Origin of the sequence: Vibrio sp. J383, from assembly GCF_023503985.1 — a bacterium.
Lineage (GTDB): Bacteria > Pseudomonadota > Gammaproteobacteria > Enterobacterales > Vibrionaceae > Vibrio > Vibrio splendidus.
The window spans coordinates 115,343-227,283 of the sequence record NZ_CP097294.1 but is presented as its reverse complement, the minus strand read 5'-3'; the positions used below and the strand labels follow the sequence as shown (position 1 = coordinate 227,283).

The following is a 111,941-nucleotide window of genomic DNA, read 5'->3' as shown; positions in this document are numbered from 1 at the left end:
AGATGGTGGTATCAGCCGTTTGCGTCTATTTGGTACGAAGGCGAAATAGGTAAGGAAATCAGATATGAGTAATGGAATACGTCGTTTATCCATCGAACCGTTAACCAAGCAGGCTTTTGCAGAGTTTGGCGATGTTATCGAGTCCGATAATAGTGATTTCTTCATGATCAACAGTGGATCAACACGTCGCTACCACAAGCTAGCGACAACGGATGTGCAAGACCAAGACGGAGAAGCCATCATCAGCATCTTCCAAGCCACACCGTTGAGCTACCCACTAACCATCAAAATGTTAGAGCGTCATCCACTTGGCTCTCAGGCATTCATTCCATTACTTGGTCAACCCTATTTAATTGTTGTTGCGCCAAAAGGCGACGATCCAACATTAGCCAATAGCCGAGCTTTCTTGAGCAACGGCCGTCAAGGAGTGAACTATCACAAAGGGGTGTGGCATCACCCAGTTCTCGCCCTCACCGATCAAGACCAGTTCTTGATCGTCGATAGAGGCGGCGAAGGGCATAACTGTGACGAAGTTTATTTCGACAGCGACCGAGTGGCATTGCATTTGGACGACTTGACAACGGACGACAATAAGGAAGAGCAACGTTTAGCTAAAGCGTTGTGATACAGGAGTTTATTATGGATCCGCATATTACAGAATGGTTGAATTTAGCAATACGCTGGGCTCACATGATTGTTGGTGTTGCGTGGATAGGCGCATCATTTTACTTTGTTTGGTTAGAGAACAACCTTAACCGAGTAAACCCAAAAACGGGCCTTTCAGGCGACTTATGGGCAATTCACGGCGGTGGTATTTATCACCTAGAAAAATACAAACTTGCGCCACCAGAGATGCCAGAGCACCTGCACTGGTTTAAATGGGAAGCTTACTTCACGTGGATCACCGGTGTGTGTCTACTGGGTGTGGTTTACTACCTCAACGCGGAGATTTACCTGATTGCACCGGGCTCTGGCCTTGATTCAACAACGGCAATCGCGATTGGTATTGGTTCATTCGTTGCCGGCTGGTTTATCTACGACTTACTGTGTGACTCACCATTAGGTAAAACCCCCGTGTTGCTTGGCGTTGTGCTGTTTGTGCTGCTCGTCGCTGCGACATATGGCCTAACTCAAGTGTTCAGTGGCCGTGGTGCTTACATTCATGTGGGTGCAATCATTGGTACCATCATGGTGGGTAACGTATTCCGCGTTATCATGCCTGCACAACGTAACTTGGTGAAAGCGATTGAAGAGAAGCGCGAACCGGATCCGGCACTGCCAGCGAAAGGCTTACTGCGTTCTCGTCACAACAACTACATGACACTGCCAGTGCTGTTCATCATGATCAGTAACCACTTCCCAAGCACTTATGGCTCGGAATACAACTGGCTGATCCTTGCTGGGCTAGCGATCTTCAGCATCTTGGTGCGTCACTACTTCAACACCCGTCATGGTAGCCAGAAGTTTGCCTGGACAGTACCTGTAGCGGCATTGGGTATGATCACGCTCGCGTTTGTGACCTCACCTTACGCGAAAAAACAGATGACTCCGGTTGTACAAGCACCAGTGGTTCAAGAAGTGCAAGTAAGCGCGACGAAATCGGCGACAGAAGAGGCTGTTTCGAACGGCACAGTTTCAACTACGGTTAGTTCTCAAGCTGTACCAGCAGACCACGCAATGCAAACGGCTAGCGCAGGCGTAAGCTTTGAAACCATCAACAAAGTCATTCAAGAGCGCTGTTCTGTGTGTCACTCATCAACCCCGAGCCACGCTGCTTTTGCTGCTGCGCCAGCCGGTGTGATGTTTGATACCCCAGAAGAGATTAAAGCCAACGTACCAAGGATTGTTGCTCAAACCGTAACAACCAAGGTGATGCCGCTCGGCAACATGACTCAAATGACCGACGAAGAACGCGCACTCATCGGCACTTGGGTAGAGCAAGGCGCTACGCTTCAATAGTCATACTTTGCGATAACAGTACTCAGAATCCTTTACCTAAGAGCATGAGTCTTAGGTGAGGCTTGGGGAGAGTTTGGTTTCGGGCACGCACCAAACTCATCCCACCCTGTTTCCCCGGTTCCTATAACCGGGGCTTTTTGTTTTTGGACAAAGGGAATAACTTCTTGGAATAAATTGCTAACTTCACGTAACTAAAGTTGAAGTGAGCTGATTGAAACATAAGTTAATGAAATTGCAGATATTAAGTAATGGGCATTCAAGCCTTGTATTTCTTGTGTTATTTGAGGCTTTACGCTGGCGACTAATAGTACCAAGGCCATTGGTAGCATCGCTGCTGATTGAGCATGCACAATAAGAGTATCTAGTTCTAATCCTTTAAATGAGAAGTCATTAAGCCAAAGTAGGCGAGTACAAGCTGTGCAAGCACAACTAATCGAACTTATGTGAACAATGCTACTCAATTCCATGTTTACCTTTACTAAGAATATACAAGTCAATGTTGATAGGTTTTACCTATTGATATTAATCAATAATACCATTTAACTTTAAGATATGTCTATTGAAGCTTGAACTTTGATAGTTAAAACCTATCAAGATGAGCTGGAATGTTTATAGGAAGTGTTCTTAACGAGTGTTATTCCTCACTGAAAAATGACCTTCAATTATCTCACCTTAAAGGTTCGGGAGATGTTTTAAGCAGACTGTCCTGTATAAGGTGCTTGATATGAATATCTACACGTGGCATTTTTAGTCCAAATTGACTTTAGTTAGGACAAAAAATGGAAGACTTGATAGTTGCGTATTTTAGGGCATTGAGCTCATTCTTTAGGTATCTGTTTCAGTCGATATTGATTGAGTTCATTGGTTACGGAGCTGGCTGGATAGTTTGTAAAGTATTCACATTAGGGCGCTTCCCCCCATTGATTCCAACTGAAAAAGAGCGAACCAGAATCTCTTATATCGGAGCTATTAGCATCGTGTTATTTCTGTTAGCAATTGGTGTCTTCAATAGTTTGTGATTCGGAGTGAGGATATATGAAATTTTACCCCGCGGAACAATACCAAGCGGCTTGCAACGAGCTGTTTATCCGATACGAACGTGACATCAAAAAGCTAATCCCTAACGCGAGAGTTGAGCACGTAGGCGCATCTTCTATTCCTTTTGCCGTGTCTAAGGGCGATCTAGATATTTTCGTAGGTGTTGAACTTGGTGAACTTGAGGATGTTATAGAGAGACTCACAATACTCGGCTTCAATGAGAAACTCGATACCTTAAGAACGCCGGAACTGTGTATGTTGGAATCTACATCTTCTGATGATGTGGCCTTGCAAGTGGTCGCCAATGGTTCTGAGTTCGAATGCTTTCTAAGGTTTCGTGACAAGCTACGTGCGAATCCGGAATTAGTTCAGCAATACAACACCCTCAAAATGTCTTGCGAAGGTTGGCCGCAAGAAGAGTACCGTGAAAAGAAGTCTGACTTTATCGAGCATGTGCTGGATCTGAAATAGCAACAGTGCCCCTCACCTCTAATTGTCCAATTAACAAAAGTTTTATTAATACAGTGTGTTAAGTCAAAAAACATTACCTCTGAAGATTGACCCTCTTAAATTTCCTTCAAACTATCTTACCACGGTTTAATAGCTTAAATTTACGCAACTAAGCTCACACATATTGCATAGGGTATTAGTGGAGGTATTGGTTTGTGTTATGTTTCGCATGATTTTATAAAGCGTGACTTATCCATTGAAAGCAAAGTGTTTTATTTCGGATTAATTTCAAGATTTGTCTATCAGTACATCAACTTGGCGCTATCAAAAATCGATTGCTCTACGCCAATAATCAATACCACCTTAGGAAAGGACATGTCTGAAGTAATAGAAAACACCCCTGCAATTGTACTCGCGTCTCGATGGTCTCGGTTTTGGGCGTTTGTTATCGACGGCCTCATTTATGCAGCTGCTATGATTCCAGTGGTCCTATATACCGATTTGTTCGATCGAGCCGTTTCTAATGGAGTCATAGAGTTACATGAACAAATCATGATGTTTGTTTATGGCTGGGTGATATTCCTCTTGTGTAATGGCTACTTACTGCAAAAGAAGGGACAAACGATCGGTAAAAATGTAATGGAAATTGCGATTGTTGATATGGATGGCAAGCAACTAGGGCTATTCAACATAATGATCAAACGAATTTTACCTATGAACATCTTTGTTTATATTCCTGTTATTGGTCAATATATATCGATTCTTAATTACCTGTTTGTTTTCCGTAAAAACAGACGCTGTTTGCATGACTTAATTGCAGGAACTCAGGTTATTAATGTTTCAGTGCCGAGAAACTTAGATTTCAGTACTATCGAATAGAAATTCGTAATCAAGCACTTACATACTTTAGGAACTTCATGATTCATAAGCTTTTCTCAGCCATTTCTATTTATAGGTATTTACCGAATAATATCTATTATTTAGCACTGGCTAGAATGATTCTGGGAATGGGTAACTTTATCGTTCCATTTTTAGTCTTACTGTTAACCGATAAGTTGGGTTATTCCGCAACAGTCGCAGGTTCCCTTGCCATGGGTGTGACGGGCTCTTACCTTTTAGGGAGCTTTTTAGGTGGGAGATTAGCGGATAGGTTGGGACATAAACGGGTCATGGTGTTTGGCGAGTTTATGTGTGCTGTATTATTGATTATTTGTGGTTTCTTTGCCGATGCTCCGGTAGTCGTACCTGTGTTCTTGTTTTGTGCCTATTTCTTTGGCGGTTTAGCTTTACCCGCGAGTAATGCTTTAGTTGCCGATCTTTCTACCCCTCAGAATCGTGATGCAGTCATGTCATTAAGTTATCTAGCCTATAACTTTGGTTCAGCTCTTGGTCCTGTTATGGCTGGCTACTTGTTCTGGAATCACACCGACTGGATATTTTTCGGCAACGGTTTTGCTGCTCTTTTTTGTGTTTTTATTGTGGCTGTATTTGTGAAGTTGCAACCTGGAACGGAATCGACCAGCGAGAGTGAACTGGAACAGCCCGTTTCTGGTTCGGTTTGGTCAGTTTTAAAATCTAGGCCACGGCTTTTGTTGTTCACTTTTCTATGTGGATTACTGTGGTATTCGCTAAATCAAATGACTATGGCGAGTCCATTGTATTTGAGCCATGTGTTTGGAGAGCAAGGCCCAATTATTTTCGGGCAACTCATGACTTACGCTTGTGTTGTGGTGGTGCTGATTACGCCAATCTTAATGAAGTTCACGTCAGGTAAGGCTGAAACCGTAAGCCTTGCCTATGCAGGCTTTATGTTTGCCTTTGGTTATATGCTCGTCATGTTGTTTCCTAACATTCCTGTTCATTTTTTTGCTTGGCTATTTCTATCTGCGGGCGAGGTTCTTCTTTTGACAAAAGAGGGCATATATCTAGCAAACAACTCCCCTTCGAGTCATCGTGGACGCATTCAAGGCGTGCTCATTACCTTGCGAACGGTTTTCGTTATGCCTAGTTTTATCGTGATTGGCTACTTTATCGATGATTATGGGTACACTTTCACTTGGTTTAGTGTGATATTAATTTCAGTTGTTGGTGCCGTTGGTTTTTATCTTGTGTCAGCTAAGGGGAAGCAATCTCCAGCGTTAGTCACCGAGTAGTTATTCGATTTACTAGCAGTAGTATCTTTTAGTCACCAGAGGTAGGCTTATGATTACCATTAGAAAAGCGGCTGAGTCTGATGCTCAGGATATTTTCGATATTCGAAGCCGTGCCATTGTCGAGAAGTGCTCGGCTTATTACTCAGAAGAACAGCTGTCAATATGGACGCAGGGTGGAATGTCTGATGGATTCATAAGCGATGTAGCCCAAACTTTTCACGTTTCAGAAGTCGATGAGCGAGTGATTGGCAGCGGTAAAATCAACATCGAAACCGGTATGATTGATGCTATTTTTGTGGACCCAGATTTTTCCGGAAAAGGCGCAGCGAAGCAGATGTTGCAGTTCTTAGAGGAACTAGCGATTCAACACAACTTGCCGTTAATGAAGCTAGAATCGACCCTGAATGCTGCGGAATTTTATCGTTCGTGTGGTTTTATCGGTGATGAACTTTCCACTTATCACTCTCCTAGAGGTATTAGCCTCGACTGCATCCCGATGGAAAAGCCGCTACTTGCTTAAATAAACAACACTAACGCCAATTCTTAGTGCTGTTTTTACTTTCCCCTTACACTCTTTTCTAATATCGAACCTAGTATCAAATTTCTCTTTGTTATACAGGCAAGTCTCTCATTATGAAGAACTTCTTTGATAGCGAACTCATGCTCTCTAGCTCCTTGAATTTCGTTTTGCTATCACTAGGGCTAACGCTCATCTTACATATTCCAATTTGGTGTGGGTTCAACTTGAGCCGACGCAAATGGAAACTGATGGATTATTTATGGCCGTTGTTGGCGGGTATCGGGATGCTGGGTGCGGTGTCTGAGATTCGTGCGTCGGTCGCAGGTGATTGGGTCGAGACTGAACAAACCAGAGCGGTGGCGATTTTAGAATCTGTTCAGCAGTTTTCTTTGGATAAATTAAGAAGTGATATCTGCACTGGTCAGCCGTCTTTAGATAATCACGCTCAGCACCATGAAGCGTGTTTGTGGTATCTGAATACGGCGATCACGTTCAAAGATGTCGATTTCACCTTGTTACCCAACGCATCGGATTTTACGGTTCCTGCGCCGAGCGTGTCGCTGGTGGAAAGTGATGCAGTATGGGTGGATGGTATGCTGAGTCAGTATGAGATGCAGAAAAACCAATACATAAAAACCAGAGAAGCGCAGGTGAAGCAGCCACTAGAAAGTATCTTTTGGTATGTGAGTCCTTACTTAGTGTGTTTCGCGATTGCGTTGCGTTTGACGAAAGTCACCGCAGAGCTCAAATTAGATAAGTGCGCATAGTTTGAGTACTTATACCCAGATAGAAAAGGTGAAGTAATGAATGTGAGTGAGTTTTCTCGGTTGGTGGGTTTGTCGGCTCACACGCTTCGCTACTATGAAAAAATCGGCTTGTTGAAAAATGTTCATCGGAACAGTAGCGGTCATCGAGTCTATACATCGAAGGACGTTACCTGGATTGAGTTCGTGAAGCGCTTAAAAGACACCGCAATGCCACTGGACGAAATTCTGGAATACGCAAAGCTAAGGGAGTTAGGGCCAGAATCGACTTCGCAGCGCCAAGTGTTGCTCGAACAACATCAACAGAATTTGCGTTCCCATATCGAAGAACAACAAAAGCATCTGACTGCGCTAGAGCAAAAAATTAGTTTGTATCGAGATGGAAAAGTCCGTTGACTTAGAGTCGACTCTAACTTGTAAGGTGTTCCTGTAAATCATAAAAAGGAACAAACCTATGAATCAATCACGTTTCGACATCGGCTTAGAAAGACTTAATCATATCGACGGAGAAGCAGGGCAACAGGTTATTGAAAGCCTGCAAGACATCTGCCCTGTTCTTGCAAAATATACTATCGAGTATCCCTTTGGTGATATCTATTCACGGCCCGGTTTGGATTTGAAATCACGAGAGATCGCGACCGTCGCTGCCCTTACCGCACTCGGTAATTGTGCCCCTCAGCTTAAGGTGCATTTGAATGCGGCACTCAATGTTGGATGTAGCGAGGAAGAGATCAAAGAAGTGATATTGCAGATGTCGGTGTATGCGGGATTCCCAGCTGCGTTAAATGGCATGTTCGCATTTAAAGAGGTGCTTGCGGAGAGAGGCACAGCTTGAGATAAATAGAAAATATAGTCTGAAAAGGGAGCGTCAACTTTGCTAAGTTGCGCTCCCTTTTTATTGATTGGCTAAGTTTTAAAGGTCGTAAACCTGAAGGTTCGCGGTTCTTTAAGATGACATAGACAGCGCGAATGACAACAAGATCGGCAAGGTGACCACGCTCAGGAAGTTGCCGAACAACACCATAGACGCGACCTTGGGTGGCTCGACATTGAAGCGTTCTGCAAACAGGTAGTTCATCACGGCAGGTGGCAGCATGGTGAACAGCACCATCATTTGTAGGTGCAGCGTTGGCAGCGGGATAAAGAAGTAGATGATGGCGAAGGCGATGGCACCAGTAAACAGAGATTGAGCCGTACACAGCAAGCCAACTTTGAGTCCGCTGAGCTTCAAGTTGACCATTTGCGAACCCAACGACAACAGCATGATGGGCACGGCTGCTTGGCCGAGTAGCGATGTGGCTTCGTAGATTGGATTCCATACTGCAATGCCAGACAGGTTGAGCGTCATCGCTAATGCTGCGGCTAAGAATATCGGCATCTTGAGGATCTGCTTGATCGGATTACCTTCACTCAACAGCGCCAAGCCAACACTAATGTGCACGCAAGCCGATACCACAAACAGCAGTACCGCAGGGGCTAACGCGCTTTCGCCAAAGGTATACGTGAATAGAGGAATCGCAAGGTTGCCACTGTTGCGGAACATGTGTGGCGGAGCCCAAGCTTTGAAGTTGAGCTTAAAGATCTTACAGATTGGTATCATCAATAAAGCAGGCACCAACACCGCGACCAAAGAGGCGGTGATGAGTGGCAATTGCTCGGTGTCGAGGGGCATGGTGGTCAGCGAGGCAAACACTAGCGCAGGAATACACACATCCATGTTGATCCGATTGATCGGTTTGAAATCGGGCTTGAGCCAACGACCAACCGCAAAGCCAGCACTGGCTAAAGCAAAAACGGGAAACAGAATGCTGACGACCTGTTCGAACATAGAATTCCTTTCTAGATTGGGTGCTTCCATTTGGCTGAGAAACGAATGTTTTGGAGAGACGCTAAAGTGAAGTATGAAGTAGAAATGTATAAACATTAACCTATCAATATAATGACTTGGCGTCACCGAAGATCGTTGTCTGTGAGCGGTTAATTTATATTTCTTTGAATGAAGCACAAAAAAGACCAGTGGCATCAGCAACTGGTCTTTAAAGGCTAGATAAATCTGGACGGATTATTTAATTAACGACGGATGTTAATGTCTAGCGATTGTTACTCGGTTTTAAGCCTAACTAACGAGCTTCTTGTAATCTTTGAAGTTTACGTCGTAGGCTTTTTCGCTGTAGCGCGCCTTGTGATGTGAGCACTAAGGCCGACCAATTTGAACAGCCTGCAAGTTGCTCAAATTGGTCGGCCTTAGTGGTTTAAACAGCTTTTCTAAACAAAACCACCTTCATTTATAAACTTTATAATCTCGTTTGCATTTAGATAATGTCCTAACGCATTAGGGTGAAGATTGAACCAAAAGTTTGTACGAACGGCATCAGACATATGTAAATAATCTTCCGTCTCATCAAAAACACGGTAAGGGTTTGTTATTGCGCTAGGGTCACCAGTACTTGCTAAATAAACGTCCCATTCAGCTTGTGTAAACGAATCCGGTTTAACCTGAGAGCTGCGAGAAAGTATGTCTTTTCGTCCTGTAGCTATCTCCAAGTTTAATCTCAGACCCGTGTCGCAACATCTAAGGCCTTCATCATAAGCAACATGCCTTGCTGCTTCCGAGTATCTGCCTAACATGGTCTGGAGATAATCACCATCCAAACCATGAAATGTTGCGTCAGATGCCGTTAACCCAGTAACAACTAGTACTGTTTTATTAGCTAACTTTAATCTTTTTATTATTTCCTTCATTAACAGTTGATAATGCCTAGACCCATGCGCACCCCAATCACCTGCTCCGGAATCAATATTTGCAGTATTATCATTAACACCTGTCTGTGAAATGATGACATGGGTTGTTCCAATATTATTTATCAAATTGTCTAGATTTACAGTACTAGAACCAATTCGGTCTACACTTGCGCCGTTGTTAACAACAGAAACCCAAGCTGTTGCAACTGGATCCCACCAATACCATTGGCTACCATCAAGTAACCATTCTCCATCAAAGTTTGCTACAGCAGAGCCTACATTTGCCGTTTGATATGGTAAAAATGATGATAGAACCCTTCCAGATTCTGCTTGATTATTCATCTCGGCACCGTAATAACTAGACACTATAGATGCAAAACTATACTTTTGATTGCTCTGGCCTGAACCTGTTGGTCCTAAATAGTTCGCAATAGTTACCGAGTCACCCAACCAGCCAAGAGTATTGAACGCCGAATGACCACCATTGGCTGGATTACTGATACGGTTTAAATAACTCATAGTTCAACCTCTACTTTAATATTGCTTAATGTTGTGGTTCGCCCCGCCTGTTGTTGGGTCATAATTAGATCAATCTTATTTATTTCGAACCCTTCATAATAGTCACTGACAAATTTGCCATCTATATAATCTCCAGGGTTTAAGGTTTTTAAAAAAACCTTAACAGGAGGAGTATCTGCAAGGTTCTGCCCTCTACTTTTAATGCTAACAGGCCCCCGCACCGCTTCAATAATCCAGCTCAGGCCTGTACCAGATCCAAGCTTTTTAAAGCCATTCATAGTTGAGGTTGAGCATTCAGGCAAAAGAAACTTGTGAGAATATGGCTGTTGGCCATCATCTAGATCAATCACCCACACAGGTACGTTAGTTCGTTGTTTGTTAATAGGATCTTGGAATTGATAAGATATCTTAACAACCCCCATGCCAATTCCTTTTGTTATCTCTATGAATGCCTGCGTTCCTGATTTAAAACCTCCCATAGGAGTCGAGATTTCACCAGTATCTAATACTTCAGCAACGTCAGTATTACGAAGGAGTTTCGTTGAGGTCTGTATTGTTAAAGGCATCAAGTCACCTACAATATCCGCAACAATCCTAAACTTCCTAAATACAATGCCATTATCAAGAGATAACGTAGCTGATGGATTACCATCATTAATCGTTGTATCGGGAAGCTTATAGTCGACCCGTTTTAGAGTCCCAAGACTTTCATCCGATATAAGCGTTAACGGTTTTCCAATATCTGCGTCGTATGATGGAGCCACATTAAACTCAGCCTCTCTTGCCACACTTAGGTTCACAGGACAGAATGACGGGTTACTAGAGGAGATCTCACCGTATGAATGATATAAATCAACCGAAAAATCACCATTATCAACAGTATAAGCCCCAGGAATTAACTCAGATGAACCGACATTAATTTCGGACAATCTTTTCAAGGCTATGGACTGATCTTCTATCGATGGAAAAATGCCGATATGAGAACCTTTTGCAGGTGAGTTCAAAAGCTTCGCTGTATACCCGCTTCCAGCGTCCAAAATATCCATTCCATTTGGAGAACCACCTAACTCTTTAACAAACAGGCCATTATCCCTATCAACCACATTGAAAACAGTCCCCTCTACATGGTCACTATTTTTAATGTCATTTACTGTTAACTGACGGTTTTTCATCAATTTGAATGCCGCGCTTAAGTGATCATCATTACCTGGTTCAAAAGGAACACCAAGCTCACTCAAAGCATTCTGAAACTCAGCTATTACATGGTTAAACCAATCCGCACCAGGGTAACTAGGTACATTGTTATCGCCTGATTCAGTAAACCAACCAGCAGGACCAGTAAGGGGCTTCTTAGGTGGGCGGTTCGTATCTTGACTGCCATTTTGTAAAGGATGCATTGTAAAACTCCAATTTTTAAATTTGTTTAAACGCCGTTTAAATGGCTTTTATTGCTCGTTGGCGTAATAGAATTCGTAATACAAACCACCTAGCTTGTAACGATTTAAAGTACATTCAATAACGCCTGCATCAGAGGTTATAAGCGGCGTCAAAACATCATCAAGACACGTCATGTAAGCACCAGGGATGCCATACACTGTAACGCGCAAAATGTAGCGGTATTTCTGTTCCCATAGTGGGTAAATGCAAGAGCGTAAACAGTGATGAGGAAACGTCTCATCAACCTGAACAGTAAAGCCTAAATCTTCGGCTAACTTTTGAATGTTCCAAGCCTGCAAACCACCCTTGCGGTGATACTTTTCTATGACTGCTAACCGACGATATTCAAAGTTCGAATTAGGCTCTGCTACACACTCAGGAAGCCCTAAATACTCTTCCCATTCAGCGAGTGTTTGATAGAGCGTTTCAGGGCGCATTTCGAGCAGTAAGTTGTTCGCATTATCTTCTGCTTGAACAAGCCTAGGCGCATAACCCTGAGCGTATTTAACTAAGTTCGAATCGGGTGCTCTATCCCACAAAATACCTTTCGGCATTTGCGCCATTATCGAGCCTGTCCATGCCTCTACATCGTGCCCCATGTAATCACCCCTAAAGCATGAAGCTCACTAGATAGAGCAGGAACATCGGCACTAAGATCTAGAACGTAATCACTCACACCAGGTGTTGAACCAATAGCAGTACGAACGGAGCTTAATTGAAGCGTTGAACCAGGGCTTAGCGTCTTAATATAACCCTCGATACTGGTCTTCACGCTTTGCCTTAAATCGGTGTTGTCTGGGGATATTGTGATGCCCAAATCAGTCTCTTTTAGTTGCAGAGGAATATAGACCGCTTCAATACCACCTGGTCGGCCAACATCAGTCCCTGTTGCTGGGTCTGGATGGCGATAAATATAATCCGTCATTGCTACTTGGTCGGTGTAGGTTGGAATAATATCGGCGCGTTCGTCGTAGACAAACGCATAGCCAACAGTGGCAGGCCCTTGGTATAAATCGATACACCAAGCGCGAGTCACACCTGACACTTCACGACACCAAGCCACGTAATCATGTAACGCGCCACCCATTGGAGGGTTACGCTTACGAAATAGCAAACGTTCAAGAACCTGTGCTACTGGCTCTATATCTGCACCGCCTGAAATTTCACCTGTAATACCGTTTGGTTGAATGCCTGGAACAGTAGAAACCAACGTCAGCGTTTGGTCTGAATCTAAGTTACCTGCAACGCCTGCTTCTTCTGCTTCAACCTGAACAACCACGGTGCCACCAGACGGCGCATTTGATAGCGTCACTCGATACAAGCGGCCATCAGAATGCGTCATCACAGTGTCAACGGGAATAGGTACGTCACCAGTAAACGTTACGGGGCCAAAAGCATTGCTCGCAAGCTTTTGAAGCACACCTTCATAACGTGCGGTGTCGATAATGGTTTGGTCTTCAGATTCAGAAGAAGGAATGATTTGGCGAACAATCCACGTTTGATAATCATATAGATCGCGAATGCTGCCACTAACAGAAGCGTTTAAAGCCTGCTCGATACCAAACTTAGGCAGCAGAGTATCTAGTGAAGCCTCAATATCAATTAGGCCACTTTCGATTAACTGGCGTAGCGTAGGAACGTTAAACAGCACGTTGCGCCTCCCATCGTTTAGAAACCGTCAATGAAATCACTTCATCGTCTGGTTTAGTAATATCGATATTCAAGGCTAGGGTTTGAAAGCGAGGAATAGAACCCGTTACGACAACGCTTTTTGCCATCTGGCCATCACCGCTATCAACCAACATCCAAGCCAGTGCATCCTCTGCGTATTTTACCGCACGGTTGCGCACATCGGTAGTCAGTTTTTCACGGTAAAGCAGCCAAAGTTTAGAGCCCCATGGTGCATCGTAAAACGTGTCACCAGGCCAGCCTCTAAAGTCGTTTGAATCGTCGGGTAAGCGGTCTGAAGTATCGGCGCGTGCATCGGTAAACAACGAGATCAAAACGAGGGCTGAAACTGTGTCATCTGCGACACTTCCGCCCTCGATAATGATTCCTGTGTTTTTCATCATGTCGAACACGATGCTCACGCTCATAGTTAACCCACTGGTGCTGAAGTATTCCTGTTCTCTGCATCTTTGTGGAAGTGGCCAAGGTAGCTAAAGCCGCCTGCGGTTAAATCTGAACCGCTAACAACACTGGCAGAAGTAATGCCGCCAGTAGCAAAAATACCAAGGTCTGTAGATATCCCACCTGTCACATGCAAAGGGCCTTGAATCAATGTTTCAGGGGAAATAATAGTGAAGGAATTAGCGGCTTCAAAAATAACGTCGGTTGCTGTAACAACCACCTTGCCATCTTTGGTTAAGCGGATTTTATGACCTTCCAAATGGTAGAGGAAAACGTCACCGCTTTCACCCTTTGGACGATATTTTTTATCTTCGACGGCCACAGCAACCAAGTTGCCTAGATTGCCACCGATAGCCGCGAGAATGGCTTCAGAACCTATAGGTGGGAACGAACTGCAACCGTAGTTTTGAAAGCGCTCGATGTCATCCGCAGATTCATCAGAATGAAGCTGTACCTGAATATTCTGACGCTGTAAGTCTTCCACAACTCCAGAAACTAACGCACGGGTAACCATGCCAGTGATACGGCGTTTGATTGGTGAAAGTAACTTCTCGACATGTCTCATTGTAATCATTCGGCTTGTCCTTGAGCTTTCTTCCAAGAGTATTTTAAAGAGGTATTCTTTGCAGCTTCCGCGGGTATATCAAAAGACTCAGGCTTAACCACACTAATCACAGCAATACGACCTGAAGCATCTTCGCTAAACATGATCGAGGCAATCAGCATCTCTTCATCCAAACCCACAATCTCATCTTGAACTGGCACTACCGTATTGAAGTTCCATAGCTTGCCCGTTTGCGGAATTCGCCACCCTGTCACCGTGTATTCAGCACCATTGGAGGTAGCAATACTGCGTTGGCGTTCCCATTGGCCGCGCTTGGCTGCACCTTCCGCTGTAGTCACTTCTTCATTAACAATAATCATCGGTCGATAACGTGTAATATCTGCATCGCGAACATCCGCCTCAATACCACCTACCGAAATAGCATCATCTGAATCAAAGCCACCAAATGCAGGGCCGACGGCTTTTATTTTGTAATAGCTAAAACGCTGACGCCAGCTGAAGCGACCACGCGCAGCTTTCACATTCTCACCAAGAATTAAAGACACACCCGCACGCTCTGTGCTTCTACGCACGATCACAAGATTGCCAAACGCGTCACTGGTTAGCAGCACACCACGCTGACGCGCTAGACGAGCAAGCAGCTCATGCGGGGTTTCGCCTTGCTCGATTTGAATACGAGGGAACGCCGCGCCCACGTCGGTATTCACGATCACTTTGATACCGAAAGGCTTGCACACCACGTTAGCTATCTGAGTTAACGTTTGGTTGTTGAACTGGCCTGAAGGGTAGTCAATCGAGCAATCCACTAGGTCAGCGGTTTTGTCTCGGCCACTCACCGATATCATCACCTGGTTTGCATCGTAGCTAGGCACCCAATCATCCACATAGCCCGTAATCACGCGCTCACCACCAATTTCAATCACACAAGGCTGACCTTGCTGAATCGGCTCCATGAAGGCTTTGTATTTATCGTCAGAGCCTTGCCACTTCCAAGTCAGTTCTAAATCAAATGAACCAGACATCGCATTGATTGAGCGAGTCACGCTGACCTTAGTCCAGCCACCGTAAACATTACCGCCAGCTTTCAATACAATTTCATCTAACTGCGTCGTCATGAGCTAATCACCTCAATGGAATCTGAAGGCAAGATAAAAGACGGATTAGACAGGCCATTACGACGCACTATGCTCTGGCGCGTTTCAGTGTCGCCGTTCTCTTGCCATGCCACCAAAGAAACAGGCACCGTACTGGTGGGCGTGTAAATACTTAACTGAGGCAAAAGCTCGGCTCTTGCTCTAGTATCCGCCAACACCGCTTGACGCAGCACACGAAACTGACGCCACACAGCAGAGTCACCAAGCTCAACGGCATTTGCAGAAAGCTCCGCTAACTCATTGGCAATGTCATACCCCATTTTCTTGTATTGCTCACCCGTTAATACGGCTTTACGGTCAGCACCTGAAAGGCTATTAATCGACTCATCGGTATCAATCAAATCAACACCAATATCCGCATCACCCATTGCTGAAGCCTTAGACACAGTCGCAGAATTCATAATCAAACGCTTGTACGCATCGGCATTATTTAGCACGGCTTGTTGCTTCACAGGGTTAGCCACGCTAGGCACCGAACTTGCGACGCCATCAGCGCTATCGATGTTACGACTTAAACCACCAGTAACAGCCAGTTCAGCTCGCATACCATCCCAACGGTTTTGTACGTTCTGGTAAACATCGAGGGCGCGAACAGGGTCAGTGACCACGCCTTTCACGTCTTCCAACAGGCCCATGGTTTCACGCGCTAACTCACCAGGGTAGGCCAAGAGGTTGCCAATGGAATCTTTGGTGCGCATAAGGCGATCTGTCCATTCACGCAGCTCACTGGGTAGTGATGGCAAACCACGAGTGAATTCATCCAAGTCATCTAAGAACTGGTCAACCATATCGCCCACACCTTCCGTGGCCGTCTCATCAAATTCTTTTTCAAAGGCATCATTAGCCGCATCTTGTGACTTGGTTGATTCACCTTGCACCTGGCTTGCGGTATCGCGCTTTGAATTCGGGAATAGGTTTTCACCTTGCTCAAACACCTCAAAGCTAAATGTAGCTAAGCCGTCTGTTTTGTTGACTAACTTAAAGCTACCTTTGCCAACCTGAACCTTACGAACGCCAAACCAAGGGTGAATCAGTTCACACGGCCCTGGTGTATTAATCGCTTCAATGATTTGCTGTAGCTTCTCAAAGTAGCCATCACCCACAGTGCGGCCATTAATCATTTCTTGCTGAAGCACTTTACCGTTATCTTCGGTATAGCCTTGTTCACGCTTAGGGTAAGCATGAGGGATGGCACGGCGACCAAAGTCACCACTTGCATCATCTAGGAAAAATTCAACACCACGAATAGAGGCGGTTAAACGATCTTCAAATGCCATTTAAAGCCCCTTTAATTTGCGCCCGTATCTGGGTCGATAGTAATACCAGGAGCCGCATAAGTTGGCGTAACCTTAATACGCTCATCTGACACCTCAATTTTCAAATTAACATTGCCAGCAGGCGCTTGCCCTGCCAACTCAAAAGCTGACTGAGGTCGCTTAAATGCCTCATTGAATCGAGCGGTTGCATCGGTAACGTTTGACGGTGGTGCTTTTTTATTACTTTCTTGACCAAAATCCAATGTTGGAAACATAGGGTTTTTAGGGTCATAATCTTTTGCACTACCTAGCAGCGTCATAACAGCCAACGGGCTTAATGCCATAGCTGCGCTACCTACTTTCTTAATGCTCGATTTGGTTTTTGAACCTTTACCGCCTTTACCACCAGAAGCTTCAATGCCTCCGCCTAAACCACCCATGCCGCCACTTGGCATGTTTATGACATAAACAGGCATTGCACCTAACTTCTCAGCAACTTTCCCTGCTTTTCCTCCAGAGCTTTTACCAATAAGCCCAGCAGCACCCTTCAACAATGGAGCTCCAATTCTGATCGCTTTATTCAAGGCATAAACTGAGGCTAAAATCTTAGCCAAATTCCCATAACCACCAACGGCCTCACTGATTGCTGACGCTCCATTACCGATAGCACGCAATACTGGAAGTAGCTCTTGCCCGACATCTTTTACTGAACCAGCAAAATCAGCAGCAGCTCTAAAAGCGTCAACTAAGTCTGTCCCTACCGTTTGAACAAGCTCGTCATACGCACCTGTTTCTTTCATTTCATCGAGCATCGATAAGAAAGTGCCAAGCTCATCTTTCAACACATCAAACGCTCCGCTTTCCATTACGTCTTTTTGGAAAACAGACCAATGATCGCCCATATTGGAGACCATACCGTTCCACGTCTCCATTTGCTTCTTCGCAGAGCCTTCAGACGCTTTACCCATCTCCTCAATCAAGCGCTTGATAGTGTCACGGCCCAACTCACCCTTAGACGCCATGTCTTGAAGTTGAGCAGCTGTTAGACCTAGGCCATTGTTATGACCAAGTTCTTTAGAAACCTTGTTTAAGTAGTCCCAAACTGGAACGCCACGCTCTAGCAACTGAAGCGCTTCTTCACCTTGCAGTTTTCCTTTAGTCCAGGCTTGGCCAAGAGCTGTAGCAATTCCATCTACAGATTCAGCAGTCCCACCCATCATTGAGGCTTGGTCAGCGATAGCTTGCATCGTTCCATCCATAGGATCGAGACCGAAAGCCTTAAGCTTCACAAAAGATTGAGTGACTTCATTTACTGCATAAGGGGTATTTTGAGTAAAGTCCTCAATCCACTCTAGAGCTTTCGCTCCGCCTTCCTCTGAGCCTTGCAGCTTATTAAGCATCACTTGGTAACGCTCAAACTCCGCAGCCGTTTTAATAAAGGTTCTTTCAAAGGCAAAAGCCACCGCACCCGCGCCAACAATGGTACGGTTACCAAAAGTGTCTATACCTTTGCTTGCAGATTTAGCGGACTGTTCCATCATATTGAATGCACTTTGGCTTTTTTTACCAAGTGTGGATATTGACTGTGAATATTTACTCGCCTTAGAAGCTAGGTTGCCTTGTAAATTAAGAACAATATCGGTTTCAAGTTTTTTAGCCATGCTCTGTTCCTTCAATAAGCGGCGGTAGCATTTCAAAAATATGACGTATAGGAAGGGATTTTAAATCGCTGACTGGATACCTTGCCCCCATGTTAAGGAGCAAGGTTCTAAGTGGTTTAGTCAGCGACTTCAGATCGCCCCCGCGATTCGAGAGCCTCCGTCACTTCTTCTGGAACCATTACAGCATCCAATTCAGAAGCTTTTAATTGAATAAGGTTAAAATCATCTTGTGATAACTTGAGCAACTCTTTTGCAGAGAATGGCCCTTGAACCTTTCCAATAAATTCCACTTGGCGACAAAGTAACTCCATCCCCATTTGAACATTACTGGTATAAGCGTATGGACGCCCCTCAATCAGCCCAAGCTTTTCAGAAGCTAATTGAGCGTCAAAAACGTCTCTAGGGGTAAGCTCTCGAAGGCCCACTTCAAACCCAGTAGTTTCTCCAGACTTAAGTCCATCTTTAAGATCAAAAGTGAGAACGGCCATTAGATTCTCTCCGCTGGGTTGCCTTCGAACGTGCCCGTGATATCACCAGAGTCACTTAACTGGAAAGGGGCTTGTGGTGATGCACCTGTAATCATGTAGTCAACACCGTTGTCGCCTTCCCATGTTAAGGTTGCGTCTGTGATGTTATTGATCTCCACCACATCGACATCCTCATCCGCTGCAATCACTACCGCGACTGTCGCGGCAACGAACTCTTTTGACTTACCCCAAATACGGTTTGGACCAGGGTGAGATACATGATTGTAGCCACCTGGGTTCAGAGTAGAACCCTTCTTTGTTTTGAGTTGTTTGCTGTTAGCACGAACAACAACTTGACCAAGGATTTGTCCCATGGTGCGTACTCCCTATTAAAGTTTGAACTGCATTAGTGCGGCGAAGATACGGAACTGATTCACAATGTCTGGCTTGAACACACAGTTCAAACGGTTCTGATCACTTGTGTCTCGATACACTTCCAACGTCTCTTTGAAACCATCGAAGTCTTCCATCAAACCACTTGGCACCCAGTCAGTATTGGCAAGCTCTAACACGGCATTGCGCATAATCTTTGGTGTCACAACTGGCTGACCAGGGTCAAGGCGATCAAGTACATCGTCACCTGCCAATTTATGGCGAGGGAATCGGTTGGTCACCATGGTTCGAAGTGAGTAACGTAAGTAACCCAATGTCGCTGGAGTAGTAATATCAAGATAGCTTGGGTCTGGGTCGCCATAAGCATTCTGACGATACATTGACACTTCACGTTCAATCGCTACTTCATTGCCGGGTGTCACCATGTATGTGGCAATACCATCATGCAAAAGCAGGTTACGCTCTGTCATATCCCACTGCTTGGTTTTAGCCGGTGGCAGCAAGCTTGTTAGCACCAGTGTTTGAAGAGGGCGAGCAGGGTCAATACCCAGTGAGTAAGACGCTCGGCCTGCGTAAGCCGCAGCAAATTCCCAAGGCGAGTTTGGCGAACTGTTCGTACCCATACACGTAAACAAGAAGTCATTACGCGCAGAGCCAAACGCACCCGTCTCAGCAAAGGTGCCACGGAACGCGGTATAAGCAATGCCTTCTATCATCTTGAGTGGGCCCCAACGATTAACCAGCTCGTCACGTAGGTCATTCATTGATTGGGTATCGTTAAATGGCATCACGTAATGGTTGTACCATTCGTTCGGAATAGCCGCGATAACAGTGCTCATGTCTGGCGTTCCTGCGCCGCCTGTCATGGCAGTAATCGCAATAGTCACACCACTAGGCAAAAACTCACCGTCGTAGTAGTTGTAACGGATATCGATATCGTCGCCCGTAATACCTGTCCATTTACACGTCAGCTCTACAATATTTGTCTCAGCTGTTTTCAAAGCAGCAGTAACAGGCAGATTGGTATCAGCATTCACCTTAGCAATGATGGCCGTCGCAATAGAATCAGCATCGTCCGTATCTTTCACCGTTACCTGCACGCTTTCGCCAGCAATCAATAACGCGATCACACCTGCTTTAACCGTGGTTGCCGTAACGGCAATCTCACCCTTAGCCGCACTTGCTGCTAAGTCAGCCACACCCAGTGCATACACGTCTGTATATTCATTGGTTTTGCGGAACTTCTTAAGCGAACGAGAAAGCATTGAACCTTTACCGTAAAGGTCATCCATTTGGCTTTCACTTGTCGTAATGCGATTCAGTGTAAGCGCTTCAGCACTGCCCGTTGCCAGCTGTTGGCCAAGTACTAATACTTTCTGAGCCAAAGCGGGGGTTCCTGAATTCGCTTCGCTGTTGTCGATCTCGATATAAACGAGTGGTACTCGAATATCGTTAGGAATAGAGCCCAATGACATGCTTATTCTCCTTCAGTTTTAGAGGTTGAAGCCTTGGCTTCTTTCGCCAGCGCTTTCTTTTGTTGCTCGATGGCATCGGCTTTTTCTTTTGCCAGTGCCGCCTTGGCTGCATCCCAATCTTTTTGAGGGACTAGCACCACGTCGCCATCATTAATTCTTCGAACCCAGTAGCCTGTGCGTTCGACTTCTTCACCAGCCGCGTTAACAAAACCACCTTCAGGTTTGCGTACAGGCACTTCGGCTTTCTTGGGTTTAATGGGGATCAGATTCTTTTTTAACGACATGATTAAGTCCTATATTTGTGTCACGGTTTATTGAGGCAGCTTCACTTCACCATCAATGGTGGGTGCGCCATCTGCGATTTCACCTTTCAGACCAAAGGTAATGAAGTCATCTAACGTACTGAGATCAATCTCTTCATCTAAGTACCATTGCTGCGACCAAGTGACAGACCAGATAGCAATACCAAGCTTGTCAATTTCACCGCTGTATAAATTGTCACTGCGTACGTTTTCAACGCGACCATAGGCCGTTGGCAGTGCGCTTCTATCCACCAGTTCACGCACCAACTTTCCTGCGACCACTTCAGCACGTAGGTCTTTTTCGTAACCGAACTGGTCGGTGGTAAACACATAGGCCACAAGGTTAACGTTACCAATTAAGCGATTACCCACGGTTTCATATTGCGGAACACGTAGGGCAGCAATACGAACGCCACCGTCTCGGTTCGACATCCAGCGCTTAATATCATCAGCCTTATCAAAGCGGCCAATGTGGCGCTCAACGGTTTGGATCTTTTCTATTTCACGCACACCACCTTCAAGCTTTGGCTTAAGGTACTGAACGATTTCATTCACAGCCCAAACGGTAGAACCACTGGTGGTAAAGTCGGGTCTAGACATTCATTAACTCCTTCCAGAAGTCACCGATAACCGCATACACTTCAGATTGATTGTCGGTACTTAGCCCTAAGTATTCGCGCTGTGGAATGTTCATCATGCGAGTGAACGCCCCTACAGACTGATAGACCGGAAACGCCAACGCTTTACCAAAGGCTTGTGTGATAAGGCGCGTATGAGTAGACACTTGAACCGGACCAGAAAAGCCATCTTGATGAACGCCAGCGTAGGCTAATGGCGATCCAATTCGAACTTGGTTGCGCTGCACCTGGTACTGGATGGAGTCCAACAAATCGCCTTCGGACTGCAAAAGGGATTGGTTTCCATGTCGAGTCTTCGCATAACTGCTAGACCAATCATCCCAACGCTGACCATCAGGTGACGTTTTCTCATCGGCGATTCTTCTTCTGGTTTGGCTCTCTACAATCCCACCTAACGAATCCAGCAATTCCGCTTTGTGCTTTGGGTCGCTTAGGGTTTCAAGCAGCTGTTGATAGCGCTCAAGCTCTTGTGTTCCCGACACTTGAACACCAATCGACATTACAAGACGCCTCTCAAACTGTTGCGGGTGAACTGGCGCTCGTTCTCTTGAATGAGTTCAACCTTGCCCACACTGCTTTCGGTTGGCGCTTCGATAGTTGGCAACCCTAGTTCACGCTTGCCATTGGCAATTTCACGCAGGGTTTCAAGCTGCATCTTGTAGCGCTCTTCTAGTAAGTTCGTGGCCTGTTGGTCACGGTCGGCTAACCAGTAGAACGCAATAGTGATGGCAACCTTATTCAACATGCCTGGCACAGTCGGTAGTGGCAGAACATAACGACGCCCTAAGAAAGAGTTAATCTCTTCGTCGGCTTGGTCTAATGCCTGGTTAATCCAAACATCGTTGAGTTCGTCTGTAGTGCGGTCTACCGCAAAGTTCCACAGCATCTGCTCATCACGATCAAGTAGGTCTTGCTTGGTTGCGTAAGTTGCCATCGTATTTACTACCTTTTAAAAACGTTATTGCTGCATGTCTTGAAGATCGAGTACGTCTTCAAGCTCAACAACTTCAACCGTTAGGTGCGGCTCGTCGTGTACTCGCTTCGCCTTTTCAGGAGAGAGGAACACCACGCACTCTGGTTCATGATCTTTCGCATGAACTCGCGCAGACGCATCCGGCTCTTGCTCCACCACAAGCACCAGCTTTTCTTGGAGACGATGGAACTGAACGCCTGAGCGCCAAAACCCAGCATCTGATTTAGCGCATACTTTGAAAGCGCCAAGAACACCGATAGCGTCAACGCCATCCCCAGGATGAACCACATCATCTTTCTTTGAATCCACTTGCTCACTTGCCTTTCCTTCTTTGGTTTCAGTGCCCGCCATCGACGCATCTTGCTCCGGCTTGTCGTTCTCCACCTTTTCAGGGTTCATAGAATCAGGCTCTGATTGAGATGAACTTTCAGCGGTTGATGCTTCCGGCTCGTTGGTTTTTAACTCAACCTTGGTTTTAGCTTCTTCTTCGGCCTTTAATTCGGCATCGGCGTTGTCGAGTGCTTCCTGTTCGGCTTCCGCTTTAGCGGTGGAGGAATTTCCTTCCACTTTTCCAACGTTTCCAGTTGTTGATTTTTTAGTTCCACTCACTGCGAACTCCTTTAAACGAATATTTAATGGCGATTAAATTACGGTTTAATGCCCCAGAAACTCATAATTGCAGCCGCTGAGCCTGGTATTCCATTTGATGGTGCATACGCCACTATCGAGATATTCTTGCTTGCATCTGTGGTGTAATGACGCCACCGAAACTTCTGACCAGCTGAGATTTCAATAGACAACGTGTAATCGATAGGGCGAACTTCGTCTTCTAGATCACGACTTAAAGATATTGGTCTTAAGCTGTCTTTAGCTGCTATCCACTGGCCTGAGCCTGAGTCATAGACTTCAACAAAAACCCCCCACAACGGTGAGCCACCACCACCACCTTCTCTTAAAGCGATGACACTTAGAGTTGCCATTCCTGCAAAGTCTTTTACAGCTGTTACCTCACCAGTAACCAAGTCAACGGTAATATCTTGAGACGGTAAGGATTCTTTATTAAAAAGAATGGTTTCAGGAATATCATCAGTAGACAGTGTTTGTTTTAGCGTACTTCCTTGAGACACAAAGCTTGCGCGCATAATCAAGCTATCAACTGGCAATGGCGAAGCGCTTTGACTTATCAATGGCGAGTTTTCAAAAAACATACTTAACCTTCCGTAACGATGACATCGCCTGTTGAACTGGCCGTTCTTCCGTAAATATTTTTCGCTACAGCGCGAGACCAACCAATGCCTTTTTCAAGCTTCAGTTGGTGCCCAAACGTTTCAGCATCGGATGGTGCTGAGTCTTCAACACGGTACTTCACAACGCTGCCTGTTTGGTTGTCCATATAACCCGCCGCAGCAGAAGAAATAAGCGTCCAAGTGGTTGGATTAAGTTCAACTTTTACAGTCATGGCATAAATCCCTAAAGGTTGGCGGCATTGCTACCGCCAATCTGTATTGCTGGTTAAGCGATGAATGGAGAAACGATCACTTCTACGTCTTGGAAATACACGTTGGTATCACCGCCTTCGATGAGCATTCGTTCAATCAGCTTCTTCGCTGCCGCACGGTTCGCATAGCCAACCACAAGCGTAGTAGGGCGAACACCCAGAGGCACACCATCGGCACGTTTCATACCGCCAAGTTGTTTAACCGCCGCTTCATAGTTCGCTTCCGTCAGCGCAGCTTTAGAGCCAATCGCTAATTGAGGGAAAGAGAAGCCAACTTCACAACGCCCATCAGTACCCGCTGCAAACTTGTTGTTGAACCAGGTGTATTCTTCTGTCGGGTTCATGTTCTTGAACACGAACGGACGACGGTTCTGATACACGATAGGCTTCAGCGTTTGCGAGTTATCAAGCAAGAACCAAGGCGAACCTGTATCGGTTGACGGGTCACCAACCACGTTCGAGAACGTTGAAGCAGGTGTCGTGTCTAACGGGTGGTCAGTATCAAAGTAGTTCTGGCCGTCATAACAAAGCGTGGTGAAACCTGCCACAAGCAATGGATAAGCAAGCTTGTCTGGGAACATCGTTACCTGATCACCAAAACGTTCTGCCAATACTGAGTACTGACCGATTTGGTCATCTTCAACATTTTCACGGCTGATAGAGATAGAGCTTTCGAACGTCTTGTTGGTAATGGCGTAACCATGCTTGCCCACGTCAGCCAACTGTCGATCACCCACCCATTCTTTAATCTCTGGTAAGTCTTTCAGCCAACCATAGAAGTTAGAGGCACCAGAAGATGGCACTTCAGTAGCAATCTTGTCCCATTGTGGGTTTGCTCGTGAAACACCTTTCACGAACGAGGCGTTCATTGATACAAACAACGCTTCAATAATTTGAGCTTCAGTCGCCATGATTACGCGTCCTTATTCAGTTCTTGGTTAGACGCGATAGAGTTCTTTGATGCTAGGAACTCTTCTTCGGTCAAATTCATCTTGCGACACATCGCAAGTTCGTCTTTATCTAACTGGCTGCCACCTTCAACTTTCGGCTTCTTAACCTGGGAGTTGGTCGCAATAGATGGAGCACTCTTCACAAACGCTTCGAACTGCTCAACACCGCCTTCAGCACGACACATACCAACAAACATTTCTTTGTTCGCTGGTGCAATCTTGCCTTCATCAATCGCAGCCTGAACCAAGCCATCGATTTTCTGATCGTCAATATCTTTTAACTGAGCTTCAGCCGTGGTGGCGCGATTCAGTGCAACGGCGTGTGTTTCAATTGGGATGAACTTAGTTAAGTCCGGCGTAGCGGCACGGTTTAGCGCAATGTCTTTCTCAGACTTAAGTGAATTAATTGCGGTAACACCTTGCTCTTCGGTCGCGTCTGCGGCTAGGCCAAGCGCGGCTGCAATCAGCTGTGGAAGCTTCATGTCGGTTTCCTCTTGTCGATTAAGGGCAGGTACATAAAAGTTAGGTTTGTTGGTCAGCCCAGCACTGCTCATCGCAGTGATGATGCCTTCAGCGTCGTAGTGAAAAGCAGGGGAATAATAGAGGTAACGCTTCTCTTCAATAAGCCAGCGGCCTTGGTAATTCCATTCCACCTGCGCCCAAATCTCACCATCACGGTTTTCAAGCGCTAGAATCCAACCGTAGGCTTCAGCGTCTTCACCTTTAGGGGCTTTGATTTCGGTGGCATGTTCTAAATCGAAAGGCAGTTTGGCATTGAAAGCGCTAACAATGGCGTCAGGGTTACTGTTTAACCACATGCGACCATCGCGACCTTTGGCTTCACCTTTGGGGATCATTGGTATCCAAACCGTATTGGTGTCTTGCTCCGTACCCAAACCATCAATAACAGTTTGGGAAAGGTTAAAGCACTTGGCCAAATGGGTTTTTTTCATTACTCGCTCCATAAATCAGAACTTACATAACAACCTCCTCATTGGATTAGTTGGTATGAACTCGTTTCGTGGAGTTAAGAATGCAAAAAAAAAGCAACCGACGAGAAATAACGTCGGTTGCTCTATTTTGAGAAAAGGGAATGAATTGAATTGCGATTGCTAAGGGCTTAAAGATTACCCGAAAAAATCAGCTTATCAAGCTGACTTGTACAATCTCACCTAAAATAGTTTACTGAACCATGTTTAAACACTGTTTAAATCGACTCAGATTTGTTAGAACTTTTTTAAACGACCATTTGTAGCCATTTTACAACTAAGAGCCGTTAGAGAGCGTTTCACGCATTCTTGCTTCTTTTTGTAATAGGTCTTCTTGCATCGCTTCTGTGCGTGATTTACCAGGGTTGTAATTCCATCCTGGTTCAATGCCTTCTGGCAACACTTCCACTTCACCCGTTCGCTTATTTAACCACTGCTTAGTGCCACCCTCTGGCGAGTCGGTCGATACCTTATCATCGGCAATCAGCTTCTCAGCTTCAAACTTCGATACTTGGCGTATCCAACATTTGCAGCCCCAACCATTCGGTGGCATGTGGTTATCCCACCATGGGTCACCAACAGGAAGCAGCGTATCTTTCCATTTAACGTGATCAACTCGATGCTCCATGGATGGCCCAAGCTGATAAAGCAAATAAGGCATGGCGCGTTTGGTTCGCTCGATGCGCTCCCATTGCCCCGCTGAACGTGCCGTTCTCATGTTGGTTTTGTAAATGGTTTTTACACGGCCTTCACTGCCTAATTGAACGGGCTTTGAATCTCCGCTCAGTGGGTCAACCATTTCTTGAATGCCCCACCAACCAGACTTAACCAAGAGTGGTTTTAGAATATCTTGAAACTGCTTGAACGTTTGGCCTTGTTCGATGGCCTCTTCAACAATGGCTTTCACATCCACAAGAAGATCGGCATTCAGCATCTTTGCTACAGTGAAGGCGTTGTTGTGCTCTTGCTTCCATACGTCGCGATAGTCAAATCCTGGCTCTATTCCTTTACTCTTGAACCATTCAAGCGATTCAACAGGGACTATGTTTTCAGACGCCAGGGCTTTAGACATCTTTAGCGTCTCCATAGCCGCGCATCTGGAACATGTATTGCGCCATCTGCTCAACAAACACATCAGCGCCTAATGTCTCTTGAAGCTCTGGCAGCTTTTCTAAGAACGTTTCATAACTGTCTGACGCATTGGCCAGTTCGATGATAGGGTTCATGAAGTCTTCCGCAACTTCTTCCCAGTCGCTCATAGCTTCATCGGTTAAGTCGTTCATTTCCGCTTCAGCCGTTTTGCTTATGCGGTTAATCGCTACCTTTGATTTATCTCGGTTGGTCGCAGGAAGGTTTTGAGCAAGTACCGCGCTTGCTGGCATCAGCACATCTTCATCGTCGGTTGGTTCACGTAGCCCAAACTTTTCACGCACTTCACTTGCAGATACGCGCATGCCACTTTCAATCATTGGCTTCAAGCTATCGACCAACATCTTCAAGTCTTCTGGCTCTGGCACTCGAATGCGAACTTTAGGGTAACGCTCTTGCACCCCCCAGTTCAGGATCACATAGGGCTTAACCAGGTACTCATTCACACACGCTTCAAGTTGGCGCGCATCCCACTTAGCAATATCCATACGTACTTCGTTATGAACATTGGCTTGAGATTGCGAACTGCCGTTATCAGCCGTCATGGTTTGGCCAAGTACCGCTTTACTGGTTTGCTCATCACACCAACGGGCCATGTTTTCAAACAGCGTATTACCGCCATTGCCTTTGGCCGTTTCGATAAGCTCTAGCTTCATGGATTCAGGAATCACCGCACCTGCATCACTGGCAATACGACCAATGGCATTCACAAGAGTACTGATATCTTCGGTACTGGCGTTCGGGCCGTATTTACCCACACGAACTGGAATACCAAACACTTCAGCAAACGCCCACCAATCACGAACCGTGAACGATTTAAGCATGTACATCACGGCAACCAAACGCGCTAAACCGTTACGCCAAACAATGCCAGATTTAGATCGAGGCGTATGCACCATAAACTTATACGGCTCTAACGGCTCGCCACTTGGCGCAGCATCACTAATCAATAGAATGTCTTCAAGCGTGTCTTGGTCGGCACGAAGATAGCGAGGGTCTACCCATTTATAATCTTGTGGTTTCCATGGTGTTTGTTTGGTATCCCAAAGCACTTGTACAACGGCTAACCCTTTACCTAGGCCATCAAGCAAATCAAAAAACAGCTCTGGTATTTGGTCTTCGGCCATGATGTCACGAACGCGATCAGCCATATCGAGATCAACTTGCTCATCACTGGCAGGTTCAACGGTAGGCTCAATAGCAGCAACTGCCAACTTACGGGTACGCAGCTGCGCCGCGTAGTGCAAATCGCGCTCTTCCATTTCTTCGGCAAGCGTCATGTAATCTTGTGGGTTGTTTCCATCCACCACACTGCGAAGTAATCCCGCTAATCTAAGCGGGTTTAAAGTAGAGGCGACACTGGCAGGTCGAGGATTTCGCACACTGGTGGTGTACGCTTTGGCAATGTCTTCAGACAGTAGCGTCTTATCGGCTTTTAATGGCTTGCCTGTTGAATCAACTATCATAACCAACCACCTTGTCTGCCCATTTATACAGCTCCGATTCGTAGGCTGCTTTTTCAAAAACATCAAACTCTTTTGGTGTATGCAATGTTTGCTCTTGAAGGGCTTGTCTTGCATGGAGTCTAGCTAGGTGCTTAGCTTTTTCGATTTCATCTCTCATAGTCTAATTCCTTTGCCGCGTAGGTCTTGGTTCGGCATATCATCAAATCGGTTATTTTCTTCGGCAGAGCCATGAAAGCGGCGTTGGTTCTCATCGACACTGGCCTTGATGGTGTGCAAGCCGTAACGCGTTAAATCCGCCTTAGAGGCTAAGTAAGCAAACCAAATAGCAATGGCACTATCGCCGTGTCGTTTGTTTCCGTTCTCGCCTTTGGTTCGTGTTGAATCAATACTAGGAACGCCTGCTTTAATTTGGATTTGTCCCAAATCAGTAATTACGTCTTCATGCTTTGGAAGCAGTATTTCATCATCTTCAAACGCAGCTTTAAATGAAGGCATGTTCTCGCGGTAGTAACCCACAGAGAGCATTACCTCAACCACTTCTTCGCCGTACTTGTATCGAGCCTGCTCGGCTAGGTACTGGCCGTTACCTCGCGCATCAAGATAAATACCATCACGCCTTGGGAGTTGATCGCAGATAAAGTAAAGCGCTTGCTCTTGCTGCTTGAATGGCACATTGCCAAGTTCTAATAAGAAAGGAACCGTGCGCTTCACATCATTTTGAACGGCCATGGGTGCATAAACAGTTAAGTCACCAGAGCGTGCAAAATCCTCACCCAAGCAATGGCGCAGTTTAGGATCGAGTTTATCGAGCTCAGGCTGAACGTGTTCGTCTAACCACTCTTTCATCTCAGCTTCGCGTATGTGCTCTTTCTCTTCGTTAAACGCTTTAGAGCCAGTGAAGCTTAATACAGGGCCATCTAACCGCGCAGCACGTTCACGCAAGCCACGACTAATGTAAGCGCCACCGCCATTCTTCGGTACACATTGGTATTCTTCAAGTGCATCTTCTTCGGTGGCCGTGTCACGAAGCAGGTTTGCTTTCCATTCATCTTCGAGTTCTTGCGTCCACGGTGTCTTCTTAACCTGGCATATCCGTTTGTATAGCCCTTGCTCGCAAGCGTTATCTAAGGTGATGGTGTGGATCGAGTAACGCTTTTTACCTGCACGACTGTCTTGAATTAGGGTGTTGAATAAATTCTCGATGCCGTTATGGGTACTGATTAAGCGAACCTTTGAACCCCACATGGTTAATGCGAGGGCCGCTTTTAGCACTTCGGCTAAGCGTTCATGAAAGGCCGCTTCATCGATGATAACCGTGCCTTGCATACCACGCAGGTTAGAAGGGTTACTTGATAAGGCTTTGACTTTGAAACCAGACGCAAAGTTGATCACGTAAGTCAGAATGTCTTTATCTTCATTCTCGAAAACTTCTTCACTGACATCATCACACGCGCAGCTGTAAGCTTTGGCCCACATCGAGACAGCATCAATGAACTCTCGCGCCATGTCTTTGGTTGAACCAACATAGAAGACATCTTCACCGCCTGCATTAGCAGAGGCGGCAGCACTCAATGCTGAGTCTGCCGCTTCTGCCCATGTCACGCCTGTTCGTCGGCTTTTCTCTGCAATCTTTAGTTGAGAGTCATCAGCTATCCAGCGCTTTTGATAAGGCAGCAATACATCATTCTTATCAAACTCTCCAGACAAGATCGCACTGCGACTTTGTGATGTGGTTTCATTTTCCATCAGCGTTATCCAAGCATTGCACGAACGGCACAATCTTTAGCTTCTAACAGCTTTCTTAATGCGATTTCACGCTCTTCATTATCAGGTAGGTCTGCGACCATCAAGCAAGCAAGGTCGCTGAATGGCTTACTGACGGTTTGGAGCCGTTCAGGTAAATGCGAATATTTAAAGTATTTAAGTATTTTTGGTGGCGCTGTATTTGATAGTCCCATTATGCAATCCCCAATATGCCTTTCTTAATGTCTTGAATGGTTTCAGCGGTTACGCCAGCCTGCTTCACAATGGCTTCAGTTGCATCGGCCACTTCTGCCGCAAATGCAGCGCGTATTTCTTTTTCAACCTTATGGCTCACCATTGAAGCTTGCTCGATACGTTGAATAACCAAAGCGAGTTGAGCGAGTGCTTTGGGTGGAATCACTTCACCGTCTTCAGCTGCGCTTTCCATCATGGTCATAGACGTTTCAAAAGCCATGGTACGCACAAACTCTTGCAGCAGCTTACCCACATCAGAGGTGGGCGCTTCACCCAGTTTGGTTGTCCACACTTCCGCCACTTCGCGTGACTGCTTCAAACGCTGGCCCATTTCTTCCATGCGCTTGGCGTATCGGTTAAATCCAGTACGACTGATTTTCACATCTTCTGGAAGCCCCGCATCATCGATCATTTCATTCACGGCCAAGCGAATGTCTTTCTGTGTCATGTTCCCACTGCGAATAAACGCATTCAGAGTTTGACGAATTTCATCAGGCAGCAAATCTATCTTTGATTTTCGATTACTGGCTGAACGGTTAACAATGGACATACAACACTCCTAAGCGCGTGGACGTTTTACGCCAGGAACAATGGCTTGGCCTGTTGCCACATCTTCACCACGGCCTGTAAGTTTTGCGACTTGGCAATCTAATACAGTACGAATGCTAATTAGCCCTTGCTCTTCAAGCCAAGATAAATGCGTACGAACTGCATCACGGCTGATGTTGTGACCGTAAGTATCAAGGCAAGAATCAAGGATAGATTCGTTCGCTTCATACCCTGTCATGTCATGAAGTGACCGTAAGATCACAAGACGCTGGTCTTCTTTTAATAACTCTTTAAAGCCCATAACAATTCCTATTTATCATCTTTTAAACGTTGTTCTAATAACAGTTGAGCGAGGTGTTCTACAGGTTGTATTTGTGCCCGTAGCTCTTTCATCTCACCGCGTGTGTTTGCCATTTCAAGCAATAGCTGCGTGACTTGTTGCTGAGTGGGTAGATTGTCAATCTGCGTTTGTAGTTCGTCCACTTTACGTCCTACCTTTTCTAGGTCTTCTCGCTTGGCGTACGTTTTAGAAAGCAAGGCAAGGACTAACATCCCCAATGTGCTCAACGCAGCCCATGCGATAGGCCAATAAGTTTTGATCCACAACTCCATTAATGTGGCTCCTTATGTGATTGACAACTGACGCAGCGCACCGCATTTGGCAGCGCTTCTAATCGCTGGGTTGGGATGGTGTCACCACAACTTAAGCAATAGCGATTACCGTGTTCATCTTCGTCGGGCTGTTCTATGCAGCGTGTACGTTGATGAGCAATGGCTTTTTCTCTGAAGGTTTGCTCAAGCTCTTGAGCCTTATCGAACCGGTCGGTCATTTGCGCCCCTTGATCACACTTCCGATAGCACTCGTTATCTTATCGCCACTCGACTTAGAGTAAGGGGCAAAACCATCAAGTGAACGCAATCCATGGTAAGAAAATGCCAAAGCATAAAGTGTTAAGGCGATAGCGATATCAGGCCCTGACTCGGAAAAGCCAAACACCTTAGCAGCCGTCATTAAGAAGATATAAAGCGTACCTGCCCAAAAGCTTTGACGAGCTTGCTTCGGTCGCGTTTGGCGAACGTATTCGTCTTTGGCATTATCACCATTACGAATCGTCACTTGAGTTTCATGATGTTCGGCTTGTTTATCACCAAGCGTGAGTTCTTGGCGGCGAGTCTTTTCCTTTTCTAACTCGACCTTAATATTCTCAAGTTCAACCAAAGATTCAGGTGGCAAGTTTTGCAGGGCGCGAGTAACGGCCAACTCTTTCTGTGCCTTGTTAGCACCAAACATTGAATCGGCTTGCTCTACCGCTTCAGCTACTTTGTCTGCCGTTTCACTACCACCAAACAAACTTGATATGCCGCGAATAGCAGCAGGGCCATATTCCATGGCAAGCGAAGCTACCCCCGCGATGACTGAAAGTGACATTCTCTTAAGCTCCTGATTTTTGAAACTAGGTCATTCCCTTGTGGCGTTTTCGCAATACCAAGGTGGCGATCAATTTCATTTTGAGAGACACGGCTCCACGCTTTCGAAAAGTAACTTTGCATGGTGGCATCGTGGCTAAATAAAGGCGGGTTTAATGGGACTTCAACACCTGTTTGAAAAGCATTCAACTCGGCATCGAGGCGCTGTTCGCGCCCTCGTTGTTTGGCAAAGTCCCAATTGCGTCCCATGGTTACGCTCGACGAATAACAAGCTTGGCTTTTTCACCACCAAGGTGAGCCATAAAATAATCGAAGGCCGTGCCTGAATTGATAACAGCCCATTCATTATTCACCACACCAAAGTCCATGCCTGGTGCAATACAACCTTCAAGCTGTGCTGCTCGGTTTGCTTTGTGGATAAGAATATGAGTTCGTTGAGAAGGGCCGAATCGAGTAACACCAAGGGTAGGTGCTTCTAGTGCGTAGCATTTGCCAAACTTCGGGCTGTCATGTGGTAGTAGGTCGTAGGTGCCTTCTGGAATACATGAAATGCCAGCTTGGTTATTTTTCCAAGGTCGTTCAACGGTCTTGAGAATAGCGTTTCCATTCTCATCGCACAGATAAGAAAAAACACCATGAGCGAAATAATTGCGATGGAGAGTTAGGGTTTTCATAGCACAACCAGTTTAGTAATGGGGTTACGTTTAACTGATTGTGCTTCTTGTATAGGAGGGAGGTTAATTAACCTTTGTTATTGAATACTTACTGTGAACATCTCTTTTTTGTCACTATACCATTCAATCATAAAATCCGAAATGCCACGGTTTTCTCCCACTGACCAAGTCATACGGCAGTGCCTAACTTCAGCACTTTTATCATAGCTTACTTGGGCGTAATCAGATAAGGAATAACCCGCACCATAATTATCGGTTACAACTTCATTTATTAGGTCAATCGCTTCTTGGCTATCGCATGTAGGAATAGCTCCAGCGCTGAAGCTTTTATACGGTATACCGAAAACCACTATAACGGCAATAAGCAACACAACTTTTTGCCCAGTAGTAACAACGTCCGAACTAGGGTTTAACGCCGCTTTTTCTATAAATGTCTTACGTTTAACTAAGTAATATGGAAAGCAAATAATCCAAATAAGAAGACAACCTAATGCCATCTTAAATGGTGAGGGGGTATCTGATTCAGCACTGCCTAACTTATTAGACCTAGCATCATAGAAAACCCAAAATGAGGAGAGAGCAGTAGCAATAGATATAACAAATAATTCCACAATATGTTCCTTAAAATAAATTCGGTTGACGGTTCTTAACTTCTATCTTGCGCATTTTAGCCACTACGCGATAGATATGCTGCATACTTTTATCGTATTTACGTGACAGCTCTTCAACATTCGCACCATTGAACTCACGCCAGATAGACAGGTTCATGATTTCAGACTCAAGCTGCCTGCCGCGTGGAAGGTAAAGCTGAACACCACCAAACTCTTTGCAAATACGGTGCAGTAAAACCACCGCAAGCTTTGGATCGGTTTCGTTCTTAACGAGTTCATCTTTAAATATGCAGTAGATTTGGCGCATGGCTTCTGGCCATCGTTGGTGCTCTTCATCGTCTGCTAGTTTTTCAACTTCTTCCAGGCTTACATTCTTGTAGCCAAACAAGTCTTGGTTTTCTTCACTCATCACTGCCTCCCATCCACATGGCATAACTTCACATAATATGAATATAAAAACACCCCGCTTAGCGAGGTGTTTTTAGTATATGGCAGTGTTTACTGGTGGGGCACGTTAAGCAGGTTACCCCATAAAATCAGCAATTACTGTCGATTCATTACCATCAAGATTATGAATGACGCTAAAGACCAAATATTTCTTTCCATCAACAAGTAGGTTATCGCCTTTATTGATAGGTTGATTGTGAGAAATGTTCATTTTTGAATACTTAGCGTCTGTTTCATTTAGTACTAGTTTATATTCCATAGAAATTTTCCTCATAGTATTCAGCTAATAGCTCGTAACCAGCTGGGCCTGTGCAATCGCTGTTCGATGGAATGCGACCACCACTTTTAGTGATCACCTCGGCCATTAATCGATAGTGCCATTTCTTTAAAGCTTCCAACACTTCAGCCGCTTGAGCTGACTTAAGCCAAACCGCCTTTTCAATGCCACGTCCATTTGATGCAGTCGTCATGCGTTTCACATAAGCATCAATGGCAACGTCGTTCGCATTGCGGATAAAGCCTTGTTTGTGCATGGTACGCCAAATTGCACGAATCTTTGCCACTTCTGGCGCTCTTGCTTGTGGTTTGCGTTTTGGTTTAAAGCCTAGCGCTTTCATTCTGTCTAACACTTTGGTTAGTTGAATGTCGTTCAAGCCTTTTGCACTTCGCTTACCTGTGCATTGCTCAAGAACGTCACGATAAGAATCATCTTCCATTGCAAGATCACGCTTAGCGATTTGGACAAGTTTGAGTAAGTTAGACATTTTGACTTACCCCTGTTTTTTAGCTTCGTTGATTGCACATGTTCGACCAGCTCTCCAATACCGCATAGCCATTCGTCTTTTGTTTGATGGTAATTTTGCCATCACATTCTTTACCATCTTCGTGGTCAGTGGATGCTCAAATGACTCGTATCCATCCACCTCATACTCATCTGCCTGATACTTAACCCATGACTTAGGGTTACAAGCAGGGCAAGGCATGTCGCCGCCATTGTCTAAATAAGAATCTCCATTCTCGTCTCTACCACCACTATCTAGATCCCATAGGTATCCATCAATGCAAGTTGAATCTAGATAACGAGCTCCAAAGTCATACCCTTGATAATCACACATATTGCCTCCTAAGCCGCTTTACGTTTGGCGTTCTTGCATTCCAACTGACAAGCTTTGCACCAACTCTGCAACCCATCGGGGTTCCTTCTGCATGGCGACCAGAACAAGGTGTCTTGCGGCCAGTACTCTTGGCAGTGTGGGCACCATTTCTGCAAGCCTAGTTCAGCATCGAGTATGGCTTTACCATTCGCTAAGCGGCGTTGTAATAAACCTGCTTTCATTAGTGGTGTGTATTCACCAAACATAATAAAAACCTCCTATAGCTTTGTGTTGTACTGGCTGCTCATCAGTACCTAGCAACCACGCTAGGCAGACAAGCAAGGCGAACCTTGCTTGTTTCGCTTTATTGCTCTGCATCCTGATAATGCTTCGATGGTAATATTCGATCTTGCCCCTCAGTGATAGAGAGCATGATTTTGATCACTTCTGGTCTCAGGAAGTACCCGTGCTCTAACGTTGCTTCAGCTAGAGTTTCAAGCGCACTACTTGCAAAGGCCAATTCTTCCTGTGGTGATGGTTCTCTAATCTTCATGCTCAACCTCCTTCAAGCACGTTGCTTTAGTCAGCTCTAACCCTTCAAGCTTTTTGAACTGACGACACAGCACAGAAGCTTTCGAGAAGCTAGGGACATGAAAAGCATGAATATCGTGCAAGTCTGGGTACTCTTTTTTTGTGCGACGTTTGCCGTATATTTTCTCAATCTGTTTTTTGAACTTTGTGGGATATTTAGCTTTGGTTTTTAAGCACCACACCTCGCTCAAAATGCTTGGCGCATCTTCGGTGAAACTGATACCACCTTTAAAACTCACCCATGCACCTTTGATGTGGCCATCAACGTAGACTTGAAGACAGGTTTTCGATTCAGACTCACGAACGCGTTGCACTGACACTTCATAACCTTTGTAATTAAAAGCGATATCAACCCAACCACCTGCCATTTCCGCTTCAATCTCAGCCCATATTTCTTTTGTAATTGGTTTGCTCATTCTTCATATTCCTTTTCATTGCTTGATATGGATTTCACTCGCTTCGCTTTGGGCAGTGGCGTATTGCGCCAATCACCGCAGTGGTTATCTGCCCATTGTTCTGCTTCGACTTGAGAGCAGCGGCGAAACTTCATGATGTACTTGATTAACTGGTTAGGCCGCTTCGCTTTCGTCTTTTCCATTGAGTTCATCCATCATGTCTTCGTACTCTTCACGAACGTTCGAACTTGACTGGTTTAAAATGAACTTCAGTGCTGCGATATAGCCTTCTTCAAAAGTGCTATCTGGAAATGCAGTGCCATCGTTTTCAATTAAGGCTTCAGCCATTTCAATTTCTAGATCAATCACTCTGCGAGTGTGGGCGGTAGTGAAAGAACGTTGCAGTGGGTTAGCTGTATGCATGTTGATACCCTCTATTCCGTTTGTCATAAACGGTCACAATGTTGTTGTTTCGAATTAGGAAGTAGGCGCAGTCACTTTCTAAAATTCGCTTTGGCTGCCAACCTGATTCGCATTTCATTATTCTTCGCAGTCTGTTCTTGCTTGGGAGGTTAGCTTTCGCCACCGCCTCTACAAGTTGTGGAAGGCTGCGACCCGTACGTTGTCGCCATCTTTCGATAGCATGGCGACTGACGTTTATCTCTCCATATCGGGTGCTTATCAGTAACATTCACACCTCGCTATAGCTTGGCGATATCAAGAGCGATTTGTTTGTACTGACCATCACCTTGGCGTTCATAGATTCGAAGGTAAGGCGTTTTACCAACAACCTTGATTGAATCGGCAATGGCGTCCATCGCTTCTAACCAATCAGGGTCGGTAATGTTTAGCTGGCGAAGGCTAAGCACTTGGTTTACATCGATGTGACCTTGTTTGTTTACGCGGAAAGACAAATCAACCAGGGCTTTAATTTCATCGCTTGAATTTTCATTCCAACGGTTAATGCATTCGTCAATTTTTGCCTTAGCCGCTTGGATGCGCTCATCGAACACACGGTGCTCTCCAATTGAGCGTTGCACCTTGTATTTGCCATCAAACGAAAGCAGCGTAACGTTGCCTTTGGTGCCACCGTATTTCACATCAAATTCAGCAGAGCTTAGGTCTACAAAATCCGCGACGTTCTGCATGACTTCTTTTTTAAACAGCGCAAGGGTTTCCTGTGTCGCAATCGCTTTTTGTACGATGTCGGCAACAACATCATCACGCAGTAAATCAACGTCTTTGATTTTGCTTACTGGTACTTGGTGGCCTTGGCCGTTGAAGCGGAAACCTTCTTGTGGTTGGGTTTGATTAGTCATTGTTTTTCTCCACGATATTGAATGTAAAAGTGCCGTCTTTTTCGGTAACTTCAACTTCGTCGAAGTCACGTGCATCTAGATCTTCAATGGCAGTTTCAAGAGTGAACAAATCATCTTTAACGGCTTCTACTTTCTTTTCTAAGTGCTGACGTTGCTCTTCTAAAAGCTCTATGTATTTTTCTTTGCTAATGGTTTTCATTTGGTTCTCACTTATTAAAAATTCTTAGGTTGTACCGCAATAAGCTCAGGTGCGTATGGGTTTAAGTACTGAGTCATGTACTTCGCGTTGATGTTGTCGGTCTCACTTTCCACCCAACGAACTAGACAACCGCTAAGCTTTGCGATGTGTGAAACTTTAAGTGTCTTACCCGCCTGTTCACGCACTTCGTTTGATTTACTAACAAGCCATACAGGTGGAAACTCGATGGTAATAACAGGGATGGCAATGCCAGTGCTTACATTCACAATCAAGCTTCCTGCCGTTTCTAATCGAGACAGGGCATTTGCCACAGCGCGACGTTTTTCATTTAGATGCATCATTGCTTTCTCCTTAGCCAACCATGGTTGGGTAAATGCCAGTTCGTCTTGGGTTTTCTTCTTCCCATTCTTTCTTTGCTGCTTTTGCATGAGCTGGGCAGTAATGGTCACAGGCCATCGAATCCACGAACCATTCGCCTAACTCAAAAACAGCGTCTTCTGCATTCGCTGGGTCAAAACATTCGAGTTCGGCTTCTTCATTGCAGCCAGCGGCATCACAACGAACCATTGCTTTGAACGTCATATCTCACCTCAATCGTTGGTTTCTAATTCAGCAAACGCTTTGCGTAGCACTTGCTCACTAATGGTTTGGCCTTTGGCAAACATCGCCGCCAGTTTGAGTGTTTTGCTTAGCAATCTAAGGCCACCTGGGCGCTCACTGATTTGCAGCATTAACCCGCGTTCAGACTCACCGTTTACGTTCCATGCATCAGCAATGGCACGAACGTCTGCTTGCTTGGTTTTGTGGATGCCACGCTTCTTCGCAATGCGAGAGAACAAGCGCGCAAAATCTTCATTACGGCGACCACCTGTAAGCTGCGTGTAAACCTTGTTGTTACCCACTAGCACCATGCCAACGCCCGTTTCTTCTTGCAGAATTCGCAGCTCTTCCAGTGTTGGGTAGTCAAGGTGATCCGCTTCATCAATCACCACCAACCCTTCGCTACCAATCAGGCGGTTTCGGATAACGCGAGACAGTGGGCCTTTACGGCGTGGCGCATCGTCCATGCCTAGTTCCATAGCCAGTTCATATAGGCACTCAGTAAGGCTTGAACGGCTTGGGCTTGAAGTGATCATCCATACGTTGTTGTTGCTTCGTTTGTATTCGCGCAGCGCTTCTGATTTACCCACACCAGACGCCCCAAAAATAACCACGATAGATTCGGTCACTTGGGCATACATCATGTCGTCGGTCAGCTGCTTAGCCGTTGGTGTCATCACAAAGCCAGGGTCTTTGCTTGGCGTGGCATTACGCTGTTCTCTCATGCGTAACCACTGGTTCAGTTTTTCAATCATCTTGGCTGGGTCAGCTTTGTATGAACCGTTCAATATTTGGCTTAGCGTGGCAGGTGATACGCTGATCTCTTTTGCAATCTGAGACGCTGAAACAGCCTTCGATTCTGTTAATGCACGAATGCGCATTAATATGTCGGTTTGCTTAGCCTCTGCATTGCCTAGTTCAACTACGTTTGTACTCATATCAATCTCCATTTATGGAAGGTTTAAATAGGGTTTAAAGCTTGTTTTTGTATTTCTGTTCAAACAGGTTTGAAACGCTTTGGCTGAAGTTCTGTTCGTAATCTTCGTCTTCATCTTCTAGCGCTATGGCCTTAGCCGCCGTGTTGCCAATCGATACGGGTCTGAATGGTTCAACCACTTTGCTTTCAGGTAGCACTTCTTCTTCAAGCGGCTTCATCATTGCAGCCACTTCCAGTGCATCCATTTCTGTTTGAGCTTGCGCAGCAATCTTGTTCGCTTTGGTAAATTGTGTGCGCTTGCGTTTGTGCTCTCTTGCCGCTTGCGTATCGCCAAATCCAGTCTTATCAAGACATTCAGCGGTACAAATTCGAACGCCATTCAAGGTGTAAACCTCGATAGATTCATGCAGCTTTAATGGGTCGAAACGTGCCACGAGTTTTTGGCCAACATGGTTCATCATCGACTCGCTGTAATAGCGGTTCTTACGGCCTTTCAAACTTCCGCCAGCGTCCAGTGAAATGGTGCCGTGTTTAGACACTCTTACTGCCTCGGCTTGTAGCATCATCATTTGCAATTGGTCGGTGGTTGCCTTGCGTATTGCTGCCGTTTCATAACTGGCATTGAACGCTTGGTTAAAGCTCATAAACCCTTTGCACACTTCGGTGTTCCGGTTCTCTTTCGCGTTATACATTTCCACGCCTTTAGCGATGGCTTGTAGAAAGTCTTCCGCGTCGATCGCCTTGCTTCCGTAGTTGTCTGGTTTTGCCATTGGGTTCGGGCCTGTATAAGCGCCACGGCAAAGTGGATGTTTATCGATGTACTCTTCAAGGCCACCCACACCAAACGCACGTTCTATCGGTTTGGCTTGGCCGTGGCCTTTGCCTAATATCACGCTCGACCAGTGCAACTTGATATTCATCATTGGGATGATGCCAAGTGGATCGTCTGCTTTTACTTTGAAGCGGTAACGGTTAGGAACGCCGCCCGTCATCCATTTATTTGCAGCGGCTCTGGTGTTATCCAAAGTCAGTTCTTTAGGCACACCGAACCTTTCACAAACGTCCATTAATGAAAGACGAATGCTGTCTGTGTTTTCACTAATGTCGCAACGCCAACCAATAATTTTGCGGCTGTAAATGTCTTGCCAAAACCACGTTTTAGGACGAAGAATTTCACCGTTAAACCACTTAACAAACACGTTATGTTGATAGCCATCGCCGTTAATCCATTCCAGAGCGTGAAGCCCTTCAACGGTACGTTCTTGCGGTGGGAACATTTGGTGCAGTGCGTGTTCACCTTCACGAAGCATGATGCGTTGCTGCACTGGCACTTCATGTTTCATTCGACGATCTAAGCTTTTTAGACTTGGAACTTTCCAACCCTTCGAAGGGGCTGTATCAATAAGGCGTTCGTAACAAACGGTCATTGTTGGTTGCTCTAGGCTCAAGTAGTCAGCTTTGAAAAACTCCCACGCTTCAGGTGTGATGTAGGCAAACTGATTCGGCTTTTGAGTTTGGGATGATTCAAAGTTTTTAGGCAGCAGAGCTGGAGCCCAATCACATTCGTCTATTCCTTTCACCTTCGCGCAGCTGCGGCGCAAAGTAGAAAGTGCCACGCCATATTCTTCAGAGACCGATTGGTAAGCGTCCATCAACTTGATGCCGTTATTCTTAAGTGCAAACACAGCTTGAACGGTGCGCAATGCTTGCTGTGCTTTCTCTTTGGCAGCGTTGTTGTTCTTACTCCAACGAGCCCAAAGCGCTTCACGGCAATACGACTGCTCGCTTTTCTTTTTCGGCAACTCAAGAACCTGATCGCCAACTTGAACTTTGCCTTGTTTTCTCATCAAGGCGGTTTGAACCTGGACTGGAAGAGTGGATACTCGATACTCAAGTACACGTCCTTTAACGCCTTTAGCTTGTTGCTTTTGCCATCCTTCCTTTCTCGCTCTATACGATATTCCTTGAGGTGTTTCGGGCAACCCTGCAACTCCTAAAAGGTCTTTAGCTAGAATCCACATAAGTCCTCCTTCTAGTATCGGCTAGGCCAGATAACTGATGGTTGAACCCCAATTGCTTCTGCAATGATTTTTTCAGCTTTTGGGTATTTGACGCGCATAGCGTTTCTTAATGTGCTTGCTGCTAGACCTTCTCTAACTGAAAGCTGAGTAAGAGAAATTCCTTTCTTATGAAGTGCGGCCACGATGTCTACACGGTGCCAATCTGCATTGTTTGTTTCTTTATCCATTTCATGTCACCATTTAAAGTTAGTAATCGGTGTAACTCTGTGCGTTTACCCCGTTGTGTATGAAAGAGATTAGATTGAAAGAAACGTTAAAGCAACTGCTTTCTTTTAAAAATCTAGCAATTCTGTGATGATTTTATTTAAGTTGTTGTTTTGTATTGACTAAAAATTAAAAGAAAAAGCAAATCTTAAAAGCAAGATAGCTTTCTTTTTAGGTGGTTTAAATGAAAGAGTGGTTTTTAACAAGTGACTTGGTTGGAAAGAACGGGATGCCAGATACTCCCCAAGGAGTAACTAATAAAGCTAGGAATGAAGAATGGAAGAAACGAAAGGCTCCAGGGGTGAAAGGGAGAGCATTTGAATACCACAGAAGCAGCCTTCCTCAATCAGTTATAGACTCCTTAGAAAACAACGAGGTACGAGAGCCTTCTGTTGCCTATCTTGGTGATACTATTAAAATTCCCGTCTATGATGTCACTGTGTCTGCGGGGCATGGTTGCGTCCCATACGAACAAGACCAAGCTAATGAATACGTAGCAATCCAGAAAGAGCTTCTATCGCTCTATGGCGTAACGAACCGTAGAGAGCTATTCATTCTTCCTGTAAAGGGCGACTCCATGGAGCCCACGCTCTATGAAGATGACCTGGTGCTAATACAACGGATAAATTTAGATAGCTTTTTACATGAAGGGGTTTATGTCATTCGTCTGAAAGATGATCTATTCATAAAGAGAATTCAATACAACCATATAAAACAGACACTTAAAATAAAAAGCGATAACAAAGAGTACGACGAAATGTTTTTCTCAGGAGATGACCTAAATGATATTGAGGTCATTGGTGAAGCGGTGCGTGTTCTGATGACGAGGATTAGAAAGGTTAGACTTTAACGCCTCACGTTTTAAATGTTTAAACTCGATTTAAACAGCGAACAAACAAAAACAGTCAGTGCTCACTTTGATAGTCTAAATCACATAAATTAGAAAGGATTTCTCAAATCAGCTAAAATTGCTCAACAGCCAAAAACGCAAGCGGGGCTCAAGACCTAAAATCTCAAACCCCGCACTGTATCTAGCTTCAAGCCTAATTTTCTCCCACTTGATCCCTCAAAGGTCCGTTAGATCCCTAACCCTCACTTATTGTTCATATCATTAGTCTCTATACATTCGCCATAGATGTAAGTCTCGCTAACGGTTCTGTCGTCACCTAAACTCATCAATACAAACAGCTTCTCTTCAAGCTTGGTGGTCTGTTCCATTCTAAAGCGCATCAGCTGAGTTGCGTGTAGATCCAACACCACGAAATCCGCTTCTTTACCCACTTCCAAGTTACCAATCTTGTCTTCTAAATGCAGCGAACGTGCGCCGCCTAGTGTTGCCAAGAACAGCGACTTAGCTGGGTGCAGCTTCTTATGCTGTAACTGCATGATCTTGTACGCTTCACTCATGGTTTGCAGGATTGAGAAGCTGGTGCCTGCGCCTACATCAGTACCCACGCCGACACGAATACCGTGATCTTCCATCTCTGGTAATCGGAACAACCCCGAGCCTAAGAAAAGGTTAGAAGTTGGGCAGAAGGCGATGGCAGATTCAGTATCGGCAAGGCGTTTACATTCACAATCAGAAAGGTGAATACCATGAGCAAATACCGAACGTTTGTGAAGCAGTCCGTAATGGTCATAGACATCTAGGTAGCTGTCGCGTTCTGGGAACAGCGATTTCACCCACTCGATCTCTTTCTCGTTTTCAGAAAGGTGAGTGTGCATGTACACATCTGGGTACTCTTCTAGCAGTTTACCGACAGTAGCAAGTTGTTCTGGTGTGCTGGTTGGCGCAAAACGAGGTGTCACCGCGTAAAGCAAACGGCCGCGGTTATGCCATTTTTCGATCAGCTCCTTAGAGTCTGCGTAGCCAGATTCTGGTGTGTCGGTGAGGTAATCTGGCGCATTGCGATCCATCAGAACCTTACCCGCGATCATACGTAGATTACGCTTCTCAGCTTCTTCAAAGAATACGTTAACCGACTCTTTGTGTACCGTGCCAAATACCAGTGCCGTGGTGGTGCCGTTGCTGGCTAACTCGTCTAGGAATAGCTTAGCGACTTTGTGCGCGTAGACTGGGTTTTTGAAGCGCTTTTCTTCTGGGAAGGTGTAGTTCTCTAACCAATCAAGAAGTTGCTCACCGTAAGACGCGATCATCCCTGTTTGAGGGTAGTGGATGTGCGTATCAATAAAGCCAGAGGTGATCAGCTTGTCTTTGTATTGTTTTACTTCGAGTGTTTTAGGTTGGCGAGCTAATACTTCGTCGGCATGGCCTAAGTCGACGACATGGCCGTCCTCAACCACTAAAACACCGTCTTCAAAATAGTCGTAAGACTCATCGATACCGACGTCTTTTGGGTCGGCGACGCTGTGTAAAATACTGGCGCGATAAGCTTTGCGTTGCGTTGTCATGTTTACTTCCTTTTAATGACTTCAGCGACTTTATGGCCACTGAAGCTTTGCGACTTTTATTAGGCGATCTTCTCTTCCAATGGTGGTTCGCCTACGTCGCTTGGTTGACTGTGTTGATCGGTCAAATCCTGATTTCGATAGTGTTTGGTTGGGCGCTTTTGTTCAAGTGCTTGGCCTTGATAGTGTGCGATCAGTTCACCAGCAACCGACACCGCAATTTCGGCAGGATGTTTGCCATTCACCGCACTAATACCAATAGGGCAAAGCATGGTTTCAATTTGTTCTTGGCTATAGCCGCGCTGCTCTAAGCGGAAGTCGAACTTCTTGCGCTTAGTTAGCGAACCAATCATACCGAAGTAACGGCTGTCTTCACGGTCGATGATGGCTTTGGTTAAATCGAAATCAAGCTGGTGGTTGTGGGTCATCACAAGGTAATAGCTGTTCGGTGGCATGTGTTTCACTTCACCGACTGGATCGTCGCTTACTAGCTTTTTCACACCGTGTGGCAGCGTTTCAGGGAATACTTCTTCACGTTCATCAATCCAGGTCACGCGGAAGGGCAGGGTTGCGACAATGTGCAGCAGCGCTTTGGCAACATGGCCTGCGCCGAACAGCACAAGGTGGTTTTGCTGAGTGCCAATCGGCTCAAAGCTTAACGTTGCCATTCCGCCACAACATTGGCCTAAACGAGCACCTAGGTTGAAGCGTTCTACTTTGAGTGATTTTTCGCTGGCAATCAGCATCTCGCGAGCCATTTTAGTAGCCACATGTTCAAGGTGACCACCACCAATCGTGGCGATGATCCGGTCGCGAGTGACAAGCATCTTGGTGCCCGCATCACGTGGAACGGAGCCTCTGTCTTCAAGAACCGTCACCATCACACAAGGTTCGTAGTTCTCTTCCAGTTTTGCCAGTTCGTGAATCCAATTATCCTTAAACATACGTCCTCCTAAATCCCTTTTATGCTTCCTAAGCTATTTATAGGTGCTCTAAGCTATTTATTGCGCCCTAAGCGGTCTATATAAACCGAGCCCTAAGCTGTTTCTGATTGAGCATCGACCGAAGTCGGAGCCGTTTCAGTGACCTCCTGTATCGCCATCAGAATACGCTCTGGTGTCGCAGGTGTGTTGAGCTTAGGAATCGCGCCATCGACGGCGACATAGCTAATCGCGTCTTTCAGTGCGCTCCATACCGACATACCCAACATGAAAGGTGGCTCACCCACGGCTTTCGAGTTGAATACGGTGTCTTCTGGGTTGTTGCGGTTTTCTAAAAGGTGCGTTCTGAAATCAATTGGCATATCAGCTATCGCTGGAATTTTGTAACTTGCAGGGCCATTGGTCATCAAGCGGCCTTGCTGGTTCCAAACCAACTCTTCCGTCGTTAACCAACCGACACCTTGCACAAAGCCACCTTCGACTTGGCCGATATCAATTGCTGGGTTCAATGAAGCGCCCACGTCATGCAAAATATCAACACGCAGAATCTTGTTCTCACCGGTTAGGGTATCGATGATAACCTCTGAACAAGATGCTCCGTATGCGTAGTAGTAGAACGGGCGACCGCGCGCTTTCTCGTGATCGTAATAGATCTTCGGAGTGCGGTAGAAGCCAGTGCTCGATAGCGAGATTTGGTTAAACCAAGCCAGTTCAACAAATGAGTTGAAGGTCATGATCTCGTCGCGGATCTGCACCATGCCGTTCTTAAACACCACCTCTTCAGGCCACACTTTGAAGTGCGCAGAAGCGAAGTCAATCAGGCGCTGCTTAATGGTCATTGCGGCGTTTTGCGCGGCCTTACCGTTGAGGTCGGTGCCCGATGAGGCTGCGGTTGGTGATGTGTTCGGAACTTTGTCTGTGTTTGTAGCGGTGATCTGGATACGTTCGACATCGACTTGGAACTCCTGTGCAACGATTTGTGCCACTTTGATGTTCAAGCCTTGCCCCATTTCCGTACCACCGTGATTCAAATGAATACTGCCATCGGTGTAGATATGGATGAGCGCACCTGCTTGGTTCAAGAAAGTCGCAGTAAACGAGATGCCGAATTTCACGGGTGTGATCGCAAGGCCTTTCTTCAAGATAGGGCTTTGCTTGTTGAACTCAGCGATTTCTTTACGACGTGCGTGGTAGTCACTGCTGCGCTCAAGCTGTTCGGTTATCTCAGGTAAAAAGTTGTCTTCAACGGTTTGGTAGTAATGGGTCACGTTACGGCCTTCTTCGCCGTAGTAGTTCGCCTTACGTACTTCCAAAGGATCTTTTTTCAGGTAACGCGCAATCTCGTCCATGATGTGCTCGATGGTCATCATGCCTTGCGGGCCACCAAAGCCACGGTAAGCGGTGTTCGATGCGGTATTGGTTTTGCATCGATGACCAACCACAGTTGCATCACCTAGGTAGTAGGCGTTGTCTGAGTGGAACATCGCACGATCGACGATAGAACTTGATAAGTCTGGTGAGTAACCACAGTTACCTGCAACGGTAATGTCGGCACCTTGAATCACACCATTGTCGTCAAAACCGACCGTATATTGATTGTAGAACGGGTGGCGTTTACCGGTTTGCTGCATGTCTTCATTGCGCAGCAAACGCATTTTGGTTGGTCGACCGGTGAGGTGGGCAATCACCGCAGCCATACATGCTGGAGAGGCCGCTTGAGTCTCTTTACCACCGAAACCACCTCCCATACGACGCATATCAATCACGACTTTGTGCATCGGTACGCCAATTACTTCCGCAACCAGTTTTTGAACTTCGGTCGGGTTTTGAGTCGAGGTGTACACGATCATGCCGCCGTCTTCGGTTGGCATCACGCTACTGATTTGGGTTTCTAGGTAGAAGTGTTCTTGGCCGCCGATCTCTAGGTCACCAGAGATCACGTGTTTCGCTTTTGCCAGTGCGGCTTTCGAGTCACCACGTTGTTGAGTGTGGCTTTCTGTTACGAAGTGTTCTTTCTCTAGCGCTTCTTTTACATCAAGAATCGCAGGCAGTTCTTCATATTCAATGATTGCAGCGTGTGCGGCTTTACGTGCAGTTTCTAAATCGTTAGCTGCCACGGCAATCACAGGTTGACCGTAGTATTCTACTTTGCCATCAGCAAGCAGTGGGTCACCCGGTAGGATGGCGCCGATATCCAGTTCACCCGGTACGTCTTTCGCTTGAATAGCAATTGCCACACCTTCGAATTCGTAACATGGAGATAGGTCTATTTTGGTGATGTTAGCGTGCGCTTGCTTGCTCAGGCGTGCGTATACATGCAGCTGATTTGGGAACTCTAGGCGGTCGTCAATGTATACCGCTTCGCCCGTGACTTGCTTGGCTGCACTGTCGTGTTTAACGCTTTTACCTACGCCAGTTTTTAGGTCTTGTTTTGCAATGGTAACCATCTCTTCGTGGGTCATCGCATTGCTCTTGTGACCAGAGGAATTTGATTTAGACATAAGACGTTACCCTTGTTTCGATTTGGTTGTTTTTATTTTGTCGTTCAATGAAGTAGCGACGCAGCATGTTGGCCGCCGACAATGAACGGTATTCTTGGCTTGCACGGAAATCAGAGAGCGGTTCAAAGTCGTTATACAGTTCCTGCATCGCTAACTTAATATTAGCGTCTGTCCACGGTTTGCCTAATAACGTATTTTCACAACGAGTTGCACGCTTAGGCGTTGCTGCCATACCGCCGAAAGCGATACGAGCGTAAGAAACCTTGCCATCTTCAATTTGAATATCAAACGCGCCACACACCGCAGAGATGTCGTCGTCTAAACGTTTCGACACTTTGTAAGCTCGGAAGCTGTCGTTGGTTGGCTTAGGAATGATGATCTGTTCGATGAATTCACTCTCTTTTTGCGCCGTCACTTTGTAGCTGATGAAGTAATCTTCTATCGGCATGGTGCGTGACTCGTCTCCGCAGCGAAGTTTGATTTTCGCGTCCAAAGCAATCAGCAGAGGAGGGGTATCACCGATAGGTGAAGCATTCGCCACATTACCGCCAATGGTGCCTTGGTTACGCACTTGCAGTGAAGCAAAGCGGTGCAGTAGCTCACCAAAATCTGGATAGTGCTTTTTCAGTAGTGCGTAAGAGTCACTGATAGGCAGATTGGCACCAATGATTAAATCGGTGTCGGTCTCTTCGCACACCTTCATGTCTTCCACAAGGTTTACGCTGATCAGTGTTTCAATCTCGCGATGGAATTGTGTGACTTCCAGTGCTAAATCCGTGCCGCCAGCAACCAGCTTAGCGTTCGGATGTGCTTGAAAAAGCTTGGCCAGCTCATCAGTGCTTTTCGGGGAAAAAGCGGTGAGGTGACCAAGGCGTAAGTTGGCTTCAGTGTCTTGAATACCTTCTAGCTTCTTGATGGTGTTGCGTTCAAGTTCAGCAAATTGGTCGATCAAAGGCTGGTCTGTTGAAAGCGACATCGCAGCATCAACAATTGGTCGGTAGCCAGTACAGCGACATAGGTTACCCGCCAGTGATTCCATGACGTCTTCTTTGCTCGCATCGGGTTTGTTCTTGCCTAGCGCAAACATCGACATGATGAAGCCCGGCGTGCAGTAACCACACTGTGAACCGTGAAAATCCACCACCGCTTTCTGTACTGGGTGCAAAGAGCGATCTCGGTTTTGTAGATCTTCTACTGTGATCAGTTGCTTTCCATGCAGCGCTGAAACGAAAGTCAGGCAAGAGTTCACCGAGCGGTATTGCAGCTGTCCATCAACCACTTCGCCCAGAACTACCGTACATGCACCACAGTCACCCGACCCACAACCTTCTTTGGTACCGGTTTTATTAACCTTGGTACGAAGGTAGTTGAGCACTGTCATATTTGGCGACAGATTATCTTCACGTCTTATTTCCTGATTGAGCAAAAAAGTAATCAAGAGACCTCCTTGTAAATCGACATATTTCCATGTGTATTCTTTTTGACTTCTAGGTCAATAATTATCCATCCTGACCCTGTGGTCAACTATTTATTTACAAAAATGCAACAAATAGTTTTTTGTAGGGATTGTGTACAATTTTATTTTAACTTTAGTTGCTTGTTTTATAAGGGGTTGAATTAAAAGCGAACAGTTTTATGATGTGAATGAATTGATAGCTATGTATACAAGATAAAGGAGGGGTTTATGGCACTGTTGGAAGTGATTCTATAGAGGCTAAGATCGTTGTTGAGGCCAGAATAGACAGAATTTTTAGATGGATGTGAGTCGATCGTCGTATTTGTTTTTAGAGGAGAGGGCATAAAAAAGAGAAGTAAACGCAGAGGCTTACTTCTCTCCTGTATTGTTAATAAAAAGCTGTTAACGAAAAGCTGTTAACAAAAAGTTGTTAACGGATGGTTATCAATCGTTTGTTGAATCTTCTATGACTTGCTCTTAAGCAGATCAGAGAACACGACATGCAGGTCGCTAGAAGCCGTGCTGCTGTCTAGGTTGAGCTTCGAACGAATATGGCTTAGGTGTTCTTGCATCAATTCTACAGCTTGTTGTTCGTTGCCTGACTCTATCGCATCCAGTAAGCCTGAGTGTTCGTCTAGAGAGCAGTTCGAGTGATTGCCCGTTTCGTACTGAGCGATCAGCAGTGAGGTTTGCGATACCAAGCTGCGTTGGAAAGCCAGCAGTGGCGCATTCTCAGCCATTTCAGCCAGCTTGATATGAAACTCGCCAGACAAGCGTAAGCCGGAACCGTAGTCACCTTGGTCAAAGGCGCAGTTCTCTTTTACAACGAGCTTTCGGCACTCTTCGATTTGCGCTTTGGTTGCGTTTTTCACCGCTAGCTCAGTGATAGCAATTTCCATTACTTCACGTGCTTTAAATATCTGCTTGGCTTCATCAACCGTTGGGGCTGCAATCATGGCACCTCGGTTTGGACGGATCACCACAACTTGTTCTAAAGAGAGACGCAGTAAGGCACGACGGATAATGGTGCGGCTAACGCTAAAGATTTCTGCTAAGGCTTCTTCGCTTAATTTGGTGGCTGGTGGCAGCCTTTGTTCTAGTATCGCGTCGAAGATATGGCAGTAAACAACATCGTCTTGAGTCTGGCCTGTTACTTTCGTTTTTACACCTTTGGAGACAGAATTTTTGAGAGCTGTCATAGAGATAAGGGCCCTTGTTTAGTCGAGTTGGGTTAGTCGAGAATAATTCATGAGAGTTACTCTATATTGTATACATTTATCTATACAATGCCACCGGATGAAAGTGCGATGCACGCTTATTTGTTAATGACTTATAACATTTTGTTTGCAGGGAACTGTGTGCAATCTTTAGCTTTAAGCCATTTTTAATCCAACTAAACTCGATTATCACCGCAGCTGTAGGCAACAATCTGGCTGATTTCGCTCAGGCTACGACCTGACTGTTGCTGCCATTCGTTGAAGGCTTTACCCGCTGCCAGTTGTGCTCGCTTGGTGTTACGGCCGCTATCCACCACATCGGTACTGCGTAGGTGTGCTTCAACATCTGATGACAAGATGAAGGTGTCTTTACCCATTTGGCGCAGAGTGTAGGCACCAGTATTACCACCTAATCGCTTGCCGTGTTTTTTCAGGTAATCCCACAGCTCGGTGATACGTTCTGATGGCCAGTCGGCAACCATTTGCGAGAATGAATCGGCTTCACGCTTGGCGTTGTGGATCATGGTGGCATTGGCAGGGATGGTCATCACCTTGGTGAGGTGGCGAATAATACGCGGGTCTTGCGCTTTCTGTTCCCACATTTCATTCGGCAGCATCAGCATTTTTTCGATATTGAATTCAAAGAACACTTCTTCAAATTGCGGCCATTTCTTTCTCACTACATTCCATGAAATACCACATTGGAATACCTTTTCGGTAAAGGCGGCCAGCCAGCGATCGTCGGTGATCTGCGATAGCTCGGATTGGGAAAGGGGCGCGCGAACAATCTTTTCGAGCTCGGCAGCTCCACCTTTACGGTGAGCCGCACGTTGATAAATAGTGTCGAATTTTTCTTGGGTCATTGGAGGTTCCAAATTAATGCGAGTTTCTAAGATATGGGGTCAGATCTAGCAATTAAAACGACCGAGCCAAGTAAAACATGCTAGCTGAGCTTTAATTCCATTTGATACAGGGGCCACGTTTTGCCATTGAACTCTTTCACGCTCGGCTCTTTGTCTACCACCTCAAAACCCGCTTTGTCGTAGCATCGTTTCGCACCGTAGTTTTGCTTAAATACCGCTAAGGTGATGGTGGTGACATTCGGTATTTCTTTCGCCGCTTCTAAGGCCGTTTCAAGCATCGATTGTCCTAACCCTTTACCTCGAAGGTTTGGGTGAATCGCGACTCGGCAAAAGCGAAGTTCGCTGTCCGACATGCGTTGAAATTCCATAAAACCAAGCAAGTCACTGGCGTTTGAGTTGGCGTTTGAATCAGCGTTCGGTTCAAAGTATGACTTAGATGCAGAGAAGGTATATAGCTCGACATGTGGCTCTTGAGAGCGTTCGATGATGGAGGTTGCTTTTAACGGCCAACCAAATGTTCGCCCACCCCACAGCACGTAGTCTTCTAGGGATGTAAACCAAGTGACGATCTCGTCGGCGTCGGATGCTTTAAAGCGGTTTATTTCCATATCCTTCTCTCTCCTTATTGCCTGCTTCTTTTTCTAAGCCGTTAAACTTCCGAGCCCAATTGCTCAAGAAAACCACGCATGTAGTCGGTGCGCTTGTTGGCTTCTAACTTGGCGGATTCTGTATTCATGGTTTCAGCCAGCTTGAACAGCTTCACGTAGAAATGGTCGACGCTGTAGTGCTTGTCATCTAACTCACGTTGCTTCGCAAACGGGTCTTGATGGTTATAGAGCTCTGCGTTAAAACTCTGACCGACGTACAGGCAGCGTGCAATACCAATCGCACCGAGAGAATCTAGGCGGTCAGCATCTTGGACGATTTGAGCTTCTAACGTTTCAGGTGTGATGTTGGCGCTGTAGCTGTGAGTCACAATGGCATGATGGATCTGATCAAGGTAGGGCGCAGGATATTCGATAGATTTGAGATAAGAGATGGCTTTGTCTGCTGCCATTTGTGAGCTTTGAGCGCGGTCTGGGTGGTTCTTTGGAAAGGTGAAGCAATCATGAAGGTAAGCGGCGGGCAGCACGACTTCAAGCTTAGCTTGTTCTTGAGTACATAAAGCCTTGGCGGTTTTGACTACGCGCTTAATATGGCTGATATCGTGCGCTGCATCTTGTGTCATCTCTTGCTGTGCAAAATCAAGCAGTTGGCTTTCAATTTTCTCAATCACGTGTCTCTTTCTCCCTTTCTAGACGTTATCAATGTTGCTTGTCACTTAGCATCAGTTTCACATCGACTGTAACAGTTTCAAGCGCGAGTTTTTATCTTTTATAAAAGGAATACCCACAAAAAAACCGACTCTGTGAGTCGGCTTAATAGAAAGGTTATTCTGTGTTGATTAAAGCGTTATCAACGGTAATCAGAGCTTATGCAGCGGCTTGTTGAAGCTGCGCTAACACATCATGCAGAGAAGGGCTGATGGTGTGTCCAAGCGCTTTTACTTCGTCACATGGTTCTACTAAATCAGGGATCTGGAAGCTGATCATGTTGGCTGCCATTGATGCGCGAATACCGTTGTTTGAGTCTTCAAACGCTAGGCAGGCTTCAGGGGCAACACCTAGGCGTTCTGCCGCTAGCAGGTAGATCTCGGGGTGAGGCTTACCATTGGTGACTTCACAGCCTGTGCTTAGTGAGGTGAAGTAAGAATCTAGGCCAGCCAGCTCAAGCTTCTTTTTCGCGATATCAAGCTGAGTGGAGGTCGCCACCGCGATTGGAATGTCGTTTGATTTCAGCCACTCAAGAAGCTCAATCACGCCGTCTTTTACTGGGATAGCTTGGTGCTTAACAATCGCACTGTAGCGTGTGCGCCATTCGTTGTTCAGCGCTGGGTAATCTAGCCCTTCACCGTAGCCATTTCTAAAAATCTGTTCGATGGTTTTTGCGTTACAGCCAATGATGCCTAGGTAAACATCCTGCAAAAACGGAACACCTTGCGCGTGACATGCTTCTTCAAAAACCTGCATACAAAGTCGCTCGGTGTCGAGCAGCAGTCCATCCATATCAAAAATAGCAGCTTGAAAATTCATATCCGTGGTTCTTTATGTGTTGTCGTCGTGAGGGCGAGTATTTTGACATAGTGCCTGGAGATAGGCGAGTCAGTGTTCAGTAAGAATATGACGAATTGCATCGGTAATATGCTTCTAGATGAGGCGAAACCTGATTAACTTACGTTGGAATAATATCGTTCAGTTATGAGTCTGATGTTTGATAGGTCATGCGGTTCTAACAGACACAATAATGGTTATCATACATAACAAATCTCGGTTGAGTGCCTAGCTTCCTATTACAATTCATAAACTTACAGACGCGTTAGCGTGACCATAATCTTATAAAAAACAATTTGCGGAAGCCTGCAATCATAGTGTGACCAAGTAATAAGTAAAAGGCTGAACTAAAGGACAAAATATAATTAGTCCACATTTTTAGCAAGGTTGCTTATGTTGTATTTTGAGTTTCTATTTTTATTAGTCGTACTTTATATCGGGTCTCGGTATGGCGGTATTGGCTTAGGTGTTGTTTCTGGGATTGGCTTGGTTATCGAGGTGTTTGTCTTCAAGATGCCACCAACGTCTCCACCTGTCACCGTAATGCTGATCATCCTCGCTGTTGTTACCTGTGCTTCGATCCTCGAAGCGGCTGGTGGCTTGAAATACATGCTTCAAGTTGCGGAAAGGGTACTAAGAAAGAACCCGAAACGCGTCACCTTGATAGCACCGTTCGTGACTTACTCGATGACTTTCCTATTGGGTACTGGCCACGCGGTTTACTCAATTATGCCAATCATCGGCGATGTTGCGTTGAAGAATGGTATTCGTCCTGAGCGCCCAATGGCGGCTGCGTCTGTTGCGTCTCAACTAGCTATAACGGCATCACCAATTTCTGCTGCTGTGGTCTATTACCTCGCGCAACTTTCTGATATCCAACACTCTATTACTCTGCTTTCTATTCTGATGGTGACGGTTCCTGCAACCTTGTTCGGCACACTTTTGCTTTCTCTGTATAGCTTGAAACGTGGTAAAGAACTGAACGACGATCCTGAATACCAAGCTCGTCTAAAAGATCCTGAGTGGAAAAAGCGCATTGAAAGCACCACCGCGACCTCTTTGGATGAAGTACTGCCAACTTCGGCTCGTAATGCGGTATTGATTTTCCTATTGTCGATTGTCGTGATTGTTATCGTGGCGATGGTGCCTGAGATCAGAACCATCGTAGACGGCGACAAGCCAATCAAGATGTCGGTGATCATCCAAATGATGATGCTCTGCTTCGGCGGTATCATCTTGCTGGCAACTAAAACTGACCCACGTGATGTGCCAAACGGCGTGGTATTCAAATCCGGTATGGTGGCAGCGATTGCTATCTTCGGTATCGCATGGATGTCGGATACTTACTTCCAATACGCAATGCCTCAGTTCAAATCTGGCATCGTGGAAATGGTAACGAATTACCCATGGACGTTTGCACTAGCGCTATTCATTGTGTCGGTTGTGGTGAACTCTCAAGCTGCGACGGCTCGTATGATGTTACCTGTTGGTCTTGGCTTAGGACTAGATCCAGCCTTGCTGATCGGTTTGATGCCAGCGGTTTACGGCTACTTCTTCATCCCGAACTACCCATCAGATATCGCAACGGTTAACTTCGATGTCTCTGGCACCACCAAGATTGGTAAGTGGTACTTCAACCACTCATTCATGTCGGTTGGTTTAATCGGTGTAGTAGGCGCATGTTGCTTAGGCTACGCACTGGCTCAGATTTTTATCGCTTAATGAATTAGTTAAATAACAAACAAAAACAGCGCCTGAATTGGCGCTGTTTTTGTTTAATCTGTCTTGGGAATTAGCTTTGATACGAGCTCTTAAGCAGTATTAGCGAGCCTCAAAAGCCAAAGACTGAATCGCTTCTTCAATCGTTAGGAAGTGGATCTTCATCAGGCACACTTCGGCTTTCTGAAACTCGTGGTTTCGAATCAGTTTGGTCACGTTTTCAACCGAATACTGGTCTGCTCGTTTAGCTAGAGACAGTTGGTTAGAACTTGATTGAAGTGAATAGCTGTCGCCAACAGAATCAATCAGGTAATCATCTTCACCCAAGATCATCTCTGAGCATTCTGCTTGAAATTCGTGTTCGGATGCGACGTAAATAAGTTCATCATCACCGTCGAGTTTTACTAAAGATGGCCAACTGATCATTACTGCCCTTTCTATGTGCTGCTTACTGCTTTTAATAGTGGTGACGACAAGCAATTATGTAAAAGTTATCGTCATCTGCTTTATACACTAATCGATTCTTGTCATCGATTCGTCTTGACCAAAATCCAGACAGGTTGCCGACTAGTGGCTCCGGCTTTCCAATCCCTTCAAAGGGCGTTCTTTTGGCAGCTTCAATCAACTTATTTAGTTTCTTGAGCGTTTTCTTGTCTTGGGTTTGCCAGTATAGGTAATCTTCCCAAGCATTATCTGTAAATACAATCTTTCGATCATTCGTCATTATTCAATTCTCGAACGGTTGTATTTCCGGCTTCGAGTTGAGCAATGGATTCAGCCAATCTTTCAGCGTTTTTAGGCGAGCTCATTAGGTACAAGGTTTCTTGCATTGAATTAAAATGATCAAGAGACATTACCACGGCATCTTCTGAATCTCGTCTGGTTATTACCGTAACATCAGAATCGTCTACCACTCTATCGAGCACAGACTTAAGGCTATTTCTTGCCTCAGTAAAAGAAACAATATTCATCACTTATTTACCCTGTTGTTTTTGGATATGTTTAATCTTTCAATATACACAGAATAGTTAATCATTCATGAATTAACTATTGTACATGTTCCGCTTATTGTACATGTTATCTCAGAGATTACACATGATCAACTTATGGTACATGTCACTCACTGTAAATCTGCAGGGTGTTACTGACTCAAAATGTTATTTACTTAAAGATCGTCCTAATGGTGCAAAATAGCCTTGCATCGCATTGTAGATTTCTTCTCTGTGCTCAAGGTCGGGATACAGAGGGTACATATCCGGTTTGGTCGTGCCATCGACTAAGTAAGAATTCTCGATATCTGAGCAGGATTCAATCGTAGCTTCAAAGGCACGCGCCATCATTTCTGTTGGTAGTGAGAAGTAACGAGCCGACGTTGCCTTGTCGGCAATGACACTGCGTGCAACGTAGTGGTGTTTATCTAGGTTGTTGTCGCTGAGTAGTGTGGCATCGAACACAGACATCAAACTCTCGTTTAATGGATGAGGTCGCACCTTTCTATCGTGTAACCAACAGTCACTGGCGAACAAGATGTGTTTTCGAGGGCCTGAGGTGTCGCCAATCTCAAACGCCTTTTCGGCAATGTAGTGGTCAAATGCATGCCAGAACTCATGTGCTAATGCACCTGCACCTGCGTTTTTAGTGAGGGCTAACTCTCTTTGATTTGGTGCGTAGTGTGCTTGTACACCCTTTCTGCCACCACTGCCGAACGCCAAGCCTAATGTGCCACGCAAGCCAATTGCTTCTGGTGGCAAAGCCAGGATGTAAGCCAAGTCTGCTAACGAGTCGAATATCAGATTTGCAGCCAGTTCTTTCTCTTCTTTCGTTACCCAAGCGCCCACACGGATGCTGCCCATACCGAAGGTCTGTTTGATGTCCATGAATGACACCTGATCGCCATGTCGGTAGTCTGGGCCTTTGCGCGTTTTGTATTTAAAGTGGGTTAACTTCAAAGGGGTCCTTGGAGAAAGAGGTTAGGTGGAAATAAAGGTGTTCGGTGGAAATAAAGATGTTAGATGAGAATTAAGTGGAGCATTCTTATCGGATGCTGACCATTGAGCTTTATTCTTTAAACCACACCGTTATGATTAGTATTTATGAACGAAAGTTAACACCTTTGTGACTAAATTACCGAACAAAATTAGCTTAAATTGAGCTCACGAGCTTCCCATGAGGTTGGGTTTCCTTCACGAGTCAGCGGAAACAGAGATTTGTCTGGCTTGGCATAACTTAAGCGGTGAAGCCTTTGGGTGACATGGTAGCTGTCTAGCCCTGAAATCGTGACTAAATCCAGCGCTTCTAAATCAAGGTAGCCATCCGGCATCACGGCACGTTTGGGTGCTTGAATCGTAATGACCTCTCCAATCAACATTTGCGTTTGATTGCTCTCAATCGATATCTGTTCTTTCAAAACTAACCCTATTTTGAGACTGCTTTCCAAAACAAATGGCGCGGGGAACATGTCGTCATAGTAGGGCGTGAGGCCGACGGCTTTGAATTCGGATGCCGTCTTTGGATAACGAGCCGAAGTTTGATGCGCTTTTTGAACAAAATCAGCGCCGATGCTGTTGATGGTGAAGTGCCGAGTTTCTAGGATATTCTCTAATGTATGGCGACGACTTTCTGCTGGTCGAACTATGAAGCCAAATAAAGGTGGATTCGACCCTAAATGAACCACCGAGCTCACCACAGCAAGGTTTTCTAGTCCTTGTTTATCACACGTACCAATTAGGTTTGCGCTTTTGAATCCCGATAAGGAGTTGATTAAGCGAGCGCGTTCTCGCTGATCCATTGTTTGAATATCTTGTCTTGAAAGGTTCATGTCCTTCATGTCTTTTTTGCTTCCCATTGTTATCGACGAACGTGTTCATTAGCCAAACCATATTTACGCAGAAGCATCCGCTATCGATCAATTGAGTATGTGCCTTTGCATAGATTTACGCATGTTGACGTCGCTTTACATCACGCACGCTAAAGTAATGATGTCGTCTTTATGAGTGTTAAAAAATGAAAACAGTCCGCAATATCCTCTGGGCAATGATTGCCATAATGTCAGCCTTTTGGTTTGCGATGGAACCGCAACTCTTCGCTTCAAACAACATATTTGAATGGCGCTCTGCCATGATTCAGTACTCGGGTATGTTGTCTCTGATGTTAATGTCTATCACTATGATCTTGGCGATGCGTTTGCCTATGGTTGAGAATTGGCTCAACGGTATGGATAAGGCGTATCGCGTCCACAAATGGTTGGGTATCGGTGGCGTAGCTCTGGGTGTGACACACTGGTTGTGGTACCAGATCCCTAAGTGGCTAGTGACATCTGGAGTGTTGGCTAAACCTGTTCGTCATGACGGTTCTGGCCCTGCAAGAGCTTTGTCTGGTTGGGAAGCGTGGGTCAATGGACTGCACGGTTTTGCTGAAAATATTGGCGAGTGGGGTTTCTATCTATTGCTTGTCTTACTGGTGGCGTCGTTGTGGGCAGCAGTAAAATACAAACCGTTTAAATTGTCACATCGCTTGATGTCTGTCGCGTATCTTTTGATCGCGTTTCACTCGGTATTACTGCTCAAACATGCTTATTGGGGCCAGCCTATTTATTACCTAACGGTGACCTTCGCTTTGGTTGGGTCTATCGCGGCGATGTACAGTTTGTTGGGTTTTGTAGGGCGTCGTAATCGTCACTCTGCTGCTGTTTCCTCCACACGTTACTTTCCACAAGCCGAAGTGATGGAGTTGGTACTAAAGCCCGATACATCTTGGCGAGGCCATAAAGCAGGGCAGTTTGCGTACCTGCGCTTCGGCAATGAAGACCCGCATCCGTTTACCATTGTTTCGGGCAGTGAAGATTCAGAACTGCGTTTCTTGATTAAAGAGTTGGGTGACTTTACGAATGGTCTTTATGAGCGAGTTAATACGGGTGATGCTGTTACGGTGGAAGGGCCTTATGGTCGACTTGAGTTTGACTTAAATAGGCCACAAATTTGGATTGCTGGTGGTGTCGGAATAGCGTCGTTTTTTGCAACGCTTGAAGCGCTCAAAACAGAGAAAACTCATCCTCGAATTGAACTGTTTTACTGTACCCGCGGTGTCGATGAGCATTTAGTCGATGAATTATGGCACCTTGCGCATCAAGTCGGTGTGAAGCTGAACGTAATAGATACCTTGCACTCTTCGCGATTAAACGCAGAGAGAATCGCGAGTCAATGTGGTGATCTAAATGTTTATGAGTTGTATTTTTGTGGGCCAGAGCGGTTCTCAACATCGCTTAAAAAAGAACTCGATGCGTGCAAGTTTAATGTTGAGCAGAATTATCACGAAGAGCTGTTTGTGATGCGTTAAAAAGGCCGAAAGAGGTATCAATAGCGTCAAGTTTGGCTCTTTGTAGCGGAGCTGGGTCCGCTGTCCGATTTGTCGTTATTGATACCTGACGACAAGTACTCGTTAAAAAGGCAAAACTTACTCAACTTTTTATTGCAGCGGTTTGCTATTGAGCGATACCATGTACGGCTGTTTTATTGGTAAAGATTGCAAAATGTCAGATGAAAAGCTCGCGCTAGAGTGGATGCGCCAACAAGCGCATAAAATTGATCCGTATGTTATAAATCCATCATTTGATGAATGCGTTGAGTTGCTTGAGCCTGCCTTTAAGAAGGGCAAGAGTGTCGCGCAGCTAAAATATCTATTATCAGAAGCGGATCGCCGAGCTGGCGCTGCCGAGCGTAAACACGCCGCTTTAAAGTTCGCTAAAGAAAAAAGCCCGAAGGCAGGTCAAAACCTTCGCCTTCAAAGCAAGCTTCAACAAGTTCAGTTGGCATTAAAGTTAGCGACGGGCGATAACAACATGACTATATCGCAGTTCTGTTCTGAGTATGATGTCAGTAAGCGAGACGGCAACGAAGCGTGGAATGAAAAGCTGGTTGAGCAGAATAATAAGAAGTGATTGTTTCGATGTCTTATTCTGCCTCGCTTGAGGCCCGATAGGATTTACTTACTCGTGAAAGTTTGCTCATAAAGTCATATAAAATCCTACCAATAAATGTTGTTCAACTGTATTTCAAAAGCCTGAAAAGCATCTTTTCTTCTCAGGCTTTGCGAACAGCTAGTCACTCATCTTTTTCGTCTTAACCGTAAACCACAGCTAAAAGTATCGATGAGCGAATATCAGATATTAAGGTCGAATGTTATTGAAGCTGACCTTCTGCGTTCCACCTCCAAGTTTCTCCAACTTAACCACATCCCCTTGATAGTAATACGGTTCCATTGGCATATTGCTGTTGGTTGGTCTTGCGTAGTGCAATACAGCCAGTTTAGCGTCAACTTGCTGAGCATATAAATAGCCAATCAGCGCATGTTCAAATTGGTGATAGCCATTGCCCCAATGGAAAGCTTTAGTACGCTTAGGATCAAGCCCAACGCCACCGTATTTGTGGTCGACCCAAACATCATGGAAGGTCGGTAGGGTATATTGCAGGACGTCTTTCATTGAACCATCGACCAGCGAAACCGTCATGGCCGCTTGATCAAGCTCTGCCCATTCCCATGATGACGCCCACTGACTGTGCGGTCTGCTTTGCCAGCCCGTGATATCTTGCCCTTGCCACATCTTCTGAAGTCGCTCACCAAAGTAGTTAGATACATTGGCAAAGTCTTTCTGATATTGCGCCTGATTCAGAGTGTGTTTCATACCGTCTAAACCTAACTCCGACCAATCGGAATTATTTAATGCATGACCGGTTAGATAGGTCATCCAATATGCTTTGATGGTGTGCCCAAAATCGTTGTGATTGGCATTCGGCATCATCGCAGCTTTATCATGAATTGCGCCGTAGAAGCGTTGTTCATCTTCAGAATGGAATTGGTCAATCATGGCTTGCGTGAGCCAGTTTAAGTCATCAAGCCATTTGGATTTGACGGGCTCTTTGAGCAGAGGGGCGACTAACAACAGGTAGCCGTTTATTTGATCAAGTTGCGCGACCAGTTCGCGTCGTTTTGCACTGCCATCTTCACCGTCAGCGAGTACCCAAGCAAGACCGCTGTTGTCGCTAAGTCGATACTTATCAAAGATAAAAGCTTGCTGTGCGATGAGTGCTTGTTCTACCTTTTTGTCTTGGGTCAGGTAGTAGTACATAGCAAGGCCAACCAGCGCGTACGCTTGATCTTGAGAGGTACGCTGCTGCCAATCCTGACCTGCTTTTCCCTCTTTTGTGTAGCCAATAAAACCACCATTTTGCTTATCTTCTAGTTGATCAATGAGGTAGTACGCCCCTTGCTTAGCGAGCGCTAAAGCCTGTTTGTCTCCGGTAAGATGGTAGAGCACGCCGTAGGCATAGGTTTGGCGTGATTTCATGCGCGTAAACTCTTTGCCAAAGTGCGGCGTGATCCATCCTTTGTCTAACTCAGGACAAACGTTAGAAACATCGAGGAGTGTTCCATCATCACATCGGAAAGTGGGGAAGTTGCCTACCGGTTCTCCTTGAGCGCTAAGCATCAGCCAATAAGGTGCCAGCCCTTCAGAAGCATGATTGATCCAGTCTTTTCCAGAGGGAAGGGTGACATTGGCAGATACAGCGAAACTGGTCACGCTGAGTAATGCGATGGTTGCTCGTAACATGATGTTTATCTTAATGATTTGAATTTAGTTGAATATAAACAATCGCATCTGCACATTGTGATTCGGCGATCACAATCGATCAAATTATTAGGAAGTAAATGGAAGTCTGATGAAAATGGATTATTGGGTTGAAGCTTTTAGAACCCGGAGGTTGTCTTTCCCATGTTATTGGTAGAACGCATACTATATTAGCCTTATGCTACTAAACTCAAATCGATATAAAATTATCGTTTGTTTTGATCTTAATATCCCTCCTGTCAATTCAACAGGAATCTAAGTATGTCTAACATTCAAAAACAAAGCCGACGTGTACGTATGCTATTACAATCCCTTTTTGTACTTACCCCTATAATGGTGTGTTACTTCTGGCTAACAATTGAGACTCCCTATGACTTTATTAGTGCGACGGGCATTTTTTATCTTACTTACGACATCGGGTATTTCACGATGTTACCGCTCACTATGACAACGAGAATCGTTGCTGCGTTCACAAGCTTATTGATGTCCAGCATCCTTATGTATGCACTGATGGTTCTGATACGTTTATTCCGTAACTATGAGCGAGGTGAAATCTTCTCTTTAGAAAACGCAATGTCCTATCAGAAGCTCGGATATAGCCTGTTTTATTGGGTATTAGGTTCAGTTATCTACGGTTCATTGATGTCAGTGATTCTGTCGTTCAATAATCCACCAGGTGAACGTATCTTTGAGATTAGTTTTGTTGGTATGGACTTTTTAACACTGATATTGGGTATAATTATTTTGATCATCTCATGGGTGATGAAAGAAGGTTATATTCTGGCTGACGAACATAGCCAAACCATTTAAAGGACTTGTCATGACTATCCGCATTAATTTAGACATTATGATGGCCAAACGAAAAATGCGATTGAAGACATTGGCAAAAGAAGTTGGGATTACTGAAGCCAACTTATCAGTATTAAAAAATGGTAAAGCCAAAGCGGTAAGGCTATCGACACTCGATAAGCTGTGTGAAGTTTTAGAGTGCCAACCTGGTGACATTTTGGAGTTTGAACCGAATGATCATCAAGACAGCGTTGCTGAAGAATAGCGGGTAAGGAAATCGCGTTCTAATCATCTAATATTGAACGAGTCTCGATGCCCTTATCGAGACTCATTGCTAACTATTTATACAGTCTCGCCTGCCTCGTCCTCTTCAACCACATCGGTTTCTAAGCTTGCCTCTGCTAGCCATTTTTGTATTGATGGGCTGTTAAGCACGCGTTGCTGATACTGTGATGCCTTCTCTGAAAGCTGGATGCCATAGGTTTCTACGCGCAGCGCCACAGGTGCAAACATCGCATCGGCAATCGACCAATCACCAAACAACCAGCCTTCTGGATGTTGCTCCATTTGCGCTGACCAAATTGCATCGATACGAGCGATGTCTTTTAGTGCTTCTTCACTGAGTGTGAGCTTTCTTTTTGCTCGGCAGTTCATCGGCATTTCATTTCTGACGGCAAAAAATCCAGAGTGCATTTCTGCGGAAATAGCTCGGGCATGGGCGCGTTCTTTCACTGAACTGGGCCATGCTGCGCCGTTCAAGTGGGCGTCGTTAACGTATTCGAGAATGGCCAATGAATCCCACACTGCAACGTCACCATCAACTAGGGTTGGAACCTTGGCCGTTGGTGTCACTTTAGCCAGGGTGTCGTAGAAATCAGAGGTGAAAAGCTTGAGCTTAATGACTTCTGCATTGAGTTTATAGTTGTCGAAAATTAGCCATGCGCGTAGTGACCAAGTTGAGTAGTTCTGGTTTCCAATATAAAGCTGCATCGTTACTTCCTTGCGTTTGGTGGGTATGCTTTGAGCCTAGGGGCATGCATTTGAGCTTAGGGGATTGTATTGCGAGGCACTAACGGATAATTTTGATGCAATACATTAATAAAAACGATGGGTGGTGATTTCAATATGGATATTGACGCTTTGCGAGGTTTTCTTGCATTTGTGGAAACCAGTAGCTTTACGCGTGCCGCGAAACAGATCAACCGCACCCAATCGGCATTTAGTGCTCAGATGCGGAAGTTGGAAGAAGAGCTCAATGTGACTCTTTTCCAGAAAGAGGGACGTAATTTAATACTGACTGAAGCAGGCTTAGCGCTGCGTTCTCATGCCGAACAATTGGTCGCCCTCCACAATACCGCCCTCAAACAAGTAAAGCGTTACGAAGACAAACAACCTCTACGACTCGGCTGCCCTGAAGACTACAACGACACCATTCTGCCGAAAGTGATTCGCCTGTTGCAGAAAGCAGAACCCACCTGTTCTATTCAAGTATTCAGCCTGCCCAGCATTACGCTGAGAGAGTGGTTGGATGACGGCCGTTTAGATGCCGCAATTGTCACCCGAGCGCCCGACAGCGAAGAGGGGTATTGGCTCACCAGTGATACTGGGGTTTGGATAAGCAGCCCTGATTATGTGTTTGATGGTTCCAAGCCTGTTCCATTAGCTTTGTTTCAAACAGACTGTAAATATCATGCTGCAGCGGTGAATGGTTTAACTAAGCAAGGTACGCCTTATCAGTTGTTGGCGTGCAGCAATACGGCTTCTGCGCAGCGTGCCATCGTTAAAGCGGGTTTAGCGATTGGTGCTATGGGTAAGCTCAGCGTGACTCCGGATTTGAAAATTCTTGATGATATGCCGCCGTTACCAGCAGTGGATATTGTGCTGATCCTTGCGAGTAAGCATCACCCCGTATTAGACAAAGAAGTGCTCAATCAACTTGTGGAGTTAGAGTCTGATTAGCTGTGTTTATATTGGGATATTTTATAGGGATAGTTTGGTTAGGACAGATTGGTTAGGCGAGCTTTGTTCCGTAAAATTTAATAGATGAACTGCAATCGATGAGTTTGAAGTTGAGTGGAAATTAAGAAATGAAGAGGCCGAGAACATTGCGTTTCTCCGAAAACATGGTGTTTCTCGGCCTAGTTATTGTGAGACGTTGTTGGTAATTAAGAAAGCTTGAACTTGCTTAACTCACCGTGTAAATCTCCAGCTTTCACTGTCAGCTCATTACTGATTGCTACTGATGATGTCATGGTGCCCATCACTTCCACAGCGGTGTCATTGATGATCACTACATTGCGGTTAATCTCTTCTGATACTGAGCTTTGCTCTTCAGCCGCGGAAGCAATCTGATTGTTCATGTCGTTAATCACTTCAATCGCTTGGTTGATTTCAGATAGTGCTAGATGTGCTGCTTGGGTTTCCCCTTTGGTGTCATTCGCTTGCTTCTGGCTTTGCTCCATCAATATCACGATAGATTGAGTCTCTTGCTCTAGGCGAGCCAACATCGAGCGAATCTCTTCTGTCGAACCTTGAGTACGATTGGCGAGGTTACGCACTTCATCTGCCACGACAGCAAAGCCTCGTCCTGCTTCACCCGCACGTGCAGCCTCAATCGCAGCGTTAAGCGCTAGTAGGTTTGTTTGTTCTGCAATACCACCAATCTCGCTTAAGATACCCTGGATAGCGGTGCTCGAATCGACTAGGTTCTGTGTTTGTTGTTGCGCATCGTTAACCTGCACAGCCAAGCTGTCTACCGCGCTGGCGGCATTGTCCATGCGTGTCATGCCATTAAGGCTGTTACTTTGTACTTGGCTTGCTGCCGCGGCTGCTTGAACGGCTGAGCTTGCCACTTCTTGCGCAGTCGCACTCATTTCATTAATGGCTGTGGCAAGTGAGTTCACCTCGTTAACTTGAGAGTTCAACTGGTCACGTGAAACTTCAGCACGAGCTTGGCCTTCTGTTGCGTTTTTATCTACTTGGTCGGCCGTTACCATCACGGTAAGTAGCATCTCTTGCATACGAGATAGGAAAGTATTGAACCAGTGTGCAAGCTGAGCGGTTTCATCTTTTCCTTTCACTTCAATGCGGTAAGTTAAGTCGCCTTCGCCTTGTGCAGCATCTTTAAAACGCTCTACTAAATTGTTTAGAACCTTGCCCAGAGAATTGGCAATGAATGCCATTGAGGCAATACCTAGAATAGCTGCGATGATCCCCGCCCACACACCTTTTTCAAGTGCTTTTGAATTCTGTGCATCACTCCATTGCGTGTAGTCGTCGACGCTTTTTGTAAGGTGACTACTGGGAACGGATACCATGACTACCCATGGCGCATCACTGGTATCAATGGCTGTTATTGCGTACTCATCGCCGCCGAAATTAACAAGGCCTGCACCTTCTCGCTTAGCGATAGATTGAATTGTCGACCATTCGGATTCCAATTCAGAAGAGACTCTTTTACCCACCATATTTCCAGCTCGGCTGTTGGCGAGAGTTATGCCTTTCCATGATGCAATAAGGATTTTTCCTTCGCCATCAAACAAGTTACGTGCAAGCAATTCGCTTTGGCTTTGAAGCTCAAACAAAGACAAATCAAAACCAATTGAGCCAATGATTTTCCCGTCTTGTTTGATTGGTTGGCTGATGGTAGTGATGAGCTCTTGCTTACCGCGAACTGGATAGAAATAGGGTTCCATCACAAATGTCTTACCGGTTTGGTATGGCATTAAGTGCCAGTCGTCTTTGCGCTCGCCGTTGCTGTTGAGTTCGGTATTGCTGAAGCTCTCCATTGCGACGGCATCAAAGCTGTTCTGATCATTTGGAGAGAAGAAAGGCGCAAGGTAGCCCTGACTGTTAAAACCTAATTCGGTGTCCAAGCTGATCTCGTTATTCAGATCGGTTGGTTGTGGCCAATTCTTGTTCTCCCACACCATGTAGCCCGCAAATACAGCTTTGTTTTGCGCTTCCAAGGCGGCAGTAAACTGTTTAACGATAAGGTCTGCGCTTGCGTTGGTTTGTGAACTTAGCTCGATAATGGAGCGTGCTTGCTTAAGGTTTGCTAGTACAGGGTTAAGTTGGTTGGCAATGTTCAAACCTTGTTGAATGGCTGTGTTTTGCAAATCTGTCGTTGTGGCGTCTGTCAGCTGCGTCTTTACTTTTTCAGTGACTTGTTTGTTCACATCGGTAAATGCGCTGGTGGTCATGCCCATTGCGATCAACAGAGTGAAAGCCATTGCTCCACCTGCACTCACCGCAATTCTCGTACGTATACTGTTAAACATATGATCCCTATAGCCAAATATTGGTAATTTCCCAGAGATTTTAAACAAGATAAGTGAATGGAAAATTCAAAATAATGAACATAAAAAGAATAGGGTGATCAAAATTATAAATAGGATTGCATAGTGCTCAGATTTATATCTTGCAGGTGGGTTCTATAAGGTGAGCAAATGGCCGTTAGTATTTCATTAGCTATTTGTATTCATTGATCTTTTAAATTTATTAATGATCTTTATTTGTCGGTAAATCAAGAGGTTGTAGTTTGAGGGTGTCCTGAATGTGGATTACTTATTACGTGACTTTACTCACACTTTAATTTAGTCCGAAGCACAGTATGTCCACTTATAAAGTGTGTGTTTCTACTTTGGGTGCTCAATCAGAGCATCCAAATCATTGTTCATGTTTTATTGAAGAATCCCCAAGCTTTTTAGCTTTCGATAAATGGTATTGCGGCTGATGCCGAGTATTCGAGATGTCTTGCTGATGTTGCCTTGGTTCGCTTGATACGTTTGCAACAAGGTTTCTTCAACGGTACTTCTTAAGTCGTTACTCGCTGTACCTTTGATGGCATTAGGAGTCATTAGTTGATGCTGATTATCTTGCGCTAATGACGTGAGGTGTTGAGCAAGATGGCTAGGTACATGTTCTAGCGTGAGTTGTGGTTCATCACTTGCCAATAGAGCTGCAACCTTAAGTAAGTTGTCTAATTCGCGGATGTTGCCCGGCCAAGAGTAAGCGCACAGTAAGCTCATTAAGTGCGGGCAGATTGTCTGTTCGTCTTCTGCGTATTTACTGTGAATGTGCTCGATTAAGGCGTGTTTGTCTTGTCGTTGTTGCAAGCTTGGCAGAGTAAAGGCCAAGCCATTCAGGCGGTAAAAGAGATCTTGCCTAAATTCTCCTGTCGCAACTAACTGTTCTAGGTTTTTATGAGTGGCAGCGATTATCTGACAATCGACTTGGTAGCTTTGATTTGAACCCACAGGGACCACGGATTTGTCTTGCAGAACATGCAGCAATCGACATTGAGCTTCCAATGGCATGTCGGCAATTTCATCGAGAAACAGAATTCCCTTATCCGCTTGGCGGATCTTACCTTGGAATCCTTTGTGGCTTGCGCCAGTAAAAGCGCCCGGTGCGTAGCCAAACAGCTCAGATTCGATAAGATCTTTCGGCAGCGCACCGCAATTCACCGCCACTAACGGTGACGATTTACGTTGGCTTTGCTTGTGTAACGCTTTAACAAATTCGCCTTTACCAACCCCTGTTTCTCCTAAGATTAACAGGCTAATCCCTTTGTCGATTACCTTGTTGGCTTGCTGCCAAGCATGTTCAATTTGTTGTTCGCCATGGTGTAGGTCACACGATGCCGAGAGTGAACGAGTACGTTTGATAGTAGTTCGTTTGAGGTGCTGTTTTTCAAATACAAAGGGCGTGTCTAATGAGGTTCGATTGAAGAGGGTGTCAATGCATTCGCCGACGATCGAGGTTTGATCCAGCAGTTGAGAAGCAACTTGATTGTGCGCCACTACCTCACCAGCTTCATTGGCTATCACTATCCCTTGCCAACCACTGTGCAGTAGTGATTTCTCACATGCGAGGTCAATACGAGTGGTGCCTTGTGGGATGTGATTCAGAAGCTGATTTTCAACAAGTTGAACCATATTTTGAACCAGCAATTGGACGGAACTGTCGTGTTGTTGCTGCTCACTAGTAATGTCTAACACCCCAACCATTTGGCCTTGGTGATCAAACACCGGGCTTGCTGAACAACTGATAAAGCGATGCTGGTGGATGAAGTGTTGTTCGCCAATGATCGATACTGGCTTGGCTTCAACAATCGCGGTGCCAATCGCGTTGGTGCCTTTAAGTTGTTCCTGCCAACACGCTCCTGAGCTGAGTGCAATTGATGTCAGCTTTTCCTTAAATCGTTCCTGTCCCCAACTTGCCAGAATGACGCCCTCAATATCGGTCAAAATCAAACGACTGTCGGTGCGTGCAAACATCTGATTAAACAGAGGTAGAGCATTACGTTCGACTATTTGAATTAAGCTTGAAGATTGGTGACGTCGCTGTTTAAGAATCGATTGTGGCAGGCGAATGTCTTCGGGAAGTCGTCTCTGTTTTAGGCCCGCTTCTGTGCTGCGGTGCCAAGAGGATGAAAGCCAATCTGAGGTGTTTGCTTGTTGAAGGTGCATGACTGTTCCATGTCGTAACAGTGAGGGTGTACCAATTTGGAACAGTTGAACATTGGAGTGGTTTCCATACGTCCGTTCAATGCCAACTCACTTTGGGTTGTAAACGTTTGGTAATCATAGTTTTACAATTTATTAACAACAAGTTTTGAAGTTCTGGCGTGTGATTTGCGTTGTTACTGTTGTGAAGAAAACACGAAGTATCAGTGTTTTAAACAGAAAGTATAAACATGGTGGCTCCTCTTTTTACGAGCTTTCTTCTCACGTGATCTCTTCTCAAGGGAAGCCGCCATGTTAGCTCGACAACATAAGCTCAACAACGAATGAACAACGACTAAAAATTAAAGAAGGATCTAACTATGATTTATGCACAGCCGGGTAGTGATAACGCAGTGGTTAACTTTAAAGCGCAATACGATAATTTTATCGGTGGCGAGTGGGTGAAGCCTGTTAGTGGCGAGTATTTTGATAACATTTCCCCAGTGAATGGTCTGGTGTATTGCCAAGTGGCACGTTCAACCGAAGCGGATATTAGCTTGGCACTTGATGCGGCGCACGCTGCTCGTGCAAGTTGGGCTTCGACCAGTGTGACTGAACGTTCGAACATCCTGCTTAAAATTGCTGACCGCATTGAAGCGAACCTTGAAGAAATCGCGGTCGCTGAGACGTGGGAAAACGGCAAGCCTGTGCGAGAAACCTTAGCGGCAGATATTCCTTTGGTTGTCGATCACTTCCGTTATTTCGCGGGTTGTATCCGAGCGCAAGAAGGCAGCGCAGCAGAGCTAGATTCAAACACCGCAAGTTACCACTTCCCTGAACCGATTGGTGTCGTAGGGCAGATCATTCCTTGGAACTTTCCGATCTTAATGGCGGCTTGGAAATTGGCACCTGCACTGGCTGCGGGCTGTTGTGTGGTGATGAAGCCAGCCGAGCAAACACCAACATCGATCTTGGTGATGATGGAGAAGATCTCCGATCTTCTGCCTGCAGGCGTGGTCAACATCGTGAATGGTTTTGGTAGCGAAGCAGGCCAAGCATTAGCAACTAGCGATCGTTTGGCTAAGTTGGCGTTTACTGGCTCAACTGAAGTTGGACATCATATTCTGAAATGTGCGGCTGAAAGCTTGATTCCATCAACGGTTGAGCTTGGCGGTAAGTCTCCAAATATCTACTTCCCAGACATCTTTAACCATGAAGACGAATACCTTGATAAGTGTGTCGAAGGCATGCTGCTTGCGTTCTTCAACCAAGGTGAAGTGTGTACCTGTCCATCACGTGTGCTGATCCATGAATCGGTATACGATAAGTTTATCGCCAAAGTGGTCGAGCGTGCTCAAACTATTAAACAAGGTAACCCGTTAGACACTGATACTCAGGTTGGCGCACAAGCTTCAAAAGAGCAGTTTGATAAGATCTTGAGCTACCTAGAAATCGGTCGTCAAGAAGGTGCGAAAGTGCTGACTGGTGGTGAGATTGCGCAGCAACCGGATGATCTCGGCAACGGTTACTACATTCAACCAACCATGTTGGAAGGGCACAACAAGATGCGTGTATTCCAAGAAGAGATCTTCGGCCCAGTTATCGCGGTGACGACGTTTAAAGACGAAGCGGAAGCGTTAGAGATCGCTAACGATACCGAGTATGGCTTGGGTGCAGGCGTATGGACGCGTGATGCAAACCTAGCGTATCGCATGGGTCGTAACATTGAAGCGGGGCGTATTTGGGTGAACTGTTACCACGCTTACCCAGCTCATGCCGCGTTTGGTGGTTACAAAAAATCGGGCATTGGCCGTGAGACACACAAGATGATGCTCGATCACTACCAAAACACTAAGAATCTATTGATCAGCTACGATACTAATCCGTTAGGCTTCTTCTAATACAGGTTCGTTCTCAAAGTATGAGAATGAATCATGGGTACAAAGGATAACTAACAACGCAGTTGGCTTAATTAAGAAAAACAAAAGCTAGAGACCAAAACGCCCAACTCATTTGAGTTGGGCGTTTTTATGTCTGAATCGTTTTAGCTTTTCGAAAAGAAGATCTCTGGCTTGTGGACAGGGCCATAGTTGCCTTCTAGCTGAGTAAGCTCTAATCCTTGCTTTCCGATAAGAGAACCGACCAATTGGCGGTTAAACGGGTAGCTGTCAGGGTTGTTAATATACTCTTCAACATCTATCCATTTAGCTTCTGCAATTTCATCAGTGTCTTGAATCGCGATATCTTGAGTTTGAGCGATAAGGTGACAAATAAAGTAGAGGTTTGATTTGCCAAACTGATACGGGTGTCTTGTCGCCATGCCAACCACCGAAACGAATGTGGCTTCGATACCGGTTTCTTCCAAGGTTTCTCGAACAACCGATTCCTCAATACCTTCACCCAACTCAATATGGCCGCCAGGTAACTTGTAGCCAGTCATACCGTGCTCTTTAATCATCAGTACTTGGTTGTGTTCGTTGGTGATCAACGCGCCAGCACCCAAGGTGTGGGTAGGGATGAAAGGCACAAACTCTACAATCTCGGATTTGTGGATCAGCGTAATTTCGTCTTCTAGACAGTTGTGAAACACAAAGCCAAGCTCAGTCGCCACCGGAATAAGTTGCGAGAGTGAAATAGGTAAACTAATCCAAATGATGCCTTTGTTATTTTGTTTTGAAAATTCGGTGATTTCACTAAGTTCGGCATGAAATGCATCAGCGTCTTGAGGTGCTGTCGCTGGGTCGATGATGATGCCGTTAAATTTGTCGAGCGTAAATTCCACGAGTGATCCTTTATTATTTTTGATTTATTGGGAGTCGAGCATAGGTGCAGCTTATCTTATCTCAAGAGCTTATAAAACCTGCTCTGCTTGTAGCATTTTTAAGAGCACGGCAGTGGTGGGTAAAAAGTGAGGGAGAGTATAAAGCGGGCGGCTTGAAACAAAAATTACGCTAGAAACAAAAACTGCGCTTGGAAGCCAAAGCGCAGTTTTAAAATAGGGTTTATTTGGATTCGACTCTAACGAATATAGTTTGCATCAACACTTACGTACCAGTGCTGAAGCTTGCCGTCAGATTTTTTGATCCACAAATCGTTGGTGTAGCTATCAATCTTGCCGTTAACCGTAAGGTTGAATGTGTTCTCGTCGAATTCGCCAAGCTTCACGAACTGGTCCGTGGTAATCAGGAACGGTTCCATGTCGTCTACGCCAACTACATCTGAAATCACATAGTAGTGGTAAGTCAGTGGCTTGCTCGCATCATTCGGATTGCTTCGGTACGCCACAAGCTTGAATGGTTCCGTTAATGGAACGTCGAGCGTTTGCTTGTCCATGGTCGCTGGAATCGGGATAAACAGCCAAGCGGTAAACAGACCGCTCAATAAAACCATCAGGAAGAAAAGAGTCTTAATTGCTTTCATAGCAACCTTCAAAATAGGTGATGTTGAAGGCGCTATGGTAACAGGTTTGATTTGCTGATTGTAAGAGTATGAATAAGTGAACGCGACACCTGTCTGTTAGGAAATTTGAACGAATTGATACACTGTTCATAAGTCACTATCTACACTAGTGCGAGTGACCTTGCGACAGGTTGATCATCACAACACCAGCCGCAACGAATAACATGCCGATCCACACCATGGTATCGAGGTGCTGGCGGTAAACAAACGTAGAAATCAGGCTCACGGTTACGATAGCTAAACCTGCCCACAAAGAGTGAACCACACCAACTGGCATCCCTTTCATAGCTTGGCTCAAAAATAGAAATGCCGCCAAGTGTCCTGAAATCACCAATAAAGCAGGGATAGGTTTAGACAAGCTGAAGCCGTCGGTTGCTTTAAGTGCTACGTGAGAAAGTGCTTCCGCCATCACGCCCATCATTAAGAAAAACCAGCTCATAGTCGTACCTTTTAGTTGTATTGTTTTTGTTGGTATAGCGGGGTGCTTGAAAGTGTGAATCGTTGTTGCTGCTATTAAGTAACAGCGGGCTTGCCCAAACAGCAGGCACAAAAAAGCCCACACCTCACGCTTTTGCAAGGTGTGGGCTAAATCGGTGTGACTACTTGTTTAGGTAAGCAGCGTGGAACTCAATATGCTCATCAATAAAGCTAGAGATGAAGAAGTAGCTATGGTCGTAACCTGGCTGCATACGTAGCTCTAAATCGGCATTGGTTACCTTAGCCGCTTCGACTAATTGCTCAGGTTTAAGCTGCTCAATTAGGAAGTTGTCCGCTTCGCCTTGGTCAACCAACATTGGTAGCTTAGTGCCTTTGGTTTTTAGAAGCTCAGAGGCATCGTAGTGTTTCCACTCTTCAATATCTAAGCCTAGATATTGGTTGAATGCTTTTTGTCCCCAAGGGCATTGCATTGGGTTGGTGATTGGGCTGAATGCCGAGATAGAACGGTAGCTATCTTCGTTTTTAATACCAATCGTTAGGGCACCGTGTCCGCCCATGCTGTGACCTGAAATGGATTTCACAGACGTTACTGGGAAGAACGATTCAATCAAAGCTGGGAGCTCTGTTACCACGTAATCGTACATGTGGTAATGGCTGTCCCATGGTGCTTGAGTGGCATTCACATAGAAGCCTGCACCTTGGCCGAGATCGTAGCTTTTATTGTCGGCAACGCCTTCGCCACGTGGGCTTGTGTCTGGTGCAACAATCGCAATGCCTTGCTCAGCCGCAGCTTTGAATGCGCCGGCTTTTTGCATGAAATTTTCATCGGTACAGGTTAAGCCTGATAACCAATACAAAACAGGAACTGGGTTTTCTTTGCTTGCATTTGGCGGCAAGAAAATCGCAAAACGCATGTTGCAGTCAAGCGTTGCAGAAAAGTGGGTGTATTGTTTGTGCCAACCACCAGCAACCTTTGCTTGGCTAATGTTTTCGATTGTCATCTATTGTGCTCCGTTAGGTTGATGGTTTTGGGGAATAACTTGTCTATGTCATTTTTAAGTTTCACCACCCACCGGGCAGGAGGTGGTGAAGACAGTTTCGCTCTGATGTTTAAGTCAGAACTGTGGTCTCGACACCTAAGTATCGAGGCCAAGGGGAGTTATATCAATCACAGTAAGTAGATGGTCATAAATAGCGCAGGAAAAATGCTTGAGAACAAGGCATAAATTTTCGATAAGTAGTTATTCTACAATCAAAATTTCTAACGCCGTTATCGAGTGTTTTAACAAGCTAGAATGACCAGTTATTTACTACGATTGGTATTATTTATCCATGTGTAGAACAGTACGGATAGATTCACCTTTGTGCATTAGGTCGAATGCTTCGTTTACGTCTTGCAGACCCATAGTGTGAGTGATGAACTCTTGAAGACCAAACTCACCCGCCATGTAGCGGTTAACGATTTCTGGAAGCTCAGAGCGGCCTTTAACACCACCGAAAGCAGAACCACGCCATACACGACCAGTCACTAGTTGGAATGGACGAGTTGCGATCTCTTGACCTGCACCCGCAACACCAATGATTACTGATTCGCCCCAACCTTTGTGGCAGCACTCAAGTGCTTGACGCATCACGTTTACGTTACCGATACACTCGAACGAGTACTCAACACCGCCGTCTGTCATCTCAACGATAACGTCTTGGATTGGCTTGTCGAATTTAGTTGGGTTGATGCAATCAGTCGCGCCAAGCTGTTTTGCTAGCTCGAATTTGCTCTCGTTGATATCAACACCGATGATGCGGTTAGCACCAGCCATGCGAGCACCAATGATTGCAGAAAGACCGATACCGCCTAGGCCGAATACAGCAACGTTGTCGCCTTTTTCAACTTTAGCTGTGTTCAATACAGCGCCCATACCCGTAGTTACACCACAACCTAGAAGACAAACTTCTTCAAGTGGTGCTTCTTTGCTTACTTTCGCTAGAGAGATCTCTGGAAGTACTGTGTACTCAGAGAAAGTAGAACAACCCATGTAATGGAAAATTGTTTCGCCATTGATAGAGAAGCGGCTTGTACCGTCTGGCATTAGGCCTTTACCTTGCGTTTCACGAACGGCTTGGCATAGGTTAGTTTTACCAGATTTACAGAACTTACATTCGCCACATTCAGCTGTGTAAAGTGGAATAACGTGGTCGCCAATCTCAACACTTGTAACGCCTTCGCCGATCATCTCAACGATACCGCCACCTTCGTGACCAAGAATTGAAGGGAAGATACCTTCTGGATCGTCACCTGATAATGTGAATGCGTCAGTGTGACAAACACCAGTAGCAACGATGCGAACTAGAACCTCGCCAGCTTTAGGAAGTTGTACATCAACTTCTTCCATTTTTAGTGGCTCGCCAGCTGCCCATGCAACCATTGCTTTTGATTTGATATGCGTTTGACCAGGTTTAATTTCGATTGTCATTGGATGTTTCCTATATATGTCAGTACAGCGGATAACTGTGCAATTAAATTCAACCCGTTAAGCGTAGTTGAGCTTAATTGTTTCCGCTCTCTCGTTTTGTTGGAGCCAGTATAGGTGTGAGTACATGTTTTGATAATCCCCCCAAATAGAAAATGATTATTACGTATTTGTAATAATGGATGTATTCAGAAGGGTTCTGAAAGGAGGGTTGATTACTCAGAAAATCTAAGGACACAGTAAACAGGAACTATGTAGGTAAGACATTTATTAGAAACAAATGGGACGTAAGCTTTCCGCCTATTTTCTCGTTGTAGACTCAAACATGCTTTTATCTCTCCCACCTCCAGTGATGCTATCACTTGCCATCGTGCTTGAAGTTGTCGCGACTTCTCTATTACCTAAAACGCAACAGTTTACTTCTTTACCCGCGACTGCCGCAGTGCTAGTCGGTTATGGCTGTGCCTTTTATCTGTTGTCTCTCACGGTGCAAACCATGTCTTTGGGTGTGGCGTATGCGATTTGGTGTGGGGCAGGGATAGTGCTAGTCGCAGCTCTGTCTTGGCTGGTCTACGGGCAAAAACTCGATATCTTCGCGATCATCGGGATCACTTTGATTTTGGTGGGCGTCGTGATTATTAACTTGTTTTCGACGTCGGTGAGTCATTAGGGTCTCGGGCTCGTTTTTGCGCTATTCTGGCTTAGATTTTTAACTCAATTGGTAACGCGAACATTATTGTGAGCGAAGTTAAGATCCCGCCTAAATTAGGTTAGTCATAATGCTAAGGTGCTTTCGTCTCCAAAGCGCCTGATGAACCTATAAATATGTGATAACCACGACACACCTCATTTTTTTTTGCTATGTTGACGCCAGTCTTTTATCTCTTAACATGGTAGTATGTATTTATTATATCAACGAAAGCATTACTTTATAGTAATGTAACTAAAAGATTATACTCGTGTGTTCAGTAAAATAAACTTAAAGCTAAATAAAAATGGCACACCCAGGCATCATTTAGGACCAAAATGGAAAAATACATCTTCCCCATTATTAAAGATGAAATTCAGTTTGAAAATTTCGCAAGAGATTTTTTAGAATTAATATATATAGGCTTTAAGTTTCAATTATATGGAAAAAAAGGCCAATCACAGTCAGGCTTGGATGGTTGTAGTATTGAAGGGAATATATATTTTCAATCAAAGCATAAAAGTAAGAGTGATCTGAAAGATAAAGTACTTCTAGATGAGTTAAATTTCGAGTTAAATAAAGCAAAACCTAAAATTAAAGAATTGTCCCAAAATAAAAAATCTAGATACATATTTTTCACGACACATAGACGTTCTACCTTAATCCAAGATGAAGCAAAGAAAATATCAACAGAAGATATTTCTGTTGAGTATTGGGGATGGCAAACTATAGAGTCACATTTAAACAATGTCTATAAAATAGAAAACTTTGAATTCTTTTTAAAATATTACCCTGAACTAGCAAGTAATCTTAACAGCAATATTATCCCAAGACAGTTAAGTATGAAATCAGTTAACAGATTAGAAGGATTTATTGGTAGGGAAACAGAGCTAAAATCCATTGATGATAGGTTAAAAATTACAAAGTCCCTTTTAATGAGTGGCATTGCGGGTATTGGAAAGTCTTCTGTTGTAAACCAATATCTAGTAAAAATGGAAAGTGAATATAGCTACTATGGAATATTTGAAGGAATTTCTAGCTTCACTTCTGATTTAAAGCACACTTTAAACTTATCTTCTGAAAGTAACAATGACTTATTAAAGGAATCAATTACTAAGCTTAGGACTTTGAAAGGGAATAAGCTGTTAATAATTGATGATATTTCAAATGTTGATAAACAGTTTGAAACTATTGATTTATTGATGTCATTAAATAATTATGGGTTCACTATACTTTTTACATCAAGAGAAATAACCAATAAAATTGAGTGTTTTGAATTAAACACGATGAATGTAGATGATGCAAAAAATCTATTTAACTCCATTTACAAAGTGGAGGATAAAATATTAGAAGAAATTTTAGTCTACCTAGATAATCATACTTTCTTTATAGAGAAAACTGCTAGAACGTTAAAGTCAAAAAGCTCACTAACCCCCGAAGATATAAGAGGTTACTTTCTCAATGGGAGATTCGCAAAAGTAAAAATGAGTAGAAAAGAAAGTTTCGAAAATTTTTTAGATGAACTATTTACAATTGATGATTTGGATGATGAAGAAATCTTAATTTTAAAACAAATAACTATATTTCCGTCCTCTTTCATATCTATTTCAGACCTGGCATTTATTTTGCAAAGAAAAGATGATGCAGATTTCGAAGACCTATTAAACTACTTGTCGGATAAGGGGTGGTTGTCAAAATATAAAGATAACAATCATCAGGGGTATAAATTACATCAAATAAATAAAGAGTATTTTTTCGCATTCCATAGACCCAACTCAATAGATTTAGAAATCCCTATAAAAGTTTACAGCCTAATTCTTAGGGAAAGTGACGATGTTTACAATGGTTTGTTGTATAAAAGCCGATTAATACATTTAGAAGCGCTATATAGAACGTTAAAAACATTAGAAATTAAAAATATAGAAACTTTTGTTTTATTAAATAAGATCGCTAGTGTGTGTTCTAAATTAGGAAGGTTTAATCTTTCATTTGAAATTTTAACTATGACAAGCAATATATATGAAATAATAAATGATATCGATGAGGTTTATTTATTTCCATTCCATACTCTATTTGGTGAGCTATATAGGAGGAAAGGAGACCATAAAAACTCACTTGATCATTATGAACTGGCATGTTCACTTGCTGAAAAAAGTAATAGTGCACCTCCTCGAGTGTTAGCTGGTGCGTTGTCTAATTTAGGTCATGCCTATAATACTTTTGGCGATACAAATAAATCTTTGAAGAGCTTTAAAAAAGCACAAGAACTGCTGATATCAGAAGATGGTAATCTTGATTTAAGTCATATTTATAAGGGTATTGCAGAAACTTATCAAATTTCAGAAAATTATAAAAAGGCACTGAGTAATTTTAAGAAAGCATTATTATTAAGGAAAAAATTTCTTAAAATTGACGACCCTCTAATCGCAGGAAGTTATAATGATTTGGCGTTTATCTATGTATTGATGGATCAGAATAAGAAAGCATTACCTTTATACATTAAAGCAATGGAGGGGTATGAGGCAACCTTGGGCGATAAGCATAATGACACTGCTTGCGTATACAATAATTTAGGCGAATTATATAGAAAGATTAAACAATATAAAAAAGCATACCCTTTAATAAAAAAAGCAATGGAGATAAGGGAATTAGAACAAAAAACAAACCCTATAGATGTCGCATTTTCATATAACACAATGGGTGTGTATTACATCGATTTAAGTAAATACGATCAAGCACAGGAGTATTTAACTAAGTCGCTAAATATTCTGAATTCATCATTCGGCCAACATCATGAACATACAATGCAAATCAAAGAAAACCTTGAATACTTATACTCACGAATGGGTCATAAATCAAACTTAGCTACTAATCATATAAAAATAGGAAGAAATAGTCTTTGTTCTTGTGGAAGCGAAAAAAAATATAAGAGATGTTGTGGTAAAAGCTAATATTCGAAGAATAGATGAATATTTCGGTTCTTCTCCACTTACATGAGCTTGAACTCTGGGTAAAAGGTTGAATGAGCGTAAGGAACAGATGTTTGTCTTATCTTCAATTTAAAGTAATCCGTATCTCTCCCCTCGGGCTCTACGTCTGAGTAAGCCAATAGATACATTCCCTACTTCAACTCGAGCGTTGGTCAGTTTGTATTTTGCGCAGTAGCAGATAACCATTTTTCTTTTTAGCAGTGCGTTTGCATAGTTACATAACGACAGAATTCTGGCTGATATGGTAAGGCGGCTCCATGCTTCAACAGCTTTAATCATACGGCTCGTCCAATATAGACCTGTACCAGATAGACAGGACACTTTGTTAAGCGATTTGGACTTTCCATACTTGTAATTATTGACTATTTTCTAATTTAGCAAAAACGCAACTCGGAATTGTCCAAAAGCGTGTTTGTCTAACCAATCTCCTCACACCCCAACACTGCCACAAACGCATCTAAATACTGTTCGATAGTCAAATCCGCAGAAACGGGCGGTAGTTCTACGGTAATACACAGTAGGTTTCTTTCTTGGCACCAAGTGCCGAATGAGCCTGGGGTTTCGTAATCGACGTCTTCGACAAGTGGTAGGTTGAACTGTTTACCCAGCCAAATGGCGAGTTCTGATTGGGTTGGGTCGTCGACCATAGCGAGTGGTTCGTGGAAAGAGATGACGAATTTAGGTTGGCGCTGTTCGATGAGGTTGATGAGCGACTGCACTTCAGGTTCAAGTTGGTTGGCTTGTCCCGTTTTTACTTTTACATCTCTGACTGGGGTGTGAGAACTCCAGCGATAGACGGTGCCGTTTTCTGTCCAGTTTTTAGTCGGGAAGGCGCGGTTCAAATCGACTTGGTTAGCGTTGGCGCGAGTGCCCAGTTGATTGCCATCTGGGTTCATCGACAGGATCACATCGTGTCGTAAGTTGGCGGCAGGTAAACTTCTTAGGGCGCAAGACAAACCTGCGATAGATGCGGTTTCATCGCCGTGTGTGCCTGCTAAAATCAGTCCGCGAGATTCACTTTCTATTTGCGCGGGGAAATAGAGCAAAGGCGCACCCAACCCCGATTTTCCATATGACAGCGGCTTTATCGAAAACGCAGCTCTTTCCGTTCTTGGAATTAAACTCACCTTAATCTCCTGATTGATCAAGTAGTATCAAAGTGTCACTACTATTTAGATGACCTCTATTAAATAAACCATAGAGTCAAAACTCGTCAACCGTCGCATTGTTAATTTTATTACTTTGCTTCAAAGATAGGCTAGGAGAGCAAAAAAACATGGATTTTAAGAAACATTCAACGGCTTTATTCATTTCATCTCTATTGACCCCTTTTATATCAGTAACTGCCGTTGCTGAAACATTGCCTGCCGGAACTTCTCTGGCGAAAGAGCAACACTTGGTGCGTGCCAATGATGCAGAAGCTGCGACACTCGATCCTGCGAAGGCAGAAGGCTTGCCTGAAATGCACATTCTACGCGACCTATTTGAAGGTTTAGTGATCCAAGATCGCGATGGCAATATCACCCCAGGTGTTGCGGAATCTTGGGAAACCGAAGACAACCAGACGTTTGTATTCCACCTGCGTAAAGATGCTAAATGGTCGAATGGAGATCCAGTGACGGCCGATGATTTCGTGTATGCGATAAGACGAGCGGTTGACCCGAAACTGGCTTCGCCGAATGTTTGGTATCTTAAACTTACTCAAATCAGCAATATTGCTGACGTGGCGGAAGGTAAGAAGCCCGTTGAAGAGTTAGGTATCTCTGCTGTCGATAAACACACGGTGAAGTTCGAGCTTGATAGTAAAGTGCCTTACTTTGTGGCGATGACAGGCCACACCTCAATGATGCCAGTTCACAAGACAACGCTAGAAAACAGCGACAAGCCGTGGAGCGATCCTAAGCAATTTGTGGGGAATGGTGCTTTTGTTTTAGACGAGTGGGTGGTTAACGAACGGATTGAACTGAAGAAGAATCCTAACTATTGGGACAGTTCAGATACGAACCTAACTCAAGTGACTTACATTCCGTTTGAGAACCAAAATTCCTCGATTAACCGTTATGCGGTGGGCGAGGTTGATATCACGTCTGACGTACCAACACACATGGCGCAACAGCTTAAAATCAAATACCAAGACGCTTATACCGCCGTCCCTCTGCTGTGTACTTACTACTACGCATTCAATACTATACGTCCTCCATTTGATGACGCGCGAGTGCGTAAAGCGGTGTCGTATTCCATGATGCGTGATGTGATCACCAATGGTGTAACTCAGGTGGGTAACTTGCCGGCTTATACCTTTGCTCATGAATACACAGCAGGCTTTGATGCGACTCAGCCTGAATACAGCACATGGACACAAAAAGAGCGGGACCAAAAGGCGAAAGAGCTGTTGAAAGAAGCGGGCTACGATGCGTCTAACCCATTGGACTTCAAATTGCTCTACAACACCAGCGAGTCGAACAAGTCGATTGCAGTGGCCATCGCTTCAATGCTCAAAGGCAACCTAGGCGCGCAAGTTGAACTTGAAAACCAAGAGTGGAAGTCTTACCTAGTATCACGTCGTCAAGGTGACTTCGATGTGATGCGCGCTTCTTGGTGTGGCGATTACAATGAAGCGTCGACCTTCTTGAGCCTATTGCGCTCTGAGTCATCGGGTAATTTTGCTCGTTACAACAACGACAAGTACGACTCAGCGATGGATAGCGCATTAGCCGCAACCAATGAGCAAGATCGCCAAGGTTTCTATGATCAAGCCGAGCAGTTACTGGCTGAAGATATGCCTATCGCGCCAATCTATTACTACATGCAGGCTCGCCTAGTGCGACCAAATGTCGGTGGCTTTGCGAAGAACAACGTTGAAGGGCGTATCTATTCTAAGGATCTTTATATCAAAGAATAGATAAGCTTGATGCGAGCTCTGATATGACGAAGCGAAGGCATTGAGTATAAAAATAGAAATAAGAAATAGAAGAAAAGGGACGTTGATCATAAATATCTGATCAATGTCCCTTCGTCGTTAATCTGTAACTAGAACCGCAAAAAACTGAAACCTGATTGAAGTATTTTTCACTTTTATTTCAATCAGGTGAAGCCATGTTACCCCCTCTACGCGCCCTTGTTGCGTTCGAAGCTGTTGCTCGTCTTGGTTCCATTGGCGCGGCTGCCCGAGAGCTTTGTGTCACGCAAGCGGCGGTTAGCCAACAGCTCAAAAGTTTAGAAACCTTCCTCGATACCACCTTGTTTGAACGCAGCTCTAAAGGCGCAAAGCTGACGTCAGCTGCTCAGCATTATCAACCGATTGTGGCAGGTTCACTTGCTCACCTTAAATTGCAGACTCAGATCTTGTTCGGTGAAAAAGAAACCGACGTGTTGAGCCTGCGCGTAAACCACACCTTTTGTCATAACTGGCTGTTACCTCGACTGCCAGCCTTCTATAAGAAATACCCTTTTATCAGGCTCGATATTCAGCTGGTGGACTGGCCATCAACTAACCCTTGCCAGAATGTCGATATCGAACTGACTAACGGCAAGGTCGAAAGCGAAGACACCCATTGCGAGCGACTGTTTCAAGAACATTGGCAGTTGGTGTGTAGCCCTCAATTCAAAGCCGATCATCAAGAATTACTCAGCAAGCCCGACTTCGCTGCTTTGCCGACGGTTCAGGTGAAAGGCTACCGAGAGAACTGGTTGCAATGGCTCAGTCATAACCAATTCGAGATGACTTTACCGAAAGTTCTGCTTGAAGTGAGTAACTCTTTGCATGCCTTAGAGGCGGTCAAACATGGCATTGGAATGTTGCTGGTGCGTTCGCTTGCAGTGTCTGAATTGCTCAGGAAAGAAAACCTTGTATTAGCAAGTGAATCCTTGATGCCTGCTGAATCTGCCCACTATCTCATTACCAAACACAGTCGCAGCGCGAAGGTGAATTTCTTCTGTGATTGGCTCTATCACCAGATGGAAGATGGTGAACTGGAGTAAACATTTTCTTATGGATAGCCATAAAAAAAATGAAGGGCGCTCTTACTAACCTGTCATAAAAAACACTTAGTTTAACTGCATACAAATAAGGACGAGGTCACCATGAGTGCTTTCTCACAACCAATGAAAAACCGCTTAAAGGTACTGCTATTTACTGCACCGTTGTTGGTGCCACTGTTTACTTTTTGGCTCGTACCATTTGGTTATTCAATTTACATCAGCTTCACCGATTGGGATTACATCTCGCCAGATTATTCGTTCATCGGTTTAGAAAATTACGAGTACATGGTTGAGGACTACGAGTTTATTCAAGCAGTGCTCAACACGTTTTGGTTCTCGGTTGGTGTGGTGATTCCCACCATCATTCTTGGGCTTGTGTTTGCCATGTTGTTACACAAAAACTTCAAGGGCAGCCAGTTTTATCGTGCGGTGATCTTCTCACCTTGGATTACACCAACCGTCGCGGTGTCGATTGTTTGGTCTTGGGTTTTTGAAACTAAATCGGGCTTGGCAAACCACTTATTGGAGTCGGCAGGGTTTAGCGCGATTCCATGGCTAGAAAACGGAAACACAGCCTTGATTGCGGTGATTATCGTGACGGTTTGGCAGGCGATTGGTTGGACGATGCTGTTTTACATCAGTGCACTCAACAAGATTCCGGAGTCACTGTATGAGGCCTCTTTGATTGATGGTTGCAGCAGCTTAACGCGATTTTTGAAGATAACGTTGCCGCTGATTTCCCCAACTACATTCTTCTTGGTGGTGGTCAACATTATTACAGCAATGCAGGCGTTCGATCAGTTCCAGATCTTAACGCAAGGCGGCCCAGGCGGAGAGACTCGTACCTTGTTGTACTTGTTCTACCAACAAGCATTTGAGCGTTACGAAATGGGACCTGCAGCCGCAACATCGTTAGTGATATTCCTGATTACTGGATTGTTGGCACTTATTAATACCTACATTGGCAAGCGCTGGGTGTACTACTAGTCGATTTTTGAAAGGACAGAATTATGACCACGCAAGTATTGGATGCCAACCAAGTCTTAAATCAAAGAACTGCTGAATCTAAAGTCACAGTCCAAATGAAAGTGACCAAATCAAAGATTGCGTCAAAGAGAAGCTCAGTGGATCGCCGTTCGTTTATCGCACTGGCTAAGCACCTGTTCTTGGCAACCTGCGGAACCATTATGGTGTTCCCGTTCTTATGGATGTTGTCTGGTTCTCTGAAAACCAATGATGAAATTTTTGCTAGTCCGCTGAACTTGATTCCAGAGCAGTTTCGTTGGGAAACGTTTGTCGAAACCTTTCACAGCGCGCCGTTTGGTTTGTACATCTTCAACAGTTTTAGCGTGGCTTTGTTTACTACGCTGTTGGTGATTGTGAACTCGGCGATGTTTGCTTATGCACTCACGCAGTTGAAGTTTCGCTCGAAGACAGTGCTCTATTTCATCGTGATGGGCTGTTACATGCTGCCGGGCGCAGTGACGTACATTCCGTCTTATATCACCTTGGCAAAACTGGGCTTGTTGGATTCACACATGGGATTGGTGGCGTCGAACGCGGCATCAGTTTTCGGAGTGTTTTATCTACGCCAAGTGTTTATCAAGGTGCATCCGTCGCTGATTGAAGCGGCAAGAATTGATGGTGCAGGTGAGCTCAAAATCTTATGGGCAATCATCTTACCGCAATGCCGAGCAGCAGTCGCAACACTGTTCCTCATCACTTTTATTACCAATTACAACAGCTACATGTGGCCTAGCTTGGTTATCACCACTCAGGATCTTAACCTGATTGCGACCGGGATTCGTCACTACTTTATTGCCGAAGGTAACTATGGATTGAACTGGTCGCAAATTATGGCGGCGAGCACCATTGCAGTCTTACCTTTGTTAATTCTATTCGTCATTTGTCAAAAGACGATTCTTTCAGGTATCGCCGATAACGGCGTAAAAGAGTAAACGGAAATGAAATTAAAAACTCTCGCACTAGTGTGTGCTGGCGCAGCAAGCGCGTCTATGTTCTCTAGCAGTGTTCTTGCCGCAACCGAAGTTAACTTCTGGTATTCCGGTGGTACTAAGCCACAGCAAATGATGACTAAGCTCATCGAAGAGTTCAACGCAAGCCAAGATGAGTATGTGGTGAAGCCAGCATTACAAGGTAACTACACGGAAACCTACCAGAAGCTACAAGCTGGCTTGGCGTCGAAAACAGCGCCTGAACTTGTGTTGTTAGATTCAGGTCGTGCGGAAGCGATGCACGGACGTGGTTTGAGCCGCGACCTAACGGCTTTCATGGATGAAGAGTTTAACTTCTCTGATTTCATTGGCGCGTTTAAAGATCAAGTGACCGCAGACGATGGCACCATCATCGGCTTGCCTGCTTACGGCACAACCCAAGTGTTTTACTACAACAAGCAAGTATTGGCAGATAACGGCTTTACCGAGCAAGACTTAAACACATGGCAAGGCGTGGCTAAGGTCGCTGAAAAAGTCACACAGCGTGATGAGAAAGGCAAAGTGACGTTTTATGGCTGGGAGCCGATGTGGGGCCAAGACAACATGATTGACGCGGCTTTCTCTAACGGCGCGAAGATCATCAGTGATGACGGCAAAACAGTGCTAATTGATTCTGCTGAATGGATTGAGGTGTGGGACAGCTTCCGTAAATGGATCCACGATGATCAAATCATGCGTATTCATTACGGTGGTCAAGGTTGGGAATACTGGTACAAAACCATTGATGACGTGATGAAAGACAACGCACTTGGTTACACCGGTTCATCGGGCGACCAAGGCGACTTGGACTTCACTAAGCTTTCAGCAACCACACAACCAGGTTGGGGATCAAACCCTTCTGCGCCACAAGCGGGTGCGCTGGTTTACGTGATGCCAAAAGGCACAGATGAAGCGGCAGCGAAAGGCGCATTTGAATTTGTTGAGTTCTATACCAATGCGAAGAACACCGCAGCATGGTCAATGTTTACGGGTTACATCCCAGTACGTAACAGTGTTTCTGAAGTACCAGAATACCAAGCGTTCACTAAAGACAACCCACAAGCTCTGATTCCTTTGAAGCAAGCAAACACGGCGACCAAAGACTTCCTAGACCCTACTAACGGTAAGATCATGGATGCGTTGAAAGTGGCCGCGGATCAGATTCAAATCCAAAATGTGCCTGCTGACAAAGCGCTAAAACAAGCGGCTAAAAAAGCACAACGCGCACTAGACCGAGCTAATCGTTCTTAATCAGTAAACGCTCGTGATTAAAATTTGTCGCTAGCTATGAGCTTCTAGTTCCTAGTTATAAATAGCGAACAACGAACGATGAACTAACAAAGGCCCATCTTTTCGGGTGGGCCTCTTTTGACCCAGTCCTTCAATTAGGACGAATTTGGTGAAGACAATGACCCAATTTCAAGGTGAGCTGCCGTTTGGCAGAGTACGTATCCCTTTCGATGTGCCAGCAGGTTATCACTGCGTAACCATTACTGGTACAACGGTTAAAAAAGGATTCTTGTACGCGGCGGCATACGATGCCAACCAAGCGTTTCGTGGCAAGGTGTTGTTTGAAAAGGCGCACAAGTCACTCACTATTCAACAGCAAGACTCAGGGCTAGGCGCGATTGATGGTGCCATTCCATCGGGCGAGTGGTTCTTAGAACTTTATAACCTTGAAGGTGAGTTTCGAACCGAACGTGCGATGCAGTATCAAGTCGATGTGCTTTGCACTGATGAGTTAGTTAATCATTTTAATGAGCTAGGTACTGACGGAATTGAGAGTGAGCTAGAACTGAACCCAACAGTCACAATGGATCACGATATCGAGTTTGATTACAGCCACATGCTGAGCTCTGATTCTCGCTGGTATCGTGGTGATTTACACGCTCACACTCAGCTTTCTGATGGTCACAATACCTTAGCTGCGGCTAAAGATATTGTGGAATCACAAGGGCTCGATTTCTTCTTTTTCACTGAGCACAACATTTGTCAGCCTAAGTTGCCTGTATCAAACCAATGTTTGTTCTTACCTGCGTTAGAAGTGACGACCGATCTCGGGCACTTCAATGTGCATGGCCCGGTTAAGTCTTTGGATCTCAGAAACGTTGAACACAGCAGTCAAGCAACCATGGAAGCCGGATTGTGCTTAGCTAGAAGTGGACACAATGGCGGACACAGTTCCCTTGGCATTAATCACCCGATGATGAAGCCGTGGCATTGGCATTACGATCAAGTGGATCTCAGCCAAGTTTCGACGTTTGAAGTGTGTTGTGACCCAACTTGGTCGACCTCACCGAAAGCGACCGAAGAGGCGTTACTGGTTCTCAATGAAATGTGGAATTGTGGCCAGCGCATTACGGCGATTGGCGGCAGCGATTCACACCTTGAGCCGCATGAGCGTAATCCTAAATCGGATGAGCCTTCAATCTATGGCGACCCATCAACCTTCGTTTACAGCCATGGTTTGAGTGGCAAAGGCATCTTGTCTGGTCTGCGTAACGGACAAGTGTATTTAGAGCGTCGTTGCGGCTTGAAGTTTGATATCAATTTGGGTGACTTGTTTCCGGGTAACGACTCTCAAGGGCAGGCGCTTAGTTATCGTGTCGCAGTCACTGATTCAGAAAACCCTTACTACGCGGAGTGCGTGGTTGATGGCGAGATTGTCGATAGAATCGCTTTGAGTGATGAGCTCCAAAGTATCCATATTGAGAAAGGGTACCGTTGGTGTCGAGTCGATATTCGTCGTGGGGAGCTTTCTTCAGCATTAATGAACACTACTCAACCTTCATCTAACGAGCATGAATTTGAAGGCTGCATCAATGCCGTATTTGACGGTAAACAACCAGAATTTAACCAACCCTTAGTGCGTACTTGGGGAGAACTAATGGAGCGAATGAGCCGTGATGAAGTTTAAGGCGATGTTATTTGATAAAGACGGCACATTGTTAGAGTTCCACAAGATGTGGCTTAACGTTTCTCGTGGTGCTTGTGAGCGTGTGAAACCTTATAGTGACCAGCATCAAGGTAATCAAAATGTCACACCTGCTGAGTTACTCTTGGCCATCGGCGTGGAAGGTGATGTGGTTGATAACTATGGACTATTAGCCTCAAACCCAGTGGAAGATACCGCGACAGCGTGGTTCAACATGCTGCAGCCTAATGTCTCGCTTGCTGAGTTCACCAAGGTAACGAAAGCGGCGTTCAATGACGAAGTCGAAGAGAATCCAAGCTGGATTGAAGCCCTACCGGGTGTGACTGAAAAACTCGGTTTGTTCAAGCAGCAAGGCATGATTTTAGGCATCGCAACCGCAGATACCAAAGACTCAACCATCTACACGCTAGAGCAATCGGGTTTGAGCGATATGTTTGATTATGTCGGTTACTCCGATGGCGATATCGAGCCTAAACCAGCGCCAGCACTGCTCAATGCCTTCTGTGAACAGTGTGGCATCGAGCCTCATGAAGTGATCATGTTTGGTGACACGGTTTCAGATATGGAGTTTGGCCGTAATGCAGGCGCAAGCAATGTAGGCGTGCTTACAGGCACGGCGCAACACAGCGAGTTAGAACCAGTGGCAGATTTGGTTATCGCATCAGTTGCCCATTTTGAGCTCAACCAACTGCAAGAACGTGGCTAAAGAGTTTCACGACAGATTACAAAGATAGTATTTAACGAATTGATTTAAGGACAGGTTATGGCTGAAGTCACACTGAGAGGGGTAGAGAAAACCTACCCAAATGGTTTTAAGGCCGTGCACGGCGTCGATCTGAATATTCGCGAAGGCGAGTTCATGGTGTTTGTTGGGCCGTCTGGCTGCGCAAAATCCACCACGCTTCGTATGATCGCAGGCCTTGAAGATATCTCAGAAGGTGATGTCTACATTGGCGATAAGCGTGTGAATGAGCTGCCACCTAAAGATCGTGGCATCTCCATGGTGTTTCAGAACTACGCGCTTTATCCGCATATGTCGGTGTACGAAAACATGGCTTTTGGCCTTAAGCAGCAGAAGCTGCCAAAGCATGAAATCAATGAGCGAATTGAAGATGCAGCCAAGACTCTCGATATCGAACATCTGCTGAACAACAAGCCAGGTGAAATGTCCGGCGGTCAAAGGCAGCGTGTGGCTCTAGGTCGTGCCATGGTACGTAAGCCGGATGTATTTCTGTTTGATGAGCCGTTGTCTAACTTAGACGCAAAGCTACGTGTGTCGACTCGTGTCAGCATTGCGCAGCTGCACAACAACCTAAAACAAGAAGGGCAGAATGCCACCATGATCTACGTAACACACGATCAGGTGGAAGCGATGACCCTTGGCGATCGTATTTGTGTATTGAATCAAGGTGAGATCATGCAGGTCGATACGCCAATGAATCTTTATCAGTACCCAGCAAATAAGTTTGTCGCGGGCTTTATTGGTTCGCCTGCGATGAATCTTATCAAGGTGAGAGTCGACGAGATTGACGGCGTAATGAACGTGGTATCGGAAAGTGGCGCACGTTGGACGCTACCACAAGACAAGCAAGCTATCGCTCAAGAGAAGATCGGTGAATGGTTGTGGTTTGGCGTTCGTCCTGAGCACATTCAGCTGGCTAATCATGATGCGCCGTTGTCGGAGGTGAATACCCAAACGCACAAGCTTGATGTGGTCGAGTCGATGGGTAACGAGCTGTATCTCTACTTTAAACTCGGTGCTGACAAGCTGGTGGCACGAGTGCCTTTCGATGCAGATCGCACAGCAAACAGTGGTGAAGAAACGGTGCTGCATTTCAACACAAGCCAATGTCACCTGTTCGATTTAGAAACCGAAGAGACGTTCGATCCTAAGAGTTGATTTTGTTGCTCCTACGAGTTGTTCTATGAAAAGAAATCCCCATTCGCTGACAAAACGAATGGGGATTTTAGTTACTAGGGGGTAGTAATTTTATCTTCTAACTTGTTTCAGGTTTTAGATAGCGACCATAGTCGCGGCTTTCTTCATCGCTTCTTTAGTCGAGCATTCAATCACGTTCGCGTTAGCAAAGCGGTGAGCGTCTTTCACTTGAATATCGTGAGCCAAGATAACCAGCCTTGCGTTAGCCACATCTAGGTCGCTGATGCGGTTCTGAATACCGTTTTGACCTTGTGTTTCTACCTTAATCTTAAGGCCTGCTGCTAAACCTGCTTTCTCTAGTGCTTTTGCGGCCATGAAGGTGTGTGCAACACCAGAAGGACAACATGTTACTGCTACGATGTCGTACTCGCCTTCGCCTGCTACTGGAGCCGCTTGAGCTTGTACTGGTGCTTCAATCATGTCTTCTTCGGTTTCAACCGCTACAGGTTTCCAGAAGCCAACGATAACGGCTGTGGTTAGTGAGCCAAGTGCAATACCGACGACGTACATTGGAATGTTGCTTGATACTGGTGCAGTAATTAAGCCGCCCCACGGTGCGTGCAGTAGAACGTCTGTCATGAAGCCGAACACACAACCAACGATACCGCCGGCAACGATTGAAGGAAGTACGCGCATTGGGTCATTTGCTGCGAATGGGATAGCACCCTCAGAGATACCGATAGAACCCATGATTGCTGCTGCTTTACCTGCTTCTTGCTCTTGTTTAGAGAACTTGTTTTTGAATAGGAAAGTCGCCAATGCCATACCTAGAGGTGGTGTACAAATCGCGATGCCTACGCCGCCCATTAGCCACGGTTGTGTGTCTACTTGAGTTTGAGCAAATAGGGTTGCTACTTTGTTGATAGGGCCGCCCATATCAAACGCTGTCATACCACCAAGGATTGTGCCTAGAACCATCTTAGATGCGCCTGCCATTGAAGCTAGGAACTCGTTCATAGAAGACATGAACAGTTTGATTGGCTCACCGATGCCCCACAAAACGATACCTGCAGAGATTAACGTGCCTAGAAGCGGGTAGATGAAGTAAGCACCCAGCGCTGTCATGTTTGCAGAAAGCGGGATCTTCTTAAGTTGGAACACCACGCCACCTGCGATGAAGCCTGCCACGATACAGCCAAGGAAGCCGCCGCCCATATCAGCCATGATGCCAGAAGAGATCATCGCTGGCGCTAGCGCCGGTTTGTCTGCAATTGAGTAACCAATAAAGCCGCCAAGAATGATTGGGAAAAGAACAAGGCCTTTGATACCGATATTAGAGATGTCTGCCAGCAAGCCGTCTGCTGGAACTGCACCTTTGCCTGATGCCATGACAGCTAAAGCCAGCAGAACACCACCGGCTACGATGAAAGGTAGCATGTGTGATGTACCAAAAAGCAGGTGACCTTTCATAGTACTGAGGATTTTTTTATAGTCGCTACTACTATTCTTATTATTAGAATTGCTACTGGTATTCGTAGCTTGATTTGCTAGGGTGCTCATAATTTTCTACGCCTTATGAATTAATTAAAATATTAAGGATCTGTTGTTCGTCTTTTGCGTTATGGATATCTTGAATAAATTCATCGCTGAATTTTCCAAATAGTTCTTGTAGTACATAAATATGATGGTCAGCACCGTTATCTGGTGATGCAATCATAAAAAATACGGTTGGATTGATGCCGTCTTCATCGCCATACTCGATACCTTCACGCTTAACACCGACAGCAATTGCGGGTTCAGTGACTGCATTGCTTTTTGAGTGTGGGTAAGCAATGCCGTCCATTGAGGTAATGCTTTGAGATTCACGAACTTCGATGTCTGCCAAGAAGGCTTCTTTACTGCTGATTCGCTTGTTCTCAAATAACATGCCTGCCAATTCTTCAAACAATTCTTTTTTATTTTTCGCTTGAAGGTTGTTATTAATTAAGTTGACGTTAGTTAGCTGTGTGATCATTTATTAACTCATTCACTATTGAAGTTCTTGAATTAAAATTAATGGATTAACCCGATTCTCGAAATAGCAAATAAAAGCCCTTCACTGCATATTTGTACCAAGCAAAATTAAGTGTGATTTGCATCATTAATGCAGTGTGATACGGGTCATACTTAATGGCGTTTTGATTATGTTTTTGATACGCCAATAGGCTTCGTAAAAACAAAAATGCCCCGCAAAAGCAGGGCATGATCAGTGTGAGTTTATTTAGATTTGCTCAGTGCTGACTAACTGTAAGCGCGTGCAACACGCCCAACACAATCCAGTTTGTAACTCTCAGCATAAGCGGGAATGAAAACCGATTGGCCTTTCTCTATCACACAGGTTTCACCGCATTGATGGGTGAGCACCATGGATTCATCGATCGGCAGCAAGATCTCTGCGCCCTCAGTAGTGATCTCTCTCTTATGAGAATTCTGGACGATAGAGAACTTAAAATCCTCGACGGGAATTTGGTATTCCATTACATCACCTTGCTCAACTGGGCTTAGCAGTAACCTATCCGCAGGCTTTTCATTGAATTGAGTACAAGAGACTAGTTCATTGATATCCATGTACTTAGGTGTCAATCCGGCACGAAGCACATTATCGGAATTCGCCATGATCTCTAATCCAGTCCCTTTGATGTAAGCGTGGGGCGTTTCGGCATCCAAATACATGGCTTGCCCTGGCTTTAGGGTGATCACATTCAATAGCAGCGGGGCAAACAGGCCGACATCACCCGGATACTGTTGTTCCAACTCTGAAATCAACTGGAACACAGGTGTATCTGAAAGCTTCGCCTTCATCAACAACATGGTGAGTGCCATTCCTTTTTGTTCGCCTTCCAAAGACAACAGGCTTGCGAAAAAGCACGCTAATCCATTCGGTGTTTGATCGCCCGCTAAATCGTTGATCATCGAATGCAGCTCTGGAATGTCGAGGTAGTGGAAATGTTCAAGGATCTCGTCGATCGACCTAAAACCATTCATCGCCGTGTAGTCGGTTAGGGCATACACCAGTTCTGGCTTGTGATTGGCATCTTTGTAGTTACGGTTGCCCGCCGTCATTGGAATGCCTTGCTGCTCTTCGAGTGCATACCCAGATTCCGCTTGTTGCTTATTCGGGTGTACTTGAACTGAGAGTGCTTTCTCTGCTGCTAATACCTTAAACAGATACGGCAGCTCACCAAAACGACTCGCCACTTTCTCACTTAGAAACAGGTTTAGGTTCTGAGAGATCAAGCTCGATAGGGTGGTCTGCTGCCCGTTATTGTTCACCATAGAACAACCATTGGGGTGAGCGCCCATCCAGATCTCCGCTTGCGGCTCGCCAGATTGGTTATCAATACCAAACAGTTGGCTAAACGAAGAAGGGCTACCCCATGCGTAGTTCTGAATCACGTTGGTCATAGGGTAGAAAAAGCGTTGTACGAACGAGTCGTTCGCTAAAGAAAAATCAGACATCGAAATCACCATGAAGGGAAACATGGCTTGAGCTCTATTCGTTCCTAAAAAAAGGAGAGTAAAAGGGCTCAAGCCATTGGAGTTGAAATGGCTTAAGCCGCTGCTGTTGTTAGCTTGGCTTTACGTAGGTTTTTGAGCGCAATACAAGTAACCGCAGTTACGCCCGCACCAGACGCCATGCACAGCAGTGCCAACATTGGGTAGTTCATAGCACCGAGTAGAGCCACAACTGGGCCACCGTGAGCCACGCTGTTGGTGATACCAAACGAGAACGCCATAACCGCTGCAGTCATTGAACCAAGTACGTTGGCAGGGATAACCGACATAGGGTCTTGAGCTGCGAAAGGAATCGCACCTTCAGAGATTCCCACCAAGCCCATCGCACCAGCTGCTTTACCCGCTTCAATTTCAGAAGATTCGAACAGGTCGAACTTACGGCCAAGTCTGGTAGCGATAGCCATACCCAGTGGAGCCACAGGAATTGCACACGCCATTGCACCCATGAATTGAGTCTGACCGCTAGCAATCATGCCGACTGAGAATAGGAACGCCACCTTGTTGAATGGGCCGCCCATATCAAAACCAGCCATACCACCCAGTACTATGCCTAGTAGAACCACGTTGCCTGTGCTCATGCTAGTAAGTAGGGCAGTAAGAGCATCCATCAGCCCTGCGATAGGTGCGCCGATAACAAAAATGAACAGACCTGCGATGAACAAAGAGCCAGTGATCGGAGCGATCATGATAGGTACAAGCGGTTGAACGAATTTGTGGTAGTTAAACGAGGTAATCCACTTAACGAAGTAACCCACTAATAGACCGGCAATGATTGCGCCGATGAAGCCAGTGCCTGCGTCAGCGCCGTAGAAAGAACCGTTGTTGGCAATCCAACCGCCAATCAAACCTGGGGTTAGAGCAGGGCGGTCAGCAATCGCGTAAGCAATGTAGCCAGCCAAGATTGGGATCATCAATGTGAAGGCAACCACACCGACTTCTAGAATTTGGTTCCACATGCTGCCAGCAGGAATCGCCATGCCAGACTCGCTTGGCTCGCCGCCAATAGCCAGTGCAAGCGCAATCAAAAGGCCGCCCGTCACCACGAATGGGATCATGTGTGATACGCCATTCATCAAGTAACGGTAAAGGTCAGAACGCGCTTGTGATGCTTTTTCGGCAACGGATTGGTTGGTCGGCGCTTGTTCAGCTTGATAACTTGGCGCGTTGAGAGCTTGTTTGATCAAGCCTTGTGCGTCTTTGATTGGCGCTTTTACGTTGGTGCTGATAACGCGTTTTCCGGCAAAGCGAGCCATGTCGACCTGTTTATCACAAGCCACCACAATCGCATCTGCGCGTTCGATCTCTTCTTGAGTTGGGCTGTTTTTAACGCCGATAGAGCCGTTAGTTTCGACCTTGATGTCGTAGCCAAGAGCCGCCGCGCCTTTTTCTAGTGCTTCGGCGGCTAAATACGTGTGTGCAACGCCAGCTGGGCAGCCAGTTACACCAATGATGAAGCCTTGTTTCTCAACGTTGGTTTCCGTTTCTGAAGGCTCAGGTTTGGTAAGCAGTAATTCCAAAGCTTCTTGTTCAGATTGAGCATTCATGAAGCTTTCGATAAAGCCTTCTTCAATCAGTTTTGAAGAAAGCTCTGCCAGTACTTCGATGTGGTGATTATCACCACCATCAGGAGAGGCAATCATGAAGAATAGTTTTGATGGCTGGCCGTCATCTGCGCCGTACTCGATACCCTGTTGATGGACACCGATAACAACCGCGGGTTTAATCACCGCAGTGCTTTTCGCGTGTGGCAGAGCAATACCTTCTTCAAATCCGGTATTACCTTGTTCTTCACGAGCCTTAATGTCGGCAAGAAACTGTGCTTTGTCTGAGATTCTACCTTGTGCGTAAAGCACGTCTATCAGCTCTTTAAATACGTCTTCTTTTGAATTAGCGCTAAGCGAAAGCTTAATCAAATCTTGATTGATCAATGTCGTGATCATAATGAACCCCTACTCTGTTTTTATTTTGTTAGGGGTATTCTGGAATCTACGGCTTGCCTTCTGTAGTGAAGAAAAAATGCATTTACTGGATGATTGTTGCGTTATAAGTGGAGTGTGATTTTGATCGGTCTAACGGGCGTTTTTAGCCCTGTGTTGACAAGATTTGTCGTGCTTTAAAGCTTTTATTTATAAGGGCTACAGCGTGTTTTGTTATCTGGGAAATTACGTGCCTAATCGATTTCTCCACTGGAGATTTATTTCTAAGACTGGATTTTTGTAACCTAGATCTCAAATTGTGATTTTGCTCAATAGCGCTATGTTTCAGTTACAGGTATATCTATTCCGGTAGCCTTATTGCTGCTTATAAGAGTTCGAATAATGATATTTCATGACTTAATCTCGTCGGTGTTAAATGAGCGAGAACCGTTTCATAACATCTGGTTTGCTGGAGATTTTCATACACCTTCAGCGTGCAGTTATCAGGTGAACTTTCCGCGCTTAGAGCTGGTGCTAGACGGAGAGTATATTAATGAAATGGAGAGTCATGATCGTAAGATCACTAACGTTATTGCCAAAGCCGGAGACGCGATTTTCATCCCACCTAACTGCTGGAATAAACCTAACTGGGATACTGACTGCTCAGTGTTGAGTATGTTGTTTGGTCGTCGTCAGCTGGGTTTAAGTTTGGTGAGTAAGCGCAAAGGGGAAGAGAGCTTTTACGATATTCAAAAGCACAGTATTCAGACTCGATCAGGGTTTGCGATTGATAATATCTTGGAGGCGCTTAGCTCGCTAGCGAGGGAGAGCAACAAGCAGCCGATGGATGAGTTATTGCTGCAAGCTCTACTGCAATACAGTAAAATCATGCTGGAAGCGCCCGTAGAAAAATCTCATAGCCGAGTACAGGATGTGTATCAGGGGATTTGTATCTACATTCAAGAGAACTTCCACCGCCAAATCACCCGAGACAGCATTGCCTCACGCTTTAGCATTTCATCCAATCACTTGTCGCGAATGTTCCGTCAGCAAGGCCACATGACGCTAGCAGAGTACATTACCCGCGTGCGGGTCGATCGCGCTAAGTTTATGCTTAAGAAGTACAACTTCAAACTCAATGAAGTGGCACTACGTTGTGGCTTTAAAGATGTGAACTACTTCTGCCGCGTGTTTAAGAATCGCACCGGTAGAACGCCGACCGAATATCGTGGCTCTAACTAGTTAAGCCGTCTTTTTTAGTTGGGACCGTATTTTTTTGTTGAGCCGTATTTTTGAGTGAGTAGCCTTAAAGCAGGCGAGATGATATGTACATCAACAGAGCTTGCAGGTCGACGCTGCTTCGGGTCTTTTGCAGACGCTCATTGACCTGATCGTGAAGAAGGTTTCGAGTTAGGTTGGTCGCCGCCACAATGTGCTCTCGCTGTGGCTTGGTTGGCAATACCAAAGCAATAGCAACGTGCACTTCGCCAATACGTGATGCCCAGTCAATCGGGTCGTCACTGACAATAACGGCAATTGAGAGATCTTGAGTCGATTCAAACATCACATGCGGCAGTGCGATACCCGGTGACACGCAGGTTGAAGAGCGTTCCTCTCGCTTAATAAATGCCAGAATCAGTTCATCTGGGTCTTCCGGATAAACAAGGTGAGCGAGCCCTTTTAAGCACTCAAATTTGGTCAGTTGGGTTTGCGCCTTAGCGTGGTGCCATTTGATATCACAAGGTGGGCATATCTGCGGCATTCGCTGGATTAGATCTTTCGAGAATTCATGGTTCACTTGTGAGCCAACCATGTCGTAATGCTCAGCAATTACGTCTTTTAGAACGAAACAGGCCAGCTCCGCATCAATCCCAACCGCGGTTATCTGACACAAATCACCACGAAGTAAACCTACTTGCAGCATCGCAACGGATTTGGAGAGATCAGCGGTTCGATTTTGAGTGATGTTGATAATGCGGATGTTGCTTTTGAACTTCTTCGCTAATCGAGTAAGGGGTTGCGCGACATGTGAGTTTGCGGCAGGATCGTCAACGAAGAAGGTGATCTGATATTCGTTCATCAAAAGTTTAAGTTCGACAATGCTTAATAAAGACTTTATCGACACTCAACAGTACCTCTTCCATTGGAACAAATACGGTTTTCGCTGGCTCAAATCGGCTTGGTTGTTCGATGTCGATATCAGAGACGATCAACACTTTGTCTGCGAGGGTAATATCTTGGGCGGTCAATAAGTTTTCAATACCCATAGCGCCTTGCGTCTCAACCTTGATTGAAACGTTGAACTTAGGGGCTGTTTTATTTAGAGCATCAGCTGCCATATAAGTATGCGCAATGCCTGTAGGGCACGCAGTTACCGCTACAATTCTCATTATTATTCTCGGCTTAATCTCGTCCCTGTTACGTTACAAAAGCTACCTTTCAGAAGCTACCTTGGAAAAGCTATCTTGCATGGGAAATCCAGTATAGAAAGCTCGCATGGCGGAGGGACGATATTGTTATGGGTTCTGTGGATTTTATGGATTGGCGTTTTTTATTCCAAGGTGAAAGTCACACTCTGAGTTCTTGGTTACAATAATCCAGTTAATGCACCTTTCGTCCTATATATTGAGTGCCTTCACACCGTTAATCTTTTCATCTTATTAACCTTATCCCTAGGTTAACAGATACTAATTACTTCAGTCTGAAATCAGGCGAGGCAGAGCAGCATATGGATATCACCAACATTATCGAGCCCGAGATCATCTGCTTAGATTTACAAGCAGACTCAAAACAGGCGGTATTTGAAGAGCTTGTTGAACTGCTCGACCGTGCCGGTAAGCTCTCCAATAAACGTGAATTCCTTGATGATATCTGGAAGCGTGAAGCCATCGGTAATACAGGTTTTGACGATGGTATTGCGATTCCACACGCGAAAAGTACTGCCGTAGCTAAACCTGCTGTGGCGGTAGGTATCAGCCGTTCTGGCATCGATTATGGCGCAGACGGCGGCGAGCTGTCGGATGTGTTCTTTATGCTCGCTTCTCCCGATAACCACGACGACCACCATATCGAGGTACTAGCTCAGATTTCGACCAGACTTATCGAAGATGGCTTTGTTACAAAATTAAAGGCGGTGGAGTCGGTCGAGGAAGCTCAAGAGCTATTTCTCGAAGCCAATTTAGAATCGTTCGATAGTTACGCCTCTAGCCATCATGAAGTGTATGTCGAGCCACTCAGCCCTTGGGCACAATCTCTTAATCGCCTTAAAGAACACTTGTTATACGGCACCTCACACATGATTCCGTTCGTGGTCGCGGGTGGTGTGCTTTTGTCTTTGTCGGTAATGATGTCGGGTCATGGCGCTGTGCCTGAGAGCGGCGTTCTGGCTGACATCGCGCAAATGGGCATCGCGGGGCTAACCCTGTTTACTGCGGTACTCGGTGGTTACATCGCGTATTCAATGGCCGACAAACCGGGTTTAGCTCCTGGAATGATTGGTTCTTGGGTGGCGGTTAATCAATACAACACTGGTTTCCTTGGTGCGATTGTGGTCGGCTTTTTCGCAGGCTTTGTGGTTAATCTACTTAAGAAAATTAAGCTGCCAGACAGCATGATCTCGCTGAGCTCTATCTTCATCTATCCGCTTGTCGGCACTTTTGTTACCTGTGGGGCTGTGATGTGGGTGATTGGTGCCCCCATTGCGCAGGTGATGCTTGAGATGAATCAAATGCTGACTGGCATGGCTGGCTCAGGAAAAGTGGTACTGGGTAGCATTCTAGGTGCAATGACCGCGTTTGATATGGGCGGCCCAATCAACAAAGTAGCTACGTTGTTTGCACAAACTCAGGTGAATACTCAGCCATGGTTAATGGGGGGCGTTGGCATTGCCATTTGTACACCCCCATTAGGTATGGCGCTGGCGACTTTCTTATCGCCGAAGAAGTTTAAACGAGACGAACGCGAAGCAGGTAAAGCAGCAGGTATTATGGGAATGATTGGCATCAGTGAAGGTGCAATCCCATTTGCAGCGGCCGATCCTGCGCGTGTTCTGCCTGCGGTTGTGGCTGGTGGCATTGTCGGTAACGTGGTTGGCTTTATGTTCCATGTAGTAAACCATGCTCCTTGGGGGGGCTGGATTGTTTTGCCTGTGGTTGATGGCAAGATTGGCTACATTGTTGGAACGTTAGCGGGTGCACTGACGACGGCTGCGATCGTGATACTGCTTAAAAAGAATGTGGTTGAAGACGAGTCTCGCTCTAATCAATTTGCGGGTGGTTCGGTCACGGAAGAAGGGCAAGCTGATGTACTTGCTATTACTTCTTGCCCGTCAGGTGTCGCGCACACTTTTCTGGCGGCTAAGTCTTTGGAAAAGGCGGCGCATCATCTTGGGGTTCGAATAAAAGTCGAAACACAAGGTGCAAACGGGATAGGCAATCGCATTACACAAAAAGATATTGAAAAAGCTAGGCTAGTGATTTTTGCTCACGATGTGGCAATCAAAGAAGTCGAGCGCTTTGCGAACGTGAAAACCTTAGATGTCAGCACCAAAGAAGCGATGCTTAATGCACAGGCGTTAATCATGACGAAAGTATCAAAGTAATCGGCTCTTGAGATTGGCTGAAAAGCGATAAATAAAAAGACGCCCAAGTATTGATAATAATACTTGGGCGTCTTTTTATATGGGCTGAACTTATATAAGTTCAGCCTCTAAAAAGGGTGGTACTTAAATACATCCTCAACCATCGAATTGAGTAATTCGATGTCGTCGCATGTTTTCGCATAGGTACGCAGGCCAGCGATTTGAACTTGAACATGACGAGCAAGCTGAGCGGGTTCTCGCTCTTTTCTTATCTCACCTAGATCTTGTGATTCAGCTATCAACTTGGCGAATTCACCTTCCATGATCTTTAATGATTTCTTCGCTTCTGCTAATAATTCTGCGTGCTCGTTAGTCAGTTCAGCAACCGTTTTAGCTAACATGCACATGCCGTTAGGAGAGCTCTGTTTAGATTCGACCACGGCGCGCTTCACAAAATTTTCGAGCGCTTTAATCGGCGAGTCCGTTTCACTGCGGAAGCGGTTCAGATTGAGAATGCCAAGCTCGGTATAACGAGCAAGAGTTTCCTTAAATAGGCCTTCTTTACTGCCAAAAGTCGCGTAGATGCTGCCCGGACGCATATCAATCACGTCTTGTAGGTTGCGCATAGAAGTCGCGTGAAAGCCCTTTTCCCAATACAGGTTAGTTGCTTTATCTACTACATCTTGTCTATCGAACTTCGCTGTCTTGGCCATAACATCTACTTCATTAATCTGAACATATGTTCAATATTTTATGCTGAACGCCCGTTCTAGTAAAGAAGAGCCAGTAAGAAAGTGAGCCGCTTAGTTTAGTTATTTGCTAAGTGTTTGAAACAAAGTGGCCAGTGTGTAGTCACAAGGCTGAATTTTACGCGTCGACTACTTCTACAGTTTTATGTTGCGCACCGTAATAGGTGCCTTCATCAATGGTATACATTAGAGTTTCATCGCATTCTGGGCAGTTGAATTCTTCGTTGGGTTCAATTGCTGCCTCTTCTACCCACTCCCATCCAATGTTTTCTTCGCAAGCAGGACAATTCATAAAACCTCTAATTATGCATCTACGTTAATTTTAAGAGCTCGGCATTATACATATTTGATGTTGAATTTATAGATGATCGCGAGTGCATGGTTTGGTAAGGATTATACTGCGAGTACCGATCTACCTCTTTGTGGCTATGCATAAACTGTCAATTTTTAGTCACTCCGCCAATATAATGTTGTTGCACGCATTTGTATGGCTACTAAGGTTGCATAGCTTGCAGTTTTATAAATAAATCAATGAGTTTTGTAAGGTTAAGTGTTAGATTTATCGATTGCCGTCGATATAGAACGGTAATTGTTAAAACTGAATAATTATATGATCTCAACAAGGGCATACCGGTTTAGAAGTGTGTCTAATTACATGACAGATAGAGATTTGTTAGCTGCTAGGGAATAAAAATGAAATTATCCGATATGTCTTTTAAGCAAAAAATAATTGCTTTGCTTATTTTGCCGATCTTAGGGTTTCTATGGCTCAGTGTTTCTGCGATTTCAAAAGGCGTAGAAACGACGAGTGAAATGTCTTCATTGAATCAACTGACACGCTTGTCGGTTGTTTACAGTGAATTGGTGCATGAGTTGCAAAAAGAGCGAGGCATGACGGCTGGCTTTATCGGCTCACAGGGTACTCAGTTTGTCAGTGAACTACGCTCACAAAGAACAAGTGCGGATACTCGACGTGACCAAAGAAACGAATATTGGCAGTCTGCTGATATCGATTTGCCGCAAATCACAAAGTTGAATACAGAAATCAGCCGAAGCCTTAATCAGATAACCACGATTCGTAATCGAGTGGATTCTCAATCTATCCCGCTTTCTGAAGCTTTGGGTTACTACACAAAACTGAATGCAAAGTTGCTTAGCGTATCGGCCTTAATTGCTGAGCTGAGTTCTGATGCCACCATTACGACTGAAACCATCGCTTACTACAACTTCTTGCAAGGTAAAGAGCGAGCAGGTATCGAGCGCGCTGTCCTCAACAACACCTTTTCTAAAAATGAGTTTGGCCCAGGTATGCTGGTGAAATTCATCTCCTTGGTGACAGAGCAAAATACCTACTTCTCAAACTTCGAAGTGTTGAGCAACTCAGCCAACGTGCGTTTCTTTGAGCAACAGTTGAATGACCGCTCGATCGCAGAAGTAGAGAAGCTTCGTGATCTCGCTGAATCGAAAATGAGTGGTTTTGATGTTGACCCTGTTTACTGGTTCTCTCAATCAACGGCTCGAATTGTTCAGTTAAAGAAAACAGAGAATCAACTTGCGGACTCATTGATTGTTTTGACGGAGCAAAAAACTCAGGACGCTCAATCAGCGATGATGGCCAGTATTGCGATGTTTGTGGTGATCACCCTGTTCGCCACGTTTGTGAGCTTTAAAGCGATCACTGACCTAACGAGACGAGTTAAAGATCTAACGCGAGTGCTATCTAAAGTTCGTAATGACAATGACTTAACCGTTCGTGCGACTTATGCAGGCAATAGCGAATTGGGTCAGATATCTTCATCGCTTAATGAAACACTAGAGAAGTTCTCCGGGGTTATTGATAGCTTATCTCAATCTAGCCTGACACTGGCTTCAGCAGCAGAAGAAACTGCGCAAACATGCCAATACAATTCCAATACCTTGGTTGAGCAGCAAGACCAAATTGGTTTGATCGCAACAGCGACTGAAGAGCTGTCAGCGACAGTGAATGAAGTTGCGGCTAAAACTCAGCAGACAGCAAGCTCGGCTAAAATGGTCGATGAGCAATCGCAAGAAGGCTTGAGTACCGTTCAGCACTCTTACCAATCGATAGAAACGCTGGCCTCTGAAATTAACGGTTTGGCTGAGAAAATTACTCACCTACACGAAAGCAGCAATAACATTAACAGTGTGATTGATGTGATTAAGTCGGTTGCAGACCAAACTAACTTGTTGGCGCTGAATGCGGCGATTGAAGCGGCTCGTGCTGGTGAACAAGGTCGTGGTTTCGCAGTTGTAGCAGATGAAGTTCGTACACTGGCGCAGCGTACGCAAGAGTCGACGTTAGAGATTGAGGGCTTCATCAGTTCACTTCAATCAGATGTGCAAACGGCATTTAACGTGATTGATAACAGCAAGAAGATGTCATCGAAAGCGGTTGAAGATTCAAAAGATGTAGAGAATACGCTGCAAGGTATTTCGACCGCGGTCAGTGAGATCTTTAGTATGACAGAGCAGATTGCAACGGCAACAGAAGAACAAGCCGTTGTGACACAAGACATTGCTCAGAACGTAGTTGCGGTAGAGCAGAAGTCGACGGAATCGACGACGGGCGCAACACAAATTGCAGCGACAGCTAAAGAACAAGCAGAACTGGCAACATCACTGAAAGAGCTCTCGAGTACGTTTAAGAGTTAATCTGTCCGAGCTCATGGCTAATAGCTAATAGCTAAGAGTCTAAAGTTAAGATCTATCGAATCTTATATAACGAAATGTCCCGCTTAGAGCGGGACATTTTTTTGCAGAGACAAAGCTACTAAGACAACAACTTATGAAGATAACAAGCTAAAGTTCAAACAACACATCGGTACGAACAATGTACTTGGTTCCAGACAGTATTGGCGCAGAACCATGTATGCAATGGGCTGGATGAGTACCGTGAGGGAAGCACAGAACGCTGCCGCTTGGTGTTCTAACCGATTCTATATTCGCATGCTCCTGATGATGCCCTTGACGACGAGCAGGCTTACTCGGGTCATTTCGGTTAACCATAAATTGAGTTTCGCCGCCAACAAAGTCGTCACTTAATAGAATCAAGAAGGTATACATGCTCCAACGGTCGCCAAACGAATCATCGACTAACTCCCCATCGACAACCTGACTACCAGGCCACGATCCATCGGCATGCATCTTAAAGAAGTCCCCTTCATCGTAACGATAAAAGCGAAAACGACCGTTAATACCCAAAGGTTTCACGTCAGCAAAGTGATCGTATTTATCAACGAAATGATCTTGGCAACGCTTCCAAATAATCTCGAGGGTTTCAGTATCCGCGATCAAGTTGAGATTCTGATTGTGACGAACTTCTCTCGGTAAAGAAACGGCTGCATCTTCCGTAAAGCCAAGTTGGTTGGCTTCATCGAGTATGCGCTGAACTTCTTCAGGGAGCAGCACATCGAGTAACTGGAAAGCACCCGGTACATTGTTTACTTCAGCGCGTGTCACCGCGTTTACGTGGTTATCAAGTGCAAATGGATTAGCCGATTTTGGTGCCCATACGGGTAGGTCACTGCGTTGAGTGCCTGATTCGCGTCTAACTACATAAAAATTTTCATTGTTAATCATCATGGGCCCTTATTTTGAAACCACTTTTACTTGTGCAAACTGACGGTGTCCGTCAACAGAACCATGGAATCCCAAGCCGCTCTGTTTCGCGCCAACCCATGGGGCATCACCACTGCCGCCTTGTCCTTGATTAATGCCAACCATGCCAGCGTCAAGTTCGTCAGCAACGTCATTGACGCCTTGGTTTCCAAAGACCACAGCACCTAGGCCGTACTCACTGGCGTTGGCTCGCTCAATCGCATCTTCAATGTTGGAATAGTGACTGATCGCGACAACTGGACCGAAAGTCTCTTCTGTTTCGAGTTTCATTTCTGCTGTCATTCCGGTGATTACTGTAGGGCGGATATAACGCTCGGGTTGCTTAGGACTGCCTAAAAGGAAAGTCGCTCCTTTCTGTTGCGCGTCTTCTAGCTGTTCGACAATCTTGCGATGTTGTGTGGCATTAATGATTGGCCCGATATTGACGTTCGGCATATCCCACGGGCCAATCTGGTACATGTTGGCGATCTCGGTGACACGTTGTTCAAATTTTTCAGCGATACGATCATCAACATAGATACGTTCAATTGAAGTACACATTTGCCCTGAGTTCTCAAAGCTGCCTGCGACGGCAAAGCGAGCTGCTTGTTCTAGGTTGGCATCACGCATCACAATCATTGGGTCTTTGCCACCTAACTCCATGACCAAGCGTTTTACCTTGCTCGCTGCACGTCGCATGATGTCTTGGCCTGTTGCTTTTGAGCCAGTGAACGCGATCATTTGGATGTCGCCTTCGACTAATGCTTTGCCTGTTTCACCATCACCTTGCATCACGGTCAAGACATTCTTTGGTAAGTGCTTTTGCAGTTCACCAAAGAATGCTTCAGCGATGAGAGGTGTCTCTTCTGAAGGTTTTAGAATCACGCTATTGCCGGCGACCAGTGCTGGCACAATGAGGTTGTTTGCCATCATCACCGGGTAGTTCCAAGGAGATATAACTCCGACAACACCTAGTGGACGGTATTGAAGTTCTGTTGAGCCGGGTAATTTTCGAGTGTTGAGTGCACGCTGAGCATCTTCTGCATAGTGCTGACCCATGTAGATCGCACCGGTTGCTTCTCCGGTCGCACGGCGAATGTCTTTACCCATTTCACGAGCAAGCATCTGTGAGAGGGACTCTTCGTACTTATCAAGTTGTTGATAGGCTTTGATAATGGTCAGCACTCGCTCGTTCATCGAAAGTTTGCGCCATGCTTTTTGTGCTGCTTTTGCTTTGTGGATGGTTTGAGTTACTTCTTCAGCCGAAGTGTGGTTTACCTCGCCAAGGAGTTCACCATTACTTGGGTCAAAGGATTGAATAGACTTGTTCATGTTTGTCGGCTCCGCTGCATTTTTAGTATCGGCATCATTATTATTGAATAGTGCGATAACTAGATATCTAAAAATCTCGATATGTTGATTTTTAAAAATGATATTCGTCATAAAGGATGGCGTGATTCCATCCAGTTTTCATCTTGCTATCTAACTGCTGTTCTGTTGATTTTTGTTCTTTTCAACTAAAGGGAATCAGACAGCGCTTTCAGGAATTTCTCGATGTATTCGTCATTACGCTTGTAGTAAGTCCACGAGCCAATGCGTTTTGATGTCACTAACTTCGCACGCTGCAGGTTCGAGAGGTAAGAAGAAACGGTAGATTGAGATAAGCCACTCTTCTCCTGAATAATGCTAACGCATACCCCCTCAACATCGGTATCAACGAGTTGTTTCTCTAAGTTAAAGTGCTCTTGAGGCGACTTAAGCCAATGAAGAATATCTCTGCGTACAGGGTTGTTGATGGATTTTAAAATTTCGTTCACGTCTGACATGGTGTTTGACTGCTATTTCCGATTTAAATGAAATATACCCTTGAAACTAAGATATCGCAATATGTCGATATCTATTTTCGGTGTCTGCCAATCTGGCGTTACGGTGTCTGCCAATCCGACGTTGCGGGATCTGAGTATCGATTTGTTTTGGTAAGGCTTGTTCGCTATTAACTAATGAACAATCCCCAAGTTACTCGCTCAAAGCAAAGTAACTTAGGGATAAGGCTCAATTTTAGGCGTCTACTGACATCTCTATAAGCGTATCTTTCTGGTTTAACTTTGAGACTAAAGCGCTTGTCCGTTAACCGACAATTTTACATCAATGTTGCCACGAACAGCATTTGAGTAAGGGCAAACTTGGTGCGCCGTTTTCACAAGCGTAACAGCTTGTTCTTGCTCTAGATCCAGTTGAATCGATAGAGCAACCGTTAAAGTAAAGCCACCGTTTTCATTTGGTCCAATACCGACTGTTGCAGTGGTTGGCGCCGATGCGATTTTAATTTTCATCTCTTTCGCAACGTGAAGTAGAGCATTTGAGAAACACGCAGAGTAGCCCGCAGCAAACAGTTGCTCAGGGTTGGTCGCTTCACCTGTACCACCCATCTCTTTAGGGTAGCTCAACGCCACTGAAAGCAGATTGTCATCAGTAGAAACTTGGCCGTTACGACCCGCCGTTGCTGTTGCAGAAGTTGTGTAGAGTGTTGTCATTGTTTTAGTCCTTAATTATGATTTTGTACAATTAAGTTGTGCGCAACTCAATTTTAAAGCTAGCTTAATTGATAAAATTTGAGCGCGCAAGTATATTGTGCACAATTTAAATTATTGGTGAGGCGATCATGAGCGACCAAGATGACTATCTAAAGCTGGATAATCAGGTGTGTTTCGCGCTGTATAGTGCATCGAATGCAATGAGTAGAGCGTATCAACCTTTGCTGAAAGCACTTGATCTTACTTACTTGCAATACATTGTGATGATGGTGCTTTGGGAAGAAAAAGAGATAAATGTCAAAGCGCTAGGCGCAAAAACGCATTTAGATTCTGGTACATTGACGCCATTACTCAAGCGTTTGGAAGCGAAAGGTTATGTGCTTAGAACTCGCAGTGCTGAAGATGAACGAGTTCGGGTTATTAAACTGACACCTGCGGGGGTAGAGCTCAAAGAGCAAGCGCAAACAGTGCCAGTAGAAATGTTGTGTCTTTCTAAGATGAATGAAGATGAGCTTAAATCGCTAAAAGCCCAGTGTGAGCAATTGCTTGGTAATTTGACCAAGTGAGAAAGCCCTTTTAGCTCTCGGCAATGATAATAAGAAAACGAAAAAGCCCGTTAGTCCTACTGTTAATTAGTTGCGATTGCTAATTCGAGTAAGACTAACGGGCTTTTTGTATCTGCTGTCATTATTGATGCTAGGAGCTAGGAGCTAGGAGCTAGTCTTCGCTCACGAACACATACATATCACCACGACAGCGGTTGATACTGTATTCAATCGGCACGCCTTTTTTGTCGTAAGCGGTTTGCTCGATAAGCAGCACTGGCACTGTTTCATCAATGTTGAGCTTCTCTAGAAACTCTTCGGTTGGCATCTTAGCGGATACACGACTTTGTGTTTTGGTTGGCGAGATATCTTGGCTACGGAAGTAGTCGTAAAGCGACAACTGAATCTCGTCTGGGTCGTGGATAAGATGCGCAGGAACGTAAGACTCTTCAATAGATACGGCTTGCTCGTCGATGTAACGAACGCGCTTCAATAGAAAAACTTGATCGTTCTCTGCAATTTTTAGCATCTTAGCTATTTCAGTAGAACACGCAATCACGTCTTTCTTAATCCATAACGTGTCGGGCTTTTTGCCTTTCAAAACCACTTGTTGAGAGAAGCCGGTCGCTTCTTTACTGGAGTACTCAACGGTTTCACTGATCATGGTACCCAAACCGCGAGAGCGAACAATCACGCCTTCTTTATCTAATATATCCAACGCTTTACGAACGGTGATACGAGACACACCAAGCTTGTCACTGAACTCACGCTCGGTAGGAATGAAGTCTCCACCTTTGAGCATCTGTTGCTCAGTCGCTAGCTTCACTGAATCGGCAATCTTCAGATATAAGGGTGATTTATCTTTCTGTTCGATTCGTTCTTGAATCAGGGTAAGCAGTGGTTGATAAGCGCTCATAAAGGTCTGTTTTAGCTTTTATATTTAACTGAAGTATACCCGAAGTCCCAGCCCACACTTAATAGAAATGTGAAATATGAGGGCGAAACAAAGATTCCACCACTCAGAGGTTTTATCAGGTTAGCTTGAACGTTCTGGTTGGTAATGTGGGGCTAACTCTGTGTCGCTACTAGGCTCTGTTGAAATGGGTTTTACTTTGAAGGTTAGAACTGTGGCTATACTCACCAACATCGCACAGATCAAATAGGCTATCGAGTAACTGCCATACCAATCAACGGATATTGCCGCAAGGATAGGGCCGATAAAGCCGCCAATGCCCCAAGCGGTATAAAGTACACCGTAGTTTGCGCCAAAGTTTTTCAGGCCGTATAAGTCTGCCATGATTGAAGGAAACACCGCTAACAAGGTGCCATATCCAATGCCTGCCAACGCTGCGCCAACCATTAGAGTCGGACTAGACACAAACTGGCTGAACAGCAGCATATTGATGGTTTGCAATCCAAGCGCGATGGCTAATGTTTTCAACGCACCAATCTTGTCGCTCAATAGCCCAGAGACTAATCGACCTGCTGAGTTGAATATCGATAAGGTCACAATCAAATAAGCGCCTTCTAAGATATTGGCTTGCTCAGCAGCAATCGAGGTGATGTTGGCGATGATCATCAAGCCAGCGGCAGCACCGAAGGCGTAAGTGAACCACAACAGGTAGAACTGCTTGGTGGCGAGCATCTCTTTCCACATGTAATTTCGGGCGGGAGGTGGTGTAGGCTTTGATAAGTCAGATTCTTCTGAGTTGGCTTTCGGCTCATACCCAACTGGCGGGTTTTTGATCGAACAAGCCAGTGGGAAAGCAATGATGATGAGCCCAGTTCCAAGTATGCGAAGGCTTTGTTCCAATCCAACGACGGATATTAGGTAACTTGTAAGCGGTGCTAAATAGATAGCCGCAAGGCCAAATGCCGTGGCGAGTAACCCATTGACCATGCCTTTCTGAGAAGAGTGAAACCACTTCATTGCCGTTGGGTTCAAGCATGCGTAAGCGAAGCCAATTCCCGCACCAGTGACCAAACCAAAGCTCATATTCAGATTCCATGGCGTCAAAGATAGGCTCGCTAAGATCATTCCTGTGCCCGCCATCAAAGAGCCCACCATCAATACCTTTTGGGGACCAATCTTATCTTGAATACGACCAGCAATGAGTAGTGCCAATGAAAGAGTGATGATAGTGATCGTGTAGGGCATCGAAGCTTGAGTGTTGTTCCAACCGAGTTCTAAAAGTGAGTTTTTGAATACACTCCAGGTATAGAGAACACCGATGCACAGGTTGATTCCACAGCTTGCGAGCAGGATCCTTGTTGCTTTGTTATTTGCAATTGAAAAGCGGTTCAAAGCAGAAAATTTAATCATGGGAGAAAGGCCAAAAAGGTAGGTAAAAAAAGACAGGCGTAACAAAAAGGCCCAGTAAGACTGAGCCTAGTGTGTACATGAATTAGCCAGGGTTAATATTGGTTAAGGTAGCGAGTAATCTCATCCACGCTTGGGGCACAGTCGCCACCTACATGGCTCACCACGTAAGATGCCACGGCGTTGCCTAACAAGATTGCGTCGGGCAATTCCCAGCCAGAAGCCAAGCCAGCTAATACGCCTCCGGCATGGGTGTCACCTGCGCCAATAGTATCAACCACTGTTGCTTTAAATGGCGCAACGTTTCCGTAGCCGTCATGAGTGGCGAATAAAGCACCATCACTGTCGATGCGCAAAATCAGCGGGCAGCGATAAGTGTGATGCCATTGCTCAACGAAGGTGTTGATGTCTTGCATACCCAGAACTTCAGCTTCTTGGCGATTCAAAGATACCGTTGGTTTCAGTTTGATTAGGCGATCAAATAGCGGTTTTGGAATATCACCAATACGAGGGCCAAAATCGATGAACAGCTCAATGCTGTTGGGCAACGTTTCCAGCCAGCTAACGATCTCTTCACCACAACCCGAAGACAACTGATAACCAGAAAGGTAGATAATCGCATCATCTTGAAGATCTAACTGATCAAGTGCTTGTTGGTTCCAGTTGTTCTCGACACCGCTAACAGACAAGAAGGTTCGTTCACCGTCTGGCTCCACGAGCGCTAAGCACCAGCCATTGTCGCCACTTGGATCTTGTAGGTGACTTGTTAGGCCTTTTTCAGCCATTGCTGTGGTGATGATGTCAGCCCACTTACCTTGACCAATTGGTAAGGCATTGATTGATTCAACGCCCAGCTTTTTCAGAGCAATCGCGATATTTAGAGCGCAACCGCCGACATGAATGCCTTTCTCGGTCAGCTCTACATCGGTGCCACGCTTCGGTAGGGCCGGTGTTTCTGTCACGATATCGACCACAGCCGCACCAATCAGGCACAATTGTCGTTGATTCTTGAGGGTTGGAATCAGTGTAATCAAAGAACTATGAGGCATACCCTTGCTCCTTAATTTCTCTTAGACGCAGGAAGGTGGCGGCGTAACCTGCAAAGTCGAGTTGGTTTTCATCATCAAGCTGTTTTTTTAGATCGACATCGATAGCTTGGATACCATTCAGTGCACCACAAATAGCGGTCGCCATCGCACCAATCGTGTCGGTATCACCACCTAAGTTAGCACACAAGATCGCACAGCGGTTTGGATCGGTTTGCGCCAATTCAACCATCGCAATGGCTGCTGGTACCGATTCAATTGTGCTCACGCCAGCACCGATTAAGTTGTAGACTTTTTCCATGCGTTCTTCAATGCCGCTGTTTTCTGAAGCAACCATCAAAGCAAGTTCAATACGAGCGCCCATTGAGGCACTGAATGTGGTGATGTTCTTGGTTTGTGCTGCGTTGGCGATCGCAGGTAATTGATCTTTAATTTCGCTCCAACTATGTCCTTCAATCGCTTTTGATACCGACCAAGCAATCGCAACCGCACCCGCTATTGCGACATCTGATTTGTGTGTTGGGCTTGAAGCCAGTGCGACTTGATCGATGAAGGTGTCTAAGCTGGCGGTAGGAACTAGGCAGCCCATTGGCGATACGCGCATCGCAGCACCGTTAGTCACACCGTTGTTTTCAAGCTCATCAATTGAAGTGCCTTCTTTAATCGCACGCATCGCAGCTTTTGAGCTAGGGCCGAAAATGTTTTTGTTGAATGCGTCGAAGCCTTCAGCCCAGCTCAATACGTTGCGAGCAATGATCTCTGGTGAGATTTCTCCGTCGCATTCGATGATAGCGTCAGCAAGAGCTAGCGCCATTGAGGTGTCATCCGTGAACTGGCAAGCATCGAAATAACAAGCGGCGTTGTTTTCAGCAGGCCCCGGTAGGAAAGAGTCAATCCAACCAAAGTGTGCTTTTACTCGGCTTCTTGGCCAAAGCTCTGATGGCATTCCCATTGAATCACCCAGTGCTTGACCATAAAAAGTGCCTAAAATTCTTTCTTGTTTCGAAATGTTCATCTTACTTCACCAAAAATAGGTTATTTAAAAACTGCTCAGCCTTTAGCTAAAAAATAAGGCTAGAGAGAAGACTGAGCAGGTATAAAGTTACGCTTGAGCTTTTTCTACTTGAGTCTGCTCTGATGGGTTTCCATCTGATTTGTTGTCGATTTTGATCTCTTTGATTTCGCCGTTTGGTTCACGGAAGAAGTACATGAAGATCACGAGGATGATGGCGATCATGATGGCACCGAAGCCCCACATGCCGGACCAATCAAATGTGAGTCCGTTTTGTGGTTCGTCATAAGCGAACATCTTCTCCATTAATACGCCACCTAAACGGTAACCCAACAAGCTAC

General features: G+C 45.2%; 125 protein-coding genes, 1 other RNA gene and 1 pseudogene (2 of these 127 running past the window's edge). 33 read left to right on the top strand and 94 right to left on the bottom strand.

The features are described 5' to 3' along the window. The 11 genes from alc to M4S28_RS17585 all read left to right on the top strand — a co-directional run. A protein-coding gene (gene alc / locus M4S28_RS17635; RefSeq protein ID WP_249633369.1) for an allantoicase crosses the window boundary here: on the top strand, positions 1 to 49 show its end. The gene continues 938 nt to the left of window position 1, outside the view; 49 of the gene's 987 nt are visible here — the last part of the coding sequence; the start codon falls outside the window, past its left edge; its stop codon occupies positions 47 to 49. A gap of 15 nt (positions 50 to 64) precedes the next feature. Continuing rightward, the gene (locus tag M4S28_RS17630) at positions 65 to 625 is read left to right on the top strand and encodes an ureidoglycolate lyase (protein WP_249633368.1); all 561 of its coding nucleotides are present in this window, start codon (positions 65 to 67) and stop codon (positions 623 to 625) included. Between the two features lie 14 nt (positions 626 to 639). Further along, entirely contained in the window at positions 640 to 1,959 is a 1,320-nt protein-coding gene (locus M4S28_RS17625; protein WP_249633367.1) for a urate hydroxylase PuuD, read from the top strand. A gap of 779 nt (positions 1,960 to 2,738) precedes the next feature. Continuing rightward, positions 2,739 to 2,978 carry a hypothetical protein gene (locus tag M4S28_RS17620; RefSeq protein WP_017092275.1) on the top strand — a complete coding sequence of 80 codons (240 nt, stop codon included), beginning with the start codon at positions 2,739 to 2,741 and terminating at the stop codon, positions 2,976 to 2,978. 16 nt (positions 2,979 to 2,994) lie between these two features. Then, the gene (locus M4S28_RS17615) at positions 2,995 to 3,468 is read left to right on the top strand and encodes a GrpB family protein (RefSeq protein ID WP_102456258.1); all 474 of its coding nucleotides are present in this window, start codon (positions 2,995 to 2,997) and stop codon (positions 3,466 to 3,468) included. Positions 3,469 to 3,822: 354 nt separating this feature from the next. Then, complete coding sequence (locus M4S28_RS17610; RefSeq protein ID WP_017086629.1) at positions 3,823 to 4,326, top strand: RDD family protein; 504 nt, start codon at positions 3,823 to 3,825, stop codon at positions 4,324 to 4,326. A gap of 38 nt (positions 4,327 to 4,364) precedes the next feature. Beyond that, positions 4,365 to 5,600: an MFS transporter gene (locus tag M4S28_RS17605; protein WP_249633366.1), complete on the top strand. Its 1,236-nt coding sequence runs from the start codon at positions 4,365 to 4,367 to the stop codon at positions 5,598 to 5,600. Between the two features lie 49 nt (positions 5,601 to 5,649). Beyond that, entirely contained in the window at positions 5,650 to 6,120 is a 471-nt protein-coding gene (locus tag M4S28_RS17600) for a GNAT family N-acetyltransferase (RefSeq protein ID WP_249633365.1), read from the top strand. Between the two features lie 248 nt (positions 6,121 to 6,368). Beyond that, positions 6,369 to 6,887 carry a hypothetical protein gene (locus M4S28_RS17595; protein WP_249633364.1) on the top strand — a complete coding sequence of 173 codons (519 nt, stop codon included), beginning with the start codon at positions 6,369 to 6,371 and terminating at the stop codon, positions 6,885 to 6,887. Positions 6,888 to 6,923: 36 nt separating this feature from the next. After that, complete coding sequence (locus M4S28_RS17590) at positions 6,924 to 7,280, top strand: MerR family transcriptional regulator (protein ID WP_104215197.1); 357 nt, start codon at positions 6,924 to 6,926, stop codon at positions 7,278 to 7,280. A gap of 58 nt (positions 7,281 to 7,338) precedes the next feature. Then, positions 7,339 to 7,719, top strand: coding sequence for a carboxymuconolactone decarboxylase family protein (locus tag M4S28_RS17585; protein WP_249633363.1), 381 nt, complete (start codon positions 7,339 to 7,341; stop codon positions 7,717 to 7,719). Between the two features lie 111 nt (positions 7,720 to 7,830). Here M4S28_RS17585 and M4S28_RS17580 read toward each other — a convergent pair whose 3' ends face one another. The 52 genes from M4S28_RS17580 to M4S28_RS17330 form a co-directional block, all read right to left on the bottom strand. Further along, complete coding sequence (locus M4S28_RS17580; RefSeq protein WP_004732869.1) at positions 7,831 to 8,712, bottom strand: AEC family transporter; 882 nt, start codon at positions 8,710 to 8,712, stop codon at positions 7,831 to 7,833. Between the two features lie 437 nt (positions 8,713 to 9,149). Then, positions 9,150 to 10,145, bottom strand: a complete 996-nt coding sequence (locus M4S28_RS17575; RefSeq protein WP_249633362.1) for a hypothetical protein — start codon at positions 10,143 to 10,145, stop codon at positions 9,150 to 9,152. Further along, positions 10,142 to 11,542, bottom strand: coding sequence for a hypothetical protein (locus M4S28_RS17570; protein WP_249633361.1), 1,401 nt, complete (start codon positions 11,540 to 11,542; stop codon positions 10,142 to 10,144). The genes M4S28_RS17575 and M4S28_RS17570 overlap by 4 nt, the downstream gene beginning before the upstream one ends. Positions 11,543 to 11,590: 48 nt before the next feature. After that, complete coding sequence (locus M4S28_RS17565) at positions 11,591 to 12,181, bottom strand: YmfQ family protein (RefSeq protein WP_249633360.1); 591 nt, start codon at positions 12,179 to 12,181, stop codon at positions 11,591 to 11,593. Continuing rightward, positions 12,166 to 13,233: a baseplate J/gp47 family protein gene (locus M4S28_RS17560; RefSeq protein ID WP_249633359.1), complete on the bottom strand. Its 1,068-nt coding sequence runs from the start codon at positions 13,231 to 13,233 to the stop codon at positions 12,166 to 12,168. Before M4S28_RS17560 ends, M4S28_RS17565 begins: the two co-directional genes overlap by 16 nt. Beyond that, entirely contained in the window at positions 13,223 to 13,678 is a 456-nt protein-coding gene (locus M4S28_RS17555; protein ID WP_249633358.1) for a phage GP46 family protein, read from the bottom strand. Before M4S28_RS17555 ends, M4S28_RS17560 begins: the two co-directional genes overlap by 11 nt. A 2-nt stretch (positions 13,679 to 13,680) precedes the next feature. Continuing rightward, positions 13,681 to 14,286 carry a phage baseplate assembly protein V gene (locus M4S28_RS17550; protein ID WP_249633357.1) on the bottom strand — a complete coding sequence of 202 codons (606 nt, stop codon included), beginning with the start codon at positions 14,284 to 14,286 and terminating at the stop codon, positions 13,681 to 13,683. Next, complete coding sequence (locus M4S28_RS17545; protein WP_249633356.1) at positions 14,283 to 15,392, bottom strand: phage baseplate assembly protein; 1,110 nt, start codon at positions 15,390 to 15,392, stop codon at positions 14,283 to 14,285. The genes M4S28_RS17550 and M4S28_RS17545 overlap by 4 nt, the downstream gene beginning before the upstream one ends. Continuing rightward, positions 15,389 to 16,708 carry a DNA circularization protein gene (locus M4S28_RS17540; protein WP_249633355.1) on the bottom strand — a complete coding sequence of 440 codons (1,320 nt, stop codon included), beginning with the start codon at positions 16,706 to 16,708 and terminating at the stop codon, positions 15,389 to 15,391. Before M4S28_RS17540 ends, M4S28_RS17545 begins: the two co-directional genes overlap by 4 nt. A gap of 11 nt (positions 16,709 to 16,719) precedes the next feature. Beyond that, on the bottom strand, positions 16,720 to 18,348 hold the full coding sequence (locus M4S28_RS26630) for a tape measure protein (RefSeq protein WP_445329537.1): 1,629 nt from the start codon (positions 18,346 to 18,348) through the stop codon (positions 16,720 to 16,722). Between the two features lie 116 nt (positions 18,349 to 18,464). Next, on the bottom strand, positions 18,465 to 18,836 hold the full coding sequence (locus M4S28_RS17530; protein WP_102506867.1) for a phage tail assembly protein: 372 nt from the start codon (positions 18,834 to 18,836) through the stop codon (positions 18,465 to 18,467). Then, positions 18,836 to 19,189, bottom strand: a complete 354-nt coding sequence (locus tag M4S28_RS17525; RefSeq protein WP_102558562.1) for a phage tail tube protein — start codon at positions 19,187 to 19,189, stop codon at positions 18,836 to 18,838. Before M4S28_RS17525 ends, M4S28_RS17530 begins: the two co-directional genes overlap by 1 nt. A 15-nt stretch (positions 19,190 to 19,204) precedes the next feature. Then, positions 19,205 to 20,683, bottom strand: a complete 1,479-nt coding sequence (locus M4S28_RS17520) for a phage tail sheath subtilisin-like domain-containing protein (protein ID WP_249633354.1) — start codon at positions 20,681 to 20,683, stop codon at positions 19,205 to 19,207. 2 nt (positions 20,684 to 20,685) lie between these two features. Continuing rightward, entirely contained in the window at positions 20,686 to 20,967 is a 282-nt protein-coding gene (locus tag M4S28_RS17515; RefSeq protein ID WP_249633353.1) for a DUF2635 domain-containing protein, read from the bottom strand. A gap of 27 nt (positions 20,968 to 20,994) precedes the next feature. Further along, positions 20,995 to 21,585: a hypothetical protein gene (locus tag M4S28_RS17510; RefSeq protein WP_102506871.1), complete on the bottom strand. Its 591-nt coding sequence runs from the start codon at positions 21,583 to 21,585 to the stop codon at positions 20,995 to 20,997. Then, positions 21,578 to 22,123, bottom strand: a complete 546-nt coding sequence (locus M4S28_RS17505; protein WP_249633352.1) for a phage virion morphogenesis protein — start codon at positions 22,121 to 22,123, stop codon at positions 21,578 to 21,580. The genes M4S28_RS17510 and M4S28_RS17505 overlap by 8 nt, the downstream gene beginning before the upstream one ends. Next, positions 22,123 to 22,557, bottom strand: coding sequence for a gp436 family protein (locus M4S28_RS17500; RefSeq protein ID WP_102558102.1), 435 nt, complete (start codon positions 22,555 to 22,557; stop codon positions 22,123 to 22,125). The genes M4S28_RS17505 and M4S28_RS17500 overlap by 1 nt, the downstream gene beginning before the upstream one ends. A gap of 24 nt (positions 22,558 to 22,581) precedes the next feature. Beyond that, complete coding sequence (locus M4S28_RS17495; protein WP_249633351.1) at positions 22,582 to 23,205, bottom strand: hypothetical protein; 624 nt, start codon at positions 23,203 to 23,205, stop codon at positions 22,582 to 22,584. A 38-nt stretch (positions 23,206 to 23,243) separates the two neighbouring features. Continuing rightward, entirely contained in the window at positions 23,244 to 23,804 is a 561-nt protein-coding gene (locus M4S28_RS17490; RefSeq protein ID WP_249633350.1) for a hypothetical protein, read from the bottom strand. A 2-nt stretch (positions 23,805 to 23,806) separates the two neighbouring features. Beyond that, positions 23,807 to 24,055 (bottom strand): hypothetical protein, encoded by a 249-nt coding sequence (locus tag M4S28_RS17485; protein ID WP_249633349.1) that lies wholly within the window; start codon positions 24,053 to 24,055, stop codon positions 23,807 to 23,809. A 53-nt stretch (positions 24,056 to 24,108) separates the two neighbouring features. After that, positions 24,109 to 25,005, bottom strand: a complete 897-nt coding sequence (locus M4S28_RS17480) for a Mu-like prophage major head subunit gpT family protein (protein WP_249633348.1) — start codon at positions 25,003 to 25,005, stop codon at positions 24,109 to 24,111. Between the two features lie 2 nt (positions 25,006 to 25,007). Then, positions 25,008 to 25,997 (bottom strand): phage protease, encoded by a 990-nt coding sequence (locus tag M4S28_RS17475; protein ID WP_249633347.1) that lies wholly within the window; start codon positions 25,995 to 25,997, stop codon positions 25,008 to 25,010. 313 nt (positions 25,998 to 26,310) lie between these two features. Further along, positions 26,311 to 27,105: a phage head morphogenesis protein gene (locus M4S28_RS17470; protein ID WP_171384022.1), complete on the bottom strand. Its 795-nt coding sequence runs from the start codon at positions 27,103 to 27,105 to the stop codon at positions 26,311 to 26,313. Then, complete coding sequence (locus M4S28_RS17465; protein WP_249633346.1) at positions 27,098 to 28,648, bottom strand: DUF935 domain-containing protein; 1,551 nt, start codon at positions 28,646 to 28,648, stop codon at positions 27,098 to 27,100. The genes M4S28_RS17470 and M4S28_RS17465 overlap by 8 nt, the downstream gene beginning before the upstream one ends. Beyond that, positions 28,638 to 28,805 carry a hypothetical protein gene (locus tag M4S28_RS17460; protein WP_249633345.1) on the bottom strand — a complete coding sequence of 56 codons (168 nt, stop codon included), beginning with the start codon at positions 28,803 to 28,805 and terminating at the stop codon, positions 28,638 to 28,640. Before M4S28_RS17460 ends, M4S28_RS17465 begins: the two co-directional genes overlap by 11 nt. After that, complete coding sequence (locus M4S28_RS17455) at positions 28,802 to 30,394, bottom strand: terminase large subunit domain-containing protein (RefSeq protein ID WP_249633344.1); 1,593 nt, start codon at positions 30,392 to 30,394, stop codon at positions 28,802 to 28,804. The genes M4S28_RS17460 and M4S28_RS17455 overlap by 4 nt, the downstream gene beginning before the upstream one ends. A gap of 5 nt (positions 30,395 to 30,399) precedes the next feature. After that, the gene (locus tag M4S28_RS17450) at positions 30,400 to 30,606 is read right to left on the bottom strand and encodes a hypothetical protein (protein ID WP_249633343.1); all 207 of its coding nucleotides are present in this window, start codon (positions 30,604 to 30,606) and stop codon (positions 30,400 to 30,402) included. Beyond that, complete coding sequence (locus M4S28_RS17445) at positions 30,606 to 31,196, bottom strand: DUF3486 family protein (RefSeq protein WP_078753384.1); 591 nt, start codon at positions 31,194 to 31,196, stop codon at positions 30,606 to 30,608. Before M4S28_RS17445 ends, M4S28_RS17450 begins: the two co-directional genes overlap by 1 nt. Positions 31,197 to 31,205: 9 nt before the next feature. Continuing rightward, positions 31,206 to 31,496 carry a VpaChn25_0724 family phage protein gene (locus M4S28_RS17440; protein WP_016076437.1) on the bottom strand — a complete coding sequence of 97 codons (291 nt, stop codon included), beginning with the start codon at positions 31,494 to 31,496 and terminating at the stop codon, positions 31,206 to 31,208. Between the two features lie 8 nt (positions 31,497 to 31,504). Next, complete coding sequence (locus M4S28_RS17435; protein ID WP_016076438.1) at positions 31,505 to 31,807, bottom strand: DUF2730 family protein; 303 nt, start codon at positions 31,805 to 31,807, stop codon at positions 31,505 to 31,507. Beyond that, on the bottom strand, positions 31,807 to 32,025 hold the full coding sequence (locus tag M4S28_RS17430; RefSeq protein WP_249633342.1) for a TraR/DksA family transcriptional regulator: 219 nt from the start codon (positions 32,023 to 32,025) through the stop codon (positions 31,807 to 31,809). The genes M4S28_RS17435 and M4S28_RS17430 overlap by 1 nt, the downstream gene beginning before the upstream one ends. Further along, the gene (locus M4S28_RS17425; RefSeq protein ID WP_249633341.1) at positions 32,022 to 32,624 is read right to left on the bottom strand and encodes a hypothetical protein; all 603 of its coding nucleotides are present in this window, start codon (positions 32,622 to 32,624) and stop codon (positions 32,022 to 32,024) included. Before M4S28_RS17425 ends, M4S28_RS17430 begins: the two co-directional genes overlap by 4 nt. Then, the gene (locus M4S28_RS26625) at positions 32,597 to 32,872 is read right to left on the bottom strand and encodes a hypothetical protein (RefSeq protein WP_503031559.1); all 276 of its coding nucleotides are present in this window, start codon (positions 32,870 to 32,872) and stop codon (positions 32,597 to 32,599) included. The genes M4S28_RS17425 and M4S28_RS26625 overlap by 28 nt, the downstream gene beginning before the upstream one ends. A 2-nt stretch (positions 32,873 to 32,874) precedes the next feature. Beyond that, a complete protein-coding gene (locus tag M4S28_RS17420; protein WP_249633340.1) occupies positions 32,875 to 33,297 on the bottom strand; it encodes a DUF5675 family protein in 423 nt (140 codons plus the stop codon). A 77-nt stretch (positions 33,298 to 33,374) separates the two neighbouring features. Then, a complete protein-coding gene (locus M4S28_RS17415) occupies positions 33,375 to 33,908 on the bottom strand; it encodes a hypothetical protein (RefSeq protein WP_249633339.1) in 534 nt (177 codons plus the stop codon). A gap of 10 nt (positions 33,909 to 33,918) precedes the next feature. Next, entirely contained in the window at positions 33,919 to 34,317 is a 399-nt protein-coding gene (locus tag M4S28_RS17410; RefSeq protein WP_069669238.1) for a Mor transcription activator family protein, read from the bottom strand. A gap of 114 nt (positions 34,318 to 34,431) precedes the next feature. Beyond that, entirely contained in the window at positions 34,432 to 34,614 is a 183-nt protein-coding gene (locus M4S28_RS17405) for a hypothetical protein (RefSeq protein ID WP_249633338.1), read from the bottom strand. Then, on the bottom strand, positions 34,604 to 35,119 hold the full coding sequence (locus tag M4S28_RS17400) for a gp16 family protein (RefSeq protein WP_249633337.1): 516 nt from the start codon (positions 35,117 to 35,119) through the stop codon (positions 34,604 to 34,606). Before M4S28_RS17400 ends, M4S28_RS17405 begins: the two co-directional genes overlap by 11 nt. A 6-nt stretch (positions 35,120 to 35,125) precedes the next feature. Further along, positions 35,126 to 35,470 carry a hypothetical protein gene (locus M4S28_RS17395; RefSeq protein WP_102572875.1) on the bottom strand — a complete coding sequence of 115 codons (345 nt, stop codon included), beginning with the start codon at positions 35,468 to 35,470 and terminating at the stop codon, positions 35,126 to 35,128. Between the two features lie 8 nt (positions 35,471 to 35,478). After that, positions 35,479 to 35,715, bottom strand: a complete 237-nt coding sequence (locus tag M4S28_RS17390) for a hypothetical protein (protein ID WP_016076447.1) — start codon at positions 35,713 to 35,715, stop codon at positions 35,479 to 35,481. Between the two features lie 28 nt (positions 35,716 to 35,743). Continuing rightward, positions 35,744 to 35,814, bottom strand: an RNA gene (locus tag M4S28_RS17385) — hammerhead ribozyme type II. Then, positions 35,814 to 36,002: a hypothetical protein gene (locus M4S28_RS17380; RefSeq protein WP_135381040.1), complete on the bottom strand. Its 189-nt coding sequence runs from the start codon at positions 36,000 to 36,002 to the stop codon at positions 35,814 to 35,816. Before M4S28_RS17380 ends, M4S28_RS17385 begins: the two co-directional genes overlap by 1 nt. Next, on the bottom strand, positions 35,992 to 36,456 hold the full coding sequence (locus tag M4S28_RS17375; RefSeq protein ID WP_249633336.1) for a hypothetical protein: 465 nt from the start codon (positions 36,454 to 36,456) through the stop codon (positions 35,992 to 35,994). The genes M4S28_RS17380 and M4S28_RS17375 overlap by 11 nt, the downstream gene beginning before the upstream one ends. Then, positions 36,453 to 36,638, bottom strand: a complete 186-nt coding sequence (locus tag M4S28_RS17370) for a hypothetical protein (RefSeq protein ID WP_016076450.1) — start codon at positions 36,636 to 36,638, stop codon at positions 36,453 to 36,455. The genes M4S28_RS17375 and M4S28_RS17370 overlap by 4 nt, the downstream gene beginning before the upstream one ends. Then, on the bottom strand, positions 36,610 to 36,885 hold the full coding sequence (locus M4S28_RS17365; protein ID WP_249633335.1) for a hypothetical protein: 276 nt from the start codon (positions 36,883 to 36,885) through the stop codon (positions 36,610 to 36,612). The genes M4S28_RS17370 and M4S28_RS17365 overlap by 29 nt, the downstream gene beginning before the upstream one ends. 251 nt (positions 36,886 to 37,136) lie before the next feature. Beyond that, entirely contained in the window at positions 37,137 to 37,754 is a 618-nt protein-coding gene (locus M4S28_RS17360) for a DUF3164 family protein (RefSeq protein WP_249633334.1), read from the bottom strand. Further along, entirely contained in the window at positions 37,747 to 37,953 is a 207-nt protein-coding gene (locus tag M4S28_RS17355; RefSeq protein WP_249633333.1) for a hypothetical protein, read from the bottom strand. The genes M4S28_RS17360 and M4S28_RS17355 overlap by 8 nt, the downstream gene beginning before the upstream one ends. A 14-nt stretch (positions 37,954 to 37,967) precedes the next feature. Continuing rightward, complete coding sequence (locus tag M4S28_RS17350) at positions 37,968 to 38,294, bottom strand: Kil protein family (RefSeq protein WP_017096627.1); 327 nt, start codon at positions 38,292 to 38,294, stop codon at positions 37,968 to 37,970. A 10-nt stretch (positions 38,295 to 38,304) separates the two neighbouring features. Then, positions 38,305 to 38,535 carry a hypothetical protein gene (locus tag M4S28_RS17345; protein ID WP_249633332.1) on the bottom strand — a complete coding sequence of 77 codons (231 nt, stop codon included), beginning with the start codon at positions 38,533 to 38,535 and terminating at the stop codon, positions 38,305 to 38,307. 8 nt (positions 38,536 to 38,543) lie between these two features. Beyond that, positions 38,544 to 39,491: an AAA family ATPase gene (locus M4S28_RS17340; RefSeq protein WP_249633331.1), complete on the bottom strand. Its 948-nt coding sequence runs from the start codon at positions 39,489 to 39,491 to the stop codon at positions 38,544 to 38,546. 34 nt (positions 39,492 to 39,525) lie between these two features. Further along, the gene (locus M4S28_RS17335; RefSeq protein WP_249633330.1) at positions 39,526 to 41,511 is read right to left on the bottom strand and encodes a transposase domain-containing protein; all 1,986 of its coding nucleotides are present in this window, start codon (positions 41,509 to 41,511) and stop codon (positions 39,526 to 39,528) included. A gap of 11 nt (positions 41,512 to 41,522) precedes the next feature. Next, positions 41,523 to 41,738 (bottom strand): helix-turn-helix domain-containing protein, encoded by a 216-nt coding sequence (locus M4S28_RS17330; RefSeq protein WP_017096631.1) that lies wholly within the window; start codon positions 41,736 to 41,738, stop codon positions 41,523 to 41,525. Positions 41,739 to 41,959: 221 nt separating this feature from the next. Here M4S28_RS17330 and M4S28_RS17325 point away from each other — a divergent pair, with 221 nt between their 5' ends. Beyond that, the gene (locus M4S28_RS17325; RefSeq protein ID WP_249633329.1) at positions 41,960 to 42,625 is read left to right on the top strand and encodes a helix-turn-helix domain-containing protein; all 666 of its coding nucleotides are present in this window, start codon (positions 41,960 to 41,962) and stop codon (positions 42,623 to 42,625) included. A 242-nt stretch (positions 42,626 to 42,867) separates the two neighbouring features. Here the strand turns inward: M4S28_RS17325 and guaD are convergent, their stop codons facing one another. From guaD to M4S28_RS17280, 9 genes are all read right to left on the bottom strand, one after another. Then, the gene (gene guaD, locus M4S28_RS17320) at positions 42,868 to 44,187 is read right to left on the bottom strand and encodes a guanine deaminase (protein ID WP_249633328.1); all 1,320 of its coding nucleotides are present in this window, start codon (positions 44,185 to 44,187) and stop codon (positions 42,868 to 42,870) included. Positions 44,188 to 44,246: 59 nt separating this feature from the next. Then, the gene (xdhC, locus tag M4S28_RS17315; RefSeq protein ID WP_249633327.1) at positions 44,247 to 45,128 is read right to left on the bottom strand and encodes a xanthine dehydrogenase accessory protein XdhC; all 882 of its coding nucleotides are present in this window, start codon (positions 45,126 to 45,128) and stop codon (positions 44,247 to 44,249) included. A 92-nt stretch (positions 45,129 to 45,220) separates the two neighbouring features. Then, positions 45,221 to 47,626 (bottom strand): xanthine dehydrogenase molybdopterin binding subunit, encoded by a 2,406-nt coding sequence (gene xdhB, locus M4S28_RS17310; protein WP_249633326.1) that lies wholly within the window; start codon positions 47,624 to 47,626, stop codon positions 45,221 to 45,223. Beyond that, positions 47,619 to 49,007 (bottom strand): xanthine dehydrogenase small subunit, encoded by a 1,389-nt coding sequence (gene xdhA, locus M4S28_RS17305; protein WP_231899844.1) that lies wholly within the window; start codon positions 49,005 to 49,007, stop codon positions 47,619 to 47,621. The genes xdhB and xdhA overlap by 8 nt, the downstream gene beginning before the upstream one ends. A gap of 539 nt (positions 49,008 to 49,546) precedes the next feature. Beyond that, positions 49,547 to 50,281: a GntR family transcriptional regulator gene (locus tag M4S28_RS17300; protein ID WP_017086635.1), complete on the bottom strand. Its 735-nt coding sequence runs from the start codon at positions 50,279 to 50,281 to the stop codon at positions 49,547 to 49,549. 194 nt (positions 50,282 to 50,475) lie between these two features. Further along, positions 50,476 to 51,162, bottom strand: coding sequence for a DNA-3-methyladenine glycosylase I (locus M4S28_RS17295; protein WP_249633325.1), 687 nt, complete (start codon positions 51,160 to 51,162; stop codon positions 50,476 to 50,478). 80 nt (positions 51,163 to 51,242) lie between these two features. Further along, positions 51,243 to 51,770 (bottom strand): GNAT family N-acetyltransferase, encoded by a 528-nt coding sequence (locus tag M4S28_RS17290; RefSeq protein WP_249633324.1) that lies wholly within the window; start codon positions 51,768 to 51,770, stop codon positions 51,243 to 51,245. Positions 51,771 to 51,811: 41 nt separating this feature from the next. Continuing rightward, positions 51,812 to 52,438 (bottom strand): HD domain-containing protein, encoded by a 627-nt coding sequence (locus tag M4S28_RS17285; protein ID WP_249633323.1) that lies wholly within the window; start codon positions 52,436 to 52,438, stop codon positions 51,812 to 51,814. 196 nt (positions 52,439 to 52,634) lie between these two features. Further along, complete coding sequence (locus M4S28_RS17280) at positions 52,635 to 53,294, bottom strand: HAD family hydrolase (protein WP_102442037.1); 660 nt, start codon at positions 53,292 to 53,294, stop codon at positions 52,635 to 52,637. Between the two features lie 411 nt (positions 53,295 to 53,705). On the opposite strand from M4S28_RS17280, the gene M4S28_RS17275 reads away from it, so the two are divergent. After that, positions 53,706 to 55,034 carry an anaerobic C4-dicarboxylate transporter gene (locus tag M4S28_RS17275; RefSeq protein ID WP_004732879.1) on the top strand — a complete coding sequence of 443 codons (1,329 nt, stop codon included), beginning with the start codon at positions 53,706 to 53,708 and terminating at the stop codon, positions 55,032 to 55,034. Between the two features lie 99 nt (positions 55,035 to 55,133). Here M4S28_RS17275 and M4S28_RS17270 read toward each other — a convergent pair whose 3' ends face one another. The 5 genes from M4S28_RS17270 to M4S28_RS17250 form a co-directional block, all read right to left on the bottom strand. Beyond that, positions 55,134 to 55,457: a DUF4144 domain-containing protein gene (locus tag M4S28_RS17270; protein ID WP_249633322.1), complete on the bottom strand. Its 324-nt coding sequence runs from the start codon at positions 55,455 to 55,457 to the stop codon at positions 55,134 to 55,136. 31 nt (positions 55,458 to 55,488) lie between these two features. Beyond that, positions 55,489 to 55,755: a Txe/YoeB family addiction module toxin gene (locus M4S28_RS17265; protein ID WP_017069754.1), complete on the bottom strand. Its 267-nt coding sequence runs from the start codon at positions 55,753 to 55,755 to the stop codon at positions 55,489 to 55,491. After that, positions 55,745 to 56,002: a type II toxin-antitoxin system Phd/YefM family antitoxin gene (locus tag M4S28_RS17260; protein ID WP_017061616.1), complete on the bottom strand. Its 258-nt coding sequence runs from the start codon at positions 56,000 to 56,002 to the stop codon at positions 55,745 to 55,747. Before M4S28_RS17260 ends, M4S28_RS17265 begins: the two co-directional genes overlap by 11 nt. Before the next feature lie 186 nt (positions 56,003 to 56,188). After that, positions 56,189 to 56,980 carry a CLCA_X family protein gene (locus M4S28_RS17255; protein WP_102450578.1) on the bottom strand — a complete coding sequence of 264 codons (792 nt, stop codon included), beginning with the start codon at positions 56,978 to 56,980 and terminating at the stop codon, positions 56,189 to 56,191. A 188-nt stretch (positions 56,981 to 57,168) separates the two neighbouring features. Then, positions 57,169 to 57,858 carry a flavin reductase family protein gene (locus M4S28_RS17250; RefSeq protein ID WP_102362668.1) on the bottom strand — a complete coding sequence of 230 codons (690 nt, stop codon included), beginning with the start codon at positions 57,856 to 57,858 and terminating at the stop codon, positions 57,169 to 57,171. Positions 57,859 to 58,034: 176 nt separating this feature from the next. On the opposite strand from M4S28_RS17250, the gene M4S28_RS17245 reads away from it, so the two are divergent. Beyond that, a complete protein-coding gene (locus M4S28_RS17245) occupies positions 58,035 to 59,366 on the top strand; it encodes a ferredoxin reductase family protein (protein WP_249633321.1) in 1,332 nt (443 codons plus the stop codon). A gap of 193 nt (positions 59,367 to 59,559) precedes the next feature. After that, the gene (locus M4S28_RS17240) at positions 59,560 to 59,967 is read left to right on the top strand and encodes a hypothetical protein (RefSeq protein WP_102456263.1); all 408 of its coding nucleotides are present in this window, start codon (positions 59,560 to 59,562) and stop codon (positions 59,965 to 59,967) included. A gap of 228 nt (positions 59,968 to 60,195) precedes the next feature. Here M4S28_RS17240 and M4S28_RS17235 read toward each other — a convergent pair whose 3' ends face one another. Next, complete coding sequence (locus M4S28_RS17235) at positions 60,196 to 61,638, bottom strand: AGE family epimerase/isomerase (protein ID WP_249633320.1); 1,443 nt, start codon at positions 61,636 to 61,638, stop codon at positions 60,196 to 60,198. 279 nt (positions 61,639 to 61,917) lie between these two features. Between M4S28_RS17235 and M4S28_RS17230 the strand changes: the two genes are divergently transcribed. Continuing rightward, positions 61,918 to 62,466, top strand: a complete 549-nt coding sequence (locus tag M4S28_RS17230; RefSeq protein ID WP_102383830.1) for a DUF2975 domain-containing protein — start codon at positions 61,918 to 61,920, stop codon at positions 62,464 to 62,466. 10 nt (positions 62,467 to 62,476) lie between these two features. Beyond that, entirely contained in the window at positions 62,477 to 62,710 is a 234-nt protein-coding gene (locus tag M4S28_RS17225; protein WP_017054877.1) for a helix-turn-helix domain-containing protein, read from the top strand. 77 nt (positions 62,711 to 62,787) lie between these two features. On the opposite strand, the gene M4S28_RS17220 is transcribed toward M4S28_RS17225, so the two are convergent. Then, positions 62,788 to 63,435 carry a glutathione S-transferase family protein gene (locus M4S28_RS17220; protein WP_249633319.1) on the bottom strand — a complete coding sequence of 216 codons (648 nt, stop codon included), beginning with the start codon at positions 63,433 to 63,435 and terminating at the stop codon, positions 62,788 to 62,790. Positions 63,436 to 63,552: 117 nt separating this feature from the next. Here M4S28_RS17220 and M4S28_RS17215 point away from each other — a divergent pair, with 117 nt between their 5' ends. Beyond that, positions 63,553 to 64,404: a LysR family transcriptional regulator gene (locus M4S28_RS17215; RefSeq protein ID WP_249633318.1), complete on the top strand. Its 852-nt coding sequence runs from the start codon at positions 63,553 to 63,555 to the stop codon at positions 64,402 to 64,404. Positions 64,405 to 64,610: 206 nt separating this feature from the next. On the opposite strand, the gene M4S28_RS17210 is transcribed toward M4S28_RS17215, so the two are convergent. Further along, positions 64,611 to 66,725: a methyl-accepting chemotaxis protein gene (locus M4S28_RS17210; protein WP_249633317.1), complete on the bottom strand. Its 2,115-nt coding sequence runs from the start codon at positions 66,723 to 66,725 to the stop codon at positions 64,611 to 64,613. Between the two features lie 402 nt (positions 66,726 to 67,127). Next, the gene (locus M4S28_RS17205) at positions 67,128 to 68,918 is read right to left on the bottom strand and encodes a sigma-54-dependent Fis family transcriptional regulator (RefSeq protein WP_249633316.1); all 1,791 of its coding nucleotides are present in this window, start codon (positions 68,916 to 68,918) and stop codon (positions 67,128 to 67,130) included. Between the two features lie 356 nt (positions 68,919 to 69,274). Between M4S28_RS17205 and exaC the strand changes: the two genes are divergently transcribed. Further along, positions 69,275 to 70,795, top strand: a complete 1,521-nt coding sequence (exaC, locus tag M4S28_RS17200; protein ID WP_249633315.1) for an acetaldehyde dehydrogenase ExaC — start codon at positions 69,275 to 69,277, stop codon at positions 70,793 to 70,795. Between the two features lie 143 nt (positions 70,796 to 70,938). Here exaC and M4S28_RS17195 read toward each other — a convergent pair whose 3' ends face one another. The 5 genes from M4S28_RS17195 to M4S28_RS17175 form a co-directional block, all read right to left on the bottom strand. Continuing rightward, positions 70,939 to 71,676 (bottom strand): NUDIX domain-containing protein, encoded by a 738-nt coding sequence (locus M4S28_RS17195; protein WP_249633314.1) that lies wholly within the window; start codon positions 71,674 to 71,676, stop codon positions 70,939 to 70,941. Between the two features lie 236 nt (positions 71,677 to 71,912). Further along, the gene (locus M4S28_RS17190) at positions 71,913 to 72,314 is read right to left on the bottom strand and encodes a hypothetical protein (RefSeq protein WP_102489290.1); all 402 of its coding nucleotides are present in this window, start codon (positions 72,312 to 72,314) and stop codon (positions 71,913 to 71,915) included. Positions 72,315 to 72,459: 145 nt separating this feature from the next. Beyond that, positions 72,460 to 72,792, bottom strand: a complete 333-nt coding sequence (locus tag M4S28_RS17185) for a DMT family transporter (protein ID WP_009846216.1) — start codon at positions 72,790 to 72,792, stop codon at positions 72,460 to 72,462. A 160-nt stretch (positions 72,793 to 72,952) separates the two neighbouring features. Then, on the bottom strand, positions 72,953 to 73,792 hold the full coding sequence (gene fghA / locus M4S28_RS17180) for an S-formylglutathione hydrolase (protein ID WP_249633313.1): 840 nt from the start codon (positions 73,790 to 73,792) through the stop codon (positions 72,953 to 72,955). Positions 73,793 to 74,113: 321 nt separating this feature from the next. Beyond that, positions 74,114 to 75,262 carry an S-(hydroxymethyl)glutathione dehydrogenase/class III alcohol dehydrogenase gene (locus M4S28_RS17175; RefSeq protein ID WP_017076927.1) on the bottom strand — a complete coding sequence of 383 codons (1,149 nt, stop codon included), beginning with the start codon at positions 75,260 to 75,262 and terminating at the stop codon, positions 74,114 to 74,116. Between the two features lie 322 nt (positions 75,263 to 75,584). On the opposite strand from M4S28_RS17175, the gene M4S28_RS17170 reads away from it, so the two are divergent. Both M4S28_RS17170 and M4S28_RS17165 read left to right on the top strand, forming a co-directional pair. Continuing rightward, a complete protein-coding gene (locus M4S28_RS17170) occupies positions 75,585 to 75,929 on the top strand; it encodes a DMT family transporter (RefSeq protein ID WP_249633312.1) in 345 nt (114 codons plus the stop codon). A 356-nt stretch (positions 75,930 to 76,285) separates the two neighbouring features. Further along, positions 76,286 to 78,898 carry a tetratricopeptide repeat protein gene (locus M4S28_RS17165; protein ID WP_249633311.1) on the top strand — a complete coding sequence of 871 codons (2,613 nt, stop codon included), beginning with the start codon at positions 76,286 to 76,288 and terminating at the stop codon, positions 78,896 to 78,898. Positions 78,899 to 78,936: 38 nt separating this feature from the next. Here the strand turns inward: M4S28_RS17165 and M4S28_RS17160 are convergent. Further along, positions 78,937 to 79,216: pseudogene (locus M4S28_RS17160) on the bottom strand (transposase); the annotation flags it as partial. A 137-nt stretch (positions 79,217 to 79,353) separates the two neighbouring features. After that, positions 79,354 to 80,064, bottom strand: coding sequence for a murein tripeptide amidase MpaA (mpaA, locus tag M4S28_RS17155; protein ID WP_249633310.1), 711 nt, complete (start codon positions 80,062 to 80,064; stop codon positions 79,354 to 79,356). 149 nt (positions 80,065 to 80,213) lie between these two features. On the opposite strand from mpaA, the gene M4S28_RS17150 reads away from it, so the two are divergent. The 8 genes from M4S28_RS17150 to M4S28_RS17115 all read left to right on the top strand — a co-directional run bounded on the left by M4S28_RS17150 (position 80,214) and on the right by M4S28_RS17115 (position 89,747). Continuing rightward, complete coding sequence (locus M4S28_RS17150) at positions 80,214 to 81,839, top strand: ABC transporter substrate-binding protein (RefSeq protein ID WP_249633309.1); 1,626 nt, start codon at positions 80,214 to 80,216, stop codon at positions 81,837 to 81,839. 194 nt (positions 81,840 to 82,033) lie between these two features. Beyond that, positions 82,034 to 82,918, top strand: a complete 885-nt coding sequence (locus M4S28_RS17145) for a LysR substrate-binding domain-containing protein (RefSeq protein WP_249633308.1) — start codon at positions 82,034 to 82,036, stop codon at positions 82,916 to 82,918. A gap of 102 nt (positions 82,919 to 83,020) precedes the next feature. Then, entirely contained in the window at positions 83,021 to 83,905 is an 885-nt protein-coding gene (locus M4S28_RS17140) for a carbohydrate ABC transporter permease (RefSeq protein ID WP_017074494.1), read from the top strand. Positions 83,906 to 83,928: 23 nt separating this feature from the next. Further along, positions 83,929 to 84,876 (top strand): carbohydrate ABC transporter permease, encoded by a 948-nt coding sequence (locus M4S28_RS17135; protein WP_249633307.1) that lies wholly within the window; start codon positions 83,929 to 83,931, stop codon positions 84,874 to 84,876. 6 nt (positions 84,877 to 84,882) lie between these two features. Beyond that, positions 84,883 to 86,163, top strand: coding sequence for an extracellular solute-binding protein (locus tag M4S28_RS17130; protein ID WP_249633306.1), 1,281 nt, complete (start codon positions 84,883 to 84,885; stop codon positions 86,161 to 86,163). Between the two features lie 157 nt (positions 86,164 to 86,320). Continuing rightward, positions 86,321 to 87,829 carry a CehA/McbA family metallohydrolase gene (locus M4S28_RS17125; protein WP_249633305.1) on the top strand — a complete coding sequence of 503 codons (1,509 nt, stop codon included), beginning with the start codon at positions 86,321 to 86,323 and terminating at the stop codon, positions 87,827 to 87,829. Beyond that, a complete protein-coding gene (locus M4S28_RS17120) occupies positions 87,819 to 88,553 on the top strand; it encodes an HAD family hydrolase (protein WP_249633738.1) in 735 nt (244 codons plus the stop codon). Before M4S28_RS17125 ends, M4S28_RS17120 begins: the two co-directional genes overlap by 11 nt. 57 nt (positions 88,554 to 88,610) lie before the next feature. Continuing rightward, positions 88,611 to 89,747 carry an ABC transporter ATP-binding protein gene (locus M4S28_RS17115; protein WP_249633304.1) on the top strand — a complete coding sequence of 379 codons (1,137 nt, stop codon included), beginning with the start codon at positions 88,611 to 88,613 and terminating at the stop codon, positions 89,745 to 89,747. A gap of 114 nt (positions 89,748 to 89,861) precedes the next feature. Here M4S28_RS17115 and M4S28_RS17110 read toward each other — a convergent pair whose 3' ends face one another. From M4S28_RS17110 to M4S28_RS17095, 4 genes are all read right to left on the bottom strand, one after another. Then, the gene (locus M4S28_RS17110; RefSeq protein WP_249633303.1) at positions 89,862 to 91,286 is read right to left on the bottom strand and encodes a PTS fructose transporter subunit IIBC; all 1,425 of its coding nucleotides are present in this window, start codon (positions 91,284 to 91,286) and stop codon (positions 89,862 to 89,864) included. Between the two features lie 13 nt (positions 91,287 to 91,299). Next, positions 91,300 to 91,740, bottom strand: coding sequence for a PTS sugar transporter subunit IIA (locus M4S28_RS17105; RefSeq protein WP_249633302.1), 441 nt, complete (start codon positions 91,738 to 91,740; stop codon positions 91,300 to 91,302). A gap of 266 nt (positions 91,741 to 92,006) precedes the next feature. Continuing rightward, positions 92,007 to 93,224, bottom strand: coding sequence for a mannose-6-phosphate isomerase, class I (gene manA, locus M4S28_RS17100; protein WP_249633301.1), 1,218 nt, complete (start codon positions 93,222 to 93,224; stop codon positions 92,007 to 92,009). 92 nt (positions 93,225 to 93,316) lie between these two features. Then, positions 93,317 to 95,221 (bottom strand): PTS fructose transporter subunit IIABC, encoded by a 1,905-nt coding sequence (locus tag M4S28_RS17095; protein WP_249633300.1) that lies wholly within the window; start codon positions 95,219 to 95,221, stop codon positions 93,317 to 93,319. 378 nt (positions 95,222 to 95,599) lie between these two features. Between M4S28_RS17095 and M4S28_RS17090 the strand changes: the two genes are divergently transcribed. Next, a complete protein-coding gene (locus tag M4S28_RS17090) occupies positions 95,600 to 96,439 on the top strand; it encodes a helix-turn-helix transcriptional regulator (protein WP_102540827.1) in 840 nt (279 codons plus the stop codon). 64 nt (positions 96,440 to 96,503) lie between these two features. Here M4S28_RS17090 and M4S28_RS17085 read toward each other — a convergent pair whose 3' ends face one another. Together M4S28_RS17085 and M4S28_RS17080 are read right to left on the bottom strand one after the other, a co-directional pair. Beyond that, positions 96,504 to 97,277, bottom strand: a complete 774-nt coding sequence (locus M4S28_RS17085; RefSeq protein WP_054541501.1) for a PTS sugar transporter subunit IIA — start codon at positions 97,275 to 97,277, stop codon at positions 96,504 to 96,506. A gap of 7 nt (positions 97,278 to 97,284) precedes the next feature. Next, entirely contained in the window at positions 97,285 to 97,587 is a 303-nt protein-coding gene (locus tag M4S28_RS17080) for a PTS fructose transporter subunit IIB (RefSeq protein WP_017092228.1), read from the bottom strand. 338 nt (positions 97,588 to 97,925) lie between these two features. Between M4S28_RS17080 and M4S28_RS17075 the strand changes: the two genes are divergently transcribed. Further along, a complete protein-coding gene (locus M4S28_RS17075; protein ID WP_249633299.1) occupies positions 97,926 to 99,797 on the top strand; it encodes a fructose-specific PTS transporter subunit EIIC in 1,872 nt (623 codons plus the stop codon). 107 nt (positions 99,798 to 99,904) lie between these two features. On the opposite strand, the gene M4S28_RS17070 is transcribed toward M4S28_RS17075, so the two are convergent. Together M4S28_RS17070 and M4S28_RS17065 are read right to left on the bottom strand one after the other, a co-directional pair. Next, positions 99,905 to 100,489 carry a TetR/AcrR family transcriptional regulator gene (locus M4S28_RS17070; protein WP_249633298.1) on the bottom strand — a complete coding sequence of 195 codons (585 nt, stop codon included), beginning with the start codon at positions 100,487 to 100,489 and terminating at the stop codon, positions 99,905 to 99,907. A gap of 154 nt (positions 100,490 to 100,643) precedes the next feature. After that, a complete protein-coding gene (locus tag M4S28_RS17065) occupies positions 100,644 to 100,817 on the bottom strand; it encodes a hypothetical protein (protein WP_162838716.1) in 174 nt (57 codons plus the stop codon). Positions 100,818 to 101,218: 401 nt separating this feature from the next. On the opposite strand from M4S28_RS17065, the gene M4S28_RS17060 reads away from it, so the two are divergent. Continuing rightward, positions 101,219 to 103,198: a methyl-accepting chemotaxis protein gene (locus M4S28_RS17060; protein ID WP_249633297.1), complete on the top strand. Its 1,980-nt coding sequence runs from the start codon at positions 101,219 to 101,221 to the stop codon at positions 103,196 to 103,198. Positions 103,199 to 103,345: 147 nt separating this feature from the next. Here M4S28_RS17060 and M4S28_RS17055 read toward each other — a convergent pair whose 3' ends face one another. From M4S28_RS17055 to ohr, 4 genes are all read right to left on the bottom strand, one after another. Next, positions 103,346 to 104,125 (bottom strand): 2OG-Fe(II) oxygenase family protein, encoded by a 780-nt coding sequence (locus M4S28_RS17055; protein WP_249633737.1) that lies wholly within the window; start codon positions 104,123 to 104,125, stop codon positions 103,346 to 103,348. 9 nt (positions 104,126 to 104,134) lie between these two features. Further along, the gene (locus tag M4S28_RS17050) at positions 104,135 to 105,475 is read right to left on the bottom strand and encodes an aldehyde dehydrogenase family protein (protein ID WP_249633296.1); all 1,341 of its coding nucleotides are present in this window, start codon (positions 105,473 to 105,475) and stop codon (positions 104,135 to 104,137) included. 185 nt (positions 105,476 to 105,660) lie between these two features. Then, entirely contained in the window at positions 105,661 to 105,969 is a 309-nt protein-coding gene (locus tag M4S28_RS17045) for an ArsR/SmtB family transcription factor (protein ID WP_004732945.1), read from the bottom strand. Positions 105,970 to 106,254: 285 nt separating this feature from the next. Then, positions 106,255 to 106,677 carry an organic hydroperoxide reductase Ohr gene (gene ohr, locus M4S28_RS17040; protein ID WP_249633295.1) on the bottom strand — a complete coding sequence of 141 codons (423 nt, stop codon included), beginning with the start codon at positions 106,675 to 106,677 and terminating at the stop codon, positions 106,255 to 106,257. A gap of 128 nt (positions 106,678 to 106,805) precedes the next feature. Between ohr and ohrR the strand changes: the two genes are divergently transcribed. Continuing rightward, on the top strand, positions 106,806 to 107,243 hold the full coding sequence (gene ohrR, locus M4S28_RS17035; RefSeq protein ID WP_249633294.1) for a transcriptional regulator OhrR: 438 nt from the start codon (positions 106,806 to 106,808) through the stop codon (positions 107,241 to 107,243). A gap of 151 nt (positions 107,244 to 107,394) precedes the next feature. On the opposite strand, the gene M4S28_RS17030 is transcribed toward ohrR, so the two are convergent. The 5 genes from M4S28_RS17030 to M4S28_RS17010 all read right to left on the bottom strand — a co-directional run. Then, complete coding sequence (locus tag M4S28_RS17030) at positions 107,395 to 108,138, bottom strand: GntR family transcriptional regulator (RefSeq protein ID WP_249633293.1); 744 nt, start codon at positions 108,136 to 108,138, stop codon at positions 107,395 to 107,397. A 120-nt stretch (positions 108,139 to 108,258) separates the two neighbouring features. Further along, positions 108,259 to 109,545, bottom strand: coding sequence for an L-lactate MFS transporter (locus M4S28_RS17025; RefSeq protein WP_249633292.1), 1,287 nt, complete (start codon positions 109,543 to 109,545; stop codon positions 108,259 to 108,261). 92 nt (positions 109,546 to 109,637) lie between these two features. Beyond that, on the bottom strand, positions 109,638 to 110,591 hold the full coding sequence (locus M4S28_RS17020) for a PfkB family carbohydrate kinase (protein WP_102436665.1): 954 nt from the start codon (positions 110,589 to 110,591) through the stop codon (positions 109,638 to 109,640). Further along, a complete protein-coding gene (locus M4S28_RS17015) occupies positions 110,581 to 111,603 on the bottom strand; it encodes an ADP-ribosylglycohydrolase family protein (RefSeq protein WP_249633291.1) in 1,023 nt (340 codons plus the stop codon). Before M4S28_RS17015 ends, M4S28_RS17020 begins: the two co-directional genes overlap by 11 nt. Before the next feature lie 87 nt (positions 111,604 to 111,690). After that, positions 111,691 to 111,941, bottom strand: the 3' end of a protein-coding gene (locus M4S28_RS17010) for a nucleoside permease (protein ID WP_151417438.1). It continues 1,048 nt past the right edge of the window; 251 of the gene's 1,299 nt are visible here — the last part of the coding sequence; its start codon lies beyond the right edge, outside the window — the gene reads right to left on this strand; its stop codon occupies positions 111,691 to 111,693.

Excerpts from the sequence above, each read along its gene's own strand:
- M4S28_RS17080 (WP_017092228.1), bottom strand. The coding sequence starts at position 97,587 with ATGAGAATTGTAGCGGTAACTGCGTGCCCTACAGGCATTGCGCATACT.
- M4S28_RS17085 (WP_054541501.1), bottom strand. The coding sequence starts at position 97,277 with ATGAACGAATATCAGATCACCTTCTTCGTTGACGATCCTGCCGCAAAC.
- M4S28_RS17300 (WP_017086635.1), bottom strand. The coding sequence starts at position 50,281 with ATGACAGCTCTCAAAAATTCTGTCTCCAAAGGTGTAAAAACGAAAGTA.
- M4S28_RS17150 (WP_249633309.1), top strand. The coding sequence starts at position 80,214 with ATGGATTTTAAGAAACATTCAACGGCTTTATTCATTTCATCTCTATTG.
- M4S28_RS17345 (WP_249633332.1), bottom strand. The coding sequence starts at position 38,535 with ATGACGTTCAAAGCAATGGTTCGTTGTGATGCCGCTGGCTGCAATGAA.
- M4S28_RS17265 (WP_017069754.1), bottom strand. The coding sequence starts at position 55,755 with ATGACGAATGATCGAAAGATTGTATTTACAGATAATGCTTGGGAAGAT.
- M4S28_RS17075 (WP_249633299.1), top strand. The coding sequence starts at position 97,926 with ATGGATATCACCAACATTATCGAGCCCGAGATCATCTGCTTAGATTTA.
- M4S28_RS17475 (WP_249633347.1), bottom strand. The coding sequence starts at position 25,997 with ATGAAAAAAACCCATTTGGCCAAGTGCTTTAACCTTTCCCAAACTGTT.
- M4S28_RS17460 (WP_249633345.1), bottom strand. The coding sequence starts at position 28,805 with ATGAGAGATGAAATCGAAAAAGCTAAGCACCTAGCTAGACTCCATGCA.
- M4S28_RS17145 (WP_249633308.1), top strand. The coding sequence starts at position 82,034 with ATGTTACCCCCTCTACGCGCCCTTGTTGCGTTCGAAGCTGTTGCTCGT.
- M4S28_RS17175 (WP_017076927.1), bottom strand. The coding sequence starts at position 75,262 with ATGACAATCGAAATTAAACCTGGTCAAACGCATATCAAATCAAAAGCA.
- M4S28_RS17045 (WP_004732945.1), bottom strand. The coding sequence starts at position 105,969 with ATGTCAGACGTGAACGAAATTTTAAAATCCATCAACAACCCTGTACGC.
- M4S28_RS17250 (WP_102362668.1), bottom strand. The coding sequence starts at position 57,858 with ATGAAGGACATGAACCTTTCAAGACAAGATATTCAAACAATGGATCAG.
- M4S28_RS17065 (WP_162838716.1), bottom strand. The coding sequence starts at position 100,817 with ATGAATTGTCCTGCTTGCGAAGAAAACATTGGATGGGAGTGGGTAGAA.
- M4S28_RS17275 (WP_004732879.1), top strand. The coding sequence starts at position 53,706 with ATGTTGTATTTTGAGTTTCTATTTTTATTAGTCGTACTTTATATCGGG.
- M4S28_RS17215 (WP_249633318.1), top strand. The coding sequence starts at position 63,553 with ATGGGTGGTGATTTCAATATGGATATTGACGCTTTGCGAGGTTTTCTT.
- M4S28_RS17600 (WP_249633365.1), top strand. The coding sequence starts at position 5,650 with ATGATTACCATTAGAAAAGCGGCTGAGTCTGATGCTCAGGATATTTTC.
- M4S28_RS17170 (WP_249633312.1), top strand. The coding sequence starts at position 75,585 with ATGCTTTTATCTCTCCCACCTCCAGTGATGCTATCACTTGCCATCGTG.
- M4S28_RS17525 (WP_102558562.1), bottom strand. The coding sequence starts at position 19,189 with ATGGGACAAATCCTTGGTCAAGTTGTTGTTCGTGCTAACAGCAAACAA.
- M4S28_RS17490 (WP_249633350.1), bottom strand. The coding sequence starts at position 23,804 with ATGTTTTTTGAAAACTCGCCATTGATAAGTCAAAGCGCTTCGCCATTG.
- M4S28_RS17325 (WP_249633329.1), top strand. The coding sequence starts at position 41,960 with ATGAAAGAGTGGTTTTTAACAAGTGACTTGGTTGGAAAGAACGGGATG.
- M4S28_RS17355 (WP_249633333.1), bottom strand. The coding sequence starts at position 37,953 with ATGAAAACCATTAGCAAAGAAAAATACATAGAGCTTTTAGAAGAGCAA.
- M4S28_RS26625 (WP_503031559.1), bottom strand. The coding sequence starts at position 32,872 with ATGGGACGCAATTGGGACTTTGCCAAACAACGAGGGCGCGAACAGCGC.
- M4S28_RS17570 (WP_249633361.1), bottom strand. The coding sequence starts at position 11,542 with ATGCATCCTTTACAAAATGGCAGTCAAGATACGAACCGCCCACCTAAG.
- M4S28_RS17580 (WP_004732869.1), bottom strand. The coding sequence starts at position 8,712 with ATGTTCGAACAGGTCGTCAGCATTCTGTTTCCCGTTTTTGCTTTAGCC.
- M4S28_RS17120 (WP_249633738.1), top strand. The coding sequence starts at position 87,819 with ATGAAGTTTAAGGCGATGTTATTTGATAAAGACGGCACATTGTTAGAG.
- M4S28_RS17240 (WP_102456263.1), top strand. The coding sequence starts at position 59,560 with ATGTCAGATGAAAAGCTCGCGCTAGAGTGGATGCGCCAACAAGCGCAT.
- M4S28_RS17545 (WP_249633356.1), bottom strand. The coding sequence starts at position 15,392 with ATGACGACGCAGTTAGATGAAATTGTATTGAAAGCTGGCGGTAATGTT.
- M4S28_RS17140 (WP_017074494.1), top strand. The coding sequence starts at position 83,021 with ATGAGTGCTTTCTCACAACCAATGAAAAACCGCTTAAAGGTACTGCTA.
- M4S28_RS17440 (WP_016076437.1), bottom strand. The coding sequence starts at position 31,496 with ATGGGCTTTAAAGAGTTATTAAAAGAAGACCAGCGTCTTGTGATCTTA.
- M4S28_RS17015 (WP_249633291.1), bottom strand. The coding sequence starts at position 111,603 with ATGAACATTTCGAAACAAGAAAGAATTTTAGGCACTTTTTATGGTCAA.
- M4S28_RS17435 (WP_016076438.1), bottom strand. The coding sequence starts at position 31,807 with ATGGAGTTGTGGATCAAAACTTATTGGCCTATCGCATGGGCTGCGTTG.
- M4S28_RS17390 (WP_016076447.1), bottom strand. The coding sequence starts at position 35,715 with ATGTTTGGTGAATACACACCACTAATGAAAGCAGGTTTATTACAACGC.
- M4S28_RS17295 (WP_249633325.1), bottom strand. The coding sequence starts at position 51,162 with ATGACCCAAGAAAAATTCGACACTATTTATCAACGTGCGGCTCACCGT.
- M4S28_RS17260 (WP_017061616.1), bottom strand. The coding sequence starts at position 56,002 with ATGAATATTGTTTCTTTTACTGAGGCAAGAAATAGCCTTAAGTCTGTG.
- M4S28_RS17060 (WP_249633297.1), top strand. The coding sequence starts at position 101,219 with ATGAAATTATCCGATATGTCTTTTAAGCAAAAAATAATTGCTTTGCTT.
- xdhB (WP_249633326.1), bottom strand. The coding sequence starts at position 47,626 with ATGTCTAAATCAAATTCCTCTGGTCACAAGAGCAATGCGATGACCCAC.
- M4S28_RS17020 (WP_102436665.1), bottom strand. The coding sequence starts at position 110,591 with ATGCCTCATAGTTCTTTGATTACACTGATTCCAACCCTCAAGAATCAA.
- M4S28_RS17110 (WP_249633303.1), bottom strand. The coding sequence starts at position 91,286 with ATGAGCACCCTAGCAAATCAAGCTACGAATACCAGTAGCAATTCTAAT.
- M4S28_RS17025 (WP_249633292.1), bottom strand. The coding sequence starts at position 109,545 with ATGATTAAATTTTCTGCTTTGAACCGCTTTTCAATTGCAAATAACAAA.
- M4S28_RS17505 (WP_249633352.1), bottom strand. The coding sequence starts at position 22,123 with ATGTCGATTGGTGTTCAAGTGTCGGGAACACAAGAGCTTGAGCGCTAT.
- M4S28_RS17410 (WP_069669238.1), bottom strand. The coding sequence starts at position 34,317 with ATGAGTGAAGAAAACCAAGACTTGTTTGGCTACAAGAATGTAAGCCTG.
- M4S28_RS17090 (WP_102540827.1), top strand. The coding sequence starts at position 95,600 with ATGATATTTCATGACTTAATCTCGTCGGTGTTAAATGAGCGAGAACCG.
- M4S28_RS17405 (WP_249633338.1), bottom strand. The coding sequence starts at position 34,614 with ATGGAATATAAACTAGTACTAAATGAAACAGACGCTAAGTATTCAAAA.
- M4S28_RS17395 (WP_102572875.1), bottom strand. The coding sequence starts at position 35,470 with ATGTGTGATTATCAAGGGTATGACTTTGGAGCTCGTTATCTAGATTCA.
- M4S28_RS17190 (WP_102489290.1), bottom strand. The coding sequence starts at position 72,314 with ATGAAAGCAATTAAGACTCTTTTCTTCCTGATGGTTTTATTGAGCGGT.
- M4S28_RS17380 (WP_135381040.1), bottom strand. The coding sequence starts at position 36,002 with ATGAAGATTAGAGAACCATCACCACAGGAAGAATTGGCCTTTGCAAGT.
- M4S28_RS17465 (WP_249633346.1), bottom strand. The coding sequence starts at position 28,648 with ATGATAGTTGATTCAACAGGCAAGCCATTAAAAGCCGATAAGACGCTA.
- M4S28_RS17450 (WP_249633343.1), bottom strand. The coding sequence starts at position 30,606 with ATGGGACTATCAAATACAGCGCCACCAAAAATACTTAAATACTTTAAA.
- M4S28_RS17055 (WP_249633737.1), bottom strand. The coding sequence starts at position 104,125 with ATGATTAACAATGAAAATTTTTATGTAGTTAGACGCGAATCAGGCACT.
- M4S28_RS17615 (WP_102456258.1), top strand. The coding sequence starts at position 2,995 with ATGAAATTTTACCCCGCGGAACAATACCAAGCGGCTTGCAACGAGCTG.
- M4S28_RS17620 (WP_017092275.1), top strand. The coding sequence starts at position 2,739 with ATGGAAGACTTGATAGTTGCGTATTTTAGGGCATTGAGCTCATTCTTT.
- M4S28_RS17585 (WP_249633363.1), top strand. The coding sequence starts at position 7,339 with ATGAATCAATCACGTTTCGACATCGGCTTAGAAAGACTTAATCATATC.
- M4S28_RS17555 (WP_249633358.1), bottom strand. The coding sequence starts at position 13,678 with ATGAGCGTGAGCATCGTGTTCGACATGATGAAAAACACAGGAATCATT.
- M4S28_RS17070 (WP_249633298.1), bottom strand. The coding sequence starts at position 100,489 with ATGGCCAAGACAGCGAAGTTCGATAGACAAGATGTAGTAGATAAAGCA.
- M4S28_RS17520 (WP_249633354.1), bottom strand. The coding sequence starts at position 20,683 with ATGTCATTGGGCTCTATTCCTAACGATATTCGAGTACCACTCGTTTAT.
- M4S28_RS17125 (WP_249633305.1), top strand. The coding sequence starts at position 86,321 with ATGACCCAATTTCAAGGTGAGCTGCCGTTTGGCAGAGTACGTATCCCT.
- M4S28_RS17370 (WP_016076450.1), bottom strand. The coding sequence starts at position 36,638 with ATGGAAAAGACGAAAGCGAAGCGGCCTAACCAGTTAATCAAGTACATC.
- manA (WP_249633301.1), bottom strand. The coding sequence starts at position 93,224 with ATGTCTGATTTTTCTTTAGCGAACGACTCGTTCGTACAACGCTTTTTC.
- M4S28_RS17420 (WP_249633340.1), bottom strand. The coding sequence starts at position 33,297 with ATGAAAACCCTAACTCTCCATCGCAATTATTTCGCTCATGGTGTTTTT.
- M4S28_RS17350 (WP_017096627.1), bottom strand. The coding sequence starts at position 38,294 with ATGATGCATCTAAATGAAAAACGTCGCGCTGTGGCAAATGCCCTGTCT.
- M4S28_RS17185 (WP_009846216.1), bottom strand. The coding sequence starts at position 72,792 with ATGAGCTGGTTTTTCTTAATGATGGGCGTGATGGCGGAAGCACTTTCT.
- M4S28_RS17050 (WP_249633296.1), bottom strand. The coding sequence starts at position 105,475 with ATGAACAAGTCTATTCAATCCTTTGACCCAAGTAATGGTGAACTCCTT.
- ohr (WP_249633295.1), bottom strand. The coding sequence starts at position 106,677 with ATGACAACACTCTACACAACTTCTGCAACAGCAACGGCGGGTCGTAAC.
- M4S28_RS17360 (WP_249633334.1), bottom strand. The coding sequence starts at position 37,754 with ATGACTAATCAAACCCAACCACAAGAAGGTTTCCGCTTCAACGGCCAA.
- M4S28_RS17625 (WP_249633367.1), top strand. The coding sequence starts at position 640 with ATGGATCCGCATATTACAGAATGGTTGAATTTAGCAATACGCTGGGCT.
- M4S28_RS17280 (WP_102442037.1), bottom strand. The coding sequence starts at position 53,294 with ATGAATTTTCAAGCTGCTATTTTTGATATGGATGGACTGCTGCTCGAC.
- M4S28_RS17135 (WP_249633307.1), top strand. The coding sequence starts at position 83,929 with ATGACCACGCAAGTATTGGATGCCAACCAAGTCTTAAATCAAAGAACT.
- M4S28_RS17335 (WP_249633330.1), bottom strand. The coding sequence starts at position 41,511 with ATGTGGATTCTAGCTAAAGACCTTTTAGGAGTTGCAGGGTTGCCCGAA.
- M4S28_RS17400 (WP_249633337.1), bottom strand. The coding sequence starts at position 35,119 with ATGTCTAACTTACTCAAACTTGTCCAAATCGCTAAGCGTGATCTTGCA.
- M4S28_RS17235 (WP_249633320.1), bottom strand. The coding sequence starts at position 61,638 with ATGTTACGAGCAACCATCGCATTACTCAGCGTGACCAGTTTCGCTGTA.
- M4S28_RS17365 (WP_249633335.1), bottom strand. The coding sequence starts at position 36,885 with ATGACAAACGGAATAGAGGGTATCAACATGCATACAGCTAACCCACTG.
- M4S28_RS17470 (WP_171384022.1), bottom strand. The coding sequence starts at position 27,105 with ATGTCTAAAGCCCTGGCGTCTGAAAACATAGTCCCTGTTGAATCGCTT.
- M4S28_RS17330 (WP_017096631.1), bottom strand. The coding sequence starts at position 41,738 with ATGGATAAAGAAACAAACAATGCAGATTGGCACCGTGTAGACATCGTG.
- M4S28_RS17630 (WP_249633368.1), top strand. The coding sequence starts at position 65 with ATGAGTAATGGAATACGTCGTTTATCCATCGAACCGTTAACCAAGCAG.
- M4S28_RS17210 (WP_249633317.1), bottom strand. The coding sequence starts at position 66,725 with ATGTTTAACAGTATACGTACGAGAATTGCGGTGAGTGCAGGTGGAGCA.
- M4S28_RS17445 (WP_078753384.1), bottom strand. The coding sequence starts at position 31,196 with ATGTCCATTGTTAACCGTTCAGCCAGTAATCGAAAATCAAAGATAGAT.
- M4S28_RS17375 (WP_249633336.1), bottom strand. The coding sequence starts at position 36,456 with ATGAGCAAACCAATTACAAAAGAAATATGGGCTGAGATTGAAGCGGAA.
- M4S28_RS17270 (WP_249633322.1), bottom strand. The coding sequence starts at position 55,457 with ATGATCAGTTGGCCATCTTTAGTAAAACTCGACGGTGATGATGAACTT.
- M4S28_RS17485 (WP_249633349.1), bottom strand. The coding sequence starts at position 24,055 with ATGACTGTAAAAGTTGAACTTAATCCAACCACTTGGACGCTTATTTCT.
- M4S28_RS17455 (WP_249633344.1), bottom strand. The coding sequence starts at position 30,394 with ATGGAAAATGAAACCACATCACAAAGTCGCAGTGCGATCTTGTCTGGA.
- M4S28_RS17510 (WP_102506871.1), bottom strand. The coding sequence starts at position 21,585 with ATGTCTAGACCCGACTTTACCACCAGTGGTTCTACCGTTTGGGCTGTG.
- M4S28_RS17165 (WP_249633311.1), top strand. The coding sequence starts at position 76,286 with ATGGAAAAATACATCTTCCCCATTATTAAAGATGAAATTCAGTTTGAA.
- M4S28_RS26630 (WP_445329537.1), bottom strand. The coding sequence starts at position 18,348 with ATGGCTAAAAAACTTGAAACCGATATTGTTCTTAATTTACAAGGCAAC.
- M4S28_RS17565 (WP_249633360.1), bottom strand. The coding sequence starts at position 12,181 with ATGGGGCACGATGTAGAGGCATGGACAGGCTCGATAATGGCGCAAATG.
- M4S28_RS17425 (WP_249633341.1), bottom strand. The coding sequence starts at position 32,624 with ATGTCACTTTCAGTCATCGCGGGGGTAGCTTCGCTTGCCATGGAATAT.
- M4S28_RS17590 (WP_104215197.1), top strand. The coding sequence starts at position 6,924 with ATGAATGTGAGTGAGTTTTCTCGGTTGGTGGGTTTGTCGGCTCACACG.
- M4S28_RS17500 (WP_102558102.1), bottom strand. The coding sequence starts at position 22,557 with ATGGCAACTTACGCAACCAAGCAAGACCTACTTGATCGTGATGAGCAG.
- M4S28_RS17230 (WP_102383830.1), top strand. The coding sequence starts at position 61,918 with ATGTCTAACATTCAAAAACAAAGCCGACGTGTACGTATGCTATTACAA.
- M4S28_RS17245 (WP_249633321.1), top strand. The coding sequence starts at position 58,035 with ATGAAAACAGTCCGCAATATCCTCTGGGCAATGATTGCCATAATGTCA.
- M4S28_RS17595 (WP_249633364.1), top strand. The coding sequence starts at position 6,369 with ATGGATTATTTATGGCCGTTGTTGGCGGGTATCGGGATGCTGGGTGCG.
- M4S28_RS17290 (WP_249633324.1), bottom strand. The coding sequence starts at position 51,770 with ATGGAAATAAACCGCTTTAAAGCATCCGACGCCGACGAGATCGTCACT.
- M4S28_RS17540 (WP_249633355.1), bottom strand. The coding sequence starts at position 16,708 with ATGGCATTTGAAGATCGTTTAACCGCCTCTATTCGTGGTGTTGAATTT.
- M4S28_RS17205 (WP_249633316.1), bottom strand. The coding sequence starts at position 68,918 with ATGCACCTTCAACAAGCAAACACCTCAGATTGGCTTTCATCCTCTTGG.
- M4S28_RS17105 (WP_249633302.1), bottom strand. The coding sequence starts at position 91,740 with ATGATCACACAGCTAACTAACGTCAACTTAATTAATAACAACCTTCAA.
- M4S28_RS17480 (WP_249633348.1), bottom strand. The coding sequence starts at position 25,005 with ATGGCGACTGAAGCTCAAATTATTGAAGCGTTGTTTGTATCAATGAAC.
- M4S28_RS17610 (WP_017086629.1), top strand. The coding sequence starts at position 3,823 with ATGTCTGAAGTAATAGAAAACACCCCTGCAATTGTACTCGCGTCTCGA.
- M4S28_RS17030 (WP_249633293.1), bottom strand. The coding sequence starts at position 108,138 with ATGAGCGCTTATCAACCACTGCTTACCCTGATTCAAGAACGAATCGAA.
- guaD (WP_249633328.1), bottom strand. The coding sequence starts at position 44,187 with ATGACAACGCAACGCAAAGCTTATCGCGCCAGTATTTTACACAGCGTC.
- xdhA (WP_231899844.1), bottom strand. The coding sequence starts at position 49,007 with ATGACAGTGCTCAACTACCTTCGTACCAAGGTTAATAAAACCGGTACC.
- M4S28_RS17225 (WP_017054877.1), top strand. The coding sequence starts at position 62,477 with ATGACTATCCGCATTAATTTAGACATTATGATGGCCAAACGAAAAATG.
- M4S28_RS17530 (WP_102506867.1), bottom strand. The coding sequence starts at position 18,836 with ATGGCCGTTCTCACTTTTGATCTTAAAGATGGACTTAAGTCTGGAGAA.
- xdhC (WP_249633327.1), bottom strand. The coding sequence starts at position 45,128 with ATGTTTAAGGATAATTGGATTCACGAACTGGCAAAACTGGAAGAGAAC.
- M4S28_RS17550 (WP_249633357.1), bottom strand. The coding sequence starts at position 14,286 with ATGATTACAATGAGACATGTCGAGAAGTTACTTTCACCAATCAAACGC.
- exaC (WP_249633315.1), top strand. The coding sequence starts at position 69,275 with ATGATTTATGCACAGCCGGGTAGTGATAACGCAGTGGTTAACTTTAAA.
- M4S28_RS17115 (WP_249633304.1), top strand. The coding sequence starts at position 88,611 with ATGGCTGAAGTCACACTGAGAGGGGTAGAGAAAACCTACCCAAATGGT.
- M4S28_RS17220 (WP_249633319.1), bottom strand. The coding sequence starts at position 63,435 with ATGCAGCTTTATATTGGAAACCAGAACTACTCAACTTGGTCACTACGC.
- fghA (WP_249633313.1), bottom strand. The coding sequence starts at position 73,792 with ATGACAATCGAAAACATTAGCCAAGCAAAGGTTGCTGGTGGTTGGCAC.
- M4S28_RS17430 (WP_249633342.1), bottom strand. The coding sequence starts at position 32,025 with ATGACCGACCGGTTCGATAAGGCTCAAGAGCTTGAGCAAACCTTCAGA.
- M4S28_RS17605 (WP_249633366.1), top strand. The coding sequence starts at position 4,365 with ATGATTCATAAGCTTTTCTCAGCCATTTCTATTTATAGGTATTTACCG.
- ohrR (WP_249633294.1), top strand. The coding sequence starts at position 106,806 with ATGAGCGACCAAGATGACTATCTAAAGCTGGATAATCAGGTGTGTTTC.
- M4S28_RS17095 (WP_249633300.1), bottom strand. The coding sequence starts at position 95,221 with ATGATCACGACATTGATCAATCAAGATTTGATTAAGCTTTCGCTTAGC.
- M4S28_RS17130 (WP_249633306.1), top strand. The coding sequence starts at position 84,883 with ATGAAATTAAAAACTCTCGCACTAGTGTGTGCTGGCGCAGCAAGCGCG.
- M4S28_RS17515 (WP_249633353.1), bottom strand. The coding sequence starts at position 20,967 with ATGTCGTTAAAAAAGAATCTGATCCCCATTAAACCCAAGAAAGCCGAA.
- M4S28_RS17340 (WP_249633331.1), bottom strand. The coding sequence starts at position 39,491 with ATGAGTACAAACGTAGTTGAACTAGGCAATGCAGAGGCTAAGCAAACC.
- M4S28_RS17575 (WP_249633362.1), bottom strand. The coding sequence starts at position 10,145 with ATGAGTTATTTAAACCGTATCAGTAATCCAGCCAATGGTGGTCATTCG.